General features: G+C 34.0%; 109 protein-coding genes, 1 tRNA gene and 3 pseudogenes (1 of these 113 cut by a window edge). 61 read left to right on the top strand and 52 right to left on the bottom strand.

All coding sequences use genetic code 11. The annotated features are described in order from the left end of the window. On the top strand, nt 1-198 hold the 3' portion of the coding sequence (locus RTY06_RS03885; RefSeq protein ID WP_312822957.1) for a hypothetical protein. It extends 78 nt beyond the left edge of the window; only the last 198 of its 276 coding nucleotides appear in the window; the start codon falls outside the window, past its left edge; the stop codon is at nt 196-198. A 15-nt stretch (nt 199-213) separates the two neighbouring features. Here the strand turns inward: RTY06_RS03885 and RTY06_RS03880 are convergent, their stop codons facing one another. Together RTY06_RS03880 and mnmD are read right to left on the bottom strand one after the other, a co-directional pair. Further along, entirely contained in the window at nt 214-630 is a 417-nt protein-coding gene (locus RTY06_RS03880) for an NUDIX domain-containing protein (RefSeq protein ID WP_116033960.1), read from the bottom strand. A 31-nt stretch (nt 631-661) separates the two neighbouring features. Next, nucleotides 662-1,336: a tRNA (5-methylaminomethyl-2-thiouridine)(34)-methyltransferase MnmD gene (gene mnmD, locus RTY06_RS03875; protein WP_312822956.1), complete on the bottom strand. Its 675-nt coding sequence runs from the start codon at nt 1,334-1,336 to the stop codon at nt 662-664. 83 nt (nt 1,337-1,419) lie between these two features. Here mnmD and RTY06_RS03870 point away from each other — a divergent pair, with 83 nt between their 5' ends. The 3 genes from RTY06_RS03870 (at nt 1,420) to RTY06_RS03860 (ending at nt 4,265) form a co-directional block, all read left to right on the top strand. After that, nucleotides 1,420-2,490: a branched-chain amino acid aminotransferase gene (locus RTY06_RS03870; protein ID WP_312822955.1), complete on the top strand. Its 1,071-nt coding sequence runs from the start codon at nt 1,420-1,422 to the stop codon at nt 2,488-2,490. A 146-nt stretch (nt 2,491-2,636) separates the two neighbouring features. Then, complete coding sequence (locus RTY06_RS03865; protein ID WP_312822954.1) at nt 2,637-3,149, top strand: FKBP-type peptidyl-prolyl cis-trans isomerase; 513 nt, start codon at nt 2,637-2,639, stop codon at nt 3,147-3,149. Nucleotides 3,150-3,167: 18 nt separating this feature from the next. Further along, nucleotides 3,168-4,265 carry a peptidylprolyl isomerase gene (locus tag RTY06_RS03860; RefSeq protein WP_312822953.1) on the top strand — a complete coding sequence of 366 codons (1,098 nt, stop codon included), beginning with the start codon at nt 3,168-3,170 and terminating at the stop codon, nt 4,263-4,265. Nucleotides 4,266-4,335: 70 nt separating this feature from the next. On the opposite strand, the gene RTY06_RS03855 is transcribed toward RTY06_RS03860, so the two are convergent. From RTY06_RS03855 to RTY06_RS03830, 6 genes are all read right to left on the bottom strand, one after another. Next, a complete protein-coding gene (locus RTY06_RS03855) occupies nt 4,336-4,872 on the bottom strand; it encodes a biliverdin-producing heme oxygenase (RefSeq protein ID WP_312822952.1) in 537 nt (178 codons plus the stop codon). After that, on the bottom strand, nt 4,853-7,057 hold the full coding sequence (locus RTY06_RS03850) for an ATP-binding protein (protein ID WP_312822950.1): 2,205 nt from the start codon (nt 7,055-7,057) through the stop codon (nt 4,853-4,855). The genes RTY06_RS03855 and RTY06_RS03850 overlap by 20 nt, the downstream gene beginning before the upstream one ends. A 212-nt stretch (nt 7,058-7,269) precedes the next feature. Further along, nucleotides 7,270-8,511, bottom strand: coding sequence for a DUF1015 domain-containing protein (locus RTY06_RS03845; RefSeq protein WP_312822948.1), 1,242 nt, complete (start codon nt 8,509-8,511; stop codon nt 7,270-7,272). Between the two features lie 5 nt (nt 8,512-8,516). After that, on the bottom strand, nt 8,517-9,473 hold the full coding sequence (locus tag RTY06_RS03840; protein WP_312822947.1) for a D-2-hydroxyacid dehydrogenase: 957 nt from the start codon (nt 9,471-9,473) through the stop codon (nt 8,517-8,519). A gap of 156 nt (nt 9,474-9,629) precedes the next feature. Continuing rightward, nucleotides 9,630-10,685, bottom strand: a complete 1,056-nt coding sequence (gene serC / locus RTY06_RS03835) for a 3-phosphoserine/phosphohydroxythreonine transaminase (protein WP_312822945.1) — start codon at nt 10,683-10,685, stop codon at nt 9,630-9,632. A 74-nt stretch (nt 10,686-10,759) separates the two neighbouring features. Then, nucleotides 10,760-11,110, bottom strand: a complete 351-nt coding sequence (locus RTY06_RS03830; RefSeq protein WP_312822944.1) for a 4Fe-4S binding protein — start codon at nt 11,108-11,110, stop codon at nt 10,760-10,762. 49 nt (nt 11,111-11,159) lie between these two features. Here RTY06_RS03830 and RTY06_RS03825 point away from each other — a divergent pair, with 49 nt between their 5' ends. Beyond that, nucleotides 11,160-12,194, top strand: coding sequence for an acyl-CoA reductase (locus RTY06_RS03825; RefSeq protein WP_312822943.1), 1,035 nt, complete (start codon nt 11,160-11,162; stop codon nt 12,192-12,194). Continuing rightward, on the top strand, nt 12,194-12,454 hold the full coding sequence (locus RTY06_RS03820) for a hypothetical protein (protein ID WP_312822941.1): 261 nt from the start codon (nt 12,194-12,196) through the stop codon (nt 12,452-12,454). The genes RTY06_RS03825 and RTY06_RS03820 overlap by 1 nt, the downstream gene beginning before the upstream one ends. A 40-nt stretch (nt 12,455-12,494) precedes the next feature. Here RTY06_RS03820 and RTY06_RS03815 read toward each other — a convergent pair whose 3' ends face one another. Together RTY06_RS03815 and RTY06_RS03810 are read right to left on the bottom strand one after the other, a co-directional pair. After that, a complete protein-coding gene (locus RTY06_RS03815) occupies nt 12,495-12,809 on the bottom strand; it encodes a DUF3817 domain-containing protein (RefSeq protein ID WP_312822939.1) in 315 nt (104 codons plus the stop codon). A 101-nt stretch (nt 12,810-12,910) separates the two neighbouring features. Next, nucleotides 12,911-13,468, bottom strand: a complete 558-nt coding sequence (locus RTY06_RS03810) for a hypothetical protein (RefSeq protein WP_312822937.1) — start codon at nt 13,466-13,468, stop codon at nt 12,911-12,913. A 439-nt stretch (nt 13,469-13,907) separates the two neighbouring features. On the opposite strand from RTY06_RS03810, the gene RTY06_RS03805 reads away from it, so the two are divergent. After that, nucleotides 13,908-14,585: a type 1 glutamine amidotransferase domain-containing protein gene (locus RTY06_RS03805; protein ID WP_312822936.1), complete on the top strand. Its 678-nt coding sequence runs from the start codon at nt 13,908-13,910 to the stop codon at nt 14,583-14,585. Between the two features lie 117 nt (nt 14,586-14,702). On the opposite strand, the gene RTY06_RS03800 is transcribed toward RTY06_RS03805, so the two are convergent. Further along, nucleotides 14,703-15,110, bottom strand: a complete 408-nt coding sequence (locus RTY06_RS03800) for a hotdog domain-containing protein (protein WP_312823031.1) — start codon at nt 15,108-15,110, stop codon at nt 14,703-14,705. Nucleotides 15,111-15,287: 177 nt separating this feature from the next. Between RTY06_RS03800 and RTY06_RS03795 the strand changes: the two genes are divergently transcribed. From RTY06_RS03795 to RTY06_RS03765, 7 genes are all read left to right on the top strand, one after another. Beyond that, entirely contained in the window at nt 15,288-16,163 is an 876-nt protein-coding gene (locus tag RTY06_RS03795) for a carbon-nitrogen hydrolase (RefSeq protein ID WP_312822935.1), read from the top strand. Beyond that, nucleotides 16,163-17,221, top strand: a complete 1,059-nt coding sequence (locus RTY06_RS03790) for an agmatine deiminase family protein (RefSeq protein ID WP_312822933.1) — start codon at nt 16,163-16,165, stop codon at nt 17,219-17,221. Before RTY06_RS03795 ends, RTY06_RS03790 begins: the two co-directional genes overlap by 1 nt. A 50-nt stretch (nt 17,222-17,271) precedes the next feature. Then, nucleotides 17,272-18,669, top strand: coding sequence for an MFS transporter (locus tag RTY06_RS03785; RefSeq protein WP_312822931.1), 1,398 nt, complete (start codon nt 17,272-17,274; stop codon nt 18,667-18,669). A 473-nt stretch (nt 18,670-19,142) separates the two neighbouring features. Then, nucleotides 19,143-20,339: a class I SAM-dependent methyltransferase gene (locus tag RTY06_RS03780; protein WP_312822929.1), complete on the top strand. Its 1,197-nt coding sequence runs from the start codon at nt 19,143-19,145 to the stop codon at nt 20,337-20,339. A 125-nt stretch (nt 20,340-20,464) separates the two neighbouring features. Continuing rightward, on the top strand, nt 20,465-22,273 hold the full coding sequence (typA, locus tag RTY06_RS03775) for a translational GTPase TypA (RefSeq protein ID WP_312765929.1): 1,809 nt from the start codon (nt 20,465-20,467) through the stop codon (nt 22,271-22,273). 64 nt (nt 22,274-22,337) lie between these two features. Next, nucleotides 22,338-23,171 (top strand): formyltetrahydrofolate deformylase, encoded by an 834-nt coding sequence (gene purU / locus RTY06_RS03770; RefSeq protein WP_312822927.1) that lies wholly within the window; start codon nt 22,338-22,340, stop codon nt 23,169-23,171. Between the two features lie 81 nt (nt 23,172-23,252). Beyond that, complete coding sequence (locus RTY06_RS03765; RefSeq protein WP_312822925.1) at nt 23,253-24,818, top strand: family 10 glycosylhydrolase; 1,566 nt, start codon at nt 23,253-23,255, stop codon at nt 24,816-24,818. Nucleotides 24,819-24,820: 2 nt separating this feature from the next. On the opposite strand, the gene RTY06_RS03760 is transcribed toward RTY06_RS03765, so the two are convergent. The 4 genes from RTY06_RS03760 to RTY06_RS03745 all read right to left on the bottom strand — a co-directional run bounded on the left by RTY06_RS03760 (nt 24,821) and on the right by RTY06_RS03745 (nt 28,284). Further along, nucleotides 24,821-25,450 (bottom strand): hypothetical protein, encoded by a 630-nt coding sequence (locus RTY06_RS03760; protein ID WP_312822924.1) that lies wholly within the window; start codon nt 25,448-25,450, stop codon nt 24,821-24,823. A gap of 31 nt (nt 25,451-25,481) precedes the next feature. Next, nucleotides 25,482-26,189, bottom strand: a complete 708-nt coding sequence (locus tag RTY06_RS03755; RefSeq protein ID WP_312822923.1) for a LytTR family DNA-binding domain-containing protein — start codon at nt 26,187-26,189, stop codon at nt 25,482-25,484. Nucleotides 26,190-26,338: 149 nt separating this feature from the next. Beyond that, nucleotides 26,339-27,517: a sensor histidine kinase gene (locus tag RTY06_RS03750; RefSeq protein ID WP_312822922.1), complete on the bottom strand. Its 1,179-nt coding sequence runs from the start codon at nt 27,515-27,517 to the stop codon at nt 26,339-26,341. Between the two features lie 32 nt (nt 27,518-27,549). Beyond that, on the bottom strand, nt 27,550-28,284 hold the full coding sequence (locus RTY06_RS03745) for a type II CAAX prenyl endopeptidase Rce1 family protein (RefSeq protein ID WP_312822921.1): 735 nt from the start codon (nt 28,282-28,284) through the stop codon (nt 27,550-27,552). Between the two features lie 167 nt (nt 28,285-28,451). On the opposite strand from RTY06_RS03745, the gene RTY06_RS03740 reads away from it, so the two are divergent. Both RTY06_RS03740 and RTY06_RS03735 read left to right on the top strand, forming a co-directional pair. After that, on the top strand, nt 28,452-29,555 hold the full coding sequence (locus RTY06_RS03740) for a histidinol-phosphate transaminase (protein ID WP_312822920.1): 1,104 nt from the start codon (nt 28,452-28,454) through the stop codon (nt 29,553-29,555). An 8-nt stretch (nt 29,556-29,563) separates the two neighbouring features. Then, nucleotides 29,564-30,067, top strand: a complete 504-nt coding sequence (locus tag RTY06_RS03735; protein ID WP_312822919.1) for a hypothetical protein — start codon at nt 29,564-29,566, stop codon at nt 30,065-30,067. Nucleotides 30,068-30,089: 22 nt separating this feature from the next. Here the strand turns inward: RTY06_RS03735 and RTY06_RS03730 are convergent, their stop codons facing one another. Continuing rightward, complete coding sequence (locus RTY06_RS03730; protein ID WP_312822917.1) at nt 30,090-30,962, bottom strand: AraC family transcriptional regulator; 873 nt, start codon at nt 30,960-30,962, stop codon at nt 30,090-30,092. Between the two features lie 156 nt (nt 30,963-31,118). Between RTY06_RS03730 and RTY06_RS03725 the strand changes: the two genes are divergently transcribed. Next, nucleotides 31,119-31,715 carry a DUF3244 domain-containing protein gene (locus RTY06_RS03725; RefSeq protein WP_312822915.1) on the top strand — a complete coding sequence of 199 codons (597 nt, stop codon included), beginning with the start codon at nt 31,119-31,121 and terminating at the stop codon, nt 31,713-31,715. 133 nt (nt 31,716-31,848) lie between these two features. Here RTY06_RS03725 and RTY06_RS03720 read toward each other — a convergent pair whose 3' ends face one another. The 3 genes from RTY06_RS03720 to RTY06_RS03710 form a co-directional block, all read right to left on the bottom strand. After that, nucleotides 31,849-32,067 (bottom strand): hypothetical protein, encoded by a 219-nt coding sequence (locus RTY06_RS03720; RefSeq protein WP_312822913.1) that lies wholly within the window; start codon nt 32,065-32,067, stop codon nt 31,849-31,851. A 35-nt stretch (nt 32,068-32,102) separates the two neighbouring features. After that, complete coding sequence (locus RTY06_RS03715) at nt 32,103-33,860, bottom strand: long-chain fatty acid--CoA ligase (protein WP_312822911.1); 1,758 nt, start codon at nt 33,858-33,860, stop codon at nt 32,103-32,105. A gap of 93 nt (nt 33,861-33,953) precedes the next feature. Continuing rightward, nucleotides 33,954-35,723, bottom strand: coding sequence for a long-chain fatty acid--CoA ligase (locus RTY06_RS03710; RefSeq protein ID WP_312822910.1), 1,770 nt, complete (start codon nt 35,721-35,723; stop codon nt 33,954-33,956). A 212-nt stretch (nt 35,724-35,935) separates the two neighbouring features. Here RTY06_RS03710 and RTY06_RS03705 point away from each other — a divergent pair, with 212 nt between their 5' ends. The 7 genes from RTY06_RS03705 to RTY06_RS03675 all read left to right on the top strand — a co-directional run bounded on the left by RTY06_RS03705 (nt 35,936) and on the right by RTY06_RS03675 (nt 41,518). After that, nucleotides 35,936-37,078: an acyl-CoA dehydrogenase family protein gene (locus tag RTY06_RS03705; RefSeq protein WP_312822909.1), complete on the top strand. Its 1,143-nt coding sequence runs from the start codon at nt 35,936-35,938 to the stop codon at nt 37,076-37,078. Between the two features lie 102 nt (nt 37,079-37,180). Continuing rightward, nucleotides 37,181-37,591: an Rrf2 family transcriptional regulator gene (locus tag RTY06_RS03700; protein WP_312822908.1), complete on the top strand. Its 411-nt coding sequence runs from the start codon at nt 37,181-37,183 to the stop codon at nt 37,589-37,591. Nucleotides 37,592-37,697: 106 nt separating this feature from the next. Beyond that, a complete protein-coding gene (locus tag RTY06_RS03695) occupies nt 37,698-38,351 on the top strand; it encodes an NAD(P)H-binding protein (protein ID WP_312822906.1) in 654 nt (217 codons plus the stop codon). Between the two features lie 208 nt (nt 38,352-38,559). Beyond that, a complete protein-coding gene (gene pheS, locus RTY06_RS03690; protein WP_312822905.1) occupies nt 38,560-39,570 on the top strand; it encodes a phenylalanine--tRNA ligase subunit alpha in 1,011 nt (336 codons plus the stop codon). A gap of 734 nt (nt 39,571-40,304) precedes the next feature. Continuing rightward, nucleotides 40,305-40,832 (top strand): NADPH-dependent FMN reductase, encoded by a 528-nt coding sequence (locus tag RTY06_RS03685; RefSeq protein WP_312822903.1) that lies wholly within the window; start codon nt 40,305-40,307, stop codon nt 40,830-40,832. Between the two features lie 3 nt (nt 40,833-40,835). Beyond that, nucleotides 40,836-41,234, top strand: coding sequence for an OsmC family protein (locus tag RTY06_RS03680; RefSeq protein WP_312822901.1), 399 nt, complete (start codon nt 40,836-40,838; stop codon nt 41,232-41,234). Between the two features lie 2 nt (nt 41,235-41,236). After that, nucleotides 41,237-41,518 (top strand): GNAT family N-acetyltransferase, encoded by a 282-nt coding sequence (locus tag RTY06_RS03675; protein WP_312822900.1) that lies wholly within the window; start codon nt 41,237-41,239, stop codon nt 41,516-41,518. A gap of 50 nt (nt 41,519-41,568) precedes the next feature. Here the strand turns inward: RTY06_RS03675 and RTY06_RS03670 are convergent, their stop codons facing one another. Then, complete coding sequence (locus RTY06_RS03670; RefSeq protein ID WP_312822898.1) at nt 41,569-43,242, bottom strand: glutamine--tRNA ligase/YqeY domain fusion protein; 1,674 nt, start codon at nt 43,240-43,242, stop codon at nt 41,569-41,571. Between the two features lie 206 nt (nt 43,243-43,448). Between RTY06_RS03670 and RTY06_RS03665 the strand changes: the two genes are divergently transcribed. The 4 genes from RTY06_RS03665 (at nt 43,449) to RTY06_RS03650 (ending at nt 47,520) form a co-directional block, all read left to right on the top strand. Then, nucleotides 43,449-44,126 carry a response regulator transcription factor gene (locus tag RTY06_RS03665; RefSeq protein ID WP_027382525.1) on the top strand — a complete coding sequence of 226 codons (678 nt, stop codon included), beginning with the start codon at nt 43,449-43,451 and terminating at the stop codon, nt 44,124-44,126. Between the two features lie 31 nt (nt 44,127-44,157). Continuing rightward, nucleotides 44,158-45,267, top strand: a complete 1,110-nt coding sequence (locus tag RTY06_RS03660; protein WP_409450823.1) for a sensor histidine kinase — start codon at nt 44,158-44,160, stop codon at nt 45,265-45,267. A gap of 112 nt (nt 45,268-45,379) precedes the next feature. Next, nucleotides 45,380-45,967, top strand: a complete 588-nt coding sequence (locus RTY06_RS03655) for an IS1096 element passenger TnpR family protein (protein WP_312822896.1) — start codon at nt 45,380-45,382, stop codon at nt 45,965-45,967. 209 nt (nt 45,968-46,176) lie between these two features. Next, nucleotides 46,177-47,520: an alpha-amylase family glycosyl hydrolase gene (locus RTY06_RS03650; RefSeq protein ID WP_312822895.1), complete on the top strand. Its 1,344-nt coding sequence runs from the start codon at nt 46,177-46,179 to the stop codon at nt 47,518-47,520. Between the two features lie 74 nt (nt 47,521-47,594). Here the strand turns inward: RTY06_RS03650 and RTY06_RS03645 are convergent, their stop codons facing one another. Continuing rightward, nucleotides 47,595-48,254, bottom strand: coding sequence for a YceI family protein (locus RTY06_RS03645; RefSeq protein WP_312822893.1), 660 nt, complete (start codon nt 48,252-48,254; stop codon nt 47,595-47,597). Between the two features lie 132 nt (nt 48,255-48,386). Between RTY06_RS03645 and RTY06_RS03640 the strand changes: the two genes are divergently transcribed. Next, the gene (locus RTY06_RS03640) at nt 48,387-49,319 is read left to right on the top strand and encodes an ABC transporter ATP-binding protein (RefSeq protein WP_312822891.1); all 933 of its coding nucleotides are present in this window, start codon (nt 48,387-48,389) and stop codon (nt 49,317-49,319) included. 284 nt (nt 49,320-49,603) lie between these two features. On the opposite strand, the gene RTY06_RS03635 is transcribed toward RTY06_RS03640, so the two are convergent. Further along, entirely contained in the window at nt 49,604-49,936 is a 333-nt protein-coding gene (locus RTY06_RS03635; protein ID WP_312822890.1) for a zinc ribbon domain-containing protein YjdM, read from the bottom strand. A 126-nt stretch (nt 49,937-50,062) separates the two neighbouring features. Here RTY06_RS03635 and RTY06_RS03630 point away from each other — a divergent pair, with 126 nt between their 5' ends. After that, on the top strand, nt 50,063-50,380 hold the full coding sequence (locus RTY06_RS03630) for a hypothetical protein (protein ID WP_312822889.1): 318 nt from the start codon (nt 50,063-50,065) through the stop codon (nt 50,378-50,380). A gap of 53 nt (nt 50,381-50,433) precedes the next feature. Then, nucleotides 50,434-51,513, top strand: a complete 1,080-nt coding sequence (gene gcvT, locus RTY06_RS03625; RefSeq protein ID WP_312822887.1) for a glycine cleavage system aminomethyltransferase GcvT — start codon at nt 50,434-50,436, stop codon at nt 51,511-51,513. Nucleotides 51,514-51,624: 111 nt separating this feature from the next. Here the strand turns inward: gcvT and RTY06_RS03620 are convergent, their stop codons facing one another. From RTY06_RS03620 to purB, 5 genes are all read right to left on the bottom strand, one after another. Next, the gene (locus tag RTY06_RS03620) at nt 51,625-54,522 is read right to left on the bottom strand and encodes an AsmA-like C-terminal region-containing protein (RefSeq protein ID WP_312822885.1); all 2,898 of its coding nucleotides are present in this window, start codon (nt 54,520-54,522) and stop codon (nt 51,625-51,627) included. A gap of 281 nt (nt 54,523-54,803) precedes the next feature. After that, on the bottom strand, nt 54,804-55,430 hold the full coding sequence (locus RTY06_RS03615) for a GDSL-type esterase/lipase family protein (RefSeq protein WP_312822883.1): 627 nt from the start codon (nt 55,428-55,430) through the stop codon (nt 54,804-54,806). A 14-nt stretch (nt 55,431-55,444) separates the two neighbouring features. After that, complete coding sequence (locus RTY06_RS03610; protein WP_312822881.1) at nt 55,445-55,828, bottom strand: ribonuclease inhibitor; 384 nt, start codon at nt 55,826-55,828, stop codon at nt 55,445-55,447. Nucleotides 55,829-56,630: 802 nt separating this feature from the next. Further along, complete coding sequence (locus tag RTY06_RS03605) at nt 56,631-60,320, bottom strand: phosphoribosylformylglycinamidine synthase (RefSeq protein ID WP_312822879.1); 3,690 nt, start codon at nt 60,318-60,320, stop codon at nt 56,631-56,633. 136 nt (nt 60,321-60,456) lie between these two features. Next, nucleotides 60,457-61,884 (bottom strand): adenylosuccinate lyase, encoded by a 1,428-nt coding sequence (gene purB / locus RTY06_RS03600; RefSeq protein WP_312822877.1) that lies wholly within the window; start codon nt 61,882-61,884, stop codon nt 60,457-60,459. A gap of 266 nt (nt 61,885-62,150) precedes the next feature. On the opposite strand from purB, the gene RTY06_RS03595 reads away from it, so the two are divergent. The 3 genes from RTY06_RS03595 to apaG all read left to right on the top strand — a co-directional run bounded on the left by RTY06_RS03595 (nt 62,151) and on the right by apaG (nt 63,886). After that, nucleotides 62,151-62,954, top strand: a complete 804-nt coding sequence (locus tag RTY06_RS03595) for a helix-turn-helix transcriptional regulator (protein ID WP_312822875.1) — start codon at nt 62,151-62,153, stop codon at nt 62,952-62,954. 129 nt (nt 62,955-63,083) lie between these two features. Next, on the top strand, nt 63,084-63,266 hold the full coding sequence (locus tag RTY06_RS03590) for a hypothetical protein (RefSeq protein WP_312822873.1): 183 nt from the start codon (nt 63,084-63,086) through the stop codon (nt 63,264-63,266). A gap of 236 nt (nt 63,267-63,502) precedes the next feature. Then, nucleotides 63,503-63,886, top strand: a complete 384-nt coding sequence (apaG, locus tag RTY06_RS03585; protein WP_312822871.1) for a Co2+/Mg2+ efflux protein ApaG — start codon at nt 63,503-63,505, stop codon at nt 63,884-63,886. Here the strand turns inward: apaG and RTY06_RS03580 are convergent. The 3 genes from RTY06_RS03580 to RTY06_RS03570 are packed head-to-tail and all read right to left on the bottom strand — an operon-like array spanning nt 63,883 to nt 66,297. Continuing rightward, nucleotides 63,883-64,437 (bottom strand): 3'-5' exonuclease, encoded by a 555-nt coding sequence (locus RTY06_RS03580; protein ID WP_312822869.1) that lies wholly within the window; start codon nt 64,435-64,437, stop codon nt 63,883-63,885. The two genes, apaG and RTY06_RS03580, sit on opposite strands and share 4 nt — an antisense overlap. Before the next feature lie 6 nt (nt 64,438-64,443). Further along, complete coding sequence (locus tag RTY06_RS03575) at nt 64,444-65,418, bottom strand: glycosyltransferase family 2 protein (RefSeq protein WP_312822867.1); 975 nt, start codon at nt 65,416-65,418, stop codon at nt 64,444-64,446. Beyond that, nucleotides 65,419-66,297 (bottom strand): lysophospholipid acyltransferase family protein, encoded by an 879-nt coding sequence (locus RTY06_RS03570; protein WP_312822865.1) that lies wholly within the window; start codon nt 66,295-66,297, stop codon nt 65,419-65,421. A gap of 87 nt (nt 66,298-66,384) precedes the next feature. On the opposite strand from RTY06_RS03570, the gene RTY06_RS03565 reads away from it, so the two are divergent. Continuing rightward, nucleotides 66,385-66,927, top strand: coding sequence for a thioredoxin family protein (locus tag RTY06_RS03565; protein ID WP_312822863.1), 543 nt, complete (start codon nt 66,385-66,387; stop codon nt 66,925-66,927). A 65-nt stretch (nt 66,928-66,992) separates the two neighbouring features. On the opposite strand, the gene rplI is transcribed toward RTY06_RS03565, so the two are convergent. The 6 genes from rplI to RTY06_RS03535 form a co-directional block, all read right to left on the bottom strand. Then, entirely contained in the window at nt 66,993-67,511 is a 519-nt protein-coding gene (gene rplI / locus RTY06_RS03560) for a 50S ribosomal protein L9 (protein ID WP_312822861.1), read from the bottom strand. Between the two features lie 162 nt (nt 67,512-67,673). Next, entirely contained in the window at nt 67,674-67,976 is a 303-nt protein-coding gene (gene rpsR / locus RTY06_RS03555; RefSeq protein ID WP_027382072.1) for a 30S ribosomal protein S18, read from the bottom strand. Nucleotides 67,977-68,001: 25 nt separating this feature from the next. Then, a complete protein-coding gene (gene rpsF, locus RTY06_RS03550) occupies nt 68,002-68,343 on the bottom strand; it encodes a 30S ribosomal protein S6 (RefSeq protein ID WP_116036597.1) in 342 nt (113 codons plus the stop codon). A 194-nt stretch (nt 68,344-68,537) separates the two neighbouring features. Further along, a complete protein-coding gene (locus RTY06_RS03545) occupies nt 68,538-70,106 on the bottom strand; it encodes a GEVED domain-containing protein (RefSeq protein WP_312822857.1) in 1,569 nt (522 codons plus the stop codon). Nucleotides 70,107-70,362: 256 nt separating this feature from the next. Further along, nucleotides 70,363-71,196, bottom strand: a complete 834-nt coding sequence (gene folP / locus RTY06_RS03540) for a dihydropteroate synthase (RefSeq protein WP_312822856.1) — start codon at nt 71,194-71,196, stop codon at nt 70,363-70,365. 50 nt (nt 71,197-71,246) lie between these two features. Next, nucleotides 71,247-72,314 (bottom strand): DUF2891 domain-containing protein, encoded by a 1,068-nt coding sequence (locus tag RTY06_RS03535; protein ID WP_312822855.1) that lies wholly within the window; start codon nt 72,312-72,314, stop codon nt 71,247-71,249. A gap of 99 nt (nt 72,315-72,413) precedes the next feature. On the opposite strand from RTY06_RS03535, the gene RTY06_RS03530 reads away from it, so the two are divergent. The 17 genes and pseudogenes from RTY06_RS03530 (at nt 72,414) to RTY06_RS03450 (ending at nt 86,348) form a co-directional block, all read left to right on the top strand. After that, nucleotides 72,414-72,950, top strand: coding sequence for a DUF1599 domain-containing protein (locus RTY06_RS03530; protein WP_312822853.1), 537 nt, complete (start codon nt 72,414-72,416; stop codon nt 72,948-72,950). Nucleotides 72,951-72,964: 14 nt separating this feature from the next. Next, nucleotides 72,965-74,041, top strand: a complete 1,077-nt coding sequence (locus RTY06_RS03525; RefSeq protein ID WP_312822852.1) for a BT_3928 family protein — start codon at nt 72,965-72,967, stop codon at nt 74,039-74,041. An 8-nt stretch (nt 74,042-74,049) separates the two neighbouring features. Then, entirely contained in the window at nt 74,050-74,400 is a 351-nt protein-coding gene (locus RTY06_RS03520; protein WP_312822850.1) for a TerB family tellurite resistance protein, read from the top strand. 7 nt (nt 74,401-74,407) lie between these two features. Beyond that, the gene (tpiA, locus tag RTY06_RS03515) at nt 74,408-75,169 is read left to right on the top strand and encodes a triose-phosphate isomerase (RefSeq protein ID WP_312822848.1); all 762 of its coding nucleotides are present in this window, start codon (nt 74,408-74,410) and stop codon (nt 75,167-75,169) included. Nucleotides 75,170-75,464: 295 nt separating this feature from the next. Next, entirely contained in the window at nt 75,465-75,863 is a 399-nt protein-coding gene (gene mce, locus RTY06_RS03510) for a methylmalonyl-CoA epimerase (protein ID WP_312822847.1), read from the top strand. Between the two features lie 62 nt (nt 75,864-75,925). Beyond that, nucleotides 75,926-75,999 (top strand) — tRNA-Ile (locus RTY06_RS03505). A gap of 189 nt (nt 76,000-76,188) precedes the next feature. Further along, nucleotides 76,189-76,467, top strand: coding sequence for a DNA-binding protein (locus tag RTY06_RS03500; protein ID WP_312822846.1), 279 nt, complete (start codon nt 76,189-76,191; stop codon nt 76,465-76,467). A gap of 452 nt (nt 76,468-76,919) precedes the next feature. Next, a pseudogene (locus RTY06_RS03495) lies at nt 76,920-77,226 on the top strand (PAS domain-containing protein); the annotation flags it as partial. Between the two features lie 79 nt (nt 77,227-77,305). Then, a complete protein-coding gene (locus RTY06_RS03490; protein WP_312822845.1) occupies nt 77,306-77,737 on the top strand; it encodes an Rrf2 family transcriptional regulator in 432 nt (143 codons plus the stop codon). A 104-nt stretch (nt 77,738-77,841) separates the two neighbouring features. Then, nucleotides 77,842-78,891 (top strand): annotated as a pseudogene (nirK, locus tag RTY06_RS03485) (copper-containing nitrite reductase); the annotation flags it as partial. 53 nt (nt 78,892-78,944) lie between these two features. Continuing rightward, complete coding sequence (locus RTY06_RS03480) at nt 78,945-79,775, top strand: formylglycine-generating enzyme family protein (protein ID WP_312822844.1); 831 nt, start codon at nt 78,945-78,947, stop codon at nt 79,773-79,775. Between the two features lie 4 nt (nt 79,776-79,779). Then, the gene (locus tag RTY06_RS03475) at nt 79,780-80,343 is read left to right on the top strand and encodes an SCO family protein (protein WP_312822843.1); all 564 of its coding nucleotides are present in this window, start codon (nt 79,780-79,782) and stop codon (nt 80,341-80,343) included. 19 nt (nt 80,344-80,362) lie between these two features. Beyond that, complete coding sequence (locus RTY06_RS03470) at nt 80,363-80,776, top strand: c-type cytochrome (protein ID WP_312822841.1); 414 nt, start codon at nt 80,363-80,365, stop codon at nt 80,774-80,776. A 245-nt stretch (nt 80,777-81,021) separates the two neighbouring features. Further along, nucleotides 81,022-81,747 carry an iron-sulfur cluster repair di-iron protein gene (ric, locus tag RTY06_RS03465; RefSeq protein ID WP_312822839.1) on the top strand — a complete coding sequence of 242 codons (726 nt, stop codon included), beginning with the start codon at nt 81,022-81,024 and terminating at the stop codon, nt 81,745-81,747. Between the two features lie 12 nt (nt 81,748-81,759). Then, nucleotides 81,760-84,006 (top strand): nitric-oxide reductase large subunit, encoded by a 2,247-nt coding sequence (locus RTY06_RS03460; protein WP_312822837.1) that lies wholly within the window; start codon nt 81,760-81,762, stop codon nt 84,004-84,006. A 61-nt stretch (nt 84,007-84,067) separates the two neighbouring features. Then, on the top strand, nt 84,068-84,520 hold the full coding sequence (locus tag RTY06_RS03455; protein WP_312822836.1) for a hemerythrin domain-containing protein: 453 nt from the start codon (nt 84,068-84,070) through the stop codon (nt 84,518-84,520). 601 nt (nt 84,521-85,121) lie between these two features. Continuing rightward, entirely contained in the window at nt 85,122-86,348 is a 1,227-nt protein-coding gene (locus tag RTY06_RS03450; RefSeq protein WP_312822835.1) for a hypothetical protein, read from the top strand. A 15-nt stretch (nt 86,349-86,363) separates the two neighbouring features. Here RTY06_RS03450 and RTY06_RS03445 read toward each other — a convergent pair whose 3' ends face one another. The 3 genes from RTY06_RS03445 to dinB are packed head-to-tail and all read right to left on the bottom strand — an operon-like array spanning nt 86,364 to nt 90,960. Next, a complete protein-coding gene (locus RTY06_RS03445; protein ID WP_312823028.1) occupies nt 86,364-86,681 on the bottom strand; it encodes an Rrf2 family transcriptional regulator in 318 nt (105 codons plus the stop codon). Nucleotides 86,682-86,720: 39 nt separating this feature from the next. Then, entirely contained in the window at nt 86,721-89,804 is a 3,084-nt protein-coding gene (locus tag RTY06_RS03440) for a DNA polymerase III subunit alpha (protein ID WP_312822834.1), read from the bottom strand. Nucleotides 89,805-89,817: 13 nt separating this feature from the next. Beyond that, on the bottom strand, nt 89,818-90,960 hold the full coding sequence (gene dinB, locus RTY06_RS03435) for a DNA polymerase IV (protein WP_312822833.1): 1,143 nt from the start codon (nt 90,958-90,960) through the stop codon (nt 89,818-89,820). A gap of 61 nt (nt 90,961-91,021) precedes the next feature. Here dinB and RTY06_RS03430 point away from each other — a divergent pair, with 61 nt between their 5' ends. After that, nucleotides 91,022-91,798: a helix-turn-helix domain-containing protein gene (locus RTY06_RS03430; RefSeq protein WP_312822832.1), complete on the top strand. Its 777-nt coding sequence runs from the start codon at nt 91,022-91,024 to the stop codon at nt 91,796-91,798. 109 nt (nt 91,799-91,907) lie between these two features. Then, nucleotides 91,908-92,516, top strand: coding sequence for an alpha-ketoglutarate-dependent dioxygenase AlkB (locus tag RTY06_RS03425; RefSeq protein WP_312822829.1), 609 nt, complete (start codon nt 91,908-91,910; stop codon nt 92,514-92,516). A 436-nt stretch (nt 92,517-92,952) separates the two neighbouring features. Here the strand turns inward: RTY06_RS03425 and RTY06_RS03420 are convergent, their stop codons facing one another. The 3 genes from RTY06_RS03420 to RTY06_RS03410 all read right to left on the bottom strand — a co-directional run bounded on the left by RTY06_RS03420 (nt 92,953) and on the right by RTY06_RS03410 (nt 96,390). After that, complete coding sequence (locus RTY06_RS03420) at nt 92,953-94,380, bottom strand: SDR family oxidoreductase (protein ID WP_312822827.1); 1,428 nt, start codon at nt 94,378-94,380, stop codon at nt 92,953-92,955. A gap of 253 nt (nt 94,381-94,633) precedes the next feature. Further along, nucleotides 94,634-96,073 carry an FAD/NAD(P)-binding protein gene (locus RTY06_RS03415; RefSeq protein ID WP_312822825.1) on the bottom strand — a complete coding sequence of 480 codons (1,440 nt, stop codon included), beginning with the start codon at nt 96,071-96,073 and terminating at the stop codon, nt 94,634-94,636. Beyond that, nucleotides 96,055-96,390, bottom strand: a complete 336-nt coding sequence (locus tag RTY06_RS03410) for an FAD/NAD(P)-binding protein (RefSeq protein ID WP_312822824.1) — start codon at nt 96,388-96,390, stop codon at nt 96,055-96,057. The genes RTY06_RS03415 and RTY06_RS03410 overlap by 19 nt, the downstream gene beginning before the upstream one ends. A 331-nt stretch (nt 96,391-96,721) precedes the next feature. Here RTY06_RS03410 and RTY06_RS03405 point away from each other — a divergent pair, with 331 nt between their 5' ends. From RTY06_RS03405 to RTY06_RS03395, 3 genes and pseudogenes are all read left to right on the top strand, one after another. Continuing rightward, nucleotides 96,722-97,834: an ATP-binding protein gene (locus tag RTY06_RS03405; RefSeq protein WP_312822823.1), complete on the top strand. Its 1,113-nt coding sequence runs from the start codon at nt 96,722-96,724 to the stop codon at nt 97,832-97,834. 764 nt (nt 97,835-98,598) lie between these two features. Further along, a pseudogene (locus RTY06_RS03400) lies at nt 98,599-100,316 on the top strand (thiamine pyrophosphate-dependent enzyme). 110 nt (nt 100,317-100,426) lie between these two features. Further along, nucleotides 100,427-101,658 (top strand): IS3 family transposase gene (locus RTY06_RS03395; RefSeq protein ID WP_409450822.1). Its coding sequence is split into 2 segments (ribosomal slippage): nt 100,427-100,766 and nt 100,766-101,658, totalling 1,233 coding nucleotides; the frame shifts between segments, so codons are not numbered across the junction. Nucleotides 101,659-101,712: 54 nt separating this feature from the next. Here RTY06_RS03395 and RTY06_RS03390 read toward each other — a convergent pair. After that, entirely contained in the window at nt 101,713-102,534 is an 822-nt protein-coding gene (locus RTY06_RS03390) for an alpha/beta hydrolase (protein WP_312822821.1), read from the bottom strand. Nucleotides 102,535-102,633: 99 nt separating this feature from the next. Then, nucleotides 102,634-103,965: an alpha-amylase family glycosyl hydrolase gene (locus RTY06_RS03385; RefSeq protein ID WP_312822820.1), complete on the bottom strand. Its 1,332-nt coding sequence runs from the start codon at nt 103,963-103,965 to the stop codon at nt 102,634-102,636. Between the two features lie 176 nt (nt 103,966-104,141). Here RTY06_RS03385 and RTY06_RS03380 point away from each other — a divergent pair, with 176 nt between their 5' ends. Next, nucleotides 104,142-104,942: a glycosyltransferase family 32 protein gene (locus RTY06_RS03380; RefSeq protein WP_312822819.1), complete on the top strand. Its 801-nt coding sequence runs from the start codon at nt 104,142-104,144 to the stop codon at nt 104,940-104,942. A gap of 259 nt (nt 104,943-105,201) precedes the next feature. Beyond that, complete coding sequence (locus tag RTY06_RS03375; RefSeq protein ID WP_312822818.1) at nt 105,202-105,726, top strand: DUF421 domain-containing protein; 525 nt, start codon at nt 105,202-105,204, stop codon at nt 105,724-105,726. 45 nt (nt 105,727-105,771) lie between these two features. On the opposite strand, the gene RTY06_RS03370 is transcribed toward RTY06_RS03375, so the two are convergent. After that, nucleotides 105,772-106,257, bottom strand: a complete 486-nt coding sequence (locus RTY06_RS03370; protein WP_312822817.1) for a DUF4385 domain-containing protein — start codon at nt 106,255-106,257, stop codon at nt 105,772-105,774. Between the two features lie 157 nt (nt 106,258-106,414). Here RTY06_RS03370 and RTY06_RS03365 point away from each other — a divergent pair, with 157 nt between their 5' ends. Beyond that, entirely contained in the window at nt 106,415-107,215 is an 801-nt protein-coding gene (locus tag RTY06_RS03365) for a Cof-type HAD-IIB family hydrolase (RefSeq protein ID WP_312822816.1), read from the top strand. A 46-nt stretch (nt 107,216-107,261) separates the two neighbouring features. Here RTY06_RS03365 and RTY06_RS03360 read toward each other — a convergent pair whose 3' ends face one another. From RTY06_RS03360 to RTY06_RS03350, 3 genes are all read right to left on the bottom strand, one after another. Next, nucleotides 107,262-107,768 carry a hypothetical protein gene (locus RTY06_RS03360; protein WP_312822814.1) on the bottom strand — a complete coding sequence of 169 codons (507 nt, stop codon included), beginning with the start codon at nt 107,766-107,768 and terminating at the stop codon, nt 107,262-107,264. A gap of 1,305 nt (nt 107,769-109,073) precedes the next feature. Further along, on the bottom strand, nt 109,074-109,424 hold the full coding sequence (locus tag RTY06_RS03355) for a prevent-host-death protein (protein WP_312822812.1): 351 nt from the start codon (nt 109,422-109,424) through the stop codon (nt 109,074-109,076). A gap of 187 nt (nt 109,425-109,611) precedes the next feature. Next, on the bottom strand, nt 109,612-110,475 hold the full coding sequence (locus RTY06_RS03350; RefSeq protein WP_312822810.1) for a transporter: 864 nt from the start codon (nt 110,473-110,475) through the stop codon (nt 109,612-109,614). Between the two features lie 123 nt (nt 110,476-110,598). On the opposite strand from RTY06_RS03350, the gene RTY06_RS03345 reads away from it, so the two are divergent. Then, nucleotides 110,599-110,985, top strand: coding sequence for a hypothetical protein (locus RTY06_RS03345; protein ID WP_089770783.1), 387 nt, complete (start codon nt 110,599-110,601; stop codon nt 110,983-110,985). A gap of 158 nt (nt 110,986-111,143) precedes the next feature. Here RTY06_RS03345 and RTY06_RS03340 read toward each other — a convergent pair whose 3' ends face one another. The 4 genes from RTY06_RS03340 to RTY06_RS03325 all read right to left on the bottom strand — a co-directional run bounded on the left by RTY06_RS03340 (nt 111,144) and on the right by RTY06_RS03325 (nt 115,203). After that, nucleotides 111,144-111,593, bottom strand: coding sequence for a PA2169 family four-helix-bundle protein (locus RTY06_RS03340; protein ID WP_312822807.1), 450 nt, complete (start codon nt 111,591-111,593; stop codon nt 111,144-111,146). 263 nt (nt 111,594-111,856) lie between these two features. Continuing rightward, the gene (locus RTY06_RS03335) at nt 111,857-112,078 is read right to left on the bottom strand and encodes a hypothetical protein (protein WP_312822805.1); all 222 of its coding nucleotides are present in this window, start codon (nt 112,076-112,078) and stop codon (nt 111,857-111,859) included. A gap of 150 nt (nt 112,079-112,228) precedes the next feature. Next, complete coding sequence (locus tag RTY06_RS03330; protein ID WP_312822804.1) at nt 112,229-113,122, bottom strand: cation diffusion facilitator family transporter; 894 nt, start codon at nt 113,120-113,122, stop codon at nt 112,229-112,231. A gap of 95 nt (nt 113,123-113,217) precedes the next feature. After that, nucleotides 113,218-115,203, bottom strand: a complete 1,986-nt coding sequence (locus RTY06_RS03325) for an ATP-binding protein (RefSeq protein ID WP_312822803.1) — start codon at nt 115,201-115,203, stop codon at nt 113,218-113,220. Between the last annotated feature and the right edge of the window lie 140 nt (nt 115,204-115,343).

Here is a 115,343-nt window from a genome sequence, read left to right as displayed (position 1 = left end):
TATTGGGAAGCTGATCTTTGTGCGATTGGTTTTACAAATAATTTTAAAGATAAATTAATTTACATATCAAGTTTTCAGAAAGAACAGAATCAATTCTATGTTGAAGTAGAATTGGAAAATGGTTTAGAAAAAAATAAAATTTTTGAAAGTTCAACAAGTAAAGAGATTGAAGAACTTCTAATTTCTTTTTTATATTAAAAATTCCTGAATATATTAATTCAGGAATTTTTGTTTTGCTATGTCAAAAACGCGTTTGTCAATTGGTAGTGGAAAAGGATTTTCTCCTTCCAGCGGAATCCATTCTGTTTTTTCGATACAAGGGTCTAAGATTAGTAAATCTTCTTCATTGAGGATTTCAGCCAAATAATAAATCGTAATTAATTGTTCATTATCTCGGAATCTGGAAACCAAAAAATCATCTTGAGTATAAAAGTGTTCCTTGATTTCAATCTCAAGATTCAGTTCTTCTTGAAACTCTCTTTTGAGGCATTCTAAGGTGCTTTCTCCAAATTCCAATCCGCCTCCGGGTAATTTTAAAAGATGGTCTCCGGCATATTCTTCGTGAAGTGCGAGTACTTTGTTGTCTTTTATACAAAGCGCATACACGCGAATGTTGATTTTGTCTATCATAGATGTGATTTGAATGTTCAATTTAAGTAAATTATTTTTTCCAAGCAATTAGCATTTCTCTTTTTCCAGGTGGACCTTGTCTTTTTTCAACTTCGAAGCCTAATTCTATCAAGGCACGTCTCATGCTTCCTTTGGATGAATAAGTTGTCAGTAATCCTCCAGTTTTCATTTTGGATGTCACGATTTCAAATATTTCTTTTTCCCAAAGATCTGGCTGAACTCTAGCTCCAAAACAATCGAAATAAACCAAATCGATAGGAGGTAAATCCATGTTTTTTATATTGAAAAAGTCATCTTTTATCTTTTTAAGATGAAAATTAACATCTAGTTCGACTAATTTTTCCCATTCCGTTTTATGGATTTCTAGAGACAAATCTTTGATGATTTGGTTCGGAAATAATTCAGAATAAGACAATTCTGATGCTTCTTCAAAAAAAATCGGATATTTTTCTATCCCAAAATAGTTGATTTTACGATTTTTGTTATTTTTCAAATATTCATCAAATGTTACCAAAACGTTAAGACTTGTTCCGAAACCTAACTCTAAAATATTAATTTCGTAATCATTTGTTAAATTAAGTCCATTTTTGATAAATACATGTATTGCTTCTTGTAAAGCACCGTGTTTTGAATGGTAAGTTTCTTCTAAATCATTGATTAGAAGTGTTTTACTTCCGTCTTGTGTTTTGATTAATTGTCTCTTCAAAGTAATTTTTTTCAAATTTAACATAAATTTTGATTTATAAAAAATTATTATATATTTGTAATACCTCAACAAAAAATTAAAAAATGATAATTCAAAAATCTACCAACCCAAGAATTTCAAACTTCGATCCCAATAATTTTTCATTCGGAAACGTATTCATAGATCATATGATAATTTGCGAATATGAGAATGGAAAATGGGGGGAAGTACAACTTGTTCCATATGGTCCAATTGGTTTTACCCCTGCGATGATGGGGGTTAATTATGGACAGGCTTGTTTTGAAGGAATGAAGGCTTATAAGGATAAAGACGGTCAAGTCTTCCTTTTTCGTCCAGAAAAGAACTTTGAACGTATTAACAAATCCGCAAAAAGATTAGCAATTCCTGAGATTTCCGAAGAGATATTCTTAGAAGGCTTGAAAGCTTTGGTAGATATAGACAGAGATTGGATTCCTTATGGAGAAGGTACTTCTTTATATATAAGACCATTGTTGTTTGCAACAGAAGAAGCTCTTAAGGCTAGGATTTCTGAAAAATATATGTTTGCCATTGTAGCAACGCCTGCAAAAAGCTATTACACAGCTCCTGTTTCTGTGAAGATTTCTGATCATTATTCCAGAGCTGCAAATGGAGGTGTTGGTGCTGCAAAAGCTGCAGGAAATTACGCTGCGTCTTTCTATCCTACACAATTAGCCATAGAAGAAGGTTATGATCAGATTATTTGGACAGATGATTGCTCTCACGAATATTTTGAAGAGAGTGGAACGATGAATGTTTTTGTAAGAATCAATGATACTATCTATACTCCTAGTACTTCAGATAAAATTCTAGACGGTGTTACAAGAGATAGTTTTATAAAGTTAGCCGAAAAAAGAGGGATTAACTTAGTAATCGGAGATGTGAAAGTTTCTGATGTTATAGAAGCTCAAAAGAATGGAACTTTGAAAGAGGTTTGGGGAGTAGGAACTGCCGTTGTAACTAGTATTTTTGAAGCGTTAGGTTATCAAGGAGAGCGTCTTGAGTTACCAAAACTTTCTGATGAAGAGAGCTTTGCAATACAACTGAAAAATGACCTTGTTAACATCCAAACCAATAACGCTGAAGATCCTTTTGGATGGAGAGTGTTGGTTGAAGAAAATGTCTATAGCATATAGGATTAAATAAAAAGTAAATTGAAAAATGAAAACCGGAAAATAATCTTCCGGTTTTTGTTTTTGATAACAATTAAGTCTTTGAAAATCCTTAATTTCGCAAAAGTTTTTGAAATCTATTTTGATTTTTTTAAACCTTAATTGAAATTATGAAAAAAATATTTGGTTTACTATCTTTTATGCTAATCATTTCTTGTGCTAAACAAACTCCAGTGCACCACTCGGACGAGCAGTATATGTCTGAGAATGAAATGGAAGTTTCTAAAAATAGAACCAAGGAGCTCAATAATTTGGAGAGAACTCAGATTCAAGATTGGATCAATTCTCAAGAAGTGAAATATTATCCAATGGGAATGAATTATTGGGTTAATATCGAAGGTTTGGAGAAGCTCTCACGTAAAAACAATGGGGAAAAAGTATCTTACCAATACGATATCTACGATTTTGACAGAACCAAATTATATGATACTCCAATAGAAAACAACAATGTAGAGTTTGGCCATTTCAAAGAGATGGATGCTGTGGAAGATGTCATTAGATACCTAAAAAAAGGAGAAGAAGCAGAAATATTAGTTCCTTCTGTTTTGGCTTACGGAACTTATGGTGATAATAAAAAAATCACGAATGATATGCCTCTCATTATTAAAGTAAAAGTATTATAACCAACGATATTATAAACAATGAAGAAAATTATAGCATTATCTATAACATTATTAACATTATTAAATTGTAAAACATTGGAAATAGACAAAGAAGTTTATAAAAGTCTGCCAGACGGGCTTTATGGAAATTTTGTAACAAGCAAAGGAGAGATTTTAGTTAAATTCGAGGATGAGAAATCTCCGGTAACTGTAGCTAATTTTGTAGGCTTAGCAGAAGGTAAAATCGAAAACAAAGCAAAGAAAAAAGGAGAACCATTTTATGATGGAACTATTTTTCACAGAGTGATTAAGGATTTTATGATCCAAGGTGGAGATCCTCAAGGAACAGGAATGGGAGATCCAGGATACAAATTTGCTGACGAGAAAAATGACCTTCAACATACAGGTAAAGGAATCTTGTCTATGGCTAACTCTGGACCTAATACCAACGGTTCTCAGTTCTTCATCACAGAGGTTGCAACGCCTTGGTTGGATGGTAGACATACGATCTTCGGAAAAGTAGTGGGTAGTACAGCGACGATTGACTCTATTGCTGCTGTAGAAAAAGGAGCTCAGGACAAGCCTAAAACGGATGTTGTTTTAACTAAGGTGGCTGTTTTCAGTAAAGGTGATGCTTACAAACATTACGATGCTGCAAAAATCTTTGCAGAAGGAAAAGATAAAATCGAAGAAAAAAACAAAGCTTATTTAGCAAAAGCTGAAGAAGAGAAAAAAAGAAAAGAAGAAGAGTTCAAAGCGAACCAACAAAAATTGGTTGATGATATGAAAGCTGAAATGCAATCTACGCCTTCTGGATTGTTTTATAAAATTACTAAAACGACAACTGGTGTTGCTCCAACTGCAGGGCAAACTGTAGCAGTTCATTATGCTGGGAAATTGGTAAATGGAGATGAGTTTGACAACTCTTTCAAGAGAGGACAACCTATCGATATTCCAATTGGAGTTGGACAGGTTATCAAAGGTTGGGACGAAGGAATCATGCTTCTTAAAGAAGGTGAAACTGCAACTTTGTTAATCCCACCAGCTTTAGGTTACGGAGAAAGAGGAGCTGGAGGTGTTATTCCACCAAATGCGTGGTTAGTTTTCGATGTAGAATTGGTTAAGATTGGAGGTTAATTCCAATATTTGACTTAAGTATAAAAAAGGAGTGAAATTAATTTTTCACTCCTTTTTTTATTCTAAAAATTTATGCTAATAATTGATAAGCTTTTTTAGCTCCAGTTACGCAAGCTTCGTAATGTTCTTCTGTGATTTTTTCATCAATAATAGATTTGAATTCCTGCCAAAACGGACCAGTATTCTCTCCATAAACTCCAAAATAATTGAATTCTACATTCTCGAATTCAGGGTTTCTTTTTAGTTGTTTTGCGATAACATTTCCACCCAAAGTAGAACCTTCCATTACGTACAAGGCACCAAAAGCTTCTGCTTCATTTTCTAGGTTTTGAGTTGGTGTTTCTGATTCTGTTTTGATATTAAGATTGTCTAAATCAACTTTAAGCGCATTGATTTTACTTCTAAGATCTAATTTCAATTCAGTGTAGTTTTTTAATTGCTCCTGGATTTGAGGTTCGTATCTGCTGATTAATTGATAATTGTGAATTAATAAAGTTTTATAGTCATCCAACGTATAAGACTTGTCAAAAATCTTTTGTGATTGTAGTTTCGCTTCTGTGTCGTCGTGTTGTTGTTTTGTTTGTTCTTTAAGAAATACTGAAATCATAATCAGGTTTTTGAAATTTTAATATAAACGTTGTTCCTTTTCCACTCTCGCTTTCATAGCTTATCTGTCCACCCATTTTCTCCATCAGATGATGAACGATATTCAACCCCACGCCGTTTCCTTTGAAGGATTTGGCATTACTCATTCGGCTGAATATTTTGAACATTTTATCTTCATCTTGTTTATCAATGCCAATCCCATTGTCAGAAATTTTGTAAATAACTTCGTATTCATCAACTTCTCCAATGATTCTTACTTTGGGTTTTAGAGATTTTGAAGAATATTTAATAGCATTACCAATCACGTTTCCAAAGACTTGGTAAACCATCGTTGGATCTCCTAAAACTTCCGGTGTATTTTCAATAATGACTTCCGTATTCGGTGAATCAAAGCTTATTTTGGAGTCTTCTGCCAATTGGTTAATTAAAGAATTGACTTCTATGCTTTTAAGCTCTATTTCTGATTTTTTGATTTTGCTAAGTTCCAAAACATTCTTAATCATATCACTCATAGAATCTACCTGAGTAATGATTGTATTGAGAAATTGAGAAGATTTTTCTTCCGGATCAAAACCTCGTTTCATCAATTGTGCATTTAGTTTGATGACAGTCAATGGTGTATTGAGATCGTGAGAAATGGTGTATGAAAAAGAGTCCAATTCTGCATTCAGTTCTTTCAATTGATTGTTAAGATCTTGGATTTGAGAAGATTTGGTATGAGATGCCTTTAAAATAACAGACGTAATCCATTTGGCAGATTCTATTTCTTTGATTTTCCAAGGCATCGAAGTATCTTTCACATACTCTTTCCAAACTTCGAAAGATGTTCTTGGAGAGAATTTGATGATTTCTACACCATCTTTAATTTCAGAGACAGTTCCTTTTTCTGGTTTTCCTGCCCATTTTATTTTTTGATTTTGTTCTTTCCTTAACCAAATCAGCATATCAGAAGTCTTACTTGCTAATACGCTAATGATAATTCCACAGCTTAATTCAGAATTGTCCAGCTGCAGATTGCTTGTTTTGCAAAAAGTATTGGATATGAAAATATTCTCGACAAAGTCTTGCTCATTATCTTTGCTCCACTGGATGATTTTCTGGATGTCAGAATGATTGGGAACATTGCCGTGGGTTAATATCTCGTTATTAATTTTGATAATCATTCCTTCGGCGTAACAAGTGTTCATAATATCATCGATATTATTTTTCAGTGATTTCTCAAAATGATCTTCATTCAAGAGATTTTGACGAAGCGATATATTATTAAGATTGATTCTTTGGTATTCTTCCAAAGTTTCTAAAGCTCTGTAAGAACCATAAGCATTTGCAGATGTTCTGGTAAGAGTTTCCACTAGTAATCTGGACTGTAAATCGAGATGTTTTGGCTCAGCATTTTGACAAGCTACCAATCCCCACAATTGTCCGTTGACAATGATAGACGTACTGAAACTAGATTCTACACCTGCGTTCTTAAGGTACTGACGATGAATAGGTGACGATGATCTCGTAACGCTATAAGTCAAATCGATTTCTTCTTTTTGAATACCGAAAATAGGATAGGTTTTCCCTGAAACGTGAGATGTAATTCTGACAGTGTTTTTAAGATAAAGAGCTCTTGCCTGAGCCGGAATGTCAGATTCTGGATAATGGAGATGAAGATAACTTTCCAAACCTGGTTTTACAGATTCCTCAATTACTTCGCCACTTCCATCATACAGAAATTGATAAATCATCGCACGATCAAAATCTATAATTTCCTGAATCTCTTTTAAAAGAACTTTCCAGATATTCTCATCATTAGAATTTTTCAGAATATTCTGAACAGCCTGGTACTCTTTGTTGATTTTATGGTTTGGTTTTACTTTCTCTATTTCGTAAAAAGTAAAGCCTTTATTATTATGAATTGAAAGCGTATAATCTTCTTGCTCGAAAGTTATATGCTGTATCGCAAGTTCTTGATTATTAGAAAAGTTATCCCAATTGATATCAAGTTTTAATTCATCAAATAAAACTTCAACGCTTTGTCCTAAAACCGACTTAGAATCGAGAGAAAAAAGCTCCAAAATATTCTCACTGTAGAACGTAATTTTGGAATCTTTTGTTCCAATTAGATATCCATATTCCTGGACTTCTCCACAGATATGAATAGGTTCTTGGTCACAATTGATATATTCCTTTGGATACATAATAAGTTATTAATTTAATATATCTTTTGTGTTTTGCTAAGTAAATATAAAAATAAAAATTAACTAATGTTAATTATATTTAGATATTGATACTTGTATTAAAAATTTATTGTTTAATATTTTGAATTTCAATTTAAAAAGTTAAAACAATAGATTTATGAGAAATAAAAAAAGTGACAGAATATTGTCACTTTTGAATTATCAGTAGTAATTTACTTCATGTCATACATCATCAAAGCTGTAATCAATTTAGGTTCGATTAACGTACATTTTGGAGGCATTTTTATTTCTTTATCAGAGATTTTTAACAAATCATTGAAACTGATAGGATAGATTCCAAAACCTACTTTGTATTCTCCAGAATCTACTTTTTCTTTGATTTCAATAATTCCATCTGTGTTGGATGTTCCTTTGAGATAAGTGATCTTGTCTGTATGTTTGGCATTTTCTATCCCGAATAATTTTTCGAAAATATACTTGTCCACCAAATGATGATCTAGATCGTTTCCATCTTTTAGCTCTTCTCTGATGTTGTGCTTAACGTGTAAACTATAAAATCTACCACCAAGGTACATACTGATGTGGAACTTCTGAGAAGGGAAGTATGGCGCTGTTCCTTTATCATGGATTTGGAAATCTTCTTTTAGCTTCTCAAGTATTTCTTCGTTTGATAGACCATTTAAGTCATTCAGAATACGATTGTAATCATTGATTTTAATAGATTGATTGGAAACAATAAAACTGTAAACAAAGTTATAATGTTCTGTTCCGTGAGATCTTTTGTATTTGTCTCTTTGTTTTTTTGCATATTCTGCAACGGAACCAATTCTGTGATGTCCATCGGCAATGTAAAAAGAATCGATTGGGTCAAGAACTTCTTTAAATTGCTGAAGCTTCAACCTATTATCAATTTTCCAAATTTTATGTTTTACACCTTTGTCATCTTTATAATTGATGATTGGAACATTTTTTTGCTCGTGTGTCATCAAGAGTTCCACTTTGGAGTTGGAATGATATGTTAAAAGAACCGGCTCGGCTTGGATGTTGACTTTCTCCAAGTAATGCGCCATTTTCATTCTACGTTCTGTGATGGTAGATTCGTGTTTTTTAATTTTGCCATCCCAGAAATCATCTACACTTACAAGGCCTAATAATCCTCTGAAAGTACTTTTGTCTGGCAATGTCTGTTCGTAAAGATAATAAGCAGACTCATCTTGGGTTAATTTTTTTTCTTCTAATAATTCCTCATAATTAGATCTTACTTTTCTGAAATTTCTGTCAATATCTTTAGATTTACTTACAACAGCAGGCTTTATCATCTGGATATAAGAATTATCCAACTGTGCTTTTTTGTTGATCTCTTCCTGAGTGAAATTATCCAAAGAATAAGTCGGGAAAACATCTACAAAATCGTGGTTAGGCCTGATTCCTTTGAATGGTTTAAATACTGGCATATATATTATAGTTGAGCTTTTATTTTTATAATTTGTTGCGCTAATTCTTCCCCAATTCTGTTTTGGGCATCCATTGTATTGCCTCCAACGTGCGGGGAAAGAGATAGGGCAGGATTCATCAAAATCAATACTTCAGGAGTTGGTTCTTTTTCAAAAACATCTAATGCAGCGCCATAAACTTTTCCGCTTTCTATCGCATCCAAAAGTGCTAATTCATTGATGACTCCGCCTCTTGCTGTGTTGGCAATGAAAACGCCTTCTTTCATTAATTCAAATTCTTTTTGGTCAATTAGATAGCCATCAGTAAGACCTGTATTGAGACTTATAAAATCCGAATTCTCTAAAACTTCATTTAAAGTTACAGATTTTATTTCAAAATCCAAGGATTTGCCATCGAAGAAATTGAGCTGAACTTTCTTAGTTTTTGGAGTTCTGTTATAAGCTAATATTTTCATTCCGAGAGAAATACCCATTTTGATTACTTCTATTCCGATATTTCCCATTCCGATAACGCCTAATGTTTTTCCAGAAAGTTCCGTCGCATTGTTAAATGATTTCTTCAACGCATTGAAGTTAGTTTCACCTTCCAAAGGCATCAATCTGTTACTCTCGTGAAGAAACCTTGCTAATGAAAAAAAATGGGCGAAAACCAGCTCTGCAACAGATTTGCAAGAAGCTTTCGGTGTGTTAATGATATAGATACCTTTATCAATAGCATATTCAACGTCGATATTATCCATACCGATTCCGCCACGTCCGATAATTTTGAGGTTTGGACATTCATCAATCAGTTTTTGTCTTACCTGGGTTGCACTTCTCACGAGAAGAACATCTACATTATTATCGTTGATGAACTTGCTCAAATGTTCCGCAGAAACTCTGGCTTCCAAAACCGTAATGCCTGCTTCTTTCAAAAGTAAAATCCCCGTTTCGGAGAGTCCGTCATTAGCTAATACAATCATTTTAAATTCAAAAGTCCTTTAGTTATTGAGTTTCCCTAATATCTTAGAAAATCAAGGTTCGCTAAGATACAATTTTTTCTTCTGATTAACATTATATTAACAAAAAAACGTCCTAGATTAACAAGGACGTTTCTGATTTATAAGAAGAAAAAGTACTTAGATACTCTTCATTACATCTACTAAAACCTGCACACTTTCGATAGGCATTGCGTTATAAATACTCGCTCTGTAACCACCAACACTTCTGTGTCCATTTAGACCACTGATTCCTGCTGCTTTCCAAGCTGTATCAAATGCTTCTTTTTTAGATTCATCTGTCAAAGTGAAAGTCACATTCATAAAAGAACGGTCTTCTACTGAAGCAACACCTTGGAAATTTGGATTGCTGTCAATTTCATCATAAAGTAATTTAGCTTTAGCATTATTTCTAACTTCAGCAGCTGCAATTCCTCCGTTTTCTTCAAGATGTTTTAGAGTCAAGTAAGAAACATAAACCGCAAAAACAGGAGGTGTATTTGACATAGATTCTTTGTCAATGTGAACTGCATAATCCAAATAAGTAGGAATAGTTCTTCCTGATTTTCCAAGAATCGATTTTTTCACCACAACCAAAGTTGCTCCAGCAGGACCCATATTTTTCTGAGCACCAGCATAAATCAAATCAAATTGAGAAAAATCTAACTCTCTACTGAAAATATCAGAAGACATATCACAAACCATCAATGTATCAACTTTCGGGAATTCTTTGATTTGAGTTCCGAAAATTGTATTGTTTGATGTGCAGTGGAAATAATCGTATTCTGAACCTACGGTATAATCTTTCGGGATATAATTATAATTAGCTTCTTTTGATGATGCTACAACATCTACATTTCCAATCGCTTTAGCTTCTTTAATTGCACCTGAAGACCAAGTTCCTGTATTGGTATAAGCTGCTTTTCCATCAACAGAAAGAAGATTGAAAGGAACCATCAAAAACTGAAGACTTGCACCACCTTGTAAGTAAAGCACTTCGTAATCGTCTCCAAGATTCATCAATCTTTTTACAATAGCGCGAGCCTCGTCCATCACTGCAACAAATTCTTTACTTCTGTGTGAAATTTCCAAAATGGATAATCCCATTCCGTTAAAATCTAGAACTGCTTCTGATGCTTTTTGAAAAACTTCTTGTGGAAGGATACTAGGACCTGCGCTAAAATTATGTTTTTTCATTAATCGTTAAATTGTTAGGTGTTAAGGTAATTATTTTAAAAAGCCAAAAGCAGGCGCTAATGGCTTTGAATTTTTTATTCGTTATGAAGGAAAGCTTTTTTCGCCAGTAATTCTTCTTCTGTTTCCACATGGTCTTCATCTGGAACACAGCAGTCAACAGGACATACTGCAGCACATTGAGGCTCCTCGTGGAAACCTTTACATTCTGTACATTTGTCGGTTACAATGAAGTAATAATCGTCTGCTACAGGTTCCTGAGGAGCGTTTGCATCTACAGAAAGTCCGGAAGATAAAACCACCATTCCTTTAAGCTCTGTACCTTCTGATGCTTTCCAATCTACAGCTCCTTCATAGATGGCGTTGTTTGGACATTCCGGTTCACAAGCGCCACAGTTTATACATTCATCAGTTATCTTGATAGCCATTGCTATTTTATTTTTAATTTTGTGCAAAATTACAAAAAAAAAGCCAGCTATGCTGAACGAAAACAAAATTTTGGGACTCGAAAAATTGGGGGATTTCATTAATGATTTCATCAAAAAAGATGAAAACAATTACAATGAAAAAGAAGAACGATTAGCTTATCTGATGAAGCGTTCCGAGATTGAAAATCCTTGGTTTACTCAAGAGAATCAAAGATATAATTTAGAACAATGGAGTAGTCTTTTCACTAATGATAATATCAACAATTGGTTGTCTAAATACGAATTGAAAAATACCTCGAAAAGAGTAGGATTGATATTAGCTGGCAATATTCCTTTGGTTGGATTTCACGATATTATTTCGGTGATTTTGAGCAACCATATTCCGGTGATTAAATTATCGTCCAAAGACCGATTGATTTTACCTTTTCTTTTAGAAATATGGAATGATTTATCTAATCAAGAAATCGAATATCATATTGTTGAAAAACTCGAAAACTTCGATGCTGTGATTGCAACCGGAAGTAATAACACAGCGAGATATCTGGAATATTATTTCAAAGATAGCCTAAGTATCATCAGAAAAAACAGAACTTCTATCGCAGTTTTGAAAGGTGATGAAACCTATGAAGAATTACAATTATTAGCCAATGATATTTTCCGTTATTTTGGTTTAGGATGTAGAAATGTCACAAGAATCTTGATTCCGCAAGATTTCAAATTAGACCGATTATTTGAAAACTTCGTGAACCATCAAGACGTCATTAATCATAACAAATATGCTAACAATTACGATTACAACAGGGCTGTTTATCTCTTGAATCAAGACCAATTCTGGGATAATAATTTTGTGATGTTGAAAGAAGATGAGAAGTTATTCAGTCCGTTATCTGTGATTAATTTTTCTCGATATGAAACTTTGGAAGAAGCCAAACAATTTGTAGAAACTAATAAAGATGAGATTCAAACGATTGTGGCAAAACAAGAATTAGGATTAGAATCGATTGGTTTTGGCGAAACACAGAATCCTTCGCTGGATACTTATGCGGATAATGTGGATACGATGGCTTTTTTGAGTGTGGTCTGATGATTGATAAAAATCACATTACTAGCTTCAGTAAAGAATTAACAGAAATTCTTAACCAAGAAATTAAACTTGGAAATCAAATTGCTGAAACTTCAAAAGGTTGGCCTCAAGAGGATGTAATTATTATTTTTCTGGACAAACCTTTTAAAAAACAATATAAATTTGAAAATATTGAATTTAGAAATATTGATGACCCTCATTATTGGAAAGCTGAATACTATGACAAATCGAACAATCATATTTTAGCTTGTAAATTTTGACAAAAAAAACGGAGCCTTTTGGACTCCGTTTTTTTATTTATCATTTAACCGTTAAAGATTCCTGTTTCAATTTCTTGTCAATCAAGAAAGGGAGAAACGGAACTACCGATGCTATGAGATAATAGATCACTCTCAAAATACTCCAACGGTACTTGAAAGCCGCAACAATCAGAACCGCAAAGTAGAAAAGAAATAACCACCCGTGGATCCATCTCATATATTTAACAGGTTCTGGTATACCCGCAATATATTTTAAAGGCATTGCGATCAATAAAAGTATCAAATAAGAAACAGCTTCTACCAAAGCGGTATGACGATACAGATTAATGAGTTTGAATGGTTTCTCTCCGGACATTTTATATTAATTTGAAATTCTCAAAGACAAAGAAACGAATTACATCCTACAATTCATCAGTAAAGTCTTGTTCTTAGGTTAAAACTTTGTCAATATTCCGATTAGTTGCCCCAATTCACATTTAGTTTGTTTTGATTGGCGAAAGCTTTGCCAGCATCCATAAGATCGATGTACATTTTTTCAAATGTTGATGAGTATTTTTGTTCTATCAATTTTACAGCTTCCTCTTTCTTAGTAGGATCTGCTTTGCTGTCGCATAGTTTAGCGTAATTGGTGTATTCGTTTTTATAGATTGGAATGACAAATTCGTATAAAGCCAACGATTTCTCTTTAATGGCTTTTCTGTCATCAGAATTGGCATTTAGCGTTTTGATATCATTCAAAGATTTCTCCAGATATAGAATTTTGTTATTAACGAAGATGATTGCTTCGTCACCTTTGTTTTTGCTAGAAGGGATATCCGCAAACTCTATCGTTTCATCATTAATATTTTTTGCCAAATTTGGCGTTGCAAAATCATTGGTGGCATTGGTATTAAGGACTGCTGTTCCAAAAAACTGGTCAGGTGTTTCTGAGCAGGATAACATGGTAAAACCAAAAATCGCCAATAATATGACGGAAAAATACTGTGTTAGAAGTTTGCTAATGTTTAGCTTCATAATATAAATTTATTTTAAATATCCATTGTAAGGGAAAAGCTGTTCCCAAAAGATATGAACGACTAATTTCACAGCCCAATTTGTTGTCAAATTTTAGACCTTTTTAGCCTAAGTAGATTCTGTTTAGAAAATCACAAAGTGGAGTATTTTTTCAGAATCAAAAATAGTCTGGGTTATGTTGCTTTGCAGAAAAGAATTTTGTCTTTACTAATGACCGATGTTAAAGAACGATTTGAACAGTTCTCGATGCAATATCCAACGCTAAACCAGCGGGTTCCTAAAACAATTATAGCTTCGTATCTCGGTGTTTCTAGAGAGACACAGGGCCGTATTACCCGAAAATAGTGACCTGCGTCACTATGATTTTGTGACTTATGTCCTGTGTTTTTAATGACGATTGGCTCAATTTTGGATTATCAAATTTTAAAAAAATATCAAAATGAACAAGAGGATATTAATCGTGCTTACGAGCCACGAAGACTTAGGAAACACAGGTAAGAAAACAGGATTCTGGACAGAAGAATTAGCAGCACCTTATTACGCATTACTTGATGAAGGCGCACAAATCACATTAGCATCACCAAAAGGCGGACAGCCACCCATCGATCCAAAAAGTGAAGACCCAACAGCACAAACCGATGCCACACGCAGAATGGCGGAAGACAAAGAATTGTTGGCGCAATTGAGCAACACCAAAAAATTATCAGAAGTTAATCCTGCAGATTATGATGCGGTGTTCTATCCAGGTGGTCACGGACCATTGTGGGATTTGGCAGAAGATACCGTTTCTCAGCAGTTGATTACAAATTTTTATAAGGCTGGTAAACCTGTGGCGTTTGTATGCCATGCGCCGGGCGTTTTAAGACACGTCAAAATCGATGGCGAATATTTGGTTAAAGGAAAAAATGTAACCGGCTTTACCAATACTGAGGAAGATGCTGTACAATTGACAGATGTTGTTCCGTTTCTTGTAGAAGATATGTTAAAAGAAAATGGAGGAGTGTATAGTAAAACAGAGGATTGGCATCCTTATGCTGTGGTAGATGGAAAACTAATCACTGGACAAAACCCAGCTTCTTCCGAAAAAGTAGCGGAGGAATTGTTGAAGATATTGTAAGAAAGTTTTTTAAGTAGTAATATAATGAAACTGTCCTTTTGAGATAGTCTCTACTAGAAGGAAAGCGAATGCTTTCCTTTTTTACATAAACAGCTCTCTCGTTTTTTTGACAGCCTTTTAAAACTCTGAAGTATTTTTCTCGCTCAGTCGATCGGCAACGTATTCAATTTTTGTTTTGCCATGAGGTTTTGGATTTCCGTTTTCATCTAATCCTACAAAAACCAATTTATCAATCGTAATGATAATCTGATGTGTCATTTTGTTTCTGACTTCGCATCGTAATGTCAACGAGGATTTCCCAAATCCCACGGCTTCAATTCCGATCTCAATAATATCGCCTTGTTTTGCTGAGCTTACAAAATTGATTTCGGAAATATATTTGGTAACTGTTCTTGAGTTTTCTAACTGAATAATGGCATAAAGTGCAGCTTCTTCATCGATCCATTGTAAAAGTCTCCCTCCAAAAAGCGAATGATTGGGATTAAGGTCTTCTGGTTTTATCCATTTTCTAGTGTGATAATTCATCATAAATCTATATAATTTTAATTCAGTGCAAAGGTAAAGTTTCCCGAGGAAAATAAGCGTTCTAGAACATAGAAAATATGCATGATGACATTAATTTTTAGAAATGTTAAACAAAATCTTTTGGAGAGATTTTTGATTAGTCAGAATCTTAGTATTTTTGTAAAAAATTTAGATTAAATGTCAAAAGTAAAAATAGGTACAGTTCAAATGTCTTGCGTTAAAGACAAGCAGGAAAACTTGAACAAAGCCATTGAAAAAATAAAAGAAGCCGCAGCAAAAGGCGCCGAAATCGTATGTTTACAAGAACTTTTTACGTCATTATATTTTTGTGATGTAGAAGATTATAACAATTTTGATTTGGCAGAAGCCATTCCTGGGCCGTCAACCGATGCACTTTCTGCAGTTGCTAAAGAATTAGGCGTTGTTATTATTGCTTCATTATTCGAGAAAAGAGCGCAAGGTCTTTATCATAATACAACGGCTGTCATAGATGCAGATGGAACTTATCTTGGTAAATATCGTAAAATGCATATTCCGGACGATCCTGCTTTTTATGAGAAATTCTATTTCACACCAGGTGATTTAGGTTACAAAAATTTTGATACAAAATTCGGAAGAATTGGCGTGTTAATTTGTTGGGATCAATGGTATCCAGAAGCTTCCAGAATTACTGCTTTGATGGGAGCTGATATTATGTTTTATCCAACAGCTATTGGCTGGGCAACAGATCAGGACGAGGAAACTAACCAAGACCAATATAATGCTTGGCAAACCATCCAGCGTTCTCACGCAGTTGCAAATGGCGTTCCTGTAGTTTCTGTAAATAGAGTAGGTTTTGAACAAGATGGTGCTATGAAATTCTGGGGTGGAAGTTTTGTAACTAATGCTCAAGGAAAGCTTTTATATTTGGCTTCTCACGATAAAGAAGAAGTTGTAGTAACAGAAGTTGACCTTGCTCAAACTGATTATATGAGAAAGCACTGGCCTTTCTTGAGAGACAGAAGAATAGAAACTTATTCGCCGATTACAAAACGTTTTATTGACGAAGATTAATGATTATAGATAAAAATTTTAATCCGTTAGAAAATGGATACGTTTTCCCTGCAGAATGGGAAGAACACGAAGCAACTTGGCTATCTTGGCCTCATAAAGAAGAATCTTGGCCGGAGAGAATTGATTTGATTTATCCTGCTTATGCACAATTCATTGCTGAATTAACGAAAGGCGAATTTGTTTGCATCAATGTGAAAGACCAAGAAATGCAGGCTTTCGCAATGGAACACATTTCCAAAGCTGGCGCAGATATTTCTAAAGTCGAATTCTATTTCCACGAAACCAACGACGCTTGGTGTAGAGACCACGGTCCAGCATTTTTAGTGAATAAAAATGGAGAAGAACCAAAGAAAATCATTGTAGATTGGGGATTCAATGCGTGGGGAGGAAAATATCCGCCATTTGAGTTGGATGATGTCATTCCGACTAAAATTGCCGAAGAAAAAGGATTACCTGTTCTTTATCCCGGAATTATTATGGAAGGAGGTTCGGTTGAATTCAACGGTGCTGGAACAGTTTTAACTTCCAAATCTTGTTTGCTTAATGAAAACAGAAATCCACATCTTTCTCAAGAGGAAGTGGAAGAGTTCTTGAAAAAATATTACGGACAAAAGCAGGTTCTTTGGGTAGATGACGGCATCGTAGGCGATGATACAGACGGTCACGTGGATGATACAATTCGTTTTGTAAATGAAAATACAGTTCTGACAGTTATCGAAGATAATCCTGAAGATGACAATTACGAAATTCTTCAAACCAATCTTCGTCAATTAGAAGAAATGACTTTACTAAACGGCGAAAAACTGAATATCATCCAACTTCCAATGCCAGACCCAGTCTATTGTGACGGACAAAGATTGCCAGCTTCTTACGCCAATTTCTACATAGCCAACAAGTCGGTGATTGTTCCTACTTACAAATGCGATAAAGATGCTGTAGCTTTGGAAATTATCCAACAATGTTTTCCAGATAGAGAAGTCGTTGGGATAGATTCTACCGACATTATTTGGGGATTGGGAAGCTTCCATTGTTTGAGCCAGCAAGAACCTTTAGTATAAATCAATCCGCTGAAAAAGCGGATTTTTATTTTTAATTGTAAATTTATCAAATGAGCGAAACTTTGCCTCTAGATTCCGTTAAAAAATTTCTTCCCCTAATATTAGCCACTGCGATTTTTATGCAGATGCTGGATTCCACGATTCTGAATACATCTTTGCCTTCAATTGCCAGAGATTTGAACGAATCTCCGCTTAATATGCAGAACACAATCATAAGTTATGTTCTCACATTAGCTTTGTTTATGCCTGTCAGTGGTTTTTTGGCGGACAAATTCGGGACCAAGAATGTTTTCATAACATCATTAGCTTTATTTTCACTCGGTTCATTGTTTTGTTCGTTATCACAAAATTTAACAGAATTGGTAATTTCCAGAGTGATTCAGGGCGTTGGCGGAAGTTTGATGACGCCTGTTGGAAAGCTTGCACTCATCAAAACATTTGACAAAAGTGAACTTCTCAAAGCAATGAATTACGCCATTATTCCGGCTTTGATTGGACCAGTTTTAGGACCTTTGGTTGGTGGATATTTGGTCGATTATTTGTCTTGGCATTGGATCTTTCTGATTAATATTCCGATTGGCATTTTAGGAATTGTCTTGGGCTTAAAATATATGCCGAATTACAAATCTCCTGTCATCGATTTTGACTTGAAAGGCTTTCTCATTTTCGCAATGGCTTCTTTGTTACTTTCCATTTCTTTGGAATTATTCGGAAATGAGAAGAATATTACGCCGGTTTTATTGGTGTTCTTATTGGGATTCTTGATGTTGTTTTTCTATTACAAACACGCCAAAAAAGACAGCAATCCTATTTTTCCACTCAATCTTTTTCAGGTTCGTACATTCAGAGTTGGGATTTTAGGAAATTTGGCGACAAGATTGGGAATCAGCTCTATTCCGCTTTTGGTTCCGCTCATGATTCAGATTGCTTATGGACAATCGGCTTTTACTTCTGGTTGGATTGTTGCTCCAATGGCATTGACTTCGATGTTTGGAAAATCTGCGGTTATCAAGATTTTGGATAGATTTGGTTACCGTTCCACATTGATGGTCAATACATTTATTATTGGTTTTCTGATTTGTTGTCTGGCGATTCCGAGTATTCATAGTTCGATTTATTGGTATGTACCACTTTTGTTATTGCTTGGATTTTTTAATTCGATACAATTCACGTCAATGAATACGATTTCGATTGCTGACCTCAGAACTTATCAGACGAGTAGTGGTAATTCTTTGGTTTCTGTTAATCAGCAATTTGCGATTGGATTTGGAGTTGCATTTGGATTAATTATTCTAAAGATTTTTGAAGGCGACACTAAGTTTATTCATAACGAGATTCACAATGCTTTCCGTTATACGTTTTTAATTGTTGGTTTTCTCACAATTCTTTCTGGCTTAGTTTTCCGAAGACTGAATACCAGAGACGGTGATAATATGAAATCAGTTTAAAGGATTATTAAACATTAAACCACAAAAGTCACAAAAGAAAAATTATAAAAAAAATCTTATAAAGAGCAAAAAAGTTAAGGTCATTATCCTTATTTAAAGATTAGATAAACTTAAGGAAATGTAAAACTTTTGTGACTTTTGTGGTTTTCAAAACAGATTTAAACAGTTAAGATTTTGTTTAATAACCTTAATAAAATCAATTTATTGATTTCTTAAATTCTTTTAGACTAAAATAGCTTACCTTCCTTTATTTAAAATTAAGAAACTAAATTTTATCCTAGAGCTTGTTTAAATTTGTATCATAAATGATTTTACAACCACATAGAAACATAGTTTTTGTAAAAATAAGAGAAAAAATAGTAAATATTATACTTCTTTTTTTTCTTTTTGCACTTAATCTTGATGTTTTCTATGTGACTATGTGGTTTTAATTAATTTTTAAGCAAGCTCTTAATTAAATTTTTAGTAATCGTATGGATTTTTCAAAATTAATTTCTTCTGATATTCAAAATTATATCAATCAAAATCTCAATTCTGATTTAACTAAATTATTATTGAAAAAATCGCCATTTGATAATGTTTCGATGCAAGAAATCGTACAACAAATCAAAGGTAGAAAAACAGCAGAAAAGAAATTTCCATTTCTCACAAAAGAAGGAATTGTTTTTCCTCCAAATCTCAATCTGGAACAGGCTTCATCACAATCAACCGCAGAATATAAAGCTCAAAATTTGAAAGGAAAATCTTTCCTCGATTTGACTTGTGGATTCGGGATTGACGCCTATTTTTTATCCAAAAATTTTGATGAAGTTACTTTAATAGAACAAAATCCAGAATTGATTTCAATCGTTGAGAATAATTGGAAAGCTTTAGATAGAAAAGCGAATTTCATTAATGAAAATCTGGAAGTATTCTTAGAAAGTCTTCGAGAGCCTCAGGCTGACAAGCAGAGTCAAATTAAAAATAAGTTCGATATTGTTTATCTTGACCCAGCAAGAAGAGACCGGCAAAACAAAAAGAAATTTCTTCTGGAAGACCTTTCTCCAAATCTCTTAGAAATCGAAGAACAATTACATTCAATTTCAGATAAAATTATTGTAAAATTGTCGCCATTGATTGATATTTCCTATTTGATTTCAGAATTGAGAAACATTACTGAAATTCAAATTATTGCAGTTAGAAATGAAGTTAAAGAGCTTTTATTAATTATTGAGAATAAAGAGCAAAGAACAAAGAATAAAGACGTTGAGATTCGTTGTGTAAATCTTGAATCTGATGAACCAGAGTTTTTATTCAATTTTAATGATGAAAAATCAGCAAAATCTGAGTTCTCGGAAAGCTTGAAATTTCTTTATATTCCAAACAATTCTATTCTGAAAGCTGGCGCATTTAACATCATTTCAGAAAAATTCGGGTTAAAAAAACTGCATCCAAATACGCATTTTTACACTTCAGAACATAAAATTGAAAATTTCCCTGGAAGAGTTTTAGAAATAGAAAAAATCGACGCAAAAGATTTGAAAAAAGGAGAGAAGTATAATTTGATTTCCAAAAATTATCCTTTGAAACCGGAAGAAATCAAGAAAAAATATAAACTGAATGACGGCGGAAATCATTACCTGATTTTCACACAATCGGTTAATGGAAAAGAAATTCTGAGAAGCCTTTAATTTAATTTATTGATTAACAAAGCTTTAATTAGATGTTAATTATTTAGCCGTATTTTTAAAAATAATAGAATCAGAGTTTATCATCCCATAAAAATTCACTACATTTGCACGCGTAAAAAATGGATATGCAAAACATTAGAAATATAGCGATTATCGCACACGTTGACCACGGAAAAACGACTTTGGTTGATAAGATTATTCACGCAACAAACATCTTCAGAGAGAATCAGGAGAGTGGTGAGTTGATTATGGATAACAACGATTTGGAAAGAGAAAGAGGAATTACGATTCTTTCAAAAAACATCTCAGTAAATTACAAAGACACAAAAATCAATGTAATTGATACGCCTGGTCACGCCGATTTTGGTGGTGAAGTAGAAAGAGTTTTGAAAATGGCAGACGGTGTAATCTTGTTGGTAGATGCCTTCGAAGGACCAATGCCACAAACGAGATTCGTACTTCAAAAAGCTTTGGAATTGGGGCTTAGACCTTTGGTTGTAATTAACAAAGTTGATAAGCCAAACTGTCGTCCGGACGAAGTTCACGACCAAGTTTTTGATTTGTTCTTCAACCTAGATGCTACAGAAGAGCAATTGGATTTCCCAACGTTTTACGGTTCATCTAAACAAGGTTGGTTCAATACTTCATTAGAAGAAACTGATAATATTTTCCCATTATTAGACGGGATTTTACAATACGTTCCAGAACCAAAAGTAACTGAAGGTAACCTTCAGATGCAAATTACTTCATTAGATTTCTCTTCTTTCTTAGGAAGAATTGCAATCGGAAAAGTAACAAGAGGCGAGGTTAAAGAATCTCAATGGATTGGTCTTGCTCAGGCAGATGGAAAAATTGTGAAAGGAAAAGTAAAAGAACTTTATGTTTTCGAAGGTCTTGGAAAGAAAAAAGTAACCGAAGTACAAGCTGGAGATATCTGTGCTGTTGTAGGTTTCGATGCGTTCCAGATTGGAGATTCTTTCGTTGATTTAGAAAACCCTGAGCCATTGGAAAGAACTGCGATTGATGAGCCAACGTTGAATATGACTTTCTCTATCAACAATTCACCTTTCTTCGGTAAAGATGGTAAATATGTAACTTCTAACCACCTTAAAGAAAGATTAACTAAGGAATTAGAGAAAAACTTGGCATTGAGAGTTCAACAGACTGATGATGCAAACACGTTCTTAGTTTTCGGTAGAGGTATTCTTCACTTATCTGTTTTGATTGAAACAATGAGAAGAGAAGGTTACGAAATGACAATTGGTCAGCCACAAGTTATCTTGAAAGAAGATGAAAGTGGTCAAAAATTGGAGCCTTATGAATCTTTGGTTGTTGACGTTCCGGAAGAATTTGCTTCTAGAGTTATCGATTTGGCAACTCAGAGAAAAGGTGACCTTCACATTATGGAAACTAAAGGTGAAATGCAACATATGGAATTCGAGATTCCTTCAAGAGGTCTTATCGGATTGCGTTCTCAAATGTTGACTGCAACTGCTGGTGAAGCTATTATGGCGCACCGTTTCACAGAATATAAGCCTTTCAAAGGTGCTATTCCTGGAAGAAACAATGGTGTACTTGTAAGTAAAGGAACTGGTCCAGCTACAGAATATTCTATCAACAAACTACAAGATAGAGGTAAGTTCTTCGTTGATCCAGGTGAGGAAATCTACACTGGTATGATTATCGGAGAGCAAAATAAGCCAGGAGATTTGGTTGTAAATATTGTAGAAGCTAAACAGTTGAACAATATGCGTGCAGCCGGAAAAGATAAAGATACTGGTGTTGCACCAAAAATCTTATTCTCTCTGGAAGAATGTATGGAATATATCCAAGCTGATGAAGCAATCGAGGTTACTCCAAACTTCATCCGTATGAGAAAGAAAATCCTTTCTGAAGAAGATAGAAAAAGATTGGAAAGACAAGCTAAAGCTTAATCTTCATAAATTTAAAAGCCTTCATATTTTGAAGGCTTTTTTGAATTTAAAACAAAAAAACCAGATGAAACAATTTACTATAAAAATTACCTGCAAAGACGAAAAAGGTTTGGTTTATAGAATCTCCGAAATCCTTTTGGAGAACGGACTTAATATTATCAAGAATGATGAATTCGTGGATAATGAAAAAGCGCTGTTCTTTATGCGAACAGAAGTTTCCGGAATCGCTGAACCCGAAAAAGTGATTGAACAACTCAAAAAACAACTAGGCGATTGCTCAATAGAATTAAGTCAAAATGAATCTAAAAATGTGGTGATTTTGGTAACTAAAGAACATCATTGTTTAGCGGATTTGTTAATAAGAAATCAATTTAAAGACCTTAATTTTAATATTCTTGCGGTTGTTGGGAATTATGAAAATCTGAGAGAATTAACAGAGAAATTCAATATTCCTTTTATTTATATTCCTGCAGAAAATATCACGAGAGAAGAACACGAAGAAAAAATCAAAACGGTTCTTAAAGATTTCAACCACGATTATCTTGTCTTAGCGAAGTTTATGAGAATTCTTTCTCCTGATTTTGTAAAGGATTTTGAAGGGAAAATCATTAATATTCATCATTCGTTTTTGCCTGCTTTTATCGGCGCAAATCCTTATAAACAAGCTTTCGAAAGAGGCGTTAAAATCATTGGAGCAACAGCCCATTTTGTAACAAATGATTTGGATGAAGGTCCGATTATTTATCAGGATATTATCAAAGTCAGTCATTCCAAAACAGCAAAAGATTTGGCTAAAATGGGAAAAGATGTTGAGCGAATTGTTCTGGCAAACGCACTGAAATTAGTTTTTGAAGACAAAGTTTTCATTGATGGAAACAAGACCATTATTTTTGAATAAAAAAGTTAACAAATTATAAAAGCATCCAATTATTCGGGTGCTTTTTTGTATTTCTGATATTATCGTTTAGTTTTGCAAACTATGCGTTTCAGACTATCATTTTTCCAAATATTATTGCTGGCAGTTTTTGTGGTTTCTTGTGCGACAAAAACTAAGAAATCACCTTCAAAATCGGGTGTTAAAAAACCTGTTGTAAAGACAGAAGTCAAGCTTCCGCCAAAGCCAATTGTTAAATTAGATAACATCGATTTGCCTGAAATCAAAAGAGAATTCAGAGCGGTTTGGATTGCTTCGGTTGCTAATATTAATTGGCCTTCCAGAAATAATCTTTCTGTTGACCAGCAAAAACAAGAAGCGATTCAATTGTTGAATCTTCTTGTTGACCTTAATTTCAATGCCGTGATTTTGCAAGTTCGTCCTTCCGCAGATGCTTTGTATAAAAGTCCACACGAACCTTGGTCTTATTTTTTAACAGGACAAATTGGTCAAGCGCCTTATCCTGAATATGACCCTTTGGAATTTTGGATAGAAGAATCTCATAAACGAGGTCTGGAATTTCACGCTTGGCTCAATCCGTTTCGTGCGCATCATTCCAACGGTGGACAAATCACTTCAGAATCGATGGTGAAAAAATCACCGGAAAATATCGTTAAGCTGAAAAACGGAATGTATTGGTTTGATCCGGCTGACGACAGAACGCAGGAACAAGCTTCAAAAGTGGTAAAAGATATCGTTTCCAGATATGATGTGGACGGGATTCATTTTGATGATTATTTTTATCCTTATGCCGAATATAATGGTGGAAAAGATTTTCCTGATTACAAAACGTGGTCGGTTTATCAGCAATCGGGCGGAACGCTTTCCAGAGCAGATTGGAGACGTGCGAATGTGAACAAATTTGTGAAGCGAATCTATGACGAAATCAAAGCTCAGAAAAATGATGTGAAGTTCGGAATCAGTCCTTTTGGAATTTGGAAACCCGGTTTTCCTTCAGGAATCAAAGGTTCTTCTCAATATGATGAATTGTATGCGGATGCAAAACTTTGGCTGAATCAAGGTTGGATTGATTATTTCACGCCTCAGTTATATTGGCCTGTGGATTCGGCGGGACAAAGTTTTCCGCTTCTTTTGCAATGGTGGAGTGATGAGAATACAAAAGGTCGCCATCTTTGGCCAGGTCTTAATACGGTTGCTGTTAAATCTCCGAATAAAGCGACAGAAATTGCTCGTGAAATAGATGTAACAAGACAAATCTTGAAAAAAAATACAGGAGAAGTCCATTGGAGTATTGCCGGAATCACAAAGAATTATGCAATGCAACAGGAATTAAAAACCAATTCCTACAAAGAAAAAGTTTTGATTCCCGAAACTACTTGGTTGGCTTCTAAAGAATTACCTGAGTTGAATGTAATTTGGAAAAAACAATCCAATAATGTTTCAATCAATTGGAACAAACAAATCGAAGCCTTGTCTTATGTGATTTATTTAAAATATGGTAATAATTGGCAGACAGAAATCCTTTCTCCGGAAATCATTAGTAAAAATGTAGCTTCAGAAGTTAATGGAAAAAAACTTTCGACAGTTGTTGTAAGGTCTGTGAATAAGCTTGGGAAGTTGAGTAATTATAAGGTTGTTTTGGTGAATTAGAACTAATCTATTTTTACATAATAAGTATCAATTTCTTTTTCTAAAGCAATTTTTCTTTTCTTTTTATTAATGATAATTCCTCTTTCATCGATTTTACAGAGAAGATTTCCATTATAATCAATATGTTTTCTACATCTTAATCTTTTTTCACGCCTTAGTTCTCTAATTGAAATACTCCAAATTTCTTTGTCAATTTTTAAAGAAGGAAATCCTGCGAAATCGGTGTATATAAAAGGATTATCATTCAAGTTGATTTCTAAAATAATTTCGTTGGATTTATCAACAAAATATAATTGATTATCTTCAACTTCAAGATATTCACTGAACTTCAAATTAGAATTATAATCATAATCAAATCTTTGTTTTAACTTCCAAGTTCCTTTGAGTTTTTCAATGATTTCTTTTCTGCAAATTGGAAGAAGTAATCTAATCTTTGTTCTTGCATTTTTCGAATAATTGCTAGAATTTTCTAGTTTTAATATATTATAATAACAGTTTAAAGCTTCAATATATTTATGTTCTAGCTCATACTTTTCGGCAGAAACAATATGGCTTTTTAAAACTTCTTCATTAGTTTGGGCTTTTGCTGAAGTAAAGTTTAATAATACAAATAATGAAATTAAAGTTCTCAACTGATATTGTTTTAGTAAACTTACCAAAAAATCATCTAATCCCCAAAACCTGATACAATTCTTCCTTCTTATTCAAAGCAATTGAAATGCTTTTTCCGTTCGTTAATTCAACCATATTTCCGTTCAGACTTCGGATAGCTTCTAGATTGATGATGAACGAACGTTGAACTCGGAAAAATTTTGGTAATGTCAGAACTTCATCCATAGATTTCAAAGTGGCTAGAGTAGTGTACGTTTCATTATTGATCACGATTTTAAGATAATCGCCTTGTGCTTCTACATAAAGGATTTCGTCCAAAAGAATCTTCGTGAGTTTTCCATCAGACTTGATGAAAATTCGGTCAGAATTGACTTGGTGAACTGTTGATTTTTGTTTTAACTCAATGTAATCTTTGGCTTTGTTGACAGCTTTTAAAAAACGGTCAAAACGAACAGGCTTTACAAGATAATCCGTCGCTCCGGTTTCGAATCCATCCAAAGCAAAATCTCTATGAGCTGTAATGAAAATAATAACCGGAGGATTTTCCAAAGCTCGAACTAATTCCAATCCGTTGATTTTCGGCATTTGAATGTCACTGAAAATCAAATCAATCTTGTTAGTTTGCAGAAAAGTCATCGCTTCCAAAGGGTCGCCAAAAGAAGAAACCAATTCCAGAAATGGAATTTCATTCAAAAAATTCTCAATGATTTCTCTTCCGATTGGTTCGTCGTCCAAAACCAGACATTTTAGTTTTTCCATTGTTATAAAAATGAATATTTTTTTTAACCACATAGGCACATAGTTTTTTTGAATTTAAGATAAAATAAGTAATATTCTATTTCATCTTTTTTGGAAAATTCTTCTATTTTTCTATGTGTCTATGCAGTTTTATTAAATTTAAAATAGTTTTACAAATTAATCTTTAGTTCGATTCTAAAGCTATTTTCAAGGTTTTTGATTTCCAATTGATGTTGATTTGGATATAATAATTGTAATCTTTTTTTGATATTCTCGATTCCGATTCCTCCGAATTTATTTTTCTCACTCAGTTTTTCTTTATCATTTTCAACAATGAATAAGAAGAGATTGTCATTAATAATAACTTCTTGTTTGATGAAAGGGTTTTGACTTTTCAAACCATATTTAAAAGCATTTTCAACGAAAGTAAATGTCAAAAGTGGCGCAATATAAAGTCCCGAAATATGTTCATCTCCAGAGATTTCTAACCGAATATCTTTATCCTTTGGATAACGCATCTTTTCCAATTCAAAATAATTTTTGATGAAGTCGATTTCCTTTTCTAATGATACTTTTTCGGAATTAGATTCGTAAAGTGTGTAACTCATTATATCAGAAAGATTCAGGATAACTTCCGGCGCAGAATCATCTTTTTTGACACTTAAACCATAAAGATTATTCAGTGTATTAAACAGAAAATGAGGATTAAGTTGAGATTTCAGAAAGTCTTTTTCGATATTGATATTCTGGATTTCGACTTCTAGTTTTTGCTGTTGTAATTCGGTTGTTTTGTTATAAATTCTTAATATTTCAAATAAAATTTTAATAAAGAAAAAAGGCGACAATGTATAAATGACAATCATTGCATTGGACAGAATAGTTTCGAATTTTATCGCTTGAAAAAAAGTCTGAGAAGCATTTTTGCTAATAATTCCTTCCAATACACTACTTACTTCGTAACCCAAATATTGATAAAAGCAAAAGATAAAATAATTGACTGACAACCAAATATAGATACAAACTGGAACTCTTATCAAGAACAAAATAATTGATGTATTTCTACTTTTCGAAATAATAAAAGGAACGAAAAGATAAAAAAAACTATAAAAAACGACCGCATTGTTGATTGTACTTCTCAATGTCAGAATAAAACTATCAAAAACTGTCATTTTAAACTCCAAATTGTAGTTGAGAAACAGCAAGGTTGAAAAAATCAACCACATCAAAAAATGAAAAATTATTTTCGGACTTTTGTTATAGAATTTTTCGAATTCTAACAGGATATTTTGATTGAGTTGGATGTCGGTTATCGTCGGTTCTGTCTGCATTTTGCTTGTGTAAAAAGGCATTTCAAAAATAAGCTTTTGAGATTAGAATTAAGCTAAAGAATCCTAATAATAGCGTTCATCACATTAATGACATTGTGACCAACAACAGAATAAATAAGATTGCCAGAGAATTTTCTGAGAATTCCTAAACTGAAGGACGAAATCAAAGTCAAATAAATAATTGTAATCAAATCAAATTTGAATTGATAATCCGAAGTCAAAACAACGCCGTGAGCAACTCCGAAAAGCAAAGTCACAATCACAAATGACCAACCAAAAGTGATTCCTTTGTAATTCCAATTCGGTAAAAAGACCTTATCAAAAATCCAAAGATAAATTCCACGGAAAAGGATTTCTTCTGTCAAACCCGGCATTGTTGCTTGGAAAACAAAAGTCTCTAAGTCAAATTCTCCACCTTTTGGAAATAGAATGAATTTGAAGATAAAATCAAATGTCAAGAAACCTAAGAAAAACAAAACTCCGAATTTGATTTGTTTTTTCGAGTTTGTGGAAGCTGTAAATCCAATTTCTTTTCTGTCATTTTTACTAACAAAATAGATGACTGATAAAGACAAAACTAAACTCAAAAATTTCCCAATCCAAGTAAATTTTAATCCAAAAAAATCAGGAATCAATTGTTTACTGAATATCTGTAAATAAGTGTCTGCTAGAAATATGATGATGAATAATAAAAGAAATTTTAAGTTACCTTTTTTGGATTTGAAAAAAGCGATAATGAAAATCGGTAGCATTATCAGAAGCCAGATTAGAGGAGTGAGGAGAGACATTTATATTTGTTTTTAATGGATGAGCCAAAAGTATCATTGAATCAAAATAAAATCAATCTTACCCGATAGAATTGAGGGTTTGTAAGACGAAAAGCGAAAAAAATCGGTTAAAAGGATTTGTATTTTGAGAATAAACTCTAATTTTATTGAAAAATAAATCTATTACTATGTCCATCAACAGAAGAGACTGGCTGAAAACCGCTTTTTTAGGAAGTGCTGCTTTGACACTTTCGCCGTTAGAATTTTTCGCAAAAGAACCCCCAAATTTTACTTTATTAAAAAAGGATAACGAAACAATCCGACTTTGTTTCAACGAGAATCCTTTTGGAACATCGCCGAAAGCTTTGGAAGCGATGCAAAATAGTCTCAGATTTTCATCTCTTTATGATTTCAAGTTTGCTGATGTTCTGAGTGAAAAATTGGCAGAAATCAATCAGACTAAAAAAGAAAATCTTTTGGTTTCTGCAGGTTCATCTTTTCTGTTGGAATTGATTACCAAATATGTTTCGATTAACAAAGGACATTTCATCATTCCAGATCCGTCTTTTACGATTTTCGAACCAATTGCTGAATTTCTAGGAATGTCAAAATCTGTAATTCCTCTGAATGACAAAAAGAAAATCGATTTGGAAAAGATGAAAAGCTCTATCCAAAAAGACACAAAACTTATCTATATCTGCAATCCGAATAATCCAACCGGAGATTTGCTTTCAAGACAGGAAATTGAAAATTTTATCAAATCTATTCCAGACAACATTATCGTTTTAGTTGATGAAGCTTATATCGAATTTACGACTCAAAAATCTCTCAGTGATTTGGTTGATGTCTATAAAAACCTGATTGTGACGAGAACATTTTCCAAACTTTATGGATTTGCAGGTGCAAGATTAGGTTATGCTATCGGAAATCCAAAATTAATTGTTGAATTGAAGAAACTGCAAAGCTGGAGCGGTGCGGAAATCAGTGTTGTGACAATGGCAGGTGCAATTGCAGGAATAGATGATAAGGAATTTATCAATAAAGTTTTAGATAATAATCAGAAAGCGAAGGATTTTACAATTTCAGAATTTAATAAACGAGGAATTAAAACCATTCCTTCTTCTGCTAATTTTATTTATTTTTCTTTGGAAAATTACAAAGATGATTATTTCAAAAAACTGAAAGATGCTAAAATCCTAGGTGGAAAAACTTACGAGCAAAAAGGAAAATGGACGAGAATTAGTCTTGGAACAATGGAGCAGATGCAGAAGTATTTTGAGGTGATTTCTTGAAAATATTTATGAAAAAAATACTATTTATTATTGTAGTTTTTGTTGTAGGATTTTTTACTTACAACTTTTTGACTTATCCAAACTTTGATGAAATAGAGGACAATTTGAATTCGAGAACAAAACGTAAAGTGAATCAAGTAAATTGGAAAGATACTTATGATAAAGATGTTCAGTTCGATTTGAAAAATGAATTAAATTTTTCAATTAATAATACAGTAGAAGCAAAACTTTACAGCAATCCACTTTTGCCACCAAAAATATTCGAAACAACCCAGGCCAAACAATTAGTCAAAATATTAAATGATTCAGCTTCTTATGACTGGGGTGAAACTACAGTTGAATACAAAAGAAATTTAATTTTTATCGATGGTTCTGATAAAATAATTGGTTTATCTAAATTAGATGTGGAAAATCAATTTGTTAGTACAATTCCTTTTAAAAGAACTATGAAATGGGGGAAACTTTCGAAAAAAGGTAATTTAGAATTTTATAAAATTCTGAATTCGAACTAAATCTTAGACCTAAATAGATTATTTAATCCAAAACATTACTAAGCTCCTTCCTATATTGAGAAGGACTTTTTTTTGTGTATTCTTTAAAGGTTTTATTAAAGTAACTGAAATTGTTGAAACCACTTTCAAAACAGATTTCGTTGATGCTCAAAGGTTGTTCTGTGAGGAGTTTTAAAGCGTGCGTAATTCGATATTCGTTGACAAATTGGGTGAAAGTTTTGTTCGTGATTTTTTTGAAATATCTGCAAAAGGACGGAACTGTCATAGTCGCCAATCCTGCTACATCTTCCAAAGCAATCTGCTCTTTGAAATTATCTTTCACGTGATTGAAAATCAAATTGATTCGGTCATTATCTTCTTTTTGCGTTTGCAGATAGTATTTTCCTGCATTCAGGATTTGAAAATCTTTGGTATCAGAAAGTTCTTTTAAGATGTCAATTAATTTCAAAAGTCTGTCGAGAGAAGAGGCTTCTGATAGAATTTCCATTTTCTCACGAATCGATTTTTTTACTTCATCGCCGAAAACAATTCCTGATTTTGCGGTATTCAGCAAAGCTAGAATTCTGCTCATCTCAGGAACATTCCAAAAAGATTCACCTAGAAAATCGGGAGAAAACTGGATGACAATTTCGTAATCGTTATTCGTGTTTTCATTCGTCATTCCGCAATGGGGAAGATTGCTTCCAATCAGAATCAAATCGCCATCGGAAAAGTGAGAAATATTACTTCCAATCTGTCTTTTTCCAGAACCACCACATACAAAAATCAGCTCAATCTCAGGATGATAATGCCAAACGTGCGATTTTATATTCCCGTTTTTTGGGAATTTTAAAAGCGTAAAACTACTTCCGATATTGGGATTAATCGCCTCAAAAGATGGACTGTGATGTTTCATAATTCAAAATTACAAAATATATTTAATATTAACTTTAATTCTGTTGTTAATATTTATTTAATGTTAATATAGAACATATATATGAAAATCGTATTGTATCAATTCCTATTTATCCATCCTACATTTGCAATGTAAAACAATTAAAACGATACTGATATGAAAAATATAATGAAACTAAGCTTATTAATCGGAGCATTTTTGATTTCAACAAGCTTTTCAGCTAAAGATGGCGTATTCTCAATCTCTCTAGGAGAAGTAACTGCAAAGACTTTACACTTTGAGGTTTCTAATGCGCAGAATGTTTCTCTTTATCTATATGATGACAAAAAAGGGGAAATCTATTCAGAAAATACTGGAAATAGAGAATTGGTTGAAAAGTCTTACGATCTATCAAACTTGACAGAAGGAAGTTATTATCTTGTTGCAGAATCAGCGATTAAAATCGAAAAATATAAAGTTACAATTGGTAAAGATGGTGAAGTAGTTGCTGATAAAACACCAGTTTCTGCAATTAACAAACCAGAGTATACCATCAACAAAAACGTTGTAAAATTAAAAATGTCAAATGTAGCTGGAGACGTAAAAGTGTCTATCTACGATACTGCAAACAATACTTATTATAGTAAAGATAATGTTGCAAAAGATGGATTAATCGATTTGACTTTTGACTTAAATCCTGAAAATCCTGAAACTTACATCATCAATGTAGAAAAAGACGGTGATAATTTCAGCAGAATGATTTCTCTAAAATAGTTTCATAGAAACTAAGGTTATATATATTATTTTCTTAAAAGCTTCCTAATTTGTTTATGAAGCTTTTTTTTGTTTTTGCAGTATAAACCTATTTGATTAATTTTTTTTAATTCAAGTGATTAAAAAAAATTTGCTAGTTCAGATTTTCAAGTGCATTTTTCAAAAATAGGATACTTGTTTTATTAATTTTTGACTGACTTAGTTTATTATCCCATTGAGACAGAATCTCTTCCACAACTTCATCTTCGCATTCATACTTATCTTCATCATCAAACATCACAGAAGTTGCAAAATGAATCAATTCTTCTTTGCTGACTTCATCAGAGATGAATCTTTCACAGATTTTTATCAATTCTAATCGGGTTATAATCTTTTACATTAATTTTTTTACCTATCATAAAGCTTTTCATACAACTTAATAAAATAGTCTTTCACTGCTTTTCTTTTCAGTTTTAGAGTAGGAGTAAGAAGTCCATTGTCTTCGGTCCAAATTTCAGGAGTCAGCTCAATTTTTTTGACTTGTTCCCATTTTCCAAGATGCTGATTGATTTTCTCAATTTCCTTTTCGATTTCGGATTTTAAATCATTAGAATTGACAATATCGTCAAGAGAAGTTCCAATCTGGATATTGTTTTTTGAAGCCCAAGTTTTAGCATATTCAAAATCAGGCTGAACAAGCGCTGTCGGCATTTTTTCACCGTCACCAACCACCATAATTTGTTCAATGAATTGAGATGCTTTTGCAAGGTTTTCAATCACTTGAGGTGCAACATATTTTCCACCGGAAGTTTTGAACATTTCTTTTTTTCTGTCTGTAATGAAAAGAAAATTATCCTCATCCAAAATTCCAATATCTCCAGTTTTGAAATAACCGTCCTCTGTAAAAATTTCTTTCGTTTTTTCCTCGTCTTTGTAATAACCTTGAGTCACAGTTGGACCTTTCACCGTGATTTCTCCATCATCCTGTATTTTCACATCGATGTTTTTGATTGGTCTTCCAACCGAACCTATTTTTGTAAATTCAAAACTATTAACAGCAATTACTGGCGAAGTTTCTGTTAATCCATAACCTTCCAGAATAGGAATTCCTGCAGCGTGAAACATTGTGTTCAATCGTTTTGATAAAGCTGCAGAACCGGAAACCAATGTGATGAGATTTCCTCCCAAACCTTCTCTCCATTTACTGAAAACGATTTTATCCGCAATAATGTGAGCCAAAGATTTTGAGCTTCCCAATTTGTAATTTTCTGCAACTTTCAAAGACCAAAGAAATATTTTGGCTTTGATTCCTCCGGATTCTGTTCCTCTTTTATAAATCGCATCATAGACTTTTTCCACCATTCTCGGAACAACCGTCATATATTGCGGTTTTACTTCTTTCAGGTTTTCGCTGAGTTTCTCATTACTTTCAGCAAAATACATAGAAATTCCGTTGGTTGTGAAAAGATAAAGAATCATCCTTTCGTAAACGTGACAAAGCGGAAGAAAGCTTAAAGCTCGGTTTTTAGAATCTTTATGCGGAATTCTGTCTTCACAGCCAATCACATCGGAAACGATGTTTTTGTGTGTCAGCATCACACCTTTCGGTTTTCCTGTCGTTCCGGAAGTATAAATAATCGAAGCCAAATCATCTTCAGAAATCGAATCTTTAATCGAATCAACTTCCTGTTGATTATCATTTTCTTTTCCTAAATCAAAAAGTTCCTTCCAGTTTTTGGCATTATCAACTTTATCGAATGTAAAAATCTCCTGCAAATCGGGTAATTGACTTTTAACAGAATTGATTTTCTCAAACAATTTTGCATCAGAAACAATACAAATCTTAGAATCCGAATTTTCCAGATTATAAATACAATCTTCACCAGAAATAGAAGGGTAAATTGGAACGGTTACAACACCGATTTGCAAAGCAGCTTGGTCAAAAAAACACCATTCAACTCTGTTGTTTGAAGAAGTGATAGCGATTTTATCTCCTTTCTTGAGACCATATTCTAATAAAGCTCTCGATAATTGATTAGTAATTTTGATATAATCATCCGTTGAGATTTTCTCCCATTTTCCATTTCTTTTGTCGCAGATAAAATCATCTTTTTCGAAATTAGCTTTCGAATAATAAGGAATATCAAAGATTCTTTTTACTTCCATTTTCTAATACGATTTTTAAACCATCGTTTAACGCAAATATAAATAAATATGAAAAACCCACAGAAAAAAAGCTATCCATTGGATAGCTTCGGTTTATTCTTTGTACATTCTGTCGTATAAATCTTGAAATTCTACCTTGATAGCTTTTCTTTTCAGCTTAAGTGTTGGAGTTAATAGTCCGTCATCTATTGTCCAAACTTTGGGTGTTAATTCAATTTTTTTGATTTGTTCCCATTTTCCAAGATGTTGATTTATTTTTTCGATTTCTTGTTCAATTCTTGATTTTACAGCAGGATTGGCTGCAATCTCTTTTTGAGAATCTGAGATTTTTACATTATGAAGTTCTGCCCAGTTTTTAGTAAAAGCAAAATCTGGCTGAACCAATGCACATGGCATTTTCTCGCCATCGCCGACAACCATAATCTGTTCAATAAATTTGGAAGCTTTAGCTAAGTTTTCGATAATCTGAGGCGCAACAAATTTTCCACCAGAAGTTTTGAACATTTCTTTCTTTCTATCTGTAATGAAAAGGAAATTATCTTCATCCAAAATCCCAATATCTCCGGTTCTGAAATAACCATCGTCAGTAAAAGCTTCTTTGGTTTTTTCTTCATCATTATAATAACCTTCAAAAACAGAAGGCCCTTTCACGACAATTTCGCCATCGGATTCTATTCTAACGTTCACATTTTCCAACGGAATTCCAACAGAGCCTACTTTCACTTTTCCGAAGCTATTTACAGAAATTACCGGCGAAGTTTCTGTCAATCCGTAACCTTCTAGAATAGGAATTCCGGCAGCGTGAAACATAGTGTTCAATCGTTTTGATAAAGCAGCAGAACCGGAAACTAATGTGATTAGATTTCCTCCCAAACCTTCTCTCCATTTTTTGAAAACCAATTTGTCTGCGATCGTGTGCATAAAAGATTTTGGTTCTCCCAATTCATATTTTTCAGCAATTCCTAATGACCAAAGGAAAATTTTGGATTTTATTCCACCAGAAGCTGTTCCTTTATTATAAATAGAATCGTAAACTTTTTCTACCAATCTTGGAACAACCGTCATATACTGCGGTTTAACTTCCTTTACATTGTCACCAATTTTCTCAATACTTTCTGCGAAGTAGATGGAAATTCCGTTACTTAAATAAAGATAGAAAATCATCCTTTCGAAAACGTGACAAATCGGAAGAAAGCTGAGAGCCTTCATATCCTTATAATCCAGACTTTTATCTTTCGGAATTCTAGGCGTACTTGCAGTTACATTAGCAACCAAATTATTATGAGTCAAAGGAACTCCTTTAGGTTTTCCAGTCGTTCCAGAAGTGTAAATAATTGTCGCAACATCTTCAGGATTAATTGATTTTGATAAATCATCCACTTCTATTTGAGTTGCATCATTTTCACCAAGGTCAAGGATTTCATTCCAATTTGGCGCTCCATCGATATCATCAAATGTAAAAACACCTACTAGTGAAGGAATATTAAGTTTTGCATTAGTCAGTTTTTTATAGAGATCTTTATCGGAAACAAAACAGTATTTGATTTCAGAATTGTTGAAGATGTAAACATAATCTTCTTCGGAAATCGTAGGATAAACAGGAACTGTGACCACACCGATTTGAGAAATACCCAAATCCATCACAGCCCATTCCGTTCTGTTATTAGAAGATATCAGACCGATTTTGTCGCCAGGTTTTATCCCAAGTTTCAAAAGACCTCTGGAAATTTTGTTCCCTTGATTGATGAATTCAAGAGTTGATGTTTTAATCCAAGTTCCGTTTTTTTTGGTGACAAGACAATCTTCTTTCGGGAATTTTTCGAAAGCAAGAGTAGAGAAGTCGAATATTCTTTTAACGTTCATAAAATAATTTATTAATACTTGATTAATATTGAGTTTACATATTCGTAAATGTAATTTTTTTTTCTAACATGACAAAATTCAATGTTTTTCTTTTGGTTTTTACCAAAAAGTTTATATTTACGACAAGAAATTTAATGAAAAATATGTGAATTGCTATGAATCAGAAAGCAATAACGATTCCATATTTAACCCAAAAACAATAAAATTTAAATATGAATTTCAATCTTACAGAAGAGCAACAGATGATTCAGCAAGCTGCAAGAGATTTTGCAAATGCAGAACTTTTGGAAGGTGTTATCGAAAGAGACAATGAACAAAAGTTTCCTTATGATGCTGTCAAAAAAATGGGAGAAATGGGATTTCTCGGGATGATGGTTGATCCAAAATATGGTGGAGCAGGACTGGATAGCGTGTCTTATGTTTTGGCGATGGAAGAAATTGCTAAAGTGGACGCTTCCGCAGCTGTTATTATGTCTGTTAACAATTCTTTGGTTTGCGCAGGTTTGGAAAAATTCTGTACAGAAGAACAAAAAATGAAATATCTGAAACCGTTGGCGAGTGGAGAAGTTATTGGCGCTTTTGCTTTGTCTGAGCCGGAAGCTGGTTCTGATGCAACTTCACAATCTACAACAGCAGAAGATAGAGGTGATTATTATCTTTTGAATGGAACCAAAAACTGGATTACCAACGGAGGAAATGCTACTTATTATATTGTAATTGCACAAACTCATCCAGAAAAAAAACATAAAGGGATTAATGCTTTTATTGTAGAAAAAGGATGGGAGGGTTTTGTTGTAGGTAAGAAAGAAGACAAATTGGGAATCCGTGGAAGTGACACACATTCTTTGATGTTTACTGATGTTAAAGTGCCTAAAGAAAATAGAATTGGCGAAGACGGTTTTGGATTCAATTTTGCGATGGCTGTTTTGAATGGCGGTAGAATCGGTATTGCTTCTCAAGCTTTAGGAATTGCTTCTGGAGCTTACGAATTGTCTTTGAAATATGCTAAAGAAAGAAAATCTTTCGGGACAGAAATCATCAATCATCAGGCGATTGCTTTCAAATTGGCAGATATGCACACGAGTATTATGGCAGCAAGACTATTAATTTACAAAGCTGCGGCTGAAAAAGACGAAGGTAAAGATATCTCAGAAAGTGGAGCAATGGCAAAATTGTACGCATCTCAAGTAGCGATGGATACAACGATTGAAGCTGTTCAAATTCACGGTGGATATGGTTATGTAAAAGAGTATCACGTGGAAAGAATGATGCGTGATGCAAAAATTACTCAGATTTACGAAGGAACTTCAGAAATTCAGAAGATTGTGATTTCCAGAGCGATTTCTAAGAAATAAATTCAAAATAAGAACCTTTCAAATTGAGAGGTTTTTTTATTCCTAAAAATTAATTGTAATTAATTTTGTTACATTTAAATTTTGTTTTAAATTTGCATCAGAATGAACAACACAAGATTTGCAACCGCGATTCATATTATGACTCTTCTTGCTCATAATGAGCAGGAATGGCTAACGTCTGATTGGATTGCCGGAAGCGTAAATGTAAATCCCGTGATTGTCCGAAAAGAATTGATTAATCTGAAAAAATCAGGACTTGTAGAAAGCCGTCAAGGAAAAGAAGGTGGTGTAAGAATTTCCAAAAATCCTGAGCAAATCAATATTTCCGAAATTTACGAATCTGTAAGAAATACAGAAATTCTCGGAAAGAAAAATCAAAATCCGAATCCACTTTGCAATGTTGGAAAAGACATTAACAAAAATCTAAGTCTTTTATTCAATGATACAGATGATTTGGTTCTTCAGTTTTTGAAAGAGAAGAAGCTTTCGGATTTTAGTAATCAATTCAGTTAAAAATTTTTAATGTAAAATGTAACAAAACATATTACAATTAATTTAAATTATTAAAAAAATGAAACCCAAAGGTTCGTGAATACCTTTAAAAATAAATATTAAAATTATGAACAATAAAGTAGCAGTAATCGGAGCAACAGGCTTCGTAGGAAAACAAGTCGTAAATGAACTATCAAACAGAGGTTACTCAGTAATCGCAATCGCAAGAGATAGCTCAAAAGTGGAAGCGAAGGATAAAGTAACTGCAATAAGCGCAGACGTGAACAACGTTGACGAATTAGCAAAAGTTCTTGAAGGAAGTGATGCGGTTATTAACACATTCAATGCAGGTTGGGCAAATCCAAATCTTTATGACGATTTCTTAAACGGTTCTAGAAACATCGAGAAAGCAGTTGAGAAATCTGGTGTTAAGAGATTCATTACAGTTGGTGGAGCAGGAAGTTTGTTCATTGATGGAAATCAATTGGTTGATGGCCCGGATTTTCCAGCTGATATCAAGCTAGGTGCAACTGCTGCAAGAGATTACCTGAACGAAATTAAAAAGAACGAAACGCTTGACTGGACTTTCTTTTCTCCAGCAATTGAGATGCATCCTGGAACGGCTGGTGTGAGAGTGGGAACTTACAGAACGGCTTTGGAAAATCCTGTTTTCAACGAAGAGGGAAGAAGTATCCTTTCTGTGGAAGACGTTGCGGTAGCTTTGGTTGACGAATTGGAACAGAATAAATTCGTGAAACAACGTTTTACTGCAGCTTATTAAAATTAATTTACATCTTGTAGATCATACATATAGCAGATTTAATTTTGCTTGCAACAAGATTTTCGTAAAGAAATAATTATAAAAAATACCCTTTTTGAGTTTCAAACTCTGAGAGGGTATTGTTTTTAAAATGAAATTGTTTTACCGAAAAGCAGTTTTATTTTATTTTAAAAATCGTACTTTTGTAGTCTATTTTTTATAAAGAATAATGCTAGAAAAAATTGATGACCTGCTGATTGAGGTACAAAATTTCCAATCTTCCTCAAAGGATGAGATTGAACAATTTAGATTGAAATTCAATGGAAAAAAAGGAATTATGAATGATTTCTACGACACATTGAAACAAATCCCGAATGAACAGAAAAAAGATTTTGGACAGAAAATCAATATTTTAAGAAATGCTGTCAACGAAAAGCTTGAAGAAGTAAAATCGTCTTCGGAAAGTCTTATAATTATTGAAAAAGAAGATCTTACAAGACCAGCTTTTCCTTTGGAGTTAGGCTCTCGTCATCCAATTAATCTTGTTAAAAATAAAATCATCGATATCTTCAAATCTATCGGTTTTGCTGTTGCAGACGGACCGGAAATTGAGGATGATTGGCATAATTTCACCGCATTAAATTTACCAGAATATCACCCAGCAAGAGATATGCAGGACACGTTTTTCATTGAGCAAAACCCAGATGTTTTGTTGAGAACGCATACATCTTCTGTACAAATCCGACATATGGAAAATAACGAACCGCCGATGAGAATCTTGTCTCCAGGACGTGTTTTCCGTAACGAAGCGGTTTCTTCTCGTTCACACTGTATTTTCCATCAGATTGAAGGACTTTATATTGATGAAAATGTAAGTTTTGCAGATTTGAAACAAACGATTCAGTTTTTCACAACGGAGCTTTTTGGAAAGTCAAAAATTAGAATGAGACCTTCTTACTTCCCTTTTACAGAACCAAGTGCAGAGGTTGATGTTTATTGGGGACTGAATTCTGAAACAGATTACAGAATCACAAAAGGAACAGGTTGGTTAGAAATCATGGGTTGTGGAATGGTTGATCCAGCGGTTCTTAAAAATGTTAACATAGATTCGGATAAATTCTCCGGTTATGCTTTTGGAATGGGAATCGAGAGAATCGTAATGCTTCTTTATCAAATGAGCGATATCAGAATGTTTTTTGAGAATGATATTAGAATGTTGGAGCAATTTAAAACGTTGTAATAAATTATATATCGCATAATAAATAAAATCCTGTAAATTGAATTTTGCAGGATTTTTTGTTATTTTTATAAGGAATACTATTAAAATAGAGTCGCTTTAAGTTTATTAAAAGACATTAAAAAGCTTTAATAAATTTATATTTTATAATGTAACTTTGATAATACATACAGGCAAAAAAAGCTAAAACCTACTGATTGAATTAATTATAGGTGCGTTTTTTTATAATGAATTTGTTAATCGGAAGAATCTTACATTTATAAAAAATCAATTAAAAGACTTAGAATCACTAGAAAATCTAACAGACGACTCTAGAAAAGAATGAATTACTTCTCAGGATTACTTTCAAAAATATTTGATAACTGATGATAAGAAGTTCTTGGAGTCTTATTTTCAATCGGTTAATAGCTTAGCCAAAACTTGGATAGTTTCAATTTAAAAACAAATGATGAATTAGTACCAAATTACAAAAGATTGTACAAGATACCAAATAGGGCAAAAACACAATCCCAAATTTTAAATTACAAAAAGATGCTTAGAAATGCAGAAGATCAACCAAGAGAACATCAATTTATCCATAAGGAATTTAACCTTTCCTGATCCTGTAATTTTATTTTTACAGGATTTTTTTTGTAAAATTTAAATATTTATAAACATATCTTATATCAATTTCTATATGATCTGCTTTGTATAATTTTGAAATCAAATAATGATTAACTTTATAAAAATTTCAAACTATGAAAATATTTGCATTTGCTGGAAGCAACTCATCCACTTCAATTAATAAACAATTGGTGAAATTTGTTCTGAAAAGTTTTCCTATAGAAGACATCAATTTGATTGACCTTAATGATTATCTGATGCCCGTTTTTTCTGTTGATTTAGAAAAAAATGGATTTCCTGAAGAAGCTTATCAATTTTTGAAAAATATAGAAGAAGCCGATGTCATCATCTGTTCTTTAGCAGAAAATAACAGATCTTACAGTGCCGCTTTTAAGAATATATTTGACTGGGCTTCCAGAATCAATGTGAAAGTTTTTCAAGATAAACCGATGTTTCTGATGACAACTTCTCCTGGAGGTTATGGTGGAGGAAATGTAATGGCGGAAGCTTCTAAATTTTTTCCAGCTTTTGGAGCGGATATTAAGGAAACATTTTCTCTTCCCAAGTTCTATGAAAATTTTGACCAAGAAAATGGTATCATCAATCCAGAATTATTGAGCGAAATCAATTCTAAAATCGAAAAATTCAAAAATCTAATTTAATCAATGGGAGTAAAAGTAAAAGCAAGTCTTGGAACAGAAAAATATTACACAGAAGTAATAGCCGGAGAAAATACACTCATAACAGATGAACCTGTTGATAAAGGTGGCGGAAACAAAGGATTCAATCCATTTGAGATTTTAGCCACTTCTCTTGCAAGTTGTACAGCAGCAACACTGAGAATGTACATCGACAGAAAAGGCTGGGAAATCCCAATTATCAATGTAGAAGTGGATTTGGAGAATTATCCTCAAACCAAAACAGCTCAATTTTGTAGAGTTATTGATTTCGGAAATACTGAAATAAGTGAAGACATTAAGGATAGGCTTTTCAAAATTGCTGATGCCTGCCCAATTCATAAAACACTAACAAACGATATAGAAATTTTAACCAAAATCAATTAAAAATGCTAGAAGTAACACAACATAACTGGGAAACAAAGGGCGAATTTACTGCAAATTTTGACGGACAAAAAGCTGGATTAATGACTTATTCCTGGGCTGGAAACGATAAAATCATTATTGACCATACGGAAGTAGAACAAGCTTACAACGGGAAAGGTGTTGGAAAAGCAATGGTTTATAAAGCTGTAGAATTTGCTAGAGATAATAATCTTAAAATCATTCCGCTTTGCCCGTTTGCAAAAGCGACTTTCCAGAAGAATGAGGAAATCAGAGACGTTTTGTAACAATGATACAAAAAATCCATTTCAAAATCTGAAATGGATTTTTATTTTAATTAAGGCTTATAACCGTCCTTAAGTGTAACCGTTCTGTTGAATACCAAAGTCTCATCAGAAGAATCTCTGTCTTTCTTATAATAACCGATTCTCTGGAACTGGAAATGGTCATCCAAAGTTGCATTTTTTAAACTTGGTTCAGCAAATCCATAAGAAACATTCAAAGATTCCTGATTCACAAACTCCATAAAATCAACTTCTTTCTCAGCATCCGGTTGTTCTGTCGTGAACAATCTTTCGTAAGTTCTGATTTCGATTGGCAAAGCGTGTTTTGCAGAAACCCAATGTAACGTTCCTTTCACTTTTCTGAGACTTGCCTCGGTTCCGCTTCCAGACTTAGAATCTTCGTCATAAGTCGCATAAATAGTTGTGATTTCGCCATCAGCATCTTTCTCAACTCTTTCAGCTTTGATGATATATCCAGCTTTCAAACGAACTTCTCCACCCAATTTCAGACGGAAAAACTTCTTATCAGCTTCTTCTTTGAAATCTTCTCTTTCGATGTAAACTTCTCTTGAGAAAGGCACTTGTCTTGTTCCGGCATTTTCATCCTCAGGATTGTTTTCAGTTTCCAACCATTCTTCTTTATCTTCAGGATAATTTTCGATGATTAATTTAACTGGATTTACAACCGCCATTACTCTGGTAGCTACTTTATTAAGGTCTTCTCTAACACAGAATTCAAGCAACTGAATATCAATTAAGTTTTCACGTTTCGCAACTCCAACTTTTTCAATGAAGTTTTTGATTGAAGCTGGCGTGTAACCTTTTCTTCTCAATCCAGAAATAGTTGGCATTCTTGGATCATCCCAACCTGTTGTAACACCTTCTTGAACCAATCTTTGAAGTTTTCTTTTGGAAGTTACCATATAAGAAACGTTCATCCTTGCAAATTCTCTTTGCTTTGGCGCAACACTTTCATTATCATAAACTTGGTCAAGATACCATTCGTAAAGTGGACGGTGATTTTCAAACTCCAATGAACATAATGAATGCGAAATTTGCTCGATATAATCAGACTCTCCGTGTGCCCAATCGTACATCGGATAAATTTTCCATTTTTCGCCTGTTCTGTGATGCGGTTTTTTCAAAATCCTGTACATAACAGGATCACGCATATTCATATTAGGAGAAGCCATATCGATTTTTGCACGTAAGCTCATCGTTCCTTCTTCGAATTCACCGTTCTTCATTTTTTCAAAAAGTTCAAGACTTTCTTCGATAGGACGATTTCTAAAAGGTGAATCGATTCCTGGCTCAAAAGGATTCTTTCTTTGTGCCGTAATATCTTCGGAAGATTGTTCATCTACATAAGCTTTTCCTTGCTTAATCAATTCAACAGCCCAAATATATAATTGTTCAAAATAATCTGAAGTATATAATTCCTGATCGTATTTGAAACCTAACCAATCGATATCAGCTTTGATAGAATCAACGAATTCCTGCTCTTCTTTTGCAGGATTGGTATCATCAAAACGAAGGTTAACAGGCGCATTATACTTTTGCCCCAAACCAAAGTTGATACAGATTGCTTTTGTGTGACCAATGTGAAGATAACCGTTTGGTTCCGGCGGAAATCTGAATCTAAGTTTATCCGCTCCTAAGCCGTTTTCCAAATCGTCTTCTATGATTTGTTCTATAAAATTGAGTGATTTTTTTTCTTCTTCTTCCATAATTCTGAAAAGTGAGGTGCAAATTTAACTTAATTTCCTCAAAAATGAAACCTATAAATTCTAATTAAAGCATAGAATTATTCTTGTCAAAAATGATTTCAAAACATCAATTATTTATTTTATAAATGTTAAATTTGTGTGAACTTTAAACATTTAGTGATATAGAGTTCAATTTTTTTTAATTTTGGGATAATTAATAAATCGAAATGAATCGTAAAAAAATCCTTTTAATTGATGATGAGCAGGACATCTTGGAAATCATCTCTTATAATTTGGAAAAAGAAGGTTATCAGGTCTTTACTGCTGGAAACGGAAATGAGGGAATTGAAAAGGCAAAAGAAATCTTGCCAGACCTTATTCTGTTAGACGTAATGATGCCAGAGAAAGACGGAATCGAAACTTGTCAGGACCTTCGCAAAATCAAAGAATTACAAAGAACTCTGATTGTGTTCTTATCTGCAAGAAGTGAAGAATTCTCACAACTAGCAGGTTATCAAGCTGGTGCTAATGACTATATTGTAAAACTAATCAAACCCAAAGTTCTTGTTTCCAAAGTAGCCGCATTATTACAAATGGGTGCTAATTCTCAGGAAAATTCAAATTATATAGAACTTGGAGATTTGATTATTGATAAAGATAATTTCAAGGTTTCTAAAGGTAAAGAAGAGTTTTTATTACCAAAAAAAGAATTCGATTTGCTATATCTTTTAGCTTCTAATACAGAGAAAGTTTTCAAAAGAGAAGAAATCCTTGAAAAAGTTTGGGGTAATGATGTTATCGTTGGCGAAAGGACGATTGACGTTCACATCAGAAGATTAAGGGAGAAATTGGGTATCAATACGATACAAACCCTCAAAGGAATAGGTTATAAATTAGTAGTTTAAGATTTTCTATAAAGAAAATCTTTTTTTTGAAATGAAATTTAGAAATTCGATAAAAGTCAATTGGTTATCTGTCGCAGCATCCTTTCTATTGGTTGCTGTAGTTGGTGGTGTTGTAATGATTTTTGAATTCTACTCCAGCGATAGTTTCTTCAAGACCAGAGATTTCAATTACTTCTTAATCTTTACATTGTGGTTCGTTTTCATTGTTAACTATTTTGTTTTAGAATTTCTATTCAGTTTTTATAGTAAGAATCAGATTAGGAGAATCACCAATATTCTTCCAGAAGATATTATTCACGATTTTGATACAGATATTGGCTTCAAAGAACTTGGTGAAAAAGTTCACGAGATGAATCAGAAAAATGCCGAAATCGATATGATGAAAGAGATGGAAGACTACCGAAAAGAATATATCGGAAATGTTTCTCACGAACTCAAAACGCCTCTTTTTTCTATTCAAGGTTATATAGAAACCTTGCGCGATGGTGGTGTGGAAGATCTTAATATCCGAGACAAATATCTTGAAAGAATCGATAAATCTGTTGAAAGACTCCTTAATATAGTGAAAGATCTTGATATGATTAACCGTTTTGAAGCGGGACAGATTGAACTGAAGTATTCGACTTTTGATATTAATTATTTAATTCAGGAAGTTTTTGACCTTCTGGAAATGGAAGCGGAAAGACATTCTATGACAATGCAGCTGCAGACCACGCAATCTCAGCTTTTGGTTTTTGCAGACAAGCAGAGAGTTTCTCAAGTCTTAATCAATCTGATTTCTAACGCAGTGAAATATGCTAACCGAGAAGAGGCTCAAATCATTGTTTCGACAAGAGAAGGGATGAAAAGCATACACATCTCTGTGGAAGATAACGGTATGGGAATAAAACCTGAAAACCTGCCAAGAATCTTTGAACGTTTCTATCGTGTGGAATCCAGTAGAAACAGAAAAGAAGGTGGTTCTGGTCTTGGTTTAGCTATTGTTAAGCACATTATGGAAGCTCATAAACAAGCGATTTCTGTAGAAAGTGTTTATCTCTCAGGAACTAAATTTAAATTCAAATTATCAAAACCTTTCTTAGAAAAAACAAAAAAAATAAACCCTCTTTTATACATCGATAGACACCCACCGATGCGCTGAATTTAAACAAAACTTTTTTGAAAAAAAATTTCCAAGAAACTTTTCTGAAATTTCATTTGTTTTATATTTGCAACATTAATCAAGGTAATATAAAGTTTAAAGTAAAACGAAAATGGTTTATAAAGTTAGAGTAATTCTAGACGCCAAAGAAACAATCTTCCGAGACATCGAGGTAAAAGAAAAACAAACACTTTGGAATCTTCATCTGGGCATAAAAAGTGCTTTCAACCTTCCTGGTGAAGAGTTGTCTTCTTTTTATTTTTCTGATGATGAGTGGAATGAAGGAAATGCTGTTCCTCTAGAAGATATGAGCGATGACGGCGATGGCGAAATAATGTCCGATATCTACTTGCCAGAAGGTTTCCCAGCTGTTGGAAGCAAAATGAGATTCCAATATGGATTTATAGAACTTTGGGAGTTTTTCTGTGAATTGTTGGAAATTGTAGATGAAAAAACAGCTGTTAATTATCCACTTACTGTTTACAGATTCGGGAATGTTCCATTGAAAGCACCAAGCAAAACGGGCTCTTCAAGCAATGGTAAAAGTAAAAGTTCTGCTACATCTTTTATGGATGATGATTTTGGAGATTTTGATTCAGAATTCAAAGAAAGTAGTTTTGAAGACGAAGATGACGATTACAACGATGATGACGAAGACGAAGGATACAACGACGTTTTCGAAGAAGACGATGAAGATTAATATTATTCTTTCTAAAATATATTAAAGCCCGATTTTTTTTCGGGCTTTTTCTTTTTTAATTGCAAAGTTTCTTTATTTTGATAAGATTAATTAATAAAAAAAGGGAGAACTTAAGACGTAATGCTTTTTAATCAAACATTAACAAGCCTATACTTTTCAAGATTTTTTATTTTCATTACTTTTACAGAATAGACTTTAAAAATTTAGCAATGAAAAAGCTGATTCTTTTACCGGCAATTGCCGCATTATTATTATCCTGTAAAACCCAGAATCATACAATGGAAAACCCACAAGAATGGAAACGCACCACCAATATCTACGAAGTTAACGTTAGACAATACACACAAGAAGGAACTTTTGAAGCTTTCGAAAAAGAACTTCCTAGGCTTAAGAAAATGGGCGTGGAAACACTTTGGTTTATGCCTATCACACCAATCGCTCAGCTGAACAAAAAAGGAAGCTTGGGTAGCCAATATGCGGCATATGATTATACTAGCATCAATCCGGAATTTGGCACTTTGGAAAACTTCAAACATTTGGTAAATGAAGCTCACAAAATGGGATTCAAAGTCATTATCGACTGGGTTGCGAATCATACAGGTTGGGATCATGTTTGGACAAAATCTCATCCAGAATATTACTTGAAGGATGCTGACGGAAGTTTCCATAAAGCCAGCGGAATGGATGATATCATCGAACTGGATTATTCTAATAAAGAAATGCGTCTTGCAATGATTGACGCTATGAAGTATTGGGTAAAAGAAACCAATATAGATGGATTCCGATGCGACTTGGCAAGCTGGGTAGAAGTTGATTTCTGGCAACAAGCAAGACCCGAAGTTGAAAAACTGAAACCACTTTTCTTTTTAGGAGAATTTGATGAGTTAGAAAATCCGGATTATGGTAAAGTTTTCGATGCAAGTTACAGTTGGAAATGGATGCATCTTTCCGAAGACTTTTACAAGAAAAATCTTCCACTTTCTGATTTGAAAAATCTTTTGGAACAATATTCCAAAATAGGAGATAACTCTATGAGAGCTTGGTTTACAAGCAATCACGACGAAAACTCTTGGAACGGAACCGAATATGAGAAATATGGAGATTTTGCGCCTGCTTTAGCTGTTTTTTCGGCGACTTGGAATGGTGTTCCCTTACTTTACAATGGCCAGGAATTGCCAATGAAAGCTAAGCGTCTGGAATTTTTCGAAAAAGATTCGATTCCTTGGAACGGAAAATATGAATTGGAAGATTTCTACAAAACACTATTTGCTTTGAAATCCGAAAATCCAGCATTAAGAGGTGGCGACCCAGCTGTTACGACTTTTTGGATTAACACCACTTCGAATGACAAAATCTTGGCTTATCTTAGAAAAAATGGTGACCGCGAAGTTTTGGTTTTAATTAATACTTCAAAAGATGCTGTTAATTTCAAACTAGAAGACGACAATTCTGTGGGAAGTTATAAGAACATTTTCACAAAGAATAAGGTTGAATTAATCAAAGGTTCTGATATCAATTTACCAGCTTATGGTTATTTGGTTTATGAGAAATAGATATTAAACTTTTCTAAAATACAAAACCCTTTCAAAATTTCTGAAGGGGTTTTGTATTTTTAAACTTAAACCGATTATTTTTTCTCAATCGCTTTAACTTTCATCTGAACATTGATTTCATTTTTAATCAAACCTTCAGCAGCAGGCATTTGAAAAACAATCCCAAACTCATCTCTGTTGATATCTTTTGGTTCTGTTGCGATGCTCAATTCGCCATCTTTCAATTTTACGTTAGCATTGAAAGTTGCAGGTTTTGTGATTCCTTTCAAAGTTAGATTTCCGTCAAGAATCGTATTGTAATCTCCGCCAGCAGGCGCTTCGGATATTTTTGTAATTTCAAAAGAAGCAGTTGGGAATTTTTCTGTATCAAAGAAATCAGCACTTTTTAGATGTCCAATCAGTTTTCCGTTGCTTTCAGAATCGGTTAAATCATCATTCTTGATAGAAGTCATATCAATCACAAATTGTCCGCTTTCAAGCTTGTTGTCTTTCACGGTTACTTCTCCGCTTTCAAACTTCAAAGTTCCAATATGACTCGTGTTGTCAGACTTCACAACTTTAAAACCTTTCCATTCCGCTTTACTATTTAATGTATCAACAGCGTAGATTTTTCCATCTGTTGTCGTCAAAACTTCATTACTTTCGCTGGTTACAGGTTTGTCTTTTCCACACGATATTACCAAAACTGAGGCAGATATTATGAATAATGCGGATATCAAAGTTGCTTTTTTCATATCAGGAGATTTTTCAGAATAGAAGTAGAATCGCGGTGCAATTTCACTTCAAATATTTTAAATTATTAGTTACTTTTCCGTACTTTGCTAAAGTAATAAAATTATTACGAGTTTAAAATCTTATTTTTAAAAATGTTGCTAGAAGTTAAGAATCTGTATTTCAATTATCAGGCCGATAAAACCTTATTTCAAAATCTTAATCTGAATGTAGATGAAGGTCAAATCATCGCTTTGGCTGGTGAAAGTGGTTGTGGAAAATCAACTTTATTGAGTCTCATTTATGGTTTGATGGATTGGCAAAATGGAGAAATTATCTTTGATGGACAAAAACTTTTCGGACCAAAAGGTAATCTTGTTCCTGGCGAAGCGCAGATGAAATTTGTTGCTCAGAATTATGATTTGATGCCTTACGGAACTGTTTACGATAACGTTGGAAAATACATTTCTAACATCAATTTAAAATCAAAAAAAGAAAAAGTCGAAGAATTATTAGATATTGTTGGACTTACAGAATATGCGAAAGTGATTCCGAAAAATCTGAGTGGTGGACAACAACAAAGAGTTGCAATTGCCAGAGCTTTGGCAATTCTTCCAAAGATGTTGTTGCTGGATGAACCTTTTAGTAATTTGGATTTTTCCCGCAAATTTGAATTGAGAGATAAACTTTTCAATTATGTGAGACAAAATAATATGAGTCTTTTGATTTCAACGCATAATCTGGAAGAAGTTTTGCCTTGGGCAGACAAAATTGTAGTTCTTCAACAAGGGCGATTGATTCAGAATGATTCTCCGAAAGCAACTTACGAAAATCCTTACAACGATTATGTTGCGAAGCTTTTAGGTGAAGTCAATATTTTTACAGATGAAGAGAAAAACCAATTCGATCTTTCTAAGAAACACTATTTTCCACATCAGATAAACATTGCGGAAAATGGAGTAGAAGCGACTGTTTTGGAAAGCCTTTTTGCAGGTTTACATTACAGAAACAGACTTAAGATTAATGATAAATCGATTGTGATTTACACTCCAAATTCTATTTCAGGAACTGTCTTTTTAAAATTTTAAATCCAATTATTTTAAAATTTGTTAATAAAATATGGATAACTTATACATTTTCAGTTTGTTGAATTGTAAAAATTTTCTAATTTTGCTAAACGAAAGCATATAGGAAATTTTTGGTTAATTCTCTTTCTGCCCCTAAAGACCGAAATTAGCATTCGCAATCAAAGTCTTTGAAAGTTTACCCTGCCAAAACTTTCCTTTTTTATTTAAATATTTGAATTATAAATAAAGTAAAAAGTCGCAAAGAATCAATCTTCGCGACTTTTATATTTTACAGTCTTTGATGATTAGGCTTTTTTCACAAACTCAGATTTCAAAGCCATAAAACCGAAACCGTCAATTTTACAATCGATATTATGGTCGCTGTCTGGTCTTAGTCTGATGTTTTTAACTTTGGTTCCTGCTTTTACAGGTTTTGGAGCGCCTTTTACAGGCAAATCTTTGATAACAATTACAGAATCTCCATTTTGCAATTCTTTACCCAGAGAATCGAAAATTTTACCTTCCGTTGAAACTTCTGCAGGATCCCATTCGTGGAAACATTGAGAACAAACTTGAAGATTGTCTTGTTCGTAAGTGAATTCGGATTGGCATTTTGGACAAAGGATTATATCGCTCATAATTGATTTAAGGTTTAATGTTCAAGGTTTAAAGTTGAACTGCAAAGATAACCAAATTGCTAATGGACTTCAACCAATATTTATCAGCTTGTATTTTAAAAATATTTATTTTTGAAGAAAAACTTTATGAAAATTCTTAGACGATTGATTTTTATTTGCTTAATGATTTTATTGGGATGGTTATTTGTGATTAATACTTATCAAATTGATATTGTTCCGGTAAAGAATCAGGCTTTTCAAAGAGAACAAATTATGGAGATTGAAAATTCTAATTCCATTTCTGAACTTAAAAAGATTGCTAAATCAAAAGCTTATACAATTGATAGGATTCATAAAATGAATGATGAGAAATCTACCAAAGAATTATACATATTGTTTGTAGTTATTTCGATGAGCATATTCTTATATTTTACTAAAAAACCAATTAAAACTCATAATCCATAACTCAAAACTAATTCTTAGATTTGTGCGCAACTAAATAAATCTTCCTTTTTAAAATGAAAAAAACCGCTTTATACGATAAACACGTTTCTCTAGGCGCCAAAATCGTTCCGTTTGCAGGATTCGAGATGCCTGTTCAATATTCAGGAGTTACAGAAGAACATTTTGCTGTCCGCGAAAAAGCGGGAATTTTTGATGTGTCTCATATGGGACAATTTTTCATCCAAGGTCCTTCTGCAAAAGACTTGTTGCAATTTGTGACTTCCAATAATGTTGATGCTTTGGAAAACGGAAAAGCACAATATTCTTGCCTTCCGAATGAAACTGGCGGAATTGTAGATGACCTAATTGTTTACAAAATCGAGGATGAAAAATATTTTGTGGTTGTAAATGCTTCCAATATTGAAAAAGACTGGAATCACATTGCAAAATACAATGAGAAATTCGGAGCAAAAATGACGAATGCTTCTGATGAGATGTCATTAATTGCAATTCAAGGTCCAAAAGCGACTGAGATTCTTCAGAAATTGACAGAGACAGATTTGTCAGCAATTCCGTATTATCATTTCACAATCGGTTCTGTGGCTGGTTTTTCTGATATGATTATTTCCAACACAGGTTATACAGGAAGTGGTGGATTCGAAGTTTATTTTGATAACAAATATGCAGAACAACTTTGGGATGCTTTGACAGAAGCTGGACAAGAATTTGGATTGATTCCTTGTGGATTGGCTTCCAGAGATACTTTGAGATTAGAAAAAGGATTCTGTCTTTACGGAAATGATATCGATGATACAACTTCTCCGCTGGAAGCTGGATTAGGTTGGATTACGAAATTCGATAAAGATTTTGTGAACAAAACATTCTTGGAAAATCAAAAAACGGAAGGTGTTTCCAGAAAATTGGTTGGTTTCGAAATGCAGGAAAAAGCTATTCCAAGACACGATTATGAAGTAGTGAACGCAGAAGGAAATATCATCGGAAAAGTAACTTCCGGAACAATGTCTCCAATGAAAAAAATAGGATTGGGATTAGCTTATGTTAATAAACCGAACTTCAAATTAGGTTCAGAAATTTTTATCAGAATCAGAAATAAGGACATTCCTGCGAAAGTGGTGAAATTACCTTTTGTTTAAATTTTAAAATTATCTATAAGCATAAAAATCCGGAGAATAATTTTCTTCGGATTTTTTATTATTGGTATTTTGATAAAAATTACATCAGTTATATTAAAAACTTAAAATATTTTATTTCTTCTTCAAATCTTTATCAATCTGCTTTTCTGCGTTTTCGGCTTTCTTTTCCTGAGCGCGTTTCTCCTTTCGTTGTTGTGCTCGGGATTTTTTCTCGGCTCGTTTTTCTTCTCGGATAACTTTGTTGGATTTGGTATTATACAAGGCTTCCATAATACCTTGACCAGTTTTGCTGAAGATTTTGATTTTCGGTTTCTCGTGCGTACCTGTGACTACAATCGGGAATCCAATCCAGCCAGCCGGTGGTAATCCAACTCTCACTCGGAAATCCAATAAACCATTGAAGCTAGTTGTTCCACTAATTGTAGGACGCAAAACAGAAACTTTGAAGGTAAAAGGCTCCACGTGAATCAGATTATTGTTGATGGTTGTATTAATATCCACGCCTTTCATATCCGGATTATCAAAAGCATTGGCACCAATATTATCGCCAATCGTCGAAAGCATTTTCAGGTTTTTGACTTCCACGTCTCTCAGATTTACGTTTCCGCCACCTTCTAATGATGGATAAATTGGTTTCATATTGCCATCAAAATCGCCTTTCAGTTTGTAATCCAGAGACACAATTCCTTTCACATCTTTCGCTGCGGTTGCCATTTCACGCACCATATCAATTTCTTTATAAGCTCTTTGAACATTGAAGTCTGCAACATTCAGAGCAACATCATAATTAGCTGTGATAGGTGACTCGTCCTGATATCTTGCATCAATTTTCATTCTACTTCCGATAATGTCAAAACTTGTATTCTTCAAGTAAACTTCGCCTTTGCTTACCGAAGCTAATCCCAAAAGATTGTTCAAACCAAGTCCTTTGAATTCTACTTTTTTAGCATCAGCTTCCAAAGCAACATCCAGATTTTTTGGAACTATGACAACGCCGCTACTTTTCGGATTTTCTTCTTTGGCATATTCCACAGAAAGCGATTTGTCTTTGTTATCACCTTCTTTCAGCGCCATAAATTCATCAATCAAAATGTAATTGGACTTCAGATGAAATTTCCCGTGCAACGTTCCTTTTCTTTCGATGAAATAATTAATGGTATTCAGTAAATATCCATTCAAAGCAAAATCGGATTTTCCGTAAGTCGCAAAGAATTTTCTGAACCACATTTTTTCATTCTCAAATTCAAAATTTCCTTCTTTGATAAAGAATGATTTCGGAAGATATTCTGTGATGGCTTTGATATTCTTGAGAATTAAATTTCCTCTGTTATCAAGTTTGCTGTATTGTCCTGTTGTCGCATAACTTTGTCGACCATTCAAGGATAAATCTGCCATAATCAATCCGCTGACATCAAATCCTTCTTTAGCAAAGACTTGATAAATTCTACCAACATTCAAAACACCTTTTGCTCTGACTTTGTATAATAAATCTTCAAAATCCTGTAAATCTGCAGTTACGAAAACAGGATTGCCTTCAAAGTCAAATTTGAAAGGATCGAGCTTCACACCTAGACTTTTGAAAGTTCCGTCGGTATTATGGATATTCGCTAAAATATTGATGTTTTTGATTGGATTTGGATAATATTTGGTTTTCAGCCAGCCATTTTTCAGATTGAAATAACCTTTAGTTTTTGGAAATAATTTTTTATCCAGACTGAAAATTCCATTCGATACGATATCTGTATTCATAAGACCTTTCAGTTCAATATCTTTCAAACCAAGCGCAGAGTCTAAAGTTGCTAAATCAACAGCACCGTTAATGTTGGCATTAATTTTCATTTCGTTCAATCCCTGGGTTTTTACAACAGCTCGAAAATTGTTGTTTTTTCCTAAATCAAAACTTAAAGTTCTCAAATCGAGTAGGAGTTTCTCAGTATCCAACGAAGGCAAATCGACATTTAAATCCATATTCAGATTGTTCATGGGAACCGGTGCGTTGCTATTGGAAACGAAACCATTATTGACCTTCAAACTTGCTTTCAAATCAGGTTTTAAATTTTTAGGTTCACTGAATCGTCCTTTCAGACTAAAAAATAAATCACTATTTCCTTCGATTTTCGTGTCTTTTACCCAAGATAAATATTGAGGCGGAAGCACAGACAACATATCTTTAATTGTCGTTTTCTCCGAAGCAGCGTTGATATTCAGGTTATATCCATCTTTCAGAATACTCACAAATCCTGTGAATTTCAAAGGAAGTTCATTGATTCTCAACTCATTTTTTCTAAGTACAAAAGTCAACGCATTGGTATTTATTCTTGAAATCAAATCGGCGTGAAGTGTTTTTTGCTGTGCATACCAGATTCGGTTCAAAGCAAAATCAACTTTATCAATATCCAAGTCGGTTTCTAAATCGAAAATATCTTCGCTCAATCCGCCTTTTCCAGTGTAATTAAGACCTTTAGCGTTGACCAAAAGGTTGGCTGCGTGGTCATTATATTTGATATTCCAGTTTTTCAGTTTGATTAAATCCAATTTAATAGAAGCTCCGGCTCCAGTTGTATCTTTTGGTTTTTCTGAAGGTTTGGAAATGTAAACGTTATAGTTGGCTTCACCTTTAGAATTGACAAAAACATTGGCTGTTGCATCATTTACATAAATTTCGTCAATTTTAATTTCTTGGTCAAAAATTAGATTTTTCAAATTGATTCCTACAGAAACATCTTTTGCTGCTAGCAATGTATCTTGCTCAAATGGTTTCGAGCCTTTCAAGATAAAATCGTCTACGGAAACCGTGAGAGAAGGGAAATGACGAAAAAAAGTCAAATGCGTTTTCTTATAATCCAATTCTCCTGCAAGATGTTTATTTGCAAAAATCTTTACTTGTTGAGAAATTGTTCCAGGAAAAAGTATCGGAATAATGAACATTAGAAATAGGATAGAAGCAATGCTGATTCCTATCCATTTTAATATTTTTAACACCATTGTCTTTACATTAACCGTACTCATAATCTTGAATTTTTTGGAATAATTCAAAGATTGTGCTAAAAGTAATTCACAAAAAATCCTCTCTGAAATTTCAAAGAGGATTATTTGCTTTTAAAATATTTAAACTTGTTTTTACAGAATTATTTTTATCGCAAAGTCGCAAAAATTAATACTATTAAAAATGTGTTAAGTCGCAAAGAAAATTGGAGATTTTAACTTTTAACGAAGTTAAAAACTTTCTGCCTTGAAAATTGTAATGTCTTTTAGTAAATAATTTGTGCCTTTGCGTTAAAAAGTAAATTTTAAAGATATTTCTCAATAATTGGAATAGCAATTTCAGCCATCATTCCATAACCTTTTTCATTAGGATGAACGCCGTCCTTGGAAAGTAAAATCTCTTTATCCTGCAAGAAAACAGAATGAAAATCAATATAATTTAATGAGTTTTCACTTGCAATGTTTTTAAGGATTTGATTATAAATCAAAACATCTTCATTGGTTCTCACTTTTCCAGTTGGAGAAACTTCGGAATCGATGTTTTCTGAAATAGGAAGAATACTTACAAGATAGATGTCTTTGGAATATTGCTTTGCATTTTGAACAGCAGTTTCAATATTAGTTTTAAATTGTTCAGGATTTACCAATTGAGTTTCTTCTTTTTTTGCTAAATCATTGGCGCCATAACCAAGAAAAATGATATTCCCATCAGTGGAATTTCTGGCTTTCATTTCGTACGGAATTCTTTTGAGCAAACCTTCCGTTGTTTCGCCACCAATTCCGAGATTGAAAAGAATTAATTCGTTACTACCTTCATTATATTTCTGCAAAGCATATCGTTTAAGAATATCAATCCAGCCTCCAAAAACGCCATCATATTCTCCGTAAGTAATGCTGTCTCCGAAGAATAATCCATAAATCATCTTGTTCATTGTTTTGTTTTAAATCAGTCCAAAATTAGTTTAATATTCTGATGCGATTCTATAATTTCAACTAAAATTTCGAATAAAGTTTGTCCGTTTCCACGCATCAAATCATCCAGTTTTTTTTGAATTAATTCGACATTAAAAGGTTTCCCCATTCGGATTTTATTTTCGTAAAATTCTTTGGTTGATTCAAAACCCAAATCTTCTCTAGATTTCTGAGAATCTTTCCAAGTAATATCAGAATCAACGCCGTAAAGTATATCATCGAAACCATCTAAAGTTCCGATTTTCCAGTCTTCATCTTTCATGAAAAGTTGAGAAATTTCTTCGTAAAAACCTTCTAAATTTGAAAAATGACCGCCATTGATGACAGTCATTTTTTTATTATTGATTTCGTTTTTCATTTAAAACAAATTAATTAGATAAGCCAAAAGAACTAAACTATATTTGTAAGTAACAATTCCTAAAAATAAACAAATCAAACTCTTAACATAATTCAAAAAGTTCTTTTCTCCAAAGAATTGCCCAATTGCCCATACAAAATAAACCTGAACCAGATATATTCCAATTTGAGCGATAATAAATAAATTAAATAGTTTTCCAATTAATAAAAAACTAAAGTTGAAATAAAAAAATACACCAAAAATGTAAGATAATAGTACAAAGATTTCAAAAAGATTATAACCTTTTTTGTAAAAAAAATATTTCCGTCCAAAATGCCATAAAAAATCCAATTAACATTGCAGAATGACTGAGATGAGAATCTATCCAGTTATTGACAGCATCAGTATCAAGATTACTTTGCCATTCTGATGTTTTACCAAAAACCTTTGATGTTAAAAATCGAAACTTCAATATGAAAAAAATGGATAATTAAAGTGTAAATAACCGCTGAAAAAACCAAAAAAACAATTGGTTTTACATACTTTTATCGATTCTCTCGGAGATATTCTCTGACAGGCTTTTCCAGGTAGAATCAAAAGTTCTTTCAAAGTATAAGGAAAACCTTTGTCAAAATGTAAAAGGTGCTGAATCTCGTGCGAAATGTATTTCGCGTCTATTCTTTTGATTTCTTTTTTAGGTTCAGAAGAATGTTCTTCGGTTAGTTTTTTTTAATTATAATGATACAAAAATAGGAACTTATTTGTTAAATCAATATTAAAAAACCTCATAGAATAAAGGAATCTATGAGGTTTTATTTATTGTTTATTTGAAGTATTCAACTCCGTTTTTAAATATATTGTGATAATTCGCAGTTGGAATGTTTTTCATTAAACCTTCTGCAAAACGTTCCGGGTGTCCCATTCTACCGAAGATTTTTCCGTCTGGACTTGTGATACCTTCAATTCCGAACAATGAATTATTTGGATTGAACGGCATTCCGTGAGCGATATTTCCTTCTAAGTCTAAATATTGTGTGGCAATCTGTCCGTTTTCATACAACTTCTGAATTTCAGCTTCCGAAGCCATAAAACGACCTTCTCCGTGAGAAATTGGAATTGTGAAGACCTGGTCTTTCATTCCTTTTAACCAAGGCGATTCGTCATTCACTACTTTCACATCAACCATTTGAGAAATATGTCTTCTGATGGCATTGTGAGCCAACGTCGGAGAATTTTCATCCAAATCTTTGATTCTTCCGTAAGGCAGCAATCCTGACTTCACCAACGCCTGGAAGCCGTTACAGATACCAATAATCATCCCGTCTCTGTCTAACAATTCGTGAACTGTATTTCTCATTTTTTCGTTTTTCAACACGTTTACAATGAATTTTGCAGAACCATCCGGTTCGTCACCTGCAGAGAAACCTCCTGAGAAAGCCAAAATCTGAGAAGTTTTTATTTCCTCGATCCACGCATCAATACTTTCATCCAACAATTGGTGATTGATGTTGTTTAAAGGTAAACTGCTGATAACGGCACCTTCTTTTGCGAAAGCATTCAGCGTATCATATTCACAGTTGGTTCCTGGGAAAACCGGTGCGAATACTTTTGGCTGAGCGATTCCGTGTTTTTTGATAATGATATTTCTTGGGTTGATTGAGTTTAATTTCTCATCAATTACAACCGTCAGTTTTTCTTTTTCAACAGTTGGGAAAAGATTCTCGAATGTATTCGTATTAGCCTCAAGTAATTTTTTGATTTCAAAATAAAAATCATTGATTTTCAGACTTTCCTGATTTTTAACTTCACCAATTAATTGAAGATTAACAGAACTTAATTCTTCAGTAGATTCGATGATTAAACTTCCGATATTTTTAGCTAATAAAGCCGTTTCATCAACTGTAATTTCAGCACCTAATCTGTTTCCGAAGCTCATTTTTGCTAAAGCAACTGCAACTCCACCTTCTTTAACCGTTTTTATTGAAACGATTTTTCCGGCTTTGATATTTTCGAAAATGAATTCATAAACATCTTTTAAAGCATCATAATTCGGAAGTCCGTTTTCCTGAGCGATGTGATTGAAGAAATATACCTTATTTCCCTCACCTTTAAATTCAGGAGAGATAATGTTTGATTTTTCTCCATTCGCACAAGCAAAAGAAATCAAAGTTGGCGGAACATTCAAATCCTGATACGTTCCACTCATTGAATCTTTACCACCGATGGCAGCCAAACCGAAATTAATTTGAGCATCATAAGCTCCCAATAAAGAAGCCAAAGGTTTCCCCCATTTTTCAGGATTCTGACCCAATTTCTCAAAATATTCCTGGAAACTGAATCTGATATTTTTATAATCGCCACCCATCGCAACAATCTTCGCAACGCTTTCAACAACTGCGTAAGATGCTCCTAACAATGAGTTTTGCTTAGATATTTCAGCATCAAATCCCCAACTTGCCAAAGAAACCGTTTCGATATCTTTTGCTCCGATAATTGGCAACGTCTGAACGCTTCCTTCCATCAAAGTCTGCTGATATTTTCCACCTAAAGGCATCGCAACCGTAGTCGCACCAATCGATGAATCAAACATTTCCAGCAAACCTTTTTGAGAAGCAACGTTTTTATCGCTTAATATTTTTAAGAAATTTTCTTCATTGAATGCAGGAGTTTCTTCTTTTACTTCATTAAGGTGAGTAATTTTAACTTCCTGACTTTTTGAACAGCCGTTTGTATCTAAAAACGCTCTTGAAAGATCAACAATTTTATCCCCTTTCCAGAACATCTGCATTCTTCCTGAGTCTGTCACTTTTGCAACTTCAACAGCTACAATATTTTCAGCTTCACAGAATTTGATGAATTTTTCTTTATCTTTTGGTTCAACTACAACTGCCATTCTTTCCTGAGATTCAGAAATTGCAAGCTCAGTTCCATTTAAACCTTCATATTTTAAAGGTAAAACATCCAGATTAACCTCCAAAGAATCAGCGATTTCTCCGATGGCTACAGAAACACCTCCAGCTCCAAAGTCGTTTGATTTTTTAATCAATCTCGTTACTTCAGGATTTCTGAACAATCTCTGGATTTTGCGCTCTTCAACCGCATTTCCTTTCTGAACTTCAGAACTCATCGTATGGATTGAAGTTTCGTCCTGTTCTTTTGAACTTCCGCTTGCTCCACCAACACCATCACGACCAGTTGCGCCACCTAAAATGATGATAGAATCACCAGCTTCAGGCTTTTCACGTCTTACCCAATCTACAGGAACCGCTCCGGCAACGAAACCAACTTCCATTCTTTTTGCTTTATAACCTTCGTCATAAATTTCTGAAACCATTGTAGTAGCTAAACCAATTTGATTTCCGTAAGAAGAATATCCGTTTGCAGCTTGTTTTGTGATTGTTTTTTGTGGTAATTTACCTGGTAAAGTTTTATCAACAGATTCCAAAACGTCTGCAGCTCCCGTTAATCTCATCGCTTGGAAAACGAAAGAACGCCCAGACAAAGGATCTCTAATTGCACCACCTAAACATGTTGAAGCACCACCAAACGGTTCAATTTCGGTTGGGTGATTGTGAGTTTCGTTTTTGAATAGCAAATACCAAGGTTCTTTTTTACCATCGTATTCCGCTTCAATTTGAATTGTACAAGCATTGATTTCGTCTGAAACTACAAGGTTTTCAAGTTTTCCAGTCTTGCTAAAATATCTTCCGCAAACCGTTGCCAAATCCATCAAAGAAATAGGCTTCAATTCACGACCTAAGAATTTTCTTTTTTCGATATAATCATTGAAAATAGTTTCCAATGTATGTTTGAACTGTCCTTCAAATTCGATATTTGACAATTCTGTTTCAAACGTTGTGTGACGACAGTGATCGCTCCAATACGTGTCTAAAACTTTAAGTTCCGTTTCCGTAGGATTTCTCTGTTCAGATTTAAAATATTCCTGAATGAATTTCAAATCATCTAAACCTAAAGCAAAACCGTGATTGTTGAAGAATTCAGCCAATTGAGCATCGTCAAAATTGATGAAACCCTCGTGAACAATCACTTTTGACGGTGTTTCTTCCGCAGGAATATCTAAAACTGATAAATCTTTTTCCTGAGATTCTACTTTATTGATTAGAAGGTCTTTGATTTTTACTAAATCGGTTTCTGAAACTCCTTCAAACTCGATTAACTTACCACTTCTTACTTTAGACCTCTCATTTTCAGTCAATAAAGCGATACACTGTTGCGCAGAATCTGCACGCTGATCGTACTGTCCAGGTAAAAATTCTAATGCGAAATGGGTTCCTTGTGCAGGATTTTCCTCGATTAAAATATCCGTAACGGGATCTACGAAAGTACTGTTGACCACTTTTTCGAATTCACCACCGTTTAATCCAAAAATATCGTAAACGTTGTATACTTTTACGCTTTGGATAGACGGAACGACCGCTTTTACTTCATCAAAAATTTTTGGACTTTCTACATCGAAAATTCCTCTTTTTTCTACGAAAATTCTTTTGTTCATTTTATAGATGCAAGATTCGAGACACAAGATTTCAGACTGATAACCTGTATCCAAATCTTTTAGATTTATTTATTAATTAAAATTTCAGAAACAATTATCAAAAGTCTTGAATCTTGTTTCTGAAATCTTTTATCTTTTATACTTTAAGATCAGCCTCTAATCCTATCAGATCTTTGTTTGCATCAATAATCGGCTGAACTTCATTTGCGATGAATTCTTCCGTCTGAATTGGTGCAAAACCGATGAAGTTTTTAGGATCAAGAACTTCTTTTAATTTTGATTTATCTAGTTTTAATGAATCGTCGTTCAGGATTCTTTCGATAAGGTCGTTTTCCTTACCTTCTTCTTTTACCTTTTTAGAAGCTTCCATAGAATGAACTCTGATTACTTCGTGGATTTCCTGACGGTCGCCACCAGCTTTTACCTCTTCCATGATGATGTATTCTGTCGCCATGAAAGGAAGTTCGTCCATAATATGTTTGTTGATTCTGTTTGGATAAACTACGATTCCGTTCATGATGTTGTTCCAAATCAATAAGATTGCATCAACAGCTAAAAACGCTTGAGGAATTGTTAATCTTTTGTTTGCAGAATCGTCCAAAGTTCTTTCGAACCATTGTGTAGAAGCTACCATTGCAGAACTTGTCGTTAAAGACATTACGTATTTTGCCAATGCTCCGATTCTTTCACTTCTCATTGGGTTACGTTTGTAAGCCATTGCAGATGAGCCGATTTGGTTTTTCTCGAATGGTTCTTCAATTTCCTTAAGGTTTTGAAGAAGACGTAAATCGTTTGTAAATTTATGTGCAGATTGAGCAATATTTCCTAATAACGCCACAACTTTAGCATCAATTTTTCTGTCATAAGTCTGACCGGAAACTCCGAAAACTTTTTCGAAACCGAATCTTTTTGACAATTCTTTATCTAAATGTTTAACTTTAGAATAATCTCCGTTGAAAAGTTCCAAGAAACTTGCAGCCGTTCCTGTTGTTCCTTTTACTCCTCTGAATCTTAATGTTTCTAAGAAGAAATCCAATTCTTCGATGTCAAGAACTAAACTCTGTAACCAAAGTGTTGCTCTTTTTCCAACAGTCGTTAACTGAGCCGGTTGGAAGTGCGTAAATCCTAAAGTCGGTAAATCTTTGTACTGAATAGCAAAATCAGACAAATTCTTCATTACGTTCACCAACTTTTTCTTTAAAATTAAAAGTCCGTCACGAATTTGAATTAAATCTGTATTATCTCCTACAAACGCCGAAGTTGCTCCCAAGTGAATAATTCCCTTCGCAGAAGGTGCCACATCACCATAAGCGTGAACGTGAGCCATTACATCATGTCTGAATTTTTTCTCGTAAGCTGCAGCCGCATCATAATCAATATTTTCTGCATTGGCTTTCAATTCAGCGATTTGCTCGTCTGTAATTTCAAGACCAAGGTCTTTTTCGATTTCAGCAAGGGCAATCCAAAGCTTTCTCCAGTTCTGGAATTTATTGTTGTGAGAAAAGTTAAACAACATTTCTTCGCTTGAATAGCGTTCTTCCAAAGGATTTTTGTAGGAATTCATTCTTTTCTTTTACTTTTTTTAGATTAGGACAAAAATAAGGATTTTAGATGAGAGTTAATAACTTGATTTTTAAATTAATTTTTAGTGAATTTAACGCGAATTTTAAATTTAAACAAGACTTTTGACGTTGGTCTGAATTAATGAAAAAATTAATTTTGTCACTTCGTTTTAAAAACAAAGAAAGGAAATGGCAACAATGAAGAAATTGGAAATCAAAAAATATTCAAAAATTAGAAGATAAGAATCTTTCTTTCAGAGTTTTTGAATTGAATGAGGAAAATTTAAACCAATATTTAAAACCGCATAAAAAAGACTATTTCTTTATTATTGTCATAGAAAATGGGACTTTAGAACTTCATATCGAAGAAAAAATTCATTACTTAAAAGCAGGCAAAATTTCTGTTGTTTTTCCTGAGCAGGTTCATTTTATTTCTGATTTAAGTACAGATTTAAAAGGTAAAATAATCCTTTTTGAAGAAATATTATTCTGTTCTGATATTCTGAAAAACGAACTGAGTACGTATAATGTTAATCTTTCCACCCAACTTAACTGTACCATTCTATCTCCTGAAGACTTTGAGCAAAGTTTACATTCCATCAAAATCATTAAAGCAATTTATGAAAATCCAAGTTTGATTAAAAAAGAGCAGGCGAGATTTCAAATTAAAATTTTTCTTTTGGCTCTCATTGAATCTGTTCACGGTCTGCATCCAATCATTCATAAAGAAACGGCTGATAAACCTATTTATGTTCGATTTAAAAAATTACTGAACGAACATTATAAACAATACAGAACTGTTCAGTATTATGCGGAAGAATTAGCAATTACTCCAAAAAAATTAAATTCAATTACCAAAAAGCACTGTGGAGAAACAACCATTAAGGCTATTCATAACAGGATTTTAATGGAAATCAAACGTCAACTGATGTTTTCTGATTTGTCTCACAAAGAAATTGCTTTCGACTTGGGTTTTAATTCACCTTCTGCGCTCAACAAATTTGTAAAAGCAAAATTAAAAGAAACACCAACCGAACTTCAACAAGAATTGGCGCAAATGTATAACGCGTAGTCTCGTTTGTATTACATCCGCGGAGCTTCTAACGCGATTTTCCTTCCGAATGTTATCCGTTATAATGCTCAGGCGACTAATCGTTTTTCTGATTTGGCAAGAGTAATCGGTTAAGATACTGCTGAAGAATTGGCACAGGCTATTGAAACTTTACGTTCTGAAGTTAACAATCAATCCGCGATTAAAGAATTTGGAATTTCTAAAGAAGATTGGGATAAGAATCTTGATTATATCGCAAACAACGCTTTAATTGACCCTTGTACAGGTTTCAATCCAAGAGTTCCAACTTTGGATGAGTTGAAAGCAATTTAAAATGCTTGTTATGAAGGCTTAGTTTATGTAGAAGAAGTAGTTGCTGGATAAAAATTAAATTTCACTAAAAAAAACAGGAAATCTCATTGAGGTTTCCTGTTTTTTCTATTCTAATAATATAGGTAATGTTTATTTTTGAATATTTCTTTTTTATAATGTTATAATTTAACCAAATTATAATTTTTTAATCCAATAATCGGCGAGATATTTGTATCTCTAAATTTAAATCTAATATAATGGTATCAAAAATTACATCAGAAATCAAAATAAGTGTAACAACAGAGTATGATAACCATAATAGCTATCCTTCTGAAAATCGCTATGTTTTCCGTTATAATATTGAAATCGAAAATCTAAGTAATGTTGCTGTGAGGTTGCTTTCGAGAAAATGGATGATTTATGATCTAGGATTTGGTTTTACTGAAGTTGAAGGTGCTGGTGTTATTGGCCTAACCCCAGTGATTGAAAGTGGCGAAAAGTTTAATTATTTTTCTAATGTGATTGTAAAATCGGGTGTGGGTAATATGGAAGGTTCTTATCTTTTTGAAAATGCCAATCATGAAACTTTTGATGTAACTATTCCCAAATTTAATCTTGTTTCGGAAGTTTTGAGTAATTAAAGAATCTTAATTCTTTTACTGAAGACATCTTTAACTTCATCACTTTGACTAATCATCAATCTTTCGAAACTTAACAACGAAATTTTAGCACAAACCTCTGCATCTGCGTCTGCGCGGTGGTGATTGAATTTGATTTGATGTTGTTCTGCAAGATTTTTTAAACCATAACTTTTAAGGTCTTTCCATGCTTTTTTTGCAATCCCAATGCTACATAGGTAGTTAATATTCGGTTTGAAGAAACCATAATGGTCCAAACATCCTCGCAAAACTCCAGCGTCAAAAGCAGCGTTATGAGCAATCATTAAGTTTCCATACATAAGATTTTCAACTTCGTACCAAACATCGGCAAAAGTAGGAGCGTGTTGTACATCTTCTGGCGTAATGCCGTGAACAGCAACATTGTGATGATTGAAATAAGGAAAAGATGGCGGTTTTATAAGCCAAGATTTTGTTTCTTTGATTTGACCATTTTCTACAATACAAACGCCCAATTCACAAGCAGAATTTTTCTCGTGAGTTGCGGTTTCAAAATCGAGAGCTATAAAATCCATCTTTAATTATTTTTTTGAACCAAGAAAATGTTTGAAAATCAACCATTTTGATTGATAATAATGATTGATCTGATTTTTCTGTCTCAGTTGAATAGACTTTGGCAATTGCCAATAAAATCCCATATGTGATTTGAAAACAGCCCAAAGATGTGAAAATCCATTTTTGAATCCAAAATAAATTCCTGCAACTCCATCTAAAGAAAGTCTTAGAAACAGAATGAAAAATACCTTGTAGAAAGGCAAATTCTTCAGCATCATTGTCAGATTATTTCTGAAATTGAGATAGGTTTTTTGAGGATTTTGTTTATTAAGTGTTCCTCCGCCAACGTGATAAACTTTGGATTTTCCGGTATAATAGATTTTCCTTCCAGTATTTTTCAATCTCCAGCAAAGGTCAATTTCTTCCTGATGAGCAAAGAATCTTTCATCAAAACCATTCATATTCCAAAAATCTTCTGAACGAATGAATAGCGAACATCCGGAAGCCCAAAAGATTTCTGTCTCATCATCGTATTGGCCGTTATCAATTTCTATATCATCGAAAACTCTTCCTCTACAATAAGGATAACCTAAATTATCTATTAAACCGCCACCAGCTCCTGCAAATTCGAATTTATCTTTTTGATTATAATCCAGAATTTTTGGCTGAATTGCTGCGATATTTTTGTTCTCAGAAAATAATTTTGTGATTGGAGAAATCCAGCTTTCTGTAACTTCTACATCTGAGTTTAATAGACAATAGATCTCAGCTTTGATATATTTTAAACCTTCATTATAACCTGCAGCAAAACCAGAATTGCTAGAGTTTTGAACGATTTTAACCGACGGAAAATTTGATTTTAAAAAATGAATAGAATCATCTGTCGAAGCATTATCAATGACGTATATTTCTGATTCAGAAGAATATTGAATTACATATGGTAAGAATTTTTCTAACCAATTTTTCCCATTCCAATTCAGTATGGCAATTGCAATCGTCATTTATTCGTCGTATTTTTTAATATAATCTTTGTATTTCCATCTTCTGTGTGACCAAAGCCAATTGTCTGGTCTTTTGTTGATGGTGTTTTCCAATAATGTGTGGAATTTTCTAACTACTTCGTGTTCTACAAATTTTTCCCCTTCAGGATAGATTCTGTGATAATTGACTTGATAAAATCCTCGTTTGACCTTCTTCATCTCGCAATAGATAAAGACCATATCCATTCTTGTTGAAAGCTTGTCGTAACCTACAAAAGCAGGTGTTTTTTGATTCAGAAATTTCAGGCCGTAATTAACAGAATGTACATTTGGAGTCTGATCTGCTACAAACATATAAATTGAATTTCCGTCATTGGGAGTTCGGAAAATATGTTTAATAACCTCATTAGCTTCCAGAGATTTGTTATTAAATCTATTTCTAATTAATTTGATTTTTTGTTCCCAGAACTTACTGCTCATTTTTCTATAAACAGGATGACAGTCTTTTTGAGGAACAATGGTTGCCAATGCATTAAACCATTCCCAATTGAAAACGTGGCCAGATAAGAGAATAACGTTTTTACCTTCGGCTTTTGCTTCGTGAAAAACTTCTTGATTCAGATGTTGCATCCTAACTCTGGATTCTACATTGCTTATGGTGAAAGCTTTCAGCATTTCAGCAAGATAGTCACAGAAATTGGAAAAGAATTTTTTCGAAATATCTGTGATTTCTTTATCCGATTTTTCAGGAAAAGAATTTTTTAAATTATCTAATACTTCTTTTTTCCTATATCCAATAATATAATAATTAATAAAGAATAATATATCTGAAAAAATATATAATATTCTAAGAGGTAATCTGGAAACTAGTAATAATATGCTGAATAGAAATTGATTCAAACTATTGTGTTTATTGGCAAATATACTGAAAAATGGCTGAATTTTTGATTAACTTTGGAGTTAATATTTAATCAATTATAAATAATAATGAGAAAATCTGTAAAGAAATTGTTATTTGTTGGAGGCGTATTTTTATTTTCTCTTACAAATGCTCAAACTACACAGCTTACCAAAGAACAAATCGAGGCTAAGAAAAAGGCTGCTGCTGAAGAAAAAGCAAAATTACCCAAGCCATATCATCCTGAAGCTAATGCTGAATCTGATATTCGAAATATTGTAAAATTGGCTAAGAAAGAGCATAAAAATGTTGTAATACAAGCTGGAGGTAACTGGTGTATCTGGTGTTTGAGATTTAATAATTATGTTCAACAGACGCCTGAATTGAAGCAAATTGTTGATGATAATTATATTTATTACCATTTGAATTGGTCTCCTGAAAATAAAAATGAAAAAATATTTTCTAGTTATGGGAATCCAGGAGAAAAATTTGGTTATCCAGTGTTTATTATTTTGAATGAAGATGGAAAACAAATTCATACACAAGACAGCGCCGTTCTAGAGGAGGGTAGTGGTTATAGCCAAGAAAAAGTTAAAGATTTTTTCAATGCTTGGAAACCAAAGAAGTCTTAATTATATTTAAAATAAAAAACCACTTCGTTTGAAGTGGTTTTTTTATGCTTTTGAAAATATTCCAATTAAGCTTCTTCAGAAGTAGTTTCTTCTTCAACTTTAGCTTTTGGAGCAGCTGGTTTAGGAGCTTCTACTGGAGCATCAGAAACGATTGCAAAATCGAAGTTGTATTCTACATTTCTGTGAAGTCTGATCAATGCAGTTGCAGTACCAGTTCTCTTGATTGTATTTCCAGGGATTTTGATATATTTTTTATCAACACTTACACCAGCTTTTGCTAAAGCAGCAGCAAGATCAGCATTGTTGATAGAACCAAATAATCTGTCACCAGAACCTACTTTTGCAGGAATAGTGATAGAAGTTTTCTTCAATTGCTCAACTATAGCATTTGCAGCAGAAATCAATTTAGCTTCTTCTTCTTTTCTAGCTTCCAAAGTAGCCTCTAGAGCTGCTTTGTTTTTAGGAGTTGCTAATAAAGCAAAACCTTGAGGTAATAAAAAGTTACGAGCGTAACCTGGTTTTACATTTACTGTATCGAACTCAAGTCCTAAGTTTTCTACGTCTTGTTTTAGGATAATTTCCATTGTTGTTGTCTTGTTTAGATTCTAGAAGTTAGAGTTTAGAAATGAGAAATTAGAAAAATCTAAAATCTTATATCTGAGAGCTAATATCTAAAACAGTTAGAATTAAATTATTATTCAGCAACAAAAGAAGCAGGCAAGCCTACTTCTTTTATTATTTTTTTCTTATTTCAATAAGTCAGCTACGTAAGGCATCAAAGCAAGGTGTCTTGCTCTTTTGATAGCAGCAGATACTTTTCTTTGGTATTTAAGAGAAGTTCCTGTGTATCTTCTTGGTAAGATTTTACCTTGTTCGTTTACGAATTGTAAAAGGAAGTCAGCATCTTTGTAATCTACGTGCTTAATACCAAACTTTTTGAATCTACAATATTTCTTTTCAGATTTTGTATTGATATCAAGTGGAGTAAGGAATTTTACTTCTGATTCACCTCCAGCAGAGGCTTGTTTTGCCATATCATCTATTGCCATTGTTTTAAATTTTAAAGGTTAATAATTAAGCTTTAGCAGATTTTAGTTTGCTTCTTCTTGTTACTGCATAATCTACAGCGTGCTTGTCAAGTTTAGTCGTTAGGTAACGGATAACTCTCTCATCACGTTTGAAAGCAGTTTCTAGGTCTGCAACTACAGTTCCTTCTCCTTTGAATTCGATTAGTGTGTAAAAACCATTCTTTTTCAATTGGATAGGATAAGCTAATTTCTTAAGTCCCCAATTTTCTTTGGCAACGATTTCGCAATTGTTTGAAGCTAATAGGTCTTCAAATTTTTTCACTGCTTCCTCCACCTGAGCGTCAGATAGAACGGGAGTTAAAATGAAAACAGTTTCGTAATTGTTCATAATGTTAATTAATTTTAATTAAAAATTCGAGTTGCAAAATTACAATTTTTTTCTGAATTACAAATAATTTATTTAGAATTTAAAAAGTAAAACATAAACATGCAGATTTGCCTTCTCTGTAATTAATAGATTTTTAATAAAAAAAAAGAGGCTGCCCTTTTGAGACAGCCTCCTAAATTTGATTAATATAAAAATTACTTCTTGATTACTTTTGTAGAAGTAGAAGTACCATCTTCTAATGTAGTAGTAACAACATATACGCCTGTGTTGAATCTGCTGAAATCAATTTGAGATTTAGCCTCATTCAATTCTTTTGTGAACAATTGTTTGCCTGCAGTGTCGTAAACTTTTACGTTTTTAATTTTACCTTGAGCCTCTATGTTAAAGATGTCTTTAACTGGATTAGGATAAGATCTGATACTATTTTTAGTGGTTTCTGAAACAGCAAGTGTGCCAACATTAATTGTGTAATCTTCTGCTTGTCCAAAGCTACCACCTACGCAAGGGTCTGCTAAGTTTGTGGTCCCAAATAATTTTTTGACACGCATTCTGGTGTTTCCTATTGTTGCACCTGCAGGTACGGTGATGTTGTAAGTAAGTTCTTTTGTGTCTGTTCCTGTAGAATTTGTAATAGATCCTACAGAATAAGCTTCGTCGGCATCTGCAAAGTCTTTGTCTTGATTCCAGTCGATATAAACCATGAAGTTATTAGCCCAATTACCTCCTGTATTTCCTTTTATTGTTATGGTGTGTGTGCTACCTAATGTAACATTGCCAACTTGATCTAGGAAGAATTCGTGTGCAGTACCGCCGCTTGTTGATGCCGATGTTGTGTTATCTATGCCTGCAAAGTTAACTAATGTTATAGGTTCTACTGTGAAAGAGTATGTTAAAGGTCCGCAATATGTAGTTTCCATGGTTGTGAAAGAAAATGTAGTACATCCTGTTGCGGAGCCAATTGTATTTTTAGGAACTGCTTTCCAATAGTATGTTGAAGATCCATCAAGATTAGCTGCTGTATAAGTTGTGCCTGTAACATTGCTAACCAAAGTTGTTGGGTTAGGGTTTTTGTCTAAATAGATATCGTAAGAATCTACAGTTCCAGTAGTTGGGGCAGACCAAGAGAATGTTTGGGAAACGTAATTAAGGTTGGTTGCTCCATTTGCTGGAGATACTAAAGTAGCGCAATCAGGCGCAACTGTAGGTGCCGCGGAGACGCTTACGTCATCAATATGTAGAGCAAACATATCTGTTGAGCTGTGATGTCTGAATGCTACATAAACTTGTGGTTGACCAGCAAATGAAGATAAGTCAATGCTTTTTGAATAAAATATACCGCCAACACCGTTTGTCGAGGCGTTCTCAGTTAATAGAGGCGTGGTTGCTAAAAATGCAGCAACACTGTTTGTTGTTGCAACATATACAGAGTATGTTTCACTGGCCCAATCTGGATCTTGTGCTTTTACTTTGAATTTAAGTACCGCTGAAGTTGCAGTAGATAAGTTGATTGCAGGTGATACGATGTAGTTGTCAGGTGTTAAAGCTGTTAAACTTGCGTTGTCATAAGAATAAGAGGCGATAGCAGGTGTGATCCCTGCAGGTTCGGTTAGTGCTACTGTTTCCCATTCAAAGCCATCGCCGTCTTGATCGTATAGAGTCCAATCGGAGATGTCTTCATCGTCGAAGTTGTCTGAAAAATAAGTTTGACCGAAACCAAACATTGGTAAAGCTACAAAAGCTAAACGTAGTAAAGATTTTTTCATAAAGATAATTTTTTAATTCTCTCAAATTTAGTTAAATTAATTTAAAATATCCAAATTTTAACCAATAAAATTATCAATTATTTATTTTATTTGGTTTGTTGTTGTTGTTTTGATTGTTTAAATATTTCGTTAATGCTGTGTGATATTCGAATATTTTTTTTAAATAATATTATTTTTTTAAAGAAATTATTAAAAATTTTCTTAAAATAAAAATTTGAAAAAATCTTAAATGTTTGCTTAATGAAGGGCTTGTTTATCAAATGATTAAGCTTTCGGGATTATGAAGTCGAATAATATTAGCTCCTTTTTCTAATAACTTATAATGCAGATCTAGTGTTTCTTGCTCAACCTCATATGGTTGTTTACCAAGTGGTTTATAGATAAATGATTTTTTTGAGATTCCCGCCAAAATCGGCAATTCTCCAAATCCAATATATTCAAAATTCTCAATCATTTGATATTGATCTTCAACTGTTTTTCCAAAACCAAATCCAGGATCGAGGATGATGTCTTTGATTCCTTTCTGCTTTAAAAGATTTACCTTTTCTGAGAAGAATCGATTGATTGATAAAATGACATCATCAAATCTATTCTTCTCGTGCATTGATTCATAAGTCGGGTTGATATGCATTAATATATAAGGTAAACCTGTTTTTGCAACGTTATCCAAAAGTTCGGAATCAAATTGTCCTGCAGAAATATCATTCACAATATCAATTCCTTCATCAAAACCAAATTTTACAACTTCTGAATAAAATGTATCCAAAGAAATCAAACTTTCCGGAAATTCTTTTTTTATGGATGAAATAACATTTCCAATTCTTCTGATTTCTTCATCTGCTTTCAGAAATTGAGCATTTGGACGTGTAGATTGTGCGCCAATGTCAATAATAGAAGCTCCGTTTTTTAATAATTTTTCAGTTTGTTGTAAAGCTGATTTCTCATCGTTGAATTTTCCTCCATCAGAAAAGGAATCTGGAGTTAAGTTCAAGATTCCCATTAATTTTGGTTTGGATAAATCAATCAACCTGCCGTTACAATTGATTGAAAAGAACTTGGATTGATTAGAATTAATTGAATAAAATTCCATTTGAAATTTTGATAAGAATATGAATTAAATTTTTGGTTGAAAATATTATTTTAATTAGTCAAAGCATAAACAGCAAAACTCGCTAACCAATGATCGCCACCATAATTACCTTGAAAAATAATTGGCAAAGAGTTTTCAATAAATTTTTCCCTTGACTTTTCAAATTGTTTTCTAATGGAATTCTTTTCCGGTAAAGCATTGATAATATTTTTCATTGCCCAAGCTTTCGAGAATGATAATCCAACAAGATGAACAGTTTGATAATCATTAACATCACTTATAATTGGGATTTGCTCGATGTTTTCAAGACTTCTTTTTTCATAAAATAGATTAAGCCATTTCTCAAATTCTTTTTGAGCCAAAATTCTGCTCATTAATTCTGCAATTTCCAGACTTGGTGAAAAGAAATCGCTTCCGTCTGGTTCCAGATAAGCTGGTGTTTTAACATTATTTAAATAGAAGATTTTAGCTTTTTCAGATAATTCTTTTTCGAATGATTTATTTCCAACTTGTCTTGCCCAATCTATTGCAAAACTCATTGCAAATGCCGTATTAGGATGGACGCCAGTTCTGTTAGGATAAGTTTGTTTGGGTAAATAAGCCTTCCAAAGTCTCAGGATTTCGTATGTCAAAGGTTTTAGATTTTGATGCCAGATTTTGGCTTTTGGATGATTCCATCTTGCTAATTCTTCATCCAATTTCAAAATCCAAGCCCAACCATAAGTTCTTTCGAAATTTTGCGCCACTTGATATTTTGTAAAATAAAACGCCTCTTCTTTGATTTTTTCAGGTGAAAATGATTTATCTAGAATTGAAATAATTTTATCTTTATTTTCTAAATCCGTTACAGTTCTCAGTAATCTCACCAACATCCAATGCCCGTGAACTGAGCTATGCCAATCAAAACAACCATAAAAACTCGGGTGTAATTCTTTTGGAGTTAGAACAGCATCTTTTTCAGTATTAATAACGTGTGCGGTTTTATTCGGATACTCTTGATTGATGCATTTTAACGGCATCGAAGCAAGTTGGTTGGCCATTTCTGTTGTCAGTTCCAGTTTCTGTTGAGCATTGATAAAAACAGAAGAGATTAGAAAAAAAGAAACAGCAAACTTCATAGAGTAATTTTAGAGTTATAAAAATAGATAATTTTTCTGATTACTATCAATAAATTAACTCCAAACAAAATTTGTATCTTTGACCAATTAGACAGATTTATGCACAATACTTCCGCCCAGTTTGACGACGTTATCAAGACTTGTAGAGACCTTTTTCAAAAGAAAATGAAAGATTATGGAACCGCTTGGCGTGTTCTCCGTCCAAGTTCTATCACAGACCAAATCTACATCAAGGTAAGCAGAATCAGAACGTTGCAAATGACGGATGTGCAAATGGTGGATGAGAGTGAAGAAGATGAGTTTGTTGCGATTATTAATTACTCAATTATTGGATTGATTCAGCTGGAGAAAGGTTTTTCCGATGAACTAAATGCTAATCCAGAGGATATCATTGAGCTTTACGATTCTTACGCTCAAAAAGCGAAAGAATTGATGGAACGCAAAAATCACGATTATGGGGAAGCTTGGCGAGATATGAGGATTTCGTCTATCACAGATTTGATTTATCAAAAGGTTTTGAGAACTAAGCAGATAGAAGATAATCAAGGAAAGACTTTGGTTTCCGAAGGTTTGGATGCCAACTATTTTGATATGTTGAATTATGCTGTTTTTTGTCTGATTAAATTTAAAAATTAATACCGAAAAAAATTATGAAAGCAGTTTTACGCTACATTGTCGCACTTATATTCATTGCTTCCGGATTTGTAAAAGCCGTTGATTTGAAAGGATTCTCTTTTAAATTAGAAGAATATTTTTCACCAATTGTTTTCAATTTGCCATTTTTGGAAAAGTATGCTTTAGCATTTTCAATTGTTGTAGTTGTGTTGGAATTGGTTTTAGGTTTTATGTTATTAATGAAAATCAAGCTTAAACAAACACTTTATGCATTGATTGCGCTTTGTGTTTTCTTTGGTTTTCTGACATTCTATTCTGCTTATTATAATGTTGTTACTGATTGTGGATGTTTCGGAGATGCTTTGAAATTTACGCCTTGGCAATCATTCTGGAAAGATATTACGCTTTTAGTTTTATTGTTGATTCTGGCGGTTCTTTACAGAAAAAGAGAAGAAGATGAAAAAGTCAGATTTGGCAAATTACCTTTGTTAGGTGTTTTTGTTTTAGTAATGATTTTCGTGATGTACCGAGGAGTTGCACACGAACCAATGATAGATTTCAGAGCTTATGCTATCGGAACAGATTTAGCCTCAGAAAAACAAAAGATTGCACAAAATCCTTCAGAATACAAGACGTTTTATTCACTTAAAAATTCCAAAACCGGTGAAGTTAAAAAAGTGGACCAAGACGAATATATTAATAAGGAATATTGGAAAGATACAAACTGGCAAATAGAAGACGGAAAAACAACTTCCGAAATCTCCAAAAAAGGTTACGAATCTGAAATCTCCAAATTCAAAATTGAAGATGTGAATGGAAATCCTATCACAGATGAAATCTTAAAAGAACCAAGAGCTATCATCGTATTCACTTATAAGCCAAAAGAAGCTGACTTAGAATTAGTCAAAAAAACAGAAACCAAAGCTTTGACCGAAAAAGCTAAAGTTTACGGTGTAAGTACGAATCCTAATTTCTACAAACAAATCCCAAACTACATGATGGATGAGATTGCGATTAAAACCATTGCAAGAAGTAATCCTTTTGTTTTGGTTTTGGAAAAAGGAAAAGTAGTTGAGAAATTGGGTGCGAAAGATTATTTAAATCAAGATTAAATTATATAATGAGAAAATCAAATAAACCAATTGCTGGATATCATTTACTAATGATTTTATCAGCTGTGGACGGAATTATAAAGCCAGAAGAAGGACTCAAAGTTCAGGAATATATGGCGGAAGAATTTCCGTTCCGTCTCAATCTGGATGATGAATTAGAAATCATTGCACAGCTCACTTCTGACCAATGGCAGGAACACTTCGAGTTCCACGCAAAATGTTTCGAAGAAGACTCTACCGAGAAGGAAAGAAAAGACTTCACTCAATTTGCAAAATCCCTCATTAAAGCAGATAATAAAGTGAGCGATGATGAGCACAAATTCTACATTCTACTAAAAAAACTTTGGAACTTAAATTAAAAATAAAATGAGAAAGAACATTGTTGCAGGAAACTGGAAAATGAACAAAACTTACGCTGAAGCTCAGGAATTGATGGCTCAGCTTTTAGAATACAAAAAAAATAACACGACAAACTGCGAAGTTTACATCGCTCCGCCAGCTTTGTATCTTACAACGGCGAAAGAAGTTTTCAAAAATAGCGAAGTTGGTGTTTTTGCTCAAGATGTTTCCGAATATGCAAGCGGAGCTTACACAGGTGAGATTTCTGTAGATATGTTAGCTTCAGTAGATGCAGACGGAAGTCTCGTGTCGCACTCAGAAAGAAGAACTTTTCACGGAGAAACAGACAGTCACGCCAACAGAAAATTAAAAGCGCTTTTAGATAAAGGTCTAACGCCAATCTATTGCAACGGCGAAAAATTGGAGGAAAGAAAAGCAGGAAGACATTTCGAGGTTGTTAAAAACCAAACAGAAACAGCTCTTTTCACTTTATCTGCCGAAGAAATCAAAAAAGTAGTGATTGCTTACGAACCAGTTTGGGCAATTGGAACCGGCGAAACGGCTACTGCGGAGCAAGCTCAGGAAGTTCACGCTTACATCAGAAGCCTAATTGCTGACAAATATGGAAAAGAAGTAGCGGACGAAGTTTCCATCCTTTACGGAGGAAGTGTGAAGCCGGACAATGCAAAAGAAATCTTCTCTCAGCCAGATGTTGACGGAGGCTTGATTGGAGGCGCTGCACTTAAAATTGAGGATTTCTCCAAGATTATTGAAGGATTCAATGCTTAATCAAAAATATAAATTGTCAAAGTAATACCTTCTTACTTTGGCAATTTTTTTAGGAGCTTAATCCCGCTGTAGTTTATCCTGAGCCTGTCGAAAGGTTGCAATCTTTTTTGCATCACGATTTGTAATCCAAAAGCAAACTAATTCCACGCAAAAAAGGATTTCCACTACAAAACGAGGAACGAGTTTCGACGATTCAAATAGAAAAATATAAAAAAGAGAGTCAATCGGGGCTAGGGATTTTTTCATCCAAACAAATTTTGTCTTCCCAAATAGAGGATTATTCAAAACTAACACAATGAAAATAGAACACTTAGGAATTGCAGTCAAATCTTTATCAGATTCAGATGATTTGTTTTCCCGACTTTTAGGAAAATCAAATTACAAACAAGAATCTGTAGAAAGAGAAGGCGTAACCACATCTTTTTACGAACTCGGAGAAAGCAAAATCGAACTTTTGGAAGCCACAAATCTAGACAGTCCAATCGCCAAATTTCTAGATAAAAAAGGAGAAGGAATCCATCATATTGCATTTGGTGTTGAAAACATCCAATTTGAAATAGAAAGATTAAAAAAAGAAGGATTTATTTTCATCTCAGAAGAACCGAAAGAAGGCGCTGATAATAAATTAGTTGTCTTCCTACACCCCAAATCTACAAATGGAGTTTTGGTAGAATTGTGTCAAGAAAAACCGTAAAACGTTTTGTAGATAAAGAAATTTTGCTATTTTTGCAAACACAAAATTTAACCAAGTTTTGAGGTCCTATAGCTCAGTTGGTTAGAGCACCTGACTCATAATCAGGTGGTCCCTGGTTCGAGCCCAGGTGGGACCACGTTTAAAATCAAGCACTTACAGAAATGTAGGTGCTTATTTTTTTTAATGGGTAACACATAGGTAACACAAGTAGTGGTACTTAGATCATTTTTTTTTCTTCTCTATTCTAAAGCCAAATTATACCTTTAGACCCTTTCAATAAAGTTTTTTAACTATTTCTAGGAACTTGCCTTATAAAATATAAGAAATGGAAAATGAAGTGTTATTAGAAAAGCTTGAAAATATTGAACAATATTTATTGGGTCTAAAAACTATTTTTAACGTCAAAGAACTATCTAAATATACAGGTTTTAAATGCTCTTACATTTATAAACTTGCGCATCGACGACTGATTCCCTATTCAAAACCTAGTGGAAAAATGTTATTCTTTGAACGGGTGAAAATTGATAATTGGTTGTTGACCAATTCTAGTCCATCTATTTCAGAAGTAGAGAAAAACTTAGTCAAAAAAATTATGAAAGAATAATATTTTTCTAAAAGATGGTTTCTTTTTGAGTTTAATGATTTTCCATTTTGGAGTATTTACTCAATACTGTTAAAATACTAGCTTTGCTTTAGTACCCATAGCCGAAGAAATATCGAAACATTTGGTTGAGGATTTGGAAAGAATTGTAGAATTAAATAATCCTGTCATGTGACCTTGACGAGCGTCTATTCAAACTCTTTTGTCGATGATTTAACTCGTTTGAGCCAAATTAAAAAAGATTTAGCAATTCCTAATTTAGAATTTAGTTCTTTATAGATGTGATTTATTTTGCAAGATAATTTTAAATGCTTTCAACAATCGAAATTGGAATCGTTTGACTTTTTTTTACTTCGAATGGTTTCTGCTTTTATAAAGATGAAACTTGGTACGTTAAAGTATACAGAAGAATCTATTATTTTTACGTAGATATATATATTTGCATATCCAAAAACGATCGTATAATTTTCTATAACCGTGGAGAAGAGTTTGTTTTTCCCAGAAGTGCTGGTATTATGGGAACGGGAGTTCGTTTTTGCTATCCTCCGAAAAGTGTTGATACGGTACTGAAAGTTTTAGAAGCTTTCAGTAAAGGTGAACAAAATGAAGCTTCGTTTTGGTTTAATTACTGGGATAAACTGATTTATGTTAGATATTTTGCCGTGATTCGGAAAAAATTATCGTGGCGTAATTGAGATGTCGCAGGATATTTCTGAGAGAAAAAAAATTGAAGGGGAGCGAAGACTTTTGGAATTGGCATGATAATTATCACTTAAAATAAAATACCAAATTGTCTTTTATTTCAAAATAGATTTTTATCTTTGTATTATAAAAATAGCAAATGTTTTCTAAAACCTGTGAATACGCCATTCGAGCTTTGATATTTATCGCACAGAAGTCTAAGGACGGAAGTAGGGTGGGGATTAAAGATATTTCAGCAGGGATAGATTCTCCGGAATATTTTATTGCTAAAATATTACAGGATCTTAGCAGAAAGGGGTTTGTACAATCAGCAAAAGGGCCCAACGGAGGTTTTTACATGGCAGGAAAAGATCTTGAACAGTCTGTAGCTGATATCGTGAGAGAAATAGATGGAGATAAACTCTTTTCGGGTTGTGGTCTCGGTCTTAAAGAATGTTCGGAAGATCATCCTTGTCCTATTCATAATGATTTTAAGCATATTCGCCAGAAAATAAAAGATATGCTGGAAAATTCTAAAATCGAACTGTTTGTTAAAAATCTAGATTTGAAATTGACTTTTCTAAAAAAATAAACCACTTAAATAATTAAAAAGATAATAATTTATAATATAAAAACTATCAAATAATAAAAGACTTTAAGGTATTAATATATTATTTAATTTAATTATTTTAAAACATGATAATCTTTGTAAATCTATACAAAATGAGAAAATCACTCTTAGTAACAGCTGTTTTGTCTGCATTCATTAGCTTTAATTCCTGCAAACAAAATGAATCTGCTTCATCTGAAAACAAGCAAGATGCAGAACAGATCAAAACGGACGGAACTACCGAAGAACTCAAGTTTGCCGTCGCACCGAATGTTCCCTTACCCGTTGGTAACCGTGCCGCAAAAAAAGTTATCGTCAGACTTGAAACCATTGAAAAAATGGGCGAACTTGCAGATGGAACGCAATATAATTTTTGGACTTTCAACGGAACAGTTCCTGGAAGTTTCATCAGAGCAAGAGTGGGAGATGACATTGAACTTCATCTTAAAAATAACGAAAATTCAACCTTTCCTCACAATATAGATTTACATGCAGTAAACGGCCCCGGAGGTGGCGCAGAAGCAACTTTCGTTGCGCCAGGAAAAGAAGCTCTGTTTACTTTTAAAGCAACCAATCCGGGTTTATACGTTTACCATTGTGCAACTGCACCTGTAGGAATGCATATTGCCAACGGAATGTATGGTTTGATTTTAATTGAACCGGAAGGTGGACTGCCAAAAGTAGACAAAGAATTCTACATTATGCAAGGTGATTTCTACACAAAAGGTAAATTTGGAGACAAAGGTCTTCAGGAATTTGATATGGATAAAGCTATTGCCGAACATCCTGATTATGTTGTTTTCAATGGTAATACAGGTGCCTTGTTAGGCGCAAATGAGCTTCAGGCCAAAGTAGGTGAAACCGTAAGATTCTATGTTGGAAATGGTGGTCCAAATTTGACATCATCATTCCATGTTATTGGTGAAATTTTCGACAAAGTATACATCGAAGGTGGAAGTAAAATTAATGAGAATGTACAAACAACGGTAATTCCTCCGGGCGGAGCTTCAATCGTAGAGTTTAAAGCGACAGTTCCCGGCGAGTATGTGATTGTGGATCATGCGATTTTCAGAGCTTTTAATAAAGGTGCTTTAGGTAAAATTAAAATCACCGGAGCTGAAAATCCTGCGGTTTACAAAAAAAACTAAAATTACTTACGGTTACATTAAGGATCTAAAATATAGAAATAATGAGAATTGTGGTGAGTATGTTTTTTGCAATTGCCGTAATCCTATTTTCTTGTTCCAGACATTCTAATACGCATGAAAAATCTCATGATGTTCATAGCCATTTAAAATATGTCTCCAGCTCAAAAAAAATGGTAAGAATTGACGGAGGTGTCTATGAAGCTTTTATAGGTAAAGATTCAGGAAGAATTGTAAAAGTAGAAACGTTTTATCTGGACGACAGCCCGGTTACCAATGCAGATTATCTCAGATTTCTTAAAGCAAACCCTCAATGGGCAAAAAGTAAAGTAAAACGTCTTTATGCAGACAGCTCATATCTTCAACATTGGAAAAGTGACTACGAAATACCCGAAAATCTAAGTCCGGATGCGCCGGTTACAAATGTTTCCTGGTACGCAGCGAAAGAGTATGCAAGAAGTGTTGGTAAAAGATTACCTACAATTGATGAATGGGAATTTACAGCATTGGCAGATCGCAATTCAAAAAATGCTTCTAAGAAACCTGAGTTTACGGACTATATTTTAAAATCATATCAGAAAAAGGATAAAAATAAGCAAGTTATCAAACAAGATTTACCTAATTATTATGGTGTTTATGATATGTATGGAATGGTTTGGGAATGGACATTTGATTTTAATTCTGTAATGATGAGCGGAGAATCCCGCAAGGATAATACGACAAACGAATCTCTCTTCTGTGCAGGTGCTGCCATCACTTCCAGTGATCTTAGAAATTATGCAGGGTTCATGAGATATGCACTCAGAGGGAGCCTTAAAGCTGATTACTGTCTTAATAACTTAGGATTCAGATGTGCAAAAAATTTAAATAAATAAAAAAATGAAACGGATACTATATCTTTTGTTTGCATTTTCAATTTTGTCATGCAGCAAAAAAGAAGAGATTATCAGTCCCGACTCGATTTACAACGTGGGTTCAGTATGGGAAAAACAGGATGGAAGTAAAATTTCCTTTATAGATCTTAAAGGGAAAGTAATTGTAACGACAATGATCTTTACCTCATGTAAAACTGCTTGCCCGAGGCTGACTGCGGAAATAAAAAAAATAGCAAAAGAAGTTGGAAAAGTAGATTCTGATAATATCGAATATTTATTGATTTCTGTTGACCCTAAAACAGATACTCCTACAGTTATGCAGGCTTATCTAAAAAACAATCAGCTTGATGAAAAAGAATGGATGTTTATCCGCAGCAACGAAAACGATACCAGGGAAATTGCCAATATTATGGCCGTGAAATATAAAGAGATTTCTCCTATGGAATTTTCGCACTCCAATATTATTAGTGTGTATTCAAAAAAAGGTACACTGGCTTACCAGAAAGAAGGCCTTGAGAACGATATTCAAAGTACTGCAAAAGAAATTAAAAAACAACTAGAGTTATAAATTATAAAAAAATTAAAAAATGAAAAAGTTAGTATTAGGTGCAGTTTTATCAGCAATCACAGTGATCTCATGCTCAGATAAAAAGCCAACAGAAACAGCGGTAGAATCTAATGTAATGCTTGAAGAGCCTAAGACAATAGATTCTGCAGCAATGGCATCTAAATCTGAAACATTAACACCCGAAGCCGAAGGAAAAGAGTTGTTAGAAGGAATGGATTGTCTGTCATGTCATAAAGTAGACGCTAAATTGGTTGGTCCATCATATCAAGATGTTGCAGCAAAATATACAGAATCAGATATTGATAAGCTTGCGCAGAAAATCATTGATGGCGGAAAAGGAAACTGGGGAGATATCCCAATGACACCTCACGCAGGAATGAGTAAAGAAAATGCTCAGAAGATGGTAAAATATATTCTTTCTTTAAAAAAATAGATAAATATTTAGATAATATGTGAAAGTTAAAACAGCTGAACCTGTTTTAATCTCATTTTTCTCTCTGGCATTACGAATACATGTTGTTTATTTGCTGAATTTTTAATTATCGTAATACCATGAAGAGAGTGGCTTTTGAAATAATTGAGTTACAGTTTATATTTTAAAAATCTGTAATTGAAACAAAGCAATAGTGAAAAAATAAAAAAATTTTAAAATAATAAAAGATAAAAAAGTATTAAATTATGAATACACAGACAGACTTTATAGGAGACATTGTAGCAGAAGATTTTAGAACTGCTTCGATATTCAAAAAATATGGCATCGATTTTTGTTGTAAGGGAGGTAGAACGATTGAAGAAGCGTGTGGTCCGAAAAATTTAGATAAAAATCAAATTTATTCCGACATTGAAAATCTTCCGAAGACTGATGGTAATTCGATTGATTTCAACAGTTGGCCATTAGATCTTTTAGCAGATTACGTAGAAAAAACGCATCACCGCTATGTGGAAGAAAAAACGCCAATTCTTCAACAGTTTTTAGATAAGCTGTGCAAAGTTCATGGTGGAAGTCATCCAGAATTGTTCGAAATTAAAGAACTTTTTGATGGTTCAGCTCAGGATTTGGCAGCTCACATGAAAAAAGAAGAATTGATACTTTTCCCATTCGTTAAAAATATGGTGAAAGTAAGAATTGAAAACACAGCAATTCCTCAACCTCATTTCGGAACGGTAGAAAATCCAGTAAATATGATGAAGCACGAACATACAGTTGAAGGAGAAAGATTAAGAAAAATTGCAGAACTTACAGATGAATATACACCTCCTGCAGATGCTTGTAATACCTATAAAGTAACATTTGCAATGCTTCAGGATTTTGAAAATGATCTTCACAAACACATTCATTTAGAAAATAATATTCTATTCCCAAAAGCAATTAACCTCGAAAAAGAATTTTCTGTAGAACATTAAATCGTAAAGATTATGACAACTAAAAAATTATGGACCTGGCTTGCAGCAGTGATTATCGGTTCATTTGTAGTTTTGATTTACTATGGCGTTGATATTTACAGGAAAATTCCGCCTGTTCCCGATAAAGTAGTTACAACAGATGGAAAAGTTGTAGCGACTGGACAAGATATTAAAGACGGTCAAAACGTTTGGCAATCGATTGGCGGACAAACTGTTGGGAGTATTTGGGGGCACGGAGCCTATATTGCACCTGATTGGAGCGCAGATTACCTCCATCGCGAAGCTCTGCTTTTATTAGATGAATTGGCAAAAAAAGATGGAAAAATTTATAAAGATCTTCCTGATGATGAGCAGGCAAGATACAAGGTGCTTCTGAAAAGAGAAATCCGAAAAAACACTTTAGATGAGGCAACTCAAACAATTGTAATTTCTCCCGAAAGAGCTAAAGTACAGGCAGAATTAGCAGATTATTATGCTAAGATATTTATGAATGATGCGGAGATGAATCAGCTTCGTGACCATTATGCCATTCCTAAAAATACAGTGAAAACTGAGGAGAGGATGGCAAAAATGAACGCTTTCTTTTCCTGGGCAGCCTGGGTTTGTATCACAGATCGCCCCGGAGACACAGGAATTACATACACCAACAATTGGCCTCACGATGAATTAATAGGAAATATTCCTCCACCATCGCTGCATTTATGGTCTGGATTCAGTGTATTAATGTTATTAGGTTGCGTTGGGTTGTTGGTTTTCTATCACGCTAAAAATAAAGAAGAAGAGATCAGTGAAATGCTTCCATTAGAAGATCCTTTGAGAAGTATGAAACCTACAGCTTCAATGCGTGCAACTTTAAAATATATTTGGGTTGTTGCCTTATTGATCTTAGTGCAAATGGTTGCAGGTGTCATCACAGCGCATTACGGAGTTGAAGGAAGTGGGTTCTATGGTTTTCCACTCGATGAGTTTTTACCGCAGTCAATTTCTAGAAGCTGGCACGTACAATTAGCTATTTTCTGGATTGCTACTTCTTGGTTGGCGACAGGATTATACATCGCTCCTGCAGTTTCAGGATACGAGCCGAAATATCAGGTTTTGGGTGTCAATATTTTGTTTGGAGCTCTATTGATTGTAGTTTTTGGCTCATTAGCCGGACAATGGTTAGGCGTGATGCAAAAGTTGGGCTATGTAGATAATTTCCTTTGGGGACATTCCGGTTACGAATATGTAGAATTGGGAAGAATTTGGCAGATCTTATTGTTAGTAGGATTAATTCTTTGGTTAATTTTAATGGTAAGAGCTCTTTTACCAGCATTGAAAAAGAAAGATGGCGACAGACATTTATTATTACTCTTTACACTTTCTGCAGTGGCAATCGCATTATTTTATGGTGCAGGATTGATGTACGGAAGACAAACCCACATGGCAATTGCAGAATATTGGAGATGGTGGGTAGTGCACCTTTGGGTAGAAGGGTTCTTTGAAGTATTTGCAACCGTTGTAGCTGCGTTTTTATTTACGAGATTAGGATTACTAAGATTAAAAGCAGCAACTCACGCAGTATTATTTTCAACAATTATTTTCCTTGCCGGAGGTATTTTGGGGACGTTCCACCATTTATATTTCAGTGCAACACCAACAGCAGTTCTGGCTTTGGGAGCAACATTCAGTGCACTCGAAATTGTTCCATTGGTTTTAATAGGATTTGAAGCGTATCAAAATTATCAAATCAGTAAATCTACTAAATGGATTAAAGCGTATAAATGGCCAATTTACTGTTTCATCGCAATGTGTTTCTGGAATTTCCTAGGAGCCGGTATTTTCGGATTTGCCATTAATCCACCGATAGCATTGTACTATATTCAAGGGCTTAATACCACTGCGGTTCACGGCCATGCTGCACTATTTGGAGTGTATGGAATCCTTGGAATTGGTTTGATGATGTTTATGTTGAGAGGATTGTATCCGGACAGAGAATGGAATGATAAACTGATCGGTTGGGCTTTTTGGTTAACTAATATCGGTTTATTGGTGATGGTAACTATCAGTTTGCTGCCGATAGGAATTATGCAATCTGTAGCCTCAATTAAAGAAGGGTATTGGTATGCACGTTCCGCCGAATTTATGCAAACCGATATGATGCATACATTGAGATGGCTGCGTGTTCCGGGTGATATTTTATTGGCAATAGGAGAAATGTTATTAGTAATTTTCATTATCGGACTGAAAACCGGCTGGTCTTTAAAAGATAAAAGATAATCAATTATTTAATCCTGAGAACTGCCACTTTTGTAGTGGTGGTTCTTTTAAATTTTAAAATATGAAAAGAAACGAAAACTTAGTCCCGCTTTCCCGAGATCATCATTTCGGATTGCTTTGCAGCTGGAAAATTCGTCAAGGGATCAAAAAAAATGTTTCTTATGACAGAATAAAAAAATACATCAATTACTATTGGCAGGAAAATCTAAGCCGTCATTTTGAAATCGAAGATCTCGTACTTCCAGAAACTGACAACAATATTCTTAAGATTCAGATGGAAAAAGAACACATCGAGATTCGTAAGTTAATCAATACCATCAATCAAACTAACGATATCCGTATTTTAGGAGATTTTGCGAATGCTTTAAGTAATCATATTCGTTTCGAAGAGCGGATATATTTTCCTCATTTAGAAGAACATTTATCTGATGTAAAACTGAATAATATTGGAGCTCAACTTGAGCAAATACATCAAAAAGAAAATGATCTTTATGAAGATGAATTCTGGAAATAATTTATTGAATTTAAATTAAAAAAATGAGTATTAATATTTAATCAGATTGGGCGAATATCTTTATTTGGCGATGGGTGATTGCAACGTTCATAAAGTTGTAATAGCAGTTGGTTACACTTTTGTTTACCCCGATAAAAAAGCTAAACAATTTGACGAACCAACGGACAATAAAATACATTGATATTTCACTCGTGAAATCTGGTGATGAAGACAAATGTAAAACTTTAGAAAAATTGGCTTGATTTTACAAATCCCCACAAAATATTTTTGAATTTTAAACGGATGGCCTTAACTTAAAAAAGGATAAGAAAGTCTTATTTTAAATCTTTTTTTTTGTTTATATTATGAAAAATTGGGTTTATTTAAGGCTTTCTTTTTGCATATTTTTAGCAAAAATTTTAATGTTAAATTGCAAAAGAATGTATGCGCTGTGAAATTATAATCAAATTTTTACTGTGCTGTCAGGATTTCTCAATTTCAGTTTTCGGAGCGATATGATCAACAGTTTATTTATAGAATGACTGCATTGGCCACATGTTATATACAATTCAAGCGAGCGTAAGCGAAAACCAACTTTAATATCTTCAAAAATTATTTTTAAATGTTAAAAATTAGTCAGACAATACACTTTAATTTTTGGTTAAAAATCTGCGTTATCAATTTCTTCATTGTGTCTGTGGTTGGTGTGATAATGCGCTATAATATGGCTTTTTCGTTGCCTGGATTTAATCATAAATTTATGCAGGAATCTCATTCACATTTTGCATTTTATGGTTGGGTTTCGGCGGGAATTTTTCTTTTTGTGACGAAATATTTAAGTGAAAATTTCAAGAAAATCAATCTTCCGAAATATCAATATTTAATGATTTGCAATCAAATTGGTTCCTACGGAATGTTGTTTACATTTCTTTATGGAGGCTATTTTTGGTTGTCGATTGTTTTTTCCTCAATTGCTTTGTTTACTGGGTTTGCGTATTTTATTTTTTTGTTAATTGATACAAAATCGAATGAAAATCCTGAAATTATCTGGTTGAAATCAGGCGCATTTTTTGCCACATTTTCAGCAATCGGGATTTTCGGATTGGCGTATTTTTCCAGCAAGAAAGAAGAGTTTGATGTTCTGTTTAGAGCTTACACTTACTTTTATTTGCATTATCAGTACAACGGATTTTTCCTGTTTTCTTGCATCGGATTATTGCTGATTTCATTAAAAAAAATCGGAATTGAAATCAAGGAAAAACTCAACAAAACTATTTTCTTTCTTTTGTTTTTCGGATGTTTTTTCGGTTACGGATTGTCCGTTTTATGGATTGAAATGAACTCAGTTCTATATGGATTTTTTGTCTTGATTTCCGTAATTCAATTCTTCGGCGCAATTCTATTTTTGATTTGGATAAGAAAAACGAATCTTTTTAAAAATCAAAATTTCATACAGAAACTTCTTCTCAGTATTTTTGGTTTTGCCTTTATTTTAAAATTTCTGCTTCAAAGTTTGTCTGCAATTCCGGCTTTGGGTGTTTTTGCATTCAGCAATATTAATATCGTAATTGCGTATTTGCACTTGGTTTTACTAATGGGAATCAGCCTTTTTCTAATTTGGAAAATTGTACAAATGAAAGAAATTGAATTTAATAAATTATTGAAAATCAGTATTTTATTGCTGGTATTTGGAATTGTTTGTAATGAAATTGTATTGGGTTTATCGGGAACATTTTCAATATTTTACATTCCGTTTTTAACTGCAAAAAATTGGTTGCTTTTTGCTTCGGTTGTTATTATGATTTCAATCCTAACTTTTATCCAATCTTTAAAAATTGAAAATAAATAATTTAATAAAAAAAAATTACAATAATTCAGAAGGTTTACTCATAATTTGAACCACACTTCCCAGATCTTTCAGATCTTTGATTTTGTATTGGAACATAATAAGGACTTTTTCTCTTACAGCAACTGCAAGATGATGAATAGGACAAGGGTTTTCACCGCTGCAGTGTTTTAAACCCAAAAGACAAGAAGTGAGAACTTCCTTACTTTCAAAATTTTCGTAGATATCTTTAATTGTAAGATTTTCAAATTGCTCATCTGTTAGATAGAATCCTTTTCCTTTTCCTGATGAGATCAACTGTTTTTTAGTGAGTTGTTGTAAGATTAGAGGTGAAATATGTGGGGGTATCTATATGCTCAGAAATATCAATGATACCTATCTGTATATCTTCATTTGTTGTCTTGGAAGTCCAATCTCATACTCCTGGGGATAAGGTTGTCTGTAAGTTAAGCTAACATCCTCACGGAGACTTCGTTCCATTTCTTTCGATTTTTCCTCGTCCATAGAGTATCTTGGATCCGCAATTAGAGGCATCTTAGCCATCTTGGTAATGGTAATGGTGGGGAAGTGATAATCTACTTCTACGGTTCCCAATAAAAGGTAGATGCCCCCTTCCTTGAAAGGAAATTGTTTTAGACTGTCCGGAAAATGGGCGGTGTCAAAATATTCACCTTCAGCATCAATCCAAGTTCCAAAATACATATCATCCTTTTTTCCGGGATGATTTTTCATTTTGATAGGAACATGTTTTCTGGAAATTAAATAGGCCAGCATTTTTACCTGCTTCTTATGGTATTTCAGAAGATCCTTAACCAACACATCGCCTCTGTATTTAGTCTTTAATAAATCAAAAATAGAATAGGAGACAGGGAATCCCAATATTTCAATTTCATCAAAGGCATCTTCAAAAGGATTTCTATCAATAACAGGCAGTTCATAATCTTTTTGGGGTTCTTCAAATAGGGATATACTCTTATTTTTATATTGATTCTTTGATAAAAGAAATCTTGCTTCAATCAAGAGTTCATGTTTCTGCTTTTCTGTGAATCTGAAAGCACCAACAAAAATCAAGATTTGCAGGGTTTCAATACCAATTTGAACTCTTTTGACAAAATCTTCCAATGATTTATAATCGCCGTTTTCTTTTCTTTCTTCGGGAATAAAAAGTTTAAGAGAAGCTTCTAATCTTTCAATATGCATCAATCCCAAATAGACATCAGTTCCATAAACTGTTGTATGATATTCACTCAGGTTGACACAAGGATTATAAATCACAGCTCCGGCCATTTTAGCTTCGTGGACATACACTTCAGTACGATAAAACCCTCCGCCATTATTAATAGCGGATACCATAAATTCAATGGGGTAGTAGGCTTTGAGATACAGACTCTGATAACTTTCTACTGCATAAGATGCAGAATGAGCTTTACAAAATGAATAGCCGGCAAAAGATTCAATCTGTCGATAGACCTCCTGTGATAACTGCTCTGGATGTCCTTTTCTTTTGCAGGATTCAAAGAAATCATCTTGTAATTGCTGTAAAGCAGAAAGGGAACGTCCTTTGCCGCTCATTGCTCTTCGAAGGACATCACCATTAGCTGCGGATACGCCTCCAAAGTGCATTGCAATTTTGATTACATCCTCCTGATAAACCATAATCCCATAGGTTTCACCCAGTTCTTTTTCAAAGACATCGTGAAAATATTCAAATTCGCCGGGATGATTATGACGAAATATATACTCCCGCATCATACCGCTTTGAGCCACCCCAGGACGAATAATAGATGAAGCAGCAACCAAAACTTTATAATTATTACATTTCAGTCTTCTCAAAAGTCCACGCATAGCTGGCGATTCAATATAAAAACAGCCAATAGTCTTTCCAATACTCAGCATCTCATTGCACAGGGTTTCATCTTTAGAAATGCTGGTATCCTCAATATCTATGACAATTCCTCTTTTCTCTTCAATCAGGTTAACTGCATCCTTAATGGTGCCCAATCCTCTTTGCGATAAAATATCAAATTTTTCCAAACCGATATCTTCTGCCGTATGCATATCAAACTGTACAATGGGGAATTCTTTTGGAGGAAACTCCAAGGCTGAATAATTAGTAATTGGTTCTTCAGAAATCAGAATACCACAAGAGTGCATACTTCTTTGATTTGGAAAACCTACCAATAGCTGTTCATATTTATAAATCTGCTGCACTACAGAATTCTGGTCGTGCTGATCTTTCGGTTTTTTGGAGAGCAGATCTAATTCATCTTTCGGTAATCCAAATACTTTTCCCAATTCTCGGAATCTTGATCTCTTTTTGAACTCCACATTCGTTCCACAAAAGGCTACGTGATCCTTACCATATTTTTTGAAAATATATTTTAAAATAGTATCTCTATTTTTCCAGCTCCAGTCAATGTCAAAATCGGGAGGTGACTTACGGTTAAGATTGAGAAAACGCTCAAAATACAAGTCCAATTCTAATGGGCATATATTAGTAATCCCCATACAATAAGCAATAATGCTGTTCGCTCCGCTTCCTCTGCCGACGTGCATAAAGCCCACACTTTTACTATATTGAATAATATCCCAAGTGATTAAAAAATAACCGCAAAAGTTCAGTTGATCAATCACCGTCAGTTCTTTTTCAACTCTTTCAACAGCTTGTTTATTTTTATCAGGATATCTGCGAACTAAACCTTCATAGGCAAGCCGTGATAACAATCTAAAATCATTTTCCTTGCTGTCGGTATAATGTTTTTTATTCTTTGGAGTTTTAAATTCAAAATCAAAACTGCACTCATTGACTATATATTTGGTATTCTCAATGATTTCAGGGTAATGTTCGAATTGATTCAACAGTTTTTTCTTACCGACAAATGACTCATTTTTTCTGCAATAATCTTGTTCAGTCAGTTTGGTAAAAATAGTATTACTGTCAATCGCTCGTAATACTTTATGAAGCTCATATTCTTCCTCGTTTTTAAAGGTTACCGGATGAAGAATGATCATTTTAGATATTAAGGATTTGAGTTCAGGATTAATCAATAGATTGAGTTCTTCCTGTCGGATTCCAATAAATTCGTGTTCCAATAAGATTTCCGGTCTATTCTGTAATGTATAGATCACAAAACAATTGTCTATTGGAGGATTCACCTTCGGAATTTCTATACCCTCACAATTATAATCAGTCAGCAGTTTATTAACCTCTGCGATACCTTTAGGATTCTTTCCTAAGCAGATATAATACTGTACGTTTTCAACACGGACATCAACGCCGACAATTGGTTTTATATCATTTTCCAGACACAATTTATAAAACTGATAAATTCCTGTCACCGTATTAATATCGGTCAACGCCAGAACTTTTAGCTTATAGTCCACAGCCAGCTGAACCAAATCTTCAACAGAAATAGTTCCATAACGTAAGCTATGATAAGTATGGCAGTTAAGAAACATAAAAAACAATTTATTAATTTAAAAAACCTGAAGCTCTTCCCACACTTTTTGTTCCGAACCGGTTTTTGATTTTATCAAGCGCATTATAGAGTGATATCAATTCTTCTGTATCTTCAAAAAGATCCATCTGATGATTACCGTGAACAAGACCTGTAAATTTGATCCCAATCAGGCGAATTCTCATCCTTCGGGTATAAACTTTTTTAAACAGCTCTAAAACATATTTTAACAAGGTATGATCGGTTGAGGTATAAGGAATCTTACATTGTTTTGTTTCCGTATCAAAATTGGCGTATCGAATTCTTACTGATACCGTTGAGGTCAACCATTTTTCATTTCTAAGCTGGTAGCAGAGTTGTTCCACCATTCCTGAAAGAATGCTCCTGATATTTTGAACATCGATGGTGTCTTCAGCAAAAGTGGTTTCAGTCGAAATAGATTTTCGTTCTGAATATTGAATAACGGGATTGTTATCAATACCATTGGCTTTTTTCCAAAGTTCAATTCCATTTTTACCGATCAATTGCTGCAATACATCAACAGGCATTTTGGAAAGTGTTTCAATTTTTCTTACACCTAACCTGGAAAGCAGTTCGAAAGTGACGTTCCCTACCATCGGAATCTTCTTAACTGATAATGGATTTAAAAAAGGCTGAATATAGTCAGGCTTCACTTCAAATCTTCCAATAGGTTTTGATTCACCGGTTCCAATTTTAGAGACGGTCTTATTCGTTGACAAAGCAAAACTGATGGGGAGTCCTGATTGTTTAGTCACGGCTTCAGCAATTTCTGTTGTCCATTGGTAGCATCCAAAAAACTTGTCCATTCCGGATAGATCCAGATAAAATTCATCAATACTGGCTTTTTCCAATACGGGAACTTTTTCCTGGATAATTTCTGTTACCATATGCGACATATTGGAATAGTATTCCATATCGCCTTTGATGACCTGGGCTTCTGGGCACAAACGTAAAGCCATCCGAATTGGCATAGCGGAACGCACGCCGAATTTTCTGACTTCATACGAGCAGGATGCTACGACACCACGATCTCCGCCACCTATGATGATAGGCTGATTCTCCAATACAGAGTCTCTTAACCTCTCACAGGAAACAAAGAATGTATCCAAATCCATATGTGCAATCGCTCGTTCCATTTGACAAAATTAATACGTTTTGTAGCAAATTTTTGTATATTTGTTGCTATAAATTATAGCAATGTCGATTTTTTCAGAAAACATGCGGTATTTAAGAGGTAAGCTAAATCTTTCACAACAAAAGGTTGCTGATGATCTATTAATTACCCGAGGCAGATATGGTAAGTATGAAGATGATGCCGCAGAGCCTCCTCTTGAGATTTTAATCAAAATCTCTAAATATTATAATATCAGTATCGACTTACTTTTGACAATCAATGTCAGCAAATTTTCTATTGATGAGATGATTGAACTTCCTGACAATAGAATTGTCTTGCCTATAAGGGTAGATCAAGATGGAAACAATGAAATTGAGATTATTCCACAAAAGGCTTCAATGGGATACCTGAACGGCTATGGAGATCCAGAGTACATAGAAAGTCTGGAAATCATATCCTTACCCTTCTTGAAAGGAGGCAAGTTCAGAGCATTTCCAGCTGACGGAGATTCAATGCCCCCTTATAAGAACGGAACTTATATTGTGGGAAAGTATGTTGAAAACCTTTCAGACTTGAAAACAGATAGAACTTATGTTTTCATTACCGCTAATGATGGCATCAGTTACAAAAGGTTTCAGTTTCATGAAGCAGATGGTATATGGGTAAAGGCTGACAATCAGTTTTATGATCCTTATAAAATCCCATTACCGGAAATTAAAGAAATCTGGGAATTTGCTTGCAGCATTAATACCAAAGAATATGAACCTGATGAATTTGCGGAGCATCATATTCAAAACTTTATCAACCAGATTAAAACGGATATCAAACAGATCAAAGAGACAATTCGAGATAAAAATTGAATTTGAGTTATTAAAAAACTTCCCCGAAGGGAAGCTAAAAACACAAATGATGAAAAAATTCCGTAGAAACGGGATAAAACAAAAGTAAATATTTCAAAAGAAAATTACAATGAGTCAGCTAAGTTTATTTGATGCAGAAGAATTTTATGAATTTCCAAAAGATTTATTGGAGTACAAAGAAAACTTTCTTAGTAGAGAAGAAGCTGATCTGTTGAAGGATTATCTGCTTCAGAATACGCCTTGGGAACAGCGTACTCAGAAAATGTATGACAAGACGGTCTTAACTCCGCGCCTGACAGCATGGTACGGAGATGCCCAATCTTATAAGTCAGCCGACATTAATACAACCGAAAGAAATGGATGGACTTCTGAATTATATGCTCTAAAAGAAAGAATAGAAAAAGAATTTGGATATCAGTTTAATAGCGTCTTGCTCAATTTATATCGGGACAATAATGATTCTGTTGCCTGGCACAGAGATAAGGAGAGCAGATATGGAAAACGACCTGTTATTGCTTCAATAAGTCTTGGGCAGACAAGAAATTTTGATTTTAGAAAGAAAGACCATCACAAAAGCAGATACAGTTTGCCACTTCCCCATGGCGCATTGCTGATTATGAAAGGAGATTTGCAGGAACATTGGGAGCATAGAATTGCTAAATCTACGGTTCCAATGAAAGAACGAATTAATCTTACATTCAGGTTGATTAATCAATAGGTCTTCACTGATAAAAATGATGTTTTATTTTTTGCAGTTAAATTTGGCAAAAAAGTTGTTGTAATTACAGTAGAACTCTAATTCATAGTTCAGTAGATTTTTAAAAAGACAAACAGCAATGTTTTTCTAAGTTTAAAATCCTATATAATTAGGAAGAGGAGAGTAGCAGCTCAAATTTGCTTCTCTCCTTTTTTATTAATAAGTTACTAAAGCTCCATCTTTATACGTTGCTTAAAAAAGAAATAATTTTAATTATTAATCATTTCGTTTAAAAATGAGCATACATCCAGCTAAGATTAATGAATGTAGAACAAACCACAGCAGGTAAGAAAGAACTGCTGACAAAAGATATTCTTTAAAAGATTCAGGTTCTACAAAAAGCAATGTCCCAATTAATGAAATGGGAAAAAGCATCATGATTATCAAAACAAATAATTTATTTTTCATCTGCCAATTTTTTAATCATTCCCTTAAATATGTAGCCATGAAACGGTAGTACAGCATACCAATAAAGCCTTCCCCAAAGACCTAGCGGTCGGAATGTTGCTTCCTGTACTAAAATATTATTGACAATTTTAAATTCTAACCAAGCTTCGCCAGGCAGTTTCATTTCAGCAAATAAAAGTAATTTCTTTTCATCTCTACTGGCATATAGCACACGCCAAAAATCCAGAGAATCTCCAGCACTGAGCTTATCTTTATTTTTCCGTCCTCTCTTGGAACCCACACCTCCAAAGAGTTTGTCAATACTGCCTCTTAGACTCCACAATAAATTAGCATGGTACCATCCATTTTTACCTCCAATTCCAAATATTTTGTCTAGGGTTTTTTGTTCATCATTAATTCTAATAGACTGTCTATCCTTAAATACACCCATTTTAGGGACTTCTAAAAACTTCCACACATCCTTAGAATAACGATAGTTGCCAAATGAATCATACCAAGTTGACAATACATCATTCTGCTCAATTTTGTCAAAACTTAGCTTTAAACTTTCTTCATAAGATAAAAGCTTAATATTCAAATCATCTGCTAAATTATTTTTTTTTGCCACAACATTAATCTTCATACTGTCAACCAGATTCTTAGCAAGGACATAAGAGGTTGAGGTAATAAAATAAAGCCAATAGGATGATAGTTTTGGACTCAGTACAGGAACTGAGATGATTGACCTTTTAAGATGGCGCTCTTTTGCATAGATAAGCAGCATTTCTTTGTAAGTCAAAATATCTGGCCCTGCAATATCAAAATGCTGATTATAGGTTGTTTCATTAGCCATAACGCCCATTAAAAACTCCACAACATTTCTGATGGCAATAGGTTGGCACAAGGTTTTTAGCCATTTAGGAGCAACCATTACTGGGAGTTTTTCCACAAGATCTCTTATAATTTCAAAAGATGCTGAACCAGAACCTATTATAATTCCAGCTCGAAGAACAGTCAGTGCATAGTGATTGGATTTTAGCCGATCCTCAACATCTTTACGGGATTGCAAATGCTTTGAAAGTTCTTTTTCATTAACGATTCCTGTGAGATAAACAACTTGTTTACAATTAGTTTTTTCAAGAGATTTTGAAAAATTCTCAGCACTTATCTTTTCAGCTTTGCTAAAATCTGCATTGGAAGACATTGAATGAATGAGGTAGAATGCAACATCAATATGATCTGGAATGTTATTTAGTGTACTAGAATCATTAAAATCATTTTCAATGACGCTGATTTGCGACTTGAAATCTTTGTATGGAGATAAATCAAAACGTTTCTGATCTCTCACAGAACAAATGACATGGTGTCCGTTATGAAGCAGTTGTATCAATAATCGTTTACCGATATATCCTGTAGCACCTGTTAAAAAAATTTGCATAAAAATGTTGATCTAAGTGATATAAGAATAGAATGATTCTTCTAGGAGTAAGATTTACAAATCTGAGACCATAGAACCAAAAAATGGAAACTAAGACAGTTTCCCTTCGAAAAAATTAGATTAAAATATAACAAAAATGTTATCAAAGTAATAAAGGTATTTCAATACTGAAAATCTATAATGACAGTAATGAAACACACTTTAAAATAACATAGATTCTGCCAGCTTTAAAAAGGTGTAGAATATAGGATAACTAGCTTGCCTTCTCATTTGAAGGTGACTGATATCCCGGATCAAAATATTCTGAAATTGAATGGATGATACGTTCCGCCGCTGTATCACAAAAATCAAGACCAGAATAGTCAGGATTAAGACCTCCAATAAACGGAACAGCCATGATGTAAAGATTATTGATAATCTGCCCGTATGCATTAAGCGCCTGAAAATAATCGTTAATCTTTAAACCAGGCAGTCTAAGATAGTAGTTATCGTTATAGCCTTGATAAACCTGATTTTCTGTTTCATTTAATAATTCTAATGCATTCTGATTATCTTTGAAATCCAGATAAGCAGGGCTTAGCATATTTTTTTGTTTAAGACCTTCAAAAGGTAAATCACCCCAATTAAAAGCTTGTTGCCCAACAGCGTCAATATATAGGGGATATTTACCCTCAATGCGTTGATTATCCACTGAAGTATAATTATAGATGGCTCCTTCTTTTCCATTTGGAATTACGAAGCTTTCTTTATCAACCTGTACTAAATCGAGTACACCCTTTTCATAGAGAGCCATCATTTCCCGATAAGAGGATTGTGGTAATGAAGCAATGATAACAGAAATCAGCGGCAGCATACTTTTTCTAAGCCGTATCATATCTTCAGCAGAAAAGTGTTTAGCGGGGTAGTTCATTGCATAGCTGAATGCCGCTAATGCTTCTTTCCAACTGACAGACTGACGTCTCCGGATAGATTTTTCCGCTTCTCTATATTCCGCTTTAAATAGCTCAAAACTGTCAAGATCTTGTCTTAATGACATCATTTCTTCAACAAATGCTTCCAAACTGAGATCTTTGATCTTATCATAAAAGCCCGGATCTTTTAATTTTAATGCTTGTTTAAAATTTAGGTCAAATACGTAATCTAAATCAACAAATCCGTTATTATTATTTTTATATTCGTAAATATCTTTCAATGACATTACCCAAGAACTGGAATAAGCTTCGCCGTCCGAATGAAAACGGAGTGCAGGCAAAAATCCACCTGTAGAAAATAGGGTCATCTTAAATTGTAAAGATTGGGGATTGAGCTGATAAGACAACTGACCATCTTCCTCAGCTAAAAAAGAGCCGTTAATTCTGGCCAAAGTTTTCACCACATCGACGGCTGTCAATGAACTGCCTCGGATTGCAACAGATCCATTAAAAGGCGAATTAAATTTAGATGGAGGATAGGGTGAATCATACCAGTCGCTAACCTGGTCTTCATAAGTTTTAGGCCAATGGTGTCCTGTACAGAGAATCACTATATCAGCATTGTGATAGTCATCTGTATCCGTTATAATCTGATAGGATAATTGATCGGTTACTTTAATATCGGTTACTTCAGTATTAATGTTAGATTTTACCTTGATACCCCTTTTTATTAGAGTTGTAATATAATACTTAAAAAGATGTTCTAAGTAATTTCCAAGCAAAATAACCTTGGTATAACCTTATCTTCATTGAATTGACCATCAGAAAAAAAATCCGGAAATTCTTTTGTCGGGTGGTTATTGATATAGTCTTTGAAACTGACATCAAATTTTGGAAGCTCAGTAGCTGAAACATTAGCCACATGTTCTTTGTTAGAGCCACGTGTTCCATAAGGCATTCCTACGCCCAATCTGTCATTTTTTTCAAATATCATTACAATTGACGGCTGAAGATTACCATCAGCAATATGTTTAAGCAGCATTAATGAAGCAGGACCACCTCCAATTAATGCTATTGACCGCGAATATATTTTTTGCATTCGATTAATTTAAAACTGACATTCAAAATACATTCCATACCATTATGGAATTTGGGGTTAATACAATGGCAATCTAAGAATATTGATTGATTGTTTGAATATGAAGTGTAATTTAAGTTGTAGTCATTGCTGAAATTAAGAAGTTATTTATTTTAAATAAATTCTACATAAATCATAAAATGATATCGAAAAAAATGGTCATTTTTGCAATCTTAAATTTGGAGGAATTTTAAGAACTTTCATCTGACTTCATTCATACCTTTAAAAATGAGATTGATGTGTTACTGGGAATAAATTTTCAATAAATAATTTTTCAACAATAAAAAATACAATGACCAAAATGGATATGTTTAACCATCTCGAAAATAATCAAGCCTTATTGAATGCGATTATCATGTCTAGTGATGACGCCATTGTTAGCAAAACGCTTGATGGTATCATAACCAGTTGGAATCCAGCAGCAGAACAAATGTTTGGTTATTTGCAAACTGAAGCTGTAGGCGAGCATATATCTCTTATTATTCCAGAAGATAGATTAAATGAGGAAGATTATATTATAGGGCAAATCAAGTCCGGCAAAAAAGTGGATCACTTTGAAACCATCCGTAAAAAAAAGGATGGCCAGCCTTTCCCAATTTCAGTAACTGTATCACCAGTTGTTGATAAAGAAGGCCGAATAATCGGTGCATCAAAAATTGCACGCGATATCAGTGACCGTCATATTGCACAGCAGGAAAAAGCTGAACTTTTAGAAAGATTAAAAGAACTGAATCTACGCAAAGATGAATTCATAGCCTTAGCCAGCCACGAACTTAGAACTCCTCTGACCAGTATGGATGCCTATCTCCAGATATTGCTAAGGCATATAGAAGATGAAAAGGTTCAGGGATTTTTGCAGAAAGCATTAGCGCAGTCTAAGAAAATTAATCATTTGATATCAGATTTATTAGACGTTTCAAAAATTGAAGCGGGAAAACTAATTCTTCGAAACGAAAGATTCGATATCTGTAAATTGATCCAGGATACCGTAGAAACAGTAGGTCAAGCCCATGAACATTTCAACATCACATTTGATTGTGACACCCATTCAACGGTCATTATAGGTGACCATTATAAAATAGAACAGGTTATCACTAATCTTTTAACTAATGCCATTAGGTATTCAGGAGTACAGAAGCAAGCTAATGTTACTTTGAAAGTTGGGATGGACCATCTTACTGTCAGTGTGCAGGATTACGGAATGGGCATAAAAGCTGATCACTTCGATGACATATTCTCAAGATTTTATCAGGTTAATCAGTCTAAAGCTGGCGGTTTGGGTTTAGGTTTGTACTTATGTAAACAAATTATAGATCAGCATAACGGCCGTATTTGGGTAGAAAGTGAAATTGATAGGGGTAGTATATTCTGGATTGAACTGCCTTTAATATCAGGGCAGCTGTAGAGGAGAAAAAATTATAAAATGGCTATTTATTGCTGTATAAGTCACAAGTTGAACGGCTTTATTAAGAAAAAAGTGTTTGCATTTTTTTATCACAAAAAGGATGGTTAAAATTTTCTGGCAGAAGGTTTGGTTGTCTAGACCTATCAAACTGCAATTATATATCTATGAATTTTTGAACTATTTTGCTAGAGCGTATCAGCCATTATTTACTTCGCAAAGGAGAAACCATATCTATTTCTGAGCATGAAACATCCGGTACCTTACAACTAGCATTTTCTCAAATTCCGGTTGCTCAGAATATTTATAACGGGTGCTTAACAATTTTTAACCATCCTCAAATAAATTGGCTGAATTTGCAGATGAATTCAGGCAGATACTTGAAAGCAGAACCGGTGCAGAATTTCTATCCATAGAGGTTGCCAAACAATTTAGTTCAGATTGGTCCATTGCAATAACAGGATGTTTTTCTTCAAAAGAAGAATTTGATAATCAAATTTTCGCCTATTATAGTATTTTTTATAAGAATGTCATAGTGATAAGATTGATTTACATCCATTGACGAAAGCCTGGGATGCACAGAAATATTTTGCAGAATATGTTTTAACATGTTTAAGATGTGAATTAAAACATGAACATTTTTCAAAAGAAATAACCTACGCTTAATTGATTGCCCGCAATCGTTTTATCCACCTTCGCAGGTGGATTTCTTTGTTTATTCCCATAATTAGAAATAACATCAATTTAGATAACAAATAAAAATTATTATGTCAAAAAATGTAGCAGAACAAATCGTTGAGCTGCTGGAGAGTGCCAACGTAAAAAGAATATATGCTGTAACAGGCGACAGTCTCAATCATCTGAATATAGCTGTCAAGAAGAGCAGTATTGAATGGATTCACGTCAGACATGAAGAAGTGGGAGCCTATGCAGCAGCTGCTGAAGCTGAGCTAGACGGTTTTGCAGTTTGTGCAGGCAGTTGTGGGCCTGGTCATGTCCATCTTATTAACGGTGTGTATGAAGCGCATCGTTCTCATGTTCCAATGTTGGTTATTGCATCCACCATACCGAGCAACGAAATGGGAATGGATTATTTTCAGGAAACCAATACCATTAAATTATTTGACGACTGCAGTTATTATAATCAGATGATTACCAGACCTGAGCAGGTAGAAAGAACTTTACAGACAGCTATTCAGTATGCGATTTCTAAGAAAGGCGTGGCAGTCATTGGTCTTCCGGGCGACATTTCTGAATTAACTGCTGAAGAAACCAATACCTCAAAAACGATTTTCAGAACCAATCCCATAATCAGACCTTCTGATAATGAACTTCAACAATTAGCAGATATCGTCAATCAACATCAAAAAGTAACCATCTACTGTGGTATAGGTGCAGAAAAAGCTAATAAAGAAGTAGTTGAACTGGCTCAATTCCTCAAAGCACCGGTTGGTTATTCTTTCAGGGGAAAGATGGCTATTCAGCCTAACAATCCTAACGAAGTGGGATTGACAGGGCTTCTCGGACTTCCATCTGCTTACCACGCTATGCACGAAGCTGAGGTTTTAATACTTTTGGGAACAGATTTCCCGTATCAGGCTTTTATGCCTGTCAAAAATAAGATTATACAGATTGATTCCTCAGCGGAACGTTTGGGAAGAAGAGCAAAGTTGGAACTGGGATTAACAGGGGATATCAAAGAAACCGTCAAAGCATTGCTGCCGTTACTCAATGAAAAAGAAGACCGTCATTTTCTTAATCAGCAACTTGAGTTCTATGATAAAGTCAAGGAGCAGCAGCTTACCTACGTGAAAGATGCAGGAGGAGAAAATGCCATACAACCTGAATTTGTTGCCCATACTTTAGATAAGCTTGCGACTCAGGATGCCATATTCACTGTAGACACAGGAATGTGCTGTGTCTGGGGTGCGCGATATATTACAGGCACGGGGCAAAGAAAAATGTTGGGATCGTTTAACCACGGTTCTATGGCTAATGCAATGCCTATGGCGATAGGCGCAGCGCTCTCACATCCGGATCAGCAGGTAATCGCTATGTGCGGTGACGGCGGTTTATCAATGCTGCTGGGTGATATGGCTACTATTTTCAGTACAAGCTTCCTGTCAAATCAATAGTGTTTAACAATAGGAGTTTGGGAATGGTAAAGCTTGAGATGGAAGTGGGTGGTATGCCGGATAATGAAACCGATATGGTCAATCCGGATTTTGCAATGATTGCCCATGCCATGGGATATCCGGGGAAAAATGTTCATAAGCCTGAAGAAGTAGAACAAGCCATCAAAGACTGTCTCGATTACAAAGGACCTTATCTTTTAAATATATTTACCAATCCTAATGCCTTAGCATTATCTCCAAAAATTGAATTTGAACAATTACTTGGGATGACAAAATTAATGGCTCAACTGATGCTCGGTGGCAAGCTTCAGGAAGCTATGGACACTGTAAAAAGTAACTATAAGCATTAAAGATCTTATATAAATGTATATGTAAACAAAAGAAGCAGTATCTGAATGATACTGCTTTTTTTTGTTAAACTGTCCCGTCCTAAAATAAGTTTACACAAAACAGACTTATTATGGAAAATCGAGAAAATACAGTAGAAAAGCGAACACAACAAGATTACACAATGGCTTTTAAATTAGGTATTGTTAGTCGTGTAGAAAAGGGCGAATTCACTTACAAACAGGCGCAAAAACATTACGGTATCCAAGGTAGAAGCACCGTTTTGGTTTGGCTTAGAAAATATGGTAATTTAGATTGGAGCAAACCCACCATTCATACCATGTTACAATCCAAAGAAACACCCGCCGAAAAGATTAAAAGACTAGAGAAAGAATTAGCTGATGAGAAACTGAAGACCAAAGTTCTCAATATGATGATTGATATCTCCGACAAGCAATACGGCACGCAGATCCGAAAAAAGTTTACGCCCAAACAGTCAGAGAACTCCAAGAAAAAGGATTGAGTTTATCAAAAATCTGCAGATTGTTTGGGATAAGCAGACAAGCCATTTACCAGCAGCGCCAAAGATTATGTGTTCGGGAAAAAGAATTGGGGAAAGTTAAACAATTCGTTGAGGAGATTCGTTTTGAACAGCCCAGAATAGGAACAAGAAAACTTTATTATTTGCTTAAAAATAAATTCAGGCTGGAAAACATAAAAATAGGCAGAGATGCGCTGTTCAATTATTTGCGAAGAGAAAACCTTCTTATTTATCCTAAGAAAAGATATACAAGGACCACTTTTTCAAAGCATTGGCTCAGAAAACACCCCAATCTTTTGAAAACGACTTGTCTCAAAAGAAAAGAACAGGTATTTGTAAGTGATATCACTTATGTGAAAACCAAGACGTATGTCTGTTATTTATCTTTGGTAACGGATGCTTACAGCAGAAAAATTATGGGTTACGAGCTGAGTGAAAATATGAATGCTGAAAATGTAGTGAAAGCTCTGAAAATGGCCGTGAGAAACAGGACGACTCATCTTCCGCTTATTCATCACTCAGACAGAGGATTGCAATATTGTTCCGAAGTGTATCAGAAAGTACTTGTTGAAAACAAAATAATACCCTCAATGACAGATGGCTATGACTGTTATCAAAATGCTTTAGCAGAAAGAATAAATGGAATATTGAAGCAGGAATTTTTAATTTACAAATGCAAAAACATTCAGGATTTAAAACAAATGGTGAAAGAAAGTATTTATATTTACAACAACAAAAGACCACATCTTAGTCTGAAGATGAAAACTCCGGAAACAATCCACAAAAAATCCGGAAAATCAAAATCTTCCGGATTAATATTTTAATTAAAAACTTGTAAACCTATTTTAGGACTAGTCAAACAATATTTCCATCGAGGTCTATAAAAATTCTATCAGAATTTTATTCAACTCATCTGCGTGGGTAACATTGAGACCGTGAGGCGCTCCTGCAATAACATGATATTGACTGTGTCCAATCATTTTTGCAGCCTGATCAGCAGCTGTAGCAATCGGTACGATTTTATCCTCATCTCCGTGAACAATCAAAGTAGGTATAGTTATAGAATTCAACTCCAATCTAAAATCCGTATTTGCCCAGCTTTCAGCAGCTTTAATTGTCGCTATGGGTGAAGACTGTGACGAAATGCTCCAATCAAAATCGAGTTGTTTCTGACTCACGGTTCTTGAGATAAGACCATAATTATAGAAATCTGCGTGAAATCCTTCAAGAAATACCAAACGATCCTTACGTAGATTATCCAAGATTTCATCCAGTTTTTCCTGAGGCACTCCATCGGGGTTATCTTCTTTTTTCTTTACCAGCGGAATAATTGATGCTACCAAAGCAATTTTTGAAATATTCTTAGAACCATAATTAGTCAGATATCTGACCACTTCACCACCACCCATTGAAAATCCAACTAATGCTACATTTTTGAGCTCCAGCTGTTCAATAACTTCATTTAAATCTTCAGCAAGGGTAGTATAATCATAGCCATGGTCTGAAACAAATGATTTTCCAAATCCTTTTCTATCATATGTGATAACACGGTATCCCGCATTCAGTAATGCTTGTACCTGAAGCTCCCAGGATTTACCACTTAAGGGCCATCCATGGATTAAGATAACAGGTTGTCCTTCTCCAAGGTCTTCATAGTAGATACTGTAATTTTTGTCAAGATCTTTTGTAATGTAAGGCATAAATTGATTTTTTATATTAATATTGACTGAGGTTAACCAAAGATCAGACCACCACCAATATTCTGATAACACAGAAGTCAAACACTTAGTTTTTTAAAATTATTTCACTGCGGTTTGATGGAGTATAACATAATCCCAAGCTGTCATTTCTATAATGAGTGTTTCATCTACCTGGATTTCCGCATCAGAAAACAAGTTCGTATAGTGTCCTTTATCAAAAGAAGTATCGAACTGTGCCACCACTGTAGCATTGCTAAGGTTGATGAAAGCTAAAACTTTATCACCATTTTTCTCACGAACGAAAGAAATCACCTGATCCATCTTATCATTCATTATCCTGACCATTTCACCACCGTAATGCCCGTTCCATAAGGCTTGATTTCTATGTTTTAGAGAAAATAAGGTAGAATACAACTTTTCATTGTCATGAGGCTTCCAAGGTATAGGATCTTTTTCAAAAAATGCTAATGAATGATCTAGGCCAGCTTCCTGTCCACTGTAGACCAAAGGCATACCATCCATCAGAAAAGTGAAAACAGTTACCGCTTTCAAAGCCTCACCAAAATTACTCGACGGCGTACCTTCCCAAGAATTTTTATCGTGATTATCGATGAAATTCATTCGGATGCCTTTCTTAGGGAATATAGATACGTGCTCTGCTAAATATGCTTCTGTCAGCGTTTTGACGCTGTAGTGATTAACAGCAATCTGATGGAGTATATTCCAAAGAGTCCAGTTATAAGTAGCATCAAATGCCCTGCGGTGCAGATCTTTATCTTCTGCTTCTGCCAGCATAAACACAGGTTTTAGGACATCCAATTCAGCTCTTGCATTCTCCCAAAAATCAATCGGTACAAAGCTCGCAATATCACATCGGAAACCATCAATATCATATTCTTTCACCCAATATTTAAGAGCCTCCGTCATATATTCCCGAAGCTGTGGATGGCTGTAATCCAACTCAATAATATCGTCATAATCACGCCATCGAGTGGACTGAAAAGTGTTTTTTCTTGACATCATATACCATTCCGGGTGTTCAATGACGAGATTATTATCCCAGCTGGTATGATTAGCGACCCAGTCCAAAATCACAAACATTCCCTCATTATGAATGGCTTTAATCAGCCTTCTAAAATCCTGCTCAGTTCCAAATTCTGGATTAATTTCAAGATAATTTCTGACGGAGTAATAACTACCGAGATTTCCTTTGCGGTGGATTTTACCAATGGGGTGGATAGGCATCAGCCATATAATATCGATTCCCAATTGCTTTAGCCTTGGTAATTCTCTTTCAACCGCTGCAAATGTACCTTCTTCCGAAAACTGTCTGATGTTAAGCTCATAAAGTGTTGCGTTTTTCACCCATTCTGGTGCTGTAATCTCTACAAAAGATTTAGGCTGGTATCGATGATCAGAGTTTGGCTGCATAAGATTATTTTATCGTTGGTCAAGATATTATCGAATATCGTACCTTCTTATTACTCAATCCTTATTGTTAGCATAAAATTAAAAAAGTAATCAATAGATTATAATACCATTTAAATGTTGTTGATTGATATAATAAAAAGGTTTAATGTTTGCATAGCTTACCTAAATATTAAGATATGATACCAAAAAAAATCCATTACTGCTGGTTTGGAGGACAACCAAAAGACCAATTAGCGGAACACTGTATCGCCACGTGGAGAAAGATACATCCAGATTTTGAGATTATAGAATGGAATGAGACCAATGCTCCTTTAGAAGATAACAATTATGTGAAAGAAGCATTCGCACAAAAAAAATGGGCGTTTGTGTCAGATTATGTGCGATCTAAAGTGATGCTGGATTACGGTGGTATTTATATGGATACTGATATGGAACTAAAACTTCCGCTAGATGAATTCTTAACAGAAAAAGCAGTTTGTGGTTATGAAGTCAAAGGGGTTCCATATTCTGCATTTTGGATGGCCGAACCAAACCATCAGCTTTCCAAAGATTTTGTAGCGTATTATAATAAACAGAAAGGTTTTGAAGAAAGAATTAACACCGATATTTTTTCAGAGATGCTTGAAAAAGATTATGGAGCCGACCGCTACAGTGATACAATCCAAAGATTAAGGCATCACGTAACACTATATCCATCAGTTTATTTTTCACAAGATCTGCCTAAAAATTATGTGAGCCATCATTTCAATGGTTCGTGGTTTGGAGGAGATGAAGAAAATAAACACAAAAAAATGGTAAATGTTTATGGCCTTCTCAATCAGCTCACCACACAGCAAGATGCAGCTAAAGCAGTGGAGAGCATTCTTAATAAATATAAAATTATTAAGGTAGAGGATATCTTAAACCTTATTCCTATTGAGCAGATTGAAGCTTATGTCAACAATAAAACCGAAAAGGAAGAGCATGCTATAGAATAATTTAAGCCACACTTTATTTTAAAATGTAGCTTGCATTATAATTAAAATACTAAAGTAATTTAACTATATGATTGAGATCATAAAAGAAAGACCATATAATGTAATACTTTTGAATTAAGGCTCCTATGGCCTTTAAATTTAATTTCGACAATTTCATAGTTAATCCGGTGCTATTAATTTACTGCCGGATTTTTAATGTCTGTTCAAAATGGACCAGGAGTATTAGAGTATAACCTAACTAAGTTTAAAATTGAAATTCATGAAAGATTTATTATTTGAAAATTGGGAAAAACTTGGGCAAGTCGCGTTGACAACAGTAGTTTCATTTATTATCCTTTTCCTTTTCATAAGAATCTCTGGGAAAAGGACATTGGCTAAGTTTAATGCTTTTGATTTTGTGGTGACTGTAGCGCTAGGTTCAACTTTAGCTTATATGATGTTGGCCATGGTAACTTTAGCAGAAGGTGTTTTAGTTTTACTACTCATCATTGGAATGCAATATTTTTTTGCAAAATTAGCCAGTACATCCGATAAGATGGAGCATCTGATCAATTCCTCACCTCGTCTATTATTTTACAAGGGACATTATCTTAAAAATCATATGAAAGCGGAAGCTATTACCGTTGACGAAATTTATGCTGTTGTCAGGCATGCAGGACACGAGAAAATGGATGATGTATTGGCGGTTGTGATAGAACTGAATGGTGAGATCAGTGTCATACAAAAATCAGAGACAGAAACTGGTGAGTCTTCAATGGAAGATTTGAAACTTCCGAAGAATTAATCTTTTTACATTATCTAAATTAGGAGCATTGTATTATGTTTTGATTTATCCAAATCTGGTTTTCCAATCCTTCTTTAGTTCAGCGTACTGTTTATTATCCTCTGCTTCCTTCCATTTATCATAAAAGATGGCGGCCGATTTAGCTTTTTCAGGATCACCTGTTCCTTTTTTCAAAAGATCGTAATTTTTTTCAGCATTATATTTTCGCCCACCTTTATAATTAAAATATCTTCTTGCTCTTGTAAATCCCATTTGCAAATACTTTCTTGAGAGATCAGCACCAACAAACTCGTTTCTGTTCAAATACTCTAAAAACATTGAAAAGATTTTAGATGAACTCTCGAGAGAAGCAGTTTCATTTTTAAATCTCCAAAAGGGTCCGATTTCTGACTTATAAGGTTCACAAATCAATACGCCTTGTTCACCTTTTCCAACTTTATATAGTTCAGGGTTCTTCCTGTAATCAATATCTGGCTTCCAATTATAATCTTCAGAATTAAAATCGACGTTGGAGGGTTTCACTTGCTTCATAAAATCATAATGTACAAATCACATTCCTTTATTAAAATTTACAACACTATGTCACAAAATGAAACTCAGTATTAAACTTATCATTAAATTAATAGTGCAGCCATATATCTTAAATATTTCTTTGTAAGTTTATAAAAATAATGCTTTAGCATCCTATATGAACTCTTTACAAACACCAACTATAAAAGCTGTTTTTTTTGATATCGACGGCACCTTATTCAGTTTAAAAAACAAGACGATTCCTGAATCTACAAAGAAAGCGATCAATAGCCTTCGTCAGCAAGGAATTAAAGTCATTGTGGCGACAGGTCGTTCTATCAACGATTTATCGCACGTTAAAGACATTCAATTTGATGGATTTATGACATTCAATGGGGGCTATTGTATGACCGTAGATGGCCATCTAATGTTTAAGCAAGCTCTTCATCACGAAGATATTCAAAGTTTAATAACTTATTCAGCAAGTTCAGGTGTCAGTTTTTCACTAATGTATGAAGATAAAGTACAAATAAGTCATGCGAGTCCTAAAGTTAAAGAACTCTATAATCATGTCAATATACCGGTTCCTCCTCTGTATGAAGAAGCAAATTCAGATATTCATAATGTTTTGCAGGTCAATGTATTCATTGAGCCAGAAGATGAGATTTCTTTTATGCAGAATATCATGCCCAATTCTCTATCTTCCAGATGGACACCGTTATTTGCAGATGTCAATCCAGCCGGCATCAGTAAGAAGAGAGGAGTAGAGCTTTTTTGTGAACATTTTAAAATCAATGTTTCCGAAACAATGGCTTTTGGCGATGGCGGAAATGATATTTCAATGCTGAAATACGTAAAGATTGGCATCGCTATGGGCAATGCCAATGACAATGTTAAAGAATCTGCAGACTATGTGACTTTCGATGTTGATCAGGATGGGATACAATCTGCTTTAAAGCATTTTGGACTCTTAGATTAAAACATAGCATTATACTTTTTCAATAGAAATAACATAAAGTAAAAATTTAATAATACCAAAAGCTCCACTGATGTCCGTTATAAACCGCTAATGTTTTAATGCCGGAGTTATTCACTAATACCATCATTCCAGGCGCCGGATTAACGATACTCTGATAAGAATTAACGACCGGTAAAACCATACTTCCTGCCCGGCCTAAAGAAGTAATGCCGGTTTTAGTATCTGATGAAGTTCCTGTTGTAACAGCATTTTCAAGACAGTACAAGGATAATGAATTAGTAGAATAAGCAGAAAAAGCTACATCACTGTCCCCAGAAAGTACCTGTACAAACTTAACAGCGCTGGTATAATTATCCTTTGTAATCCCAAAATCACTCAGCTTGAAGGTCAGTACTCTGATATCTCTCGTAGTCCCGGAAAATGTACCTCCCGAATTATAGTCGTGAGGGCAATTGCCTACATAATAGAAACTCCATAGTGCCGTACCTGATGGTGTTGCTAGGCTTGAGGAAAAGTTTACATCCTTCTGTACGCCAATCGTATTGCCGCTCATATCTGTAAACTTAAAAATATCAAAACTGCTGCTTGGCGCCCCTACCTGTGTTACAATAATATCAGGTATATCATCGGTAATACAATTGGGATTAATATCAGCCAGGACGTTAACATAAAAACTTAATTCCTATTTAGGTATATTGAATACAGCAGTACTCAGATCCAATCCGTTAACACCATCTCTTAAATAATATCCTAAAGAAATATTGCAGCTTAAGCTGGGTGTACATGTTTGGTTCTGCATTACCCCATTAACGTATCTGGGTATCCCGATAAAGAAATTAGTTGCTGTACTTGTGGTATTAATAGTAGTGGGGAATGCTCGGTAGTTTTCATTGACGTAAGTAACTCCGTGAGAAGTTAATGCTGCATTATTCACACCCGTCGCATAAGTAGTCGTGCCTATCGTAAAGCCAATCAGATTATTAGTATCCTGGGATACGGTATAAGCACTAGAATTATCTCTTGAAATCCAGTATCCATTATAATCACCATAAATAGTACCTGGTCTAATCTGTGCGTTTAAAGAAAATGTAAAACATAGAATTATTAAGCATCGTATCCGCTCTGCATGATTCATTTTAAAGAGAAGTTTAAATTGTTTTTTTATAATATTTTCACAATTTAGCGTAATTTTTGTCTGTATCTTTATGATATTATGAATGCTAAAATTTTAATATTATTTTTACAATTTAAACAGTTTCACTGAAATGTTATATTTTTCAGGTTACAATTGATAAACAATTAAAATCTGAAAATTAAAGGGTTGCTTCTATGAATCATCAGATATCGTTAAGCTTTTATGTGTTCACTTATCCTAATAATTTTTTAGATGGCCTTTTATTAAGAAGAAAAATCAGCTTCTCATCTAGAGTCATTATTCTTAAAACTCTCTTTCTGGAAAAAAATAAAAATAGATTAAAACGATTCTGATTGGAAATCATCCCAGAACTTGATTTACGATAAAACTAAGTTTTTCCATATCAAATGGCTTAGGGAGAAAAGCATTTGCATCAGCTTGTTCTGCGATTGAGGCGCCATCCAAACATCACCACAGGTAAATTTTTCAAAGAAGGGTCAGATCGTAAGGATTTAAGAATTTGTTCGCCCGAAATAACAGGCATCCATAAGTCCAATAAGAGCAGGTCTGGACAGTCAGTGCATAACCATCACTCATGATAAAGGGTTTTTGGAGATTAATATAATGCACTTACGATCTCTTTCGTATAAAGAATTACTCTTAAAGAATATGTTTATTTTAATAATGTTAATAATCAAATTAACAGCATATTAAAAGTGTTATTTAAAGTTGATAATGAACTGCCATTCTGCTTAGCACGAAATTAATAAAATCATCTTCAATCTTATTTCGATCAACGTTATGATTTCGATAGTCATAAGATGTAAGTGCTTTTGCCAGGTGACTGTATGGTAGAAAGTCTGATTCCTTAATCATCAATCTTCCTGAGCCTGTTTTCGTGTTGATAATTTCATCATTAATTGTTCTTAATTTAACAACGATATGATAAAATTTAGAAGGAGTGCTATTGCTGTATCTTTCAATGATATTGATTTTAAAAGCATTGAAGTATATCGTTTTAAATCCCAGTTTGGATCCTATCTCAGGTTTGGTAATTTCTAATGTAAATTTCATAAATAATGTTGCGGATATAATTCTTACTCATTGAAAATTCGTACAAAATAAATGAATAATGATGAATCTTTTTAAAAAATATTGACTGATAAATCTTTTTAATTCAGTATGATTTGAGTCATAAATAAATGTGTAATAATCACAGGCTAAATATTTCCCTCATCATTTCATCATGATATTACATTTATTAACGCCAAAAATTAGTGGCGATAGGATGCACTAGAAAGTAATGCTTCTCTGTACCGTGCTGCAGACCATAATTAATGCCGGCATCCAATTTAAGATTTTTAACCACTTCAAACTGTAGAGCTGCATTAATGTAATTGCTTAGCTGATGTGCCTTAAAATCATAAGTGTAGTAGGTTTCGGCGATCGCTTCTAACTTTTGAACCAATGAATGGCTAAGTGTTAAAGTCTGGAGCAGTTCCGTGTGCATCGCATTAAAGTCTTTATCTTTTAAGTGATCCAATTCCACTTGGAATCCCAGCTTCCAATCTCCAGGAAGTTTATAAAGCATCGGCACTATAAGACCCGCTTCAATACGGCTGTCTTCAAATTTGGAGCTTGGTAATTTAAGATAAGGTAAAAGTGCCATTATAAAATTACCGTGATCGTTTCCAACTAGGTTTTGCTTAACGCGAATGGTTATGTCTCCGAAACCTTCTTCTAAAGAAGATTCACCTTTTAAGTTTGTCTCTTTTTGTCTGCCATATGTCTGAAATCCAACCTGTAAGGCTCTGTTTTTCATCAGTCCCAATTTTACATTGATTTGGTTAATGAGCAGTGTGGAACTTTTTTTCAATTCAGATTGATCCTTTATCAGTCTAACCATATCAGTTTCATACTGAAAATGACCTGCGTCGATGGTGTATGGGGATTCCGTTACGTCCGGTCTGTCTGTCTCCATATCTCGCATTTGTTCTTTAGGAACAGGTTTAAATAATGAATAATGCTGTACAGATTGTCCAAAATAGTGTAGTGGAAAACCCAGAATCAAGAGAACCACTGGGCGACATAACATTTTTTTAAATAGTGTAGAAATAATTGCCATATTATCAAATTATGATGGTTGTTAACCAAAAGCCACACCATATCACTATCATTAACTTGGGGTACGCTACCGAATCGTTTCAAAATACTGAGATGAGGCATACATTTTGTTAAGTTAATATCTATGAATGCTAAAGAACTAAGAATAGGTAATATGATTTCCGATATCGACGGAAATATAACAGAGGTCAACATTGACATTATGCAAAACATTATACAGGGTGGAGATCAGTATCAGCCGGTAGAATTATGCGACAAGTGCTTTAATAAATTAGGTTTTATCCAAGAGCATTTAGGTCATTATTTCGACGATATTTACGATTTTTCTGTTTTAGCATCAAGAAACAACTCTTATATCGTGCGTTGGGGTAATCAAGTATTAGCGGGTGCTGAACCGATCCGTTATATACACGAATTACAAAATATTTTCTTTGCTCTCAAGGGTAGGGATTTGGATGTTAGACGATTTTACAGTGACGTCGTCAATCAGACTAAACCAGCTTTTGCGTAGTGTACAATAGACCAGAAAAATAAATTACACTAATGTTTGAGCATATTTACCAGACGGGTAAGACTTCAACCATAACTCAATTTAATTAAACATAAAAAGAGAGATAAAATCATAGTAAGTTTTATCTCTCTTTTTTTTGCATTCATTATACTACTTCATCAGCTAATCTTTTCAAGTACTTTAAATTTATTGTAGGAAACACAAAGTTGTTGTAGTTGTTTGCCCACTAATGCTTCACTTTCTCGGCAAAGCTCTCCGCTGTTAAGTGCATCCTGAAACGCATTGATTGCTGCCTTTTCTCCAAAAACCACGTTTTCAAGTGTAGATTCCACTTTATCGGAAGCAAAGGTATTTTTAACATCAATCCAAGCCCTGTGAAATGCTCCGGAAATACTGGTATTATTATCCGGATGACCGCCCTTGCTCTCTATAAGATCAATCAGTTCATCCTTCATGTCCCAAGCTTCAGCAACCATATCGTCGTAAGCGGGTCTTAGATCTGCATAATTCTGCCATACCTTATCAGCAACTTTGGCAAAGCCAGCTATCCTGTCATTAGTAATATTAAGTAAATCGTTCAGGACTGAAATTGTTTTGTCATTATTCATAATTAAAAATTGTTTGGTGATGCTGTAATTTTACAAGAATGATGCCTGATGAGTTTCAAAGATTCATTAATTTGAAAATATGATTTAAAAAAGATTTAATAGCCTGATTCGGAATATATTTAGAGCTTTCCATATGCAAATATCAGATTTAAACAATGAAATGGAAAAATTTAAATCATCTCATATTATTGCTATTCGTCGGGTATTGGAAGTTAAATTCACATCAGAAAAAATGTCTGAAGTATAACACTTCAGAGATTTCTTTAAAAGTTGACCCTAATATTTTTTGGATGCCTCATCATAATTGTGATTTTGTCCATATCATCGATGATTTCATAATCAATTTCTTCATAGAGATCATTACCTTTTTTTTCGTGGATATCGATTTCTGCAAATCCCACTTCATCTCGTGGTATGTCCAGTAAAAACTTATTGGTATTATCAGGTCTTATGAAAGAGTCCTTTGTAAAATCTATAAATTGCATAATATGTTTGTTTTTAGTGTAATTGAGTTTTATCAAATTATGTGCAAATCTATATTCTAAAAATAAAAATAGTTGGTGAGCTCATTAAACCAATAGCTTGAGGATTTATAAAATATCGGTATGGACTTAAAGAGTTTATAATCGAAGAAATTATTCCGGCTGAATCATTACAAACCGCACCAGCTTAAACTCTTGCTTTATTGTCGCCCGAATACGTTGTATTGCATCAGTGATTTCTTCCGTATCGAGATGCTCTTCAAAGTCAATAATCAGCATCAATACGACTTCTTCTGGGGATTGGTAAGTCGATAAGATAGTTTTAGTTCTGACTACTGCCGAATCACTTTCGGCCAGTCGGGCAATTTTTGCTTTGGTTTCAGGCGCAATACCTTCTCCCATCAATAAGCTTCTGCTTTCCCTTGCTAATATAAATGATACAAAAACCAAAATCAGTCCTACAATGACTGATGCTAATCCATCCAGTTCAGGGATTTGAAAGGAGTGACTCACACCCATCAGCAGCATAACCACAAGAAGACCTGCCACTGCTGCGCCATCTTCAAATACCACAAGAAAACTGCTTGGGTCTTTACTCTTAATAATTGCATCCCACCATTTCAGACCTTGTCGTGTCTTGTTGAATGCTTTGATTGCAATGACTAATGAAGTACCTTCAAAAATTAGAGATAATATTAAAACAATATAGTTCAAAAAAGGATCTTTCATCATTTCTGGATGTATCATATGTTTGACGCCCTGATAAATCGACAAAGCTCCTCCCAATGCAAATATCAGAATAGAGACAACAAAAGACCAGAAATAGAGTTCCTTCCCATAACCAAAAGGATGCGATTCATCAGGTGCTTTTTTGCTTCTTTTCAAGCCATACAAAAGTAATAATTGATTTAGCGTGTCTACGGTAGAGTGGATGCCTTCTGATATCATCGAAGCACTGTTGGTGAACCCTCCGGCAATAAATTTGGTTAATGCGATTAGGAGATTAGCTGCTAATGCACTATAAATGGATTTTCGGTTGTTGGTCATGGATTGTAACTGTTGTCAGCAAGTAGCTATAGAAATATAATGCCGCAATGCAAAGAACCAAAAACAGTATTTATAAAACACAACTATTTACTTAATCAACCATCCTGGCCCATTAATGGTAAAGTAAAGCTAAATACAGTGCTTTTTTCGGGACTGCTTTGTACCTCTATAGTTCCTTGGTGAAGTTCAACAATTTCTTTGGAGAGGTAAAGCCCAATACCAAAACCTGCGATGGATGCACTGATATTATCATTTATCCTATAGTAACGTTCAAATATGCGTTTTTGATCTTCCTTAGAAATACCTTTACCATAATCCTCCACAGTAACTTTCAGGATTTTATTTTCATTAATATAGTAAGCCACATTAATAACACTGTCATTAGGCGCATATTTAACAGCATTGCCAATTAGGTTATGCAAAACCTGGGAAATTTTTTCTCGGTCTGCCTGAATCAATATTGATTGTGACGGTTTAAACTGGAAGTGGTGTGTTGTTACCGTTGATTTCATTTCATCTTCTAGCTCAGCGAACAGTGTCTGAATATCAAAAACTGTTTGATCTAAGTGCAGCTGTCCTGATTCGATTCTCGATACATTCAGAAATCCGTTAATCATTCCGGTCATATTGTCCACCTGTTTCAAAGATTTGGTCAAGATGTTTTGTTGAAAAACGTTCTGGTCCTTTAGAGCGGCCTGCTGCAAAATCTGCAGATAAATTTTAAGCGAAGTGATTGGAGTTTTAAGCTCGTGGCTGACCATACCCATAAAATCATCTTTTCGTTGCTCTTCTTTTTTCTGTTCTGTGATGTCTCTCAGTGTACCATTCAGGCTTAACGGTTTGTTTTTCTGATCATAAAAAACTCTGCCATTAGCCTGTATAAGCCTTGGTTTTTGGTCAGTACTGTTTTGTATATGGTATTCAATAAAATAATGACCATCAGAATCTTTACTTAGAGCTTTAGAAATAGCTTTGGTAACTTTATCTCTATCCTCAGATACAATAACAGATAATGCTACAGATAAATCAAGATTTTCGTCGGCAGACAAACCAAACCATTTTTTAAGCAATTGATTGCCTGAAAACAAATTTGTCGCCGGCTGATAATAGAAAGTGGCAAGTTCACCGGCATCTATTGCTAAAGCCAGCATTTGCTGGTCATTCTCATTTTTCCTTCTTGCCAAAACCTGTTCTGTAATCTCTTCCAATATGACCAGTACTCCTGTAACATTTCCATTTTCAGAAAAAATGGGTTGGTATATAGAATTGACAATAGCTTCTCTTAAACTCTCCTTATGACGGAGCTTCACAAAAAATTCTTTATTTACCTTTGGTTTTCCACTGTAAAATACATCTTTAAGCAACCTGTTCACGGGCTGTCCAATCAATTCAGGGCGGGCTACTTCGTGTGCAAGTCCAATCACTTCAGATTCCTTACGCCCCCATATTTCAAGAATCCTAGGATTGGCAATTTCAATATTGTGCTCAGGTCCTCGCAGCATTGCGATTCCGACTGGAGCCTGTTCGATGATTGTCTTTATATATTCTCTACTTTGAGCCAGCTGATTTAAGGAACTGCCAAGTTCTTCATTGGTAGAGGTCAACTCCTCTAAAGTAGCCGCGATTTCTTCATTAAGCGCGCTTTCCCGTTCTTCCTTTTCTTTAATCTGCTGTAAAAATTCACGGCGTGCTGTTACATTAAGGGCTGTATTAAGAATACACCAAGATTTTTGGTTCGCATCTAACAGTGCTTTATACTCATAATCGAAATAATCCAGCCTTTCCTCTCCATTCTTTATTAGTCGGGCAGGGGTGTCAGTGATTGAAAAACTTTCACCAGAACGCCATACACCCTGCAATAATTCAAAAAAAGGCTGTCCTTCCAACTCAGGAATCGCCTCCATTAAGGGTTTTCCGATGACAGAGGCATCTTTGCCCCACAGAGCGAGCATACCTGCATTAGCAAAGCGTATAATAATATCTTCACCAGAATAAATTGCAGTGGGAGCAGGCGAGGAGCTTAGCGCCTCAATAATAAGTTGAGCGTTAAAGTTGTCTGAAATAGTTTCTGAGGCGTTCATAATTATGGCAAATATATGTATTAGCCTTTAATTTACTTATGACTCAGGAACTTTATTAAAAAAAATAATGATGCATTCAAAGCCAATACAAGAAGACTATTTGGCCTCCTCAATCTCTTACTTGAGTCGGTTCAATAGAT

It is taken from the genome of Epilithonimonas sp. (genome assembly GCF_032055105.1).
Classification (GTDB): domain Bacteria; phylum Bacteroidota; class Bacteroidia; order Flavobacteriales; family Weeksellaceae; genus Epilithonimonas.
This window is presented reverse-complemented; position numbering and strand designations above follow the sequence as displayed.

What these genes read in the sequence shown, in the direction of transcription:
- RTY06_RS03880 (WP_116033960.1), bottom strand. Translation starts at nt 630, where the DNA reads ATGATAGACAAAATCAACATTCGCGTGTATGCGCTTTGTATAAAAGAC.
- RTY06_RS03870 (WP_312822955.1), top strand. Translation starts at nt 1,420, where the DNA reads ATGATAATTCAAAAATCTACCAACCCAAGAATTTCAAACTTCGATCCC.
- RTY06_RS03865 (WP_312822954.1), top strand. Translation starts at nt 2,637, where the DNA reads ATGAAAAAAATATTTGGTTTACTATCTTTTATGCTAATCATTTCTTGT.
- RTY06_RS03860 (WP_312822953.1), top strand. Translation starts at nt 3,168, where the DNA reads ATGAAGAAAATTATAGCATTATCTATAACATTATTAACATTATTAAAT.
- RTY06_RS03855 (WP_312822952.1), bottom strand. Translation starts at nt 4,872, where the DNA reads ATGATTTCAGTATTTCTTAAAGAACAAACAAAACAACAACACGACGAC.
- RTY06_RS03850 (WP_312822950.1), bottom strand. Translation starts at nt 7,057, where the DNA reads ATGTATCCAAAGGAATATATCAATTGTGACCAAGAACCTATTCATATC.
- RTY06_RS03845 (WP_312822948.1), bottom strand. Translation starts at nt 8,511, where the DNA reads ATGCCAGTATTTAAACCATTCAAAGGAATCAGGCCTAACCACGATTTT.
- RTY06_RS03840 (WP_312822947.1), bottom strand. Translation starts at nt 9,473, where the DNA reads ATGATTGTATTAGCTAATGACGGACTCTCCGAAACGGGGATTTTACTT.
- serC (WP_312822945.1), bottom strand. Translation starts at nt 10,685, where the DNA reads ATGAAAAAACATAATTTTAGCGCAGGTCCTAGTATCCTTCCACAAGAA.
- RTY06_RS03830 (WP_312822944.1), bottom strand. Translation starts at nt 11,110, where the DNA reads ATGGCTATCAAGATAACTGATGAATGTATAAACTGTGGCGCTTGTGAA.
- RTY06_RS03825 (WP_312822943.1), top strand. Translation starts at nt 11,160, where the DNA reads ATGCTGAACGAAAACAAAATTTTGGGACTCGAAAAATTGGGGGATTTC.
- RTY06_RS03820 (WP_312822941.1), top strand. Translation starts at nt 12,194, where the DNA reads ATGATTGATAAAAATCACATTACTAGCTTCAGTAAAGAATTAACAGAA.
- RTY06_RS03815 (WP_312822939.1), bottom strand. Translation starts at nt 12,809, where the DNA reads ATGTCCGGAGAGAAACCATTCAAACTCATTAATCTGTATCGTCATACC.
- RTY06_RS03810 (WP_312822937.1), bottom strand. Translation starts at nt 13,468, where the DNA reads ATGAAGCTAAACATTAGCAAACTTCTAACACAGTATTTTTCCGTCATA.
- RTY06_RS03805 (WP_312822936.1), top strand. Translation starts at nt 13,908, where the DNA reads ATGAACAAGAGGATATTAATCGTGCTTACGAGCCACGAAGACTTAGGA.
- RTY06_RS03800 (WP_312823031.1), bottom strand. Translation starts at nt 15,110, where the DNA reads ATGAATTATCACACTAGAAAATGGATAAAACCAGAAGACCTTAATCCC.
- RTY06_RS03795 (WP_312822935.1), top strand. Translation starts at nt 15,288, where the DNA reads ATGTCAAAAGTAAAAATAGGTACAGTTCAAATGTCTTGCGTTAAAGAC.
- RTY06_RS03790 (WP_312822933.1), top strand. Translation starts at nt 16,163, where the DNA reads ATGATTATAGATAAAAATTTTAATCCGTTAGAAAATGGATACGTTTTC.
- RTY06_RS03785 (WP_312822931.1), top strand. Translation starts at nt 17,272, where the DNA reads ATGAGCGAAACTTTGCCTCTAGATTCCGTTAAAAAATTTCTTCCCCTA.
- RTY06_RS03780 (WP_312822929.1), top strand. Translation starts at nt 19,143, where the DNA reads ATGGATTTTTCAAAATTAATTTCTTCTGATATTCAAAATTATATCAAT.
- typA (WP_312765929.1), top strand. Translation starts at nt 20,465, where the DNA reads ATGCAAAACATTAGAAATATAGCGATTATCGCACACGTTGACCACGGA.
- purU (WP_312822927.1), top strand. Translation starts at nt 22,338, where the DNA reads ATGAAACAATTTACTATAAAAATTACCTGCAAAGACGAAAAAGGTTTG.
- RTY06_RS03765 (WP_312822925.1), top strand. Translation starts at nt 23,253, where the DNA reads ATGCGTTTCAGACTATCATTTTTCCAAATATTATTGCTGGCAGTTTTT.
- RTY06_RS03755 (WP_312822923.1), bottom strand. Translation starts at nt 26,189, where the DNA reads ATGGAAAAACTAAAATGTCTGGTTTTGGACGACGAACCAATCGGAAGA.
- RTY06_RS03750 (WP_312822922.1), bottom strand. Translation starts at nt 27,517, where the DNA reads ATGCCTTTTTACACAAGCAAAATGCAGACAGAACCGACGATAACCGAC.
- RTY06_RS03745 (WP_312822921.1), bottom strand. Translation starts at nt 28,284, where the DNA reads ATGTCTCTCCTCACTCCTCTAATCTGGCTTCTGATAATGCTACCGATT.
- RTY06_RS03740 (WP_312822920.1), top strand. Translation starts at nt 28,452, where the DNA reads ATGTCCATCAACAGAAGAGACTGGCTGAAAACCGCTTTTTTAGGAAGT.
- RTY06_RS03735 (WP_312822919.1), top strand. Translation starts at nt 29,564, where the DNA reads ATGAAAAAAATACTATTTATTATTGTAGTTTTTGTTGTAGGATTTTTT.
- RTY06_RS03730 (WP_312822917.1), bottom strand. Translation starts at nt 30,962, where the DNA reads ATGAAACATCACAGTCCATCTTTTGAGGCGATTAATCCCAATATCGGA.
- RTY06_RS03725 (WP_312822915.1), top strand. Translation starts at nt 31,119, where the DNA reads ATGAAAAATATAATGAAACTAAGCTTATTAATCGGAGCATTTTTGATT.
- RTY06_RS03715 (WP_312822911.1), bottom strand. Translation starts at nt 33,860, where the DNA reads ATGGAAGTAAAAAGAATCTTTGATATTCCTTATTATTCGAAAGCTAAT.
- RTY06_RS03710 (WP_312822910.1), bottom strand. Translation starts at nt 35,723, where the DNA reads ATGAACGTTAAAAGAATATTCGACTTCTCTACTCTTGCTTTCGAAAAA.
- RTY06_RS03705 (WP_312822909.1), top strand. Translation starts at nt 35,936, where the DNA reads ATGAATTTCAATCTTACAGAAGAGCAACAGATGATTCAGCAAGCTGCA.
- RTY06_RS03700 (WP_312822908.1), top strand. Translation starts at nt 37,181, where the DNA reads ATGAACAACACAAGATTTGCAACCGCGATTCATATTATGACTCTTCTT.
- RTY06_RS03695 (WP_312822906.1), top strand. Translation starts at nt 37,698, where the DNA reads ATGAACAATAAAGTAGCAGTAATCGGAGCAACAGGCTTCGTAGGAAAA.
- pheS (WP_312822905.1), top strand. Translation starts at nt 38,560, where the DNA reads ATGCTAGAAAAAATTGATGACCTGCTGATTGAGGTACAAAATTTCCAA.
- RTY06_RS03685 (WP_312822903.1), top strand. Translation starts at nt 40,305, where the DNA reads ATGAAAATATTTGCATTTGCTGGAAGCAACTCATCCACTTCAATTAAT.
- RTY06_RS03680 (WP_312822901.1), top strand. Translation starts at nt 40,836, where the DNA reads ATGGGAGTAAAAGTAAAAGCAAGTCTTGGAACAGAAAAATATTACACA.
- RTY06_RS03675 (WP_312822900.1), top strand. Translation starts at nt 41,237, where the DNA reads ATGCTAGAAGTAACACAACATAACTGGGAAACAAAGGGCGAATTTACT.
- RTY06_RS03670 (WP_312822898.1), bottom strand. Translation starts at nt 43,242, where the DNA reads ATGGAAGAAGAAGAAAAAAAATCACTCAATTTTATAGAACAAATCATA.
- RTY06_RS03665 (WP_027382525.1), top strand. Translation starts at nt 43,449, where the DNA reads ATGAATCGTAAAAAAATCCTTTTAATTGATGATGAGCAGGACATCTTG.
- RTY06_RS03660 (WP_409450823.1), top strand. Translation starts at nt 44,158, where the DNA reads ATGAAATTTAGAAATTCGATAAAAGTCAATTGGTTATCTGTCGCAGCA.
- RTY06_RS03655 (WP_312822896.1), top strand. Translation starts at nt 45,380, where the DNA reads ATGGTTTATAAAGTTAGAGTAATTCTAGACGCCAAAGAAACAATCTTC.
- RTY06_RS03650 (WP_312822895.1), top strand. Translation starts at nt 46,177, where the DNA reads ATGAAAAAGCTGATTCTTTTACCGGCAATTGCCGCATTATTATTATCC.
- RTY06_RS03645 (WP_312822893.1), bottom strand. Translation starts at nt 48,254, where the DNA reads ATGAAAAAAGCAACTTTGATATCCGCATTATTCATAATATCTGCCTCA.
- RTY06_RS03640 (WP_312822891.1), top strand. Translation starts at nt 48,387, where the DNA reads ATGTTGCTAGAAGTTAAGAATCTGTATTTCAATTATCAGGCCGATAAA.
- RTY06_RS03635 (WP_312822890.1), bottom strand. Translation starts at nt 49,936, where the DNA reads ATGAGCGATATAATCCTTTGTCCAAAATGCCAATCCGAATTCACTTAC.
- RTY06_RS03630 (WP_312822889.1), top strand. Translation starts at nt 50,063, where the DNA reads ATGAAAATTCTTAGACGATTGATTTTTATTTGCTTAATGATTTTATTG.
- gcvT (WP_312822887.1), top strand. Translation starts at nt 50,434, where the DNA reads ATGAAAAAAACCGCTTTATACGATAAACACGTTTCTCTAGGCGCCAAA.
- RTY06_RS03620 (WP_312822885.1), bottom strand. Translation starts at nt 54,522, where the DNA reads ATGAGTACGGTTAATGTAAAGACAATGGTGTTAAAAATATTAAAATGG.
- RTY06_RS03615 (WP_312822883.1), bottom strand. Translation starts at nt 55,430, where the DNA reads ATGAACAAGATGATTTATGGATTATTCTTCGGAGACAGCATTACTTAC.
- RTY06_RS03610 (WP_312822881.1), bottom strand. Translation starts at nt 55,828, where the DNA reads ATGAAAAACGAAATCAATAATAAAAAAATGACTGTCATCAATGGCGGT.
- RTY06_RS03605 (WP_312822879.1), bottom strand. Translation starts at nt 60,320, where the DNA reads ATGAACAAAAGAATTTTCGTAGAAAAAAGAGGAATTTTCGATGTAGAA.
- purB (WP_312822877.1), bottom strand. Translation starts at nt 61,884, where the DNA reads ATGAATTCCTACAAAAATCCTTTGGAAGAACGCTATTCAAGCGAAGAA.
- apaG (WP_312822871.1), top strand. Translation starts at nt 63,503, where the DNA reads ATGGTATCAAAAATTACATCAGAAATCAAAATAAGTGTAACAACAGAG.
- RTY06_RS03580 (WP_312822869.1), bottom strand. Translation starts at nt 64,437, where the DNA reads ATGGATTTTATAGCTCTCGATTTTGAAACCGCAACTCACGAGAAAAAT.
- RTY06_RS03575 (WP_312822867.1), bottom strand. Translation starts at nt 65,418, where the DNA reads ATGACGATTGCAATTGCCATACTGAATTGGAATGGGAAAAATTGGTTA.
- RTY06_RS03565 (WP_312822863.1), top strand. Translation starts at nt 66,385, where the DNA reads ATGAGAAAATCTGTAAAGAAATTGTTATTTGTTGGAGGCGTATTTTTA.
- rplI (WP_312822861.1), bottom strand. Translation starts at nt 67,511, where the DNA reads ATGGAAATTATCCTAAAACAAGACGTAGAAAACTTAGGACTTGAGTTC.
- rpsR (WP_027382072.1), bottom strand. Translation starts at nt 67,976, where the DNA reads ATGGCAATAGATGATATGGCAAAACAAGCCTCTGCTGGAGGTGAATCA.
- rpsF (WP_116036597.1), bottom strand. Translation starts at nt 68,343, where the DNA reads ATGAACAATTACGAAACTGTTTTCATTTTAACTCCCGTTCTATCTGAC.
- RTY06_RS03545 (WP_312822857.1), bottom strand. Translation starts at nt 70,106, where the DNA reads ATGAAAAAATCTTTACTACGTTTAGCTTTTGTAGCTTTACCAATGTTT.
- folP (WP_312822856.1), bottom strand. Translation starts at nt 71,196, where the DNA reads ATGGAATTTTATTCAATTAATTCTAATCAATCCAAGTTCTTTTCAATC.
- RTY06_RS03535 (WP_312822855.1), bottom strand. Translation starts at nt 72,314, where the DNA reads ATGAAGTTTGCTGTTTCTTTTTTTCTAATCTCTTCTGTTTTTATCAAT.
- RTY06_RS03530 (WP_312822853.1), top strand. Translation starts at nt 72,414, where the DNA reads ATGCACAATACTTCCGCCCAGTTTGACGACGTTATCAAGACTTGTAGA.
- RTY06_RS03525 (WP_312822852.1), top strand. Translation starts at nt 72,965, where the DNA reads ATGAAAGCAGTTTTACGCTACATTGTCGCACTTATATTCATTGCTTCC.
- RTY06_RS03520 (WP_312822850.1), top strand. Translation starts at nt 74,050, where the DNA reads ATGAGAAAATCAAATAAACCAATTGCTGGATATCATTTACTAATGATT.
- tpiA (WP_312822848.1), top strand. Translation starts at nt 74,408, where the DNA reads ATGAGAAAGAACATTGTTGCAGGAAACTGGAAAATGAACAAAACTTAC.
- mce (WP_312822847.1), top strand. Translation starts at nt 75,465, where the DNA reads ATGAAAATAGAACACTTAGGAATTGCAGTCAAATCTTTATCAGATTCA.
- RTY06_RS03500 (WP_312822846.1), top strand. Translation starts at nt 76,189, where the DNA reads ATGGAAAATGAAGTGTTATTAGAAAAGCTTGAAAATATTGAACAATAT.
- RTY06_RS03490 (WP_312822845.1), top strand. Translation starts at nt 77,306, where the DNA reads ATGTTTTCTAAAACCTGTGAATACGCCATTCGAGCTTTGATATTTATC.
- RTY06_RS03480 (WP_312822844.1), top strand. Translation starts at nt 78,945, where the DNA reads ATGAGAATTGTGGTGAGTATGTTTTTTGCAATTGCCGTAATCCTATTT.
- RTY06_RS03475 (WP_312822843.1), top strand. Translation starts at nt 79,780, where the DNA reads ATGAAACGGATACTATATCTTTTGTTTGCATTTTCAATTTTGTCATGC.
- RTY06_RS03470 (WP_312822841.1), top strand. Translation starts at nt 80,363, where the DNA reads ATGAAAAAGTTAGTATTAGGTGCAGTTTTATCAGCAATCACAGTGATC.
- ric (WP_312822839.1), top strand. Translation starts at nt 81,022, where the DNA reads ATGAATACACAGACAGACTTTATAGGAGACATTGTAGCAGAAGATTTT.
- RTY06_RS03460 (WP_312822837.1), top strand. Translation starts at nt 81,760, where the DNA reads ATGACAACTAAAAAATTATGGACCTGGCTTGCAGCAGTGATTATCGGT.
- RTY06_RS03455 (WP_312822836.1), top strand. Translation starts at nt 84,068, where the DNA reads ATGAAAAGAAACGAAAACTTAGTCCCGCTTTCCCGAGATCATCATTTC.
- RTY06_RS03450 (WP_312822835.1), top strand. Translation starts at nt 85,122, where the DNA reads ATGTTAAAAATTAGTCAGACAATACACTTTAATTTTTGGTTAAAAATC.
- RTY06_RS03440 (WP_312822834.1), bottom strand. Translation starts at nt 89,804, where the DNA reads ATGTTTCTTAACTGCCATACTTATCATAGCTTACGTTATGGAACTATT.
- dinB (WP_312822833.1), bottom strand. Translation starts at nt 90,960, where the DNA reads ATGGAACGAGCGATTGCACATATGGATTTGGATACATTCTTTGTTTCC.
- RTY06_RS03430 (WP_312822832.1), top strand. Translation starts at nt 91,022, where the DNA reads ATGTCGATTTTTTCAGAAAACATGCGGTATTTAAGAGGTAAGCTAAAT.
- RTY06_RS03425 (WP_312822829.1), top strand. Translation starts at nt 91,908, where the DNA reads ATGAGTCAGCTAAGTTTATTTGATGCAGAAGAATTTTATGAATTTCCA.
- RTY06_RS03420 (WP_312822827.1), bottom strand. Translation starts at nt 94,380, where the DNA reads ATGCAAATTTTTTTAACAGGTGCTACAGGATATATCGGTAAACGATTA.
- RTY06_RS03410 (WP_312822824.1), bottom strand. Translation starts at nt 96,390, where the DNA reads ATGCAAAAAATATATTCGCGGTCAATAGCATTAATTGGAGGTGGTCCT.
- RTY06_RS03405 (WP_312822823.1), top strand. Translation starts at nt 96,722, where the DNA reads ATGACCAAAATGGATATGTTTAACCATCTCGAAAATAATCAAGCCTTA.
- RTY06_RS03390 (WP_312822821.1), bottom strand. Translation starts at nt 102,534, where the DNA reads ATGCCTTACATTACAAAAGATCTTGACAAAAATTACAGTATCTACTAT.
- RTY06_RS03385 (WP_312822820.1), bottom strand. Translation starts at nt 103,965, where the DNA reads ATGCAGCCAAACTCTGATCATCGATACCAGCCTAAATCTTTTGTAGAG.
- RTY06_RS03380 (WP_312822819.1), top strand. Translation starts at nt 104,142, where the DNA reads ATGATACCAAAAAAAATCCATTACTGCTGGTTTGGAGGACAACCAAAA.
- RTY06_RS03375 (WP_312822818.1), top strand. Translation starts at nt 105,202, where the DNA reads ATGAAAGATTTATTATTTGAAAATTGGGAAAAACTTGGGCAAGTCGCG.
- RTY06_RS03370 (WP_312822817.1), bottom strand. Translation starts at nt 106,257, where the DNA reads ATGAAGCAAGTGAAACCCTCCAACGTCGATTTTAATTCTGAAGATTAT.
- RTY06_RS03365 (WP_312822816.1), top strand. Translation starts at nt 106,415, where the DNA reads ATGAACTCTTTACAAACACCAACTATAAAAGCTGTTTTTTTTGATATC.
- RTY06_RS03360 (WP_312822814.1), bottom strand. Translation starts at nt 107,768, where the DNA reads ATGAGCGGCAATACGATTGGCGTACAGAAGGATGTAAACTTTTCCTCA.
- RTY06_RS03355 (WP_312822812.1), bottom strand. Translation starts at nt 109,424, where the DNA reads ATGAAATTTACATTAGAAATTACCAAACCTGAGATAGGATCCAAACTG.
- RTY06_RS03350 (WP_312822810.1), bottom strand. Translation starts at nt 110,475, where the DNA reads ATGGCAATTATTTCTACACTATTTAAAAAAATGTTATGTCGCCCAGTG.
- RTY06_RS03345 (WP_089770783.1), top strand. Translation starts at nt 110,599, where the DNA reads ATGAATGCTAAAGAACTAAGAATAGGTAATATGATTTCCGATATCGAC.
- RTY06_RS03340 (WP_312822807.1), bottom strand. Translation starts at nt 111,593, where the DNA reads ATGAATAATGACAAAACAATTTCAGTCCTGAACGATTTACTTAATATT.
- RTY06_RS03335 (WP_312822805.1), bottom strand. Translation starts at nt 112,078, where the DNA reads ATGCAATTTATAGATTTTACAAAGGACTCTTTCATAAGACCTGATAAT.
- RTY06_RS03330 (WP_312822804.1), bottom strand. Translation starts at nt 113,122, where the DNA reads ATGACCAACAACCGAAAATCCATTTATAGTGCATTAGCAGCTAATCTC.
- RTY06_RS03325 (WP_312822803.1), bottom strand. Translation starts at nt 115,203, where the DNA reads ATGAACGCCTCAGAAACTATTTCAGACAACTTTAACGCTCAACTTATT.